The sequence below is a fragment of the Enterobacter sp. kpr-6 genome (assembly GCF_900116015.1).
Lineage (GTDB): Bacteria > Pseudomonadota > Gammaproteobacteria > Enterobacterales > Enterobacteriaceae > Enterobacter_D.
Genome location: NZ_FOYH01000001.1, coordinates 731481 through 845636, shown reverse-complemented (window position 1 = coordinate 845636; position 114156 = coordinate 731481). Strand labels below are relative to the sequence as shown.

Annotated in this window: 112 protein-coding genes, 2 tRNA genes, 1 other RNA gene, 2 pseudogenes, 2 CRISPR repeat arrays and 1 other annotated feature (2 of these 120 running past the window's edge); of the genes and pseudogenes, 45 read left to right on the top strand and 72 right to left on the bottom strand. The window is 54.1% G+C overall.

Features of this window, described 5'->3' with window-relative positions:
- The 4 genes in view from trpD to trpA are tightly spaced (at most 11 nt apart) and all read left to right on the top strand, a layout consistent with a single transcriptional unit that may run on beyond the window.
- On the top strand, positions 1–777 hold the end of the coding sequence (gene trpD / locus BM373_RS04000) for a bifunctional anthranilate synthase glutamate amidotransferase component TrpG/anthranilate phosphoribosyltransferase TrpD (protein WP_090459691.1). 819 nt of this gene lie to the left of the window's left edge; only the last 777 of its 1596 coding nucleotides appear in the window; its start codon lies beyond the left edge, outside the window; the stop codon is at positions 775–777.
- Positions 778–2142 (top strand): bifunctional indole-3-glycerol-phosphate synthase TrpC/phosphoribosylanthranilate isomerase TrpF, encoded by a 1365-nt coding sequence (gene trpCF / locus BM373_RS03995; protein ID WP_177220105.1) that lies wholly within the window; start codon positions 778–780, stop codon positions 2140–2142.
- A gap of 11 nt (positions 2143–2153) precedes the next feature.
- Positions 2154–3347 (top strand): tryptophan synthase subunit beta, encoded by a 1194-nt coding sequence (trpB, locus tag BM373_RS03990; RefSeq protein ID WP_090459688.1) that lies wholly within the window; start codon positions 2154–2156, stop codon positions 3345–3347.
- On the top strand, positions 3347–4156 hold the full coding sequence (gene trpA, locus BM373_RS03985) for a tryptophan synthase subunit alpha (RefSeq protein WP_090459686.1): 810 nt from the start codon (positions 3347–3349) through the stop codon (positions 4154–4156). Before trpB ends, trpA begins: the two co-directional genes overlap by 1 nt.
- Positions 4157–4201: 45 nt before the next feature.
- Here trpA and ompW read toward each other — a convergent pair whose 3' ends face one another.
- Complete coding sequence (ompW, locus tag BM373_RS03980; RefSeq protein ID WP_090459684.1) at positions 4202–4837, bottom strand: outer membrane protein OmpW; 636 nt, start codon at positions 4835–4837, stop codon at positions 4202–4204.
- A 329-nt stretch (positions 4838–5166) separates the two neighbouring features.
- Between ompW and BM373_RS03975 the strand changes: the two genes are divergently transcribed.
- Together BM373_RS03975 and BM373_RS03970 are read left to right on the top strand one after the other, a co-directional pair.
- Positions 5167–5910, top strand: coding sequence for a YciC family protein (locus BM373_RS03975; RefSeq protein WP_090459682.1), 744 nt, complete (start codon positions 5167–5169; stop codon positions 5908–5910).
- 59 nt (positions 5911–5969) lie between these two features.
- Positions 5970–6509, top strand: coding sequence for a septation protein A (locus BM373_RS03970; RefSeq protein ID WP_090459680.1), 540 nt, complete (start codon positions 5970–5972; stop codon positions 6507–6509).
- 69 nt (positions 6510–6578) lie between these two features.
- Here BM373_RS03970 and BM373_RS03965 read toward each other — a convergent pair whose 3' ends face one another.
- A complete protein-coding gene (locus BM373_RS03965; RefSeq protein WP_090459677.1) occupies positions 6579–6917 on the bottom strand; it encodes a Grx4 family monothiol glutaredoxin in 339 nt (112 codons plus the stop codon).
- Positions 6918–7257: 340 nt separating this feature from the next.
- Here BM373_RS03965 and BM373_RS03960 point away from each other — a divergent pair, with 340 nt between their 5' ends.
- Positions 7258–8097: a C40 family peptidase gene (locus BM373_RS03960; RefSeq protein ID WP_090459675.1), complete on the top strand. Its 840-nt coding sequence runs from the start codon at positions 7258–7260 to the stop codon at positions 8095–8097.
- A gap of 37 nt (positions 8098–8134) precedes the next feature.
- Here BM373_RS03960 and BM373_RS03955 read toward each other — a convergent pair whose 3' ends face one another.
- Together BM373_RS03955 and BM373_RS21920 are read right to left on the bottom strand one after the other, a co-directional pair.
- Positions 8135–9307 carry an MFS transporter gene (locus tag BM373_RS03955; RefSeq protein ID WP_090459673.1) on the bottom strand — a complete coding sequence of 391 codons (1173 nt, stop codon included), beginning with the start codon at positions 9305–9307 and terminating at the stop codon, positions 8135–8137.
- Positions 9308–9473: 166 nt separating this feature from the next.
- A complete protein-coding gene (locus tag BM373_RS21920; RefSeq protein ID WP_090459671.1) occupies positions 9474–9563 on the bottom strand; it encodes a cytochrome bd-I oxidase subunit CydH in 90 nt (29 codons plus the stop codon).
- 296 nt (positions 9564–9859) lie between these two features.
- On the opposite strand from BM373_RS21920, the gene purR reads away from it, so the two are divergent.
- Positions 9860–10885: an HTH-type transcriptional repressor PurR gene (gene purR, locus BM373_RS03945; RefSeq protein ID WP_090459669.1), complete on the top strand. Its 1026-nt coding sequence runs from the start codon at positions 9860–9862 to the stop codon at positions 10883–10885.
- 45 nt (positions 10886–10930) lie between these two features.
- Here the strand turns inward: purR and punR are convergent, their stop codons facing one another.
- The gene (punR, locus tag BM373_RS03940) at positions 10931–11842 is read right to left on the bottom strand and encodes a DNA-binding transcriptional activator PunR (protein ID WP_090459667.1); all 912 of its coding nucleotides are present in this window, start codon (positions 11840–11842) and stop codon (positions 10931–10933) included.
- A gap of 109 nt (positions 11843–11951) precedes the next feature.
- On the opposite strand from punR, the gene punC reads away from it, so the two are divergent.
- Together punC and cfa are read left to right on the top strand one after the other, a co-directional pair.
- A complete protein-coding gene (gene punC / locus BM373_RS03935; protein WP_090459665.1) occupies positions 11952–13133 on the top strand; it encodes a purine nucleoside transporter PunC in 1182 nt (393 codons plus the stop codon).
- A gap of 301 nt (positions 13134–13434) precedes the next feature.
- Positions 13435–14583, top strand: coding sequence for a cyclopropane fatty acyl phospholipid synthase (gene cfa / locus BM373_RS03930; protein WP_090459662.1), 1149 nt, complete (start codon positions 13435–13437; stop codon positions 14581–14583).
- Between the two features lie 33 nt (positions 14584–14616).
- On the opposite strand, the gene BM373_RS03925 is transcribed toward cfa, so the two are convergent.
- Positions 14617–15249 (bottom strand): riboflavin synthase subunit alpha, encoded by a 633-nt coding sequence (locus BM373_RS03925; RefSeq protein WP_090459660.1) that lies wholly within the window; start codon positions 15247–15249, stop codon positions 14617–14619.
- Positions 15250–15476: 227 nt separating this feature from the next.
- Here BM373_RS03925 and mdtK point away from each other — a divergent pair, with 227 nt between their 5' ends.
- Complete coding sequence (mdtK, locus tag BM373_RS03920; RefSeq protein ID WP_090459658.1) at positions 15477–16850, top strand: MdtK family multidrug efflux MATE transporter; 1374 nt, start codon at positions 15477–15479, stop codon at positions 16848–16850.
- A gap of 117 nt (positions 16851–16967) precedes the next feature.
- Here mdtK and BM373_RS03915 read toward each other — a convergent pair whose 3' ends face one another.
- The 4 genes from BM373_RS03915 to BM373_RS03900 form a co-directional block, all read right to left on the bottom strand.
- On the bottom strand, positions 16968–17141 hold the full coding sequence (locus BM373_RS03915; RefSeq protein WP_090459984.1) for a GnsA/GnsB family addiction module toxin: 174 nt from the start codon (positions 17139–17141) through the stop codon (positions 16968–16970).
- A 318-nt stretch (positions 17142–17459) separates the two neighbouring features.
- The gene (locus BM373_RS21560; protein WP_177220104.1) at positions 17460–17615 is read right to left on the bottom strand and encodes a hypothetical protein; all 156 of its coding nucleotides are present in this window, start codon (positions 17613–17615) and stop codon (positions 17460–17462) included.
- 166 nt (positions 17616–17781) lie between these two features.
- The gene (locus BM373_RS03905) at positions 17782–19014 is read right to left on the bottom strand and encodes an EAL and HDOD domain-containing protein (protein ID WP_090459656.1); all 1233 of its coding nucleotides are present in this window, start codon (positions 19012–19014) and stop codon (positions 17782–17784) included.
- Between the two features lie 65 nt (positions 19015–19079).
- On the bottom strand, positions 19080–20738 hold the full coding sequence (locus BM373_RS03900; protein ID WP_090459654.1) for a methyl-accepting chemotaxis protein: 1659 nt from the start codon (positions 20736–20738) through the stop codon (positions 19080–19082).
- Between the two features lie 567 nt (positions 20739–21305).
- On the opposite strand from BM373_RS03900, the gene BM373_RS03895 reads away from it, so the two are divergent.
- The 7 genes from BM373_RS03895 to BM373_RS03865 all read left to right on the top strand — a co-directional run bounded on the left by BM373_RS03895 (position 21306) and on the right by BM373_RS03865 (position 27155).
- Complete coding sequence (locus BM373_RS03895) at positions 21306–22079, top strand: COG4705 family protein (protein WP_090459652.1); 774 nt, start codon at positions 21306–21308, stop codon at positions 22077–22079.
- Positions 22080–22364: 285 nt separating this feature from the next.
- Positions 22365–22441, top strand: a tRNA-Val gene (locus tag BM373_RS03890).
- A 15-nt stretch (positions 22442–22456) separates the two neighbouring features.
- Positions 22457–22533: transfer RNA gene (locus BM373_RS03885), tRNA-Val, on the top strand.
- A gap of 270 nt (positions 22534–22803) precedes the next feature.
- On the top strand, positions 22804–23595 hold the full coding sequence (locus tag BM373_RS03880; RefSeq protein ID WP_090459650.1) for an inositol monophosphatase family protein: 792 nt from the start codon (positions 22804–22806) through the stop codon (positions 23593–23595).
- A 22-nt stretch (positions 23596–23617) separates the two neighbouring features.
- On the top strand, positions 23618–24787 hold the full coding sequence (locus tag BM373_RS03875; protein WP_090459648.1) for an MFS transporter: 1170 nt from the start codon (positions 23618–23620) through the stop codon (positions 24785–24787).
- A gap of 409 nt (positions 24788–25196) precedes the next feature.
- Entirely contained in the window at positions 25197–26609 is a 1413-nt protein-coding gene (gene pykF, locus BM373_RS03870; RefSeq protein ID WP_090459646.1) for a pyruvate kinase PykF, read from the top strand.
- 309 nt (positions 26610–26918) lie between these two features.
- Positions 26919–27155: a major outer membrane lipoprotein gene (locus BM373_RS03865; RefSeq protein ID WP_007374746.1), complete on the top strand. Its 237-nt coding sequence runs from the start codon at positions 26919–26921 to the stop codon at positions 27153–27155.
- Between the two features lie 69 nt (positions 27156–27224).
- Here BM373_RS03865 and BM373_RS03860 read toward each other — a convergent pair whose 3' ends face one another.
- The 7 genes from BM373_RS03860 to sufA all read right to left on the bottom strand — a co-directional run bounded on the left by BM373_RS03860 (position 27225) and on the right by sufA (position 33853).
- Positions 27225–28238 (bottom strand): L,D-transpeptidase LdtE, encoded by a 1014-nt coding sequence (locus BM373_RS03860; RefSeq protein ID WP_090459644.1) that lies wholly within the window; start codon positions 28236–28238, stop codon positions 27225–27227.
- 97 nt (positions 28239–28335) lie between these two features.
- Complete coding sequence (sufE, locus tag BM373_RS03855) at positions 28336–28752, bottom strand: cysteine desulfuration protein SufE (RefSeq protein WP_090459641.1); 417 nt, start codon at positions 28750–28752, stop codon at positions 28336–28338.
- 12 nt (positions 28753–28764) lie between these two features.
- Positions 28765–29985 (bottom strand): cysteine desulfurase SufS, encoded by a 1221-nt coding sequence (sufS, locus tag BM373_RS03850; RefSeq protein ID WP_090459639.1) that lies wholly within the window; start codon positions 29983–29985, stop codon positions 28765–28767.
- Positions 29982–31253 (bottom strand): Fe-S cluster assembly protein SufD, encoded by a 1272-nt coding sequence (sufD, locus tag BM373_RS03845; protein ID WP_090459637.1) that lies wholly within the window; start codon positions 31251–31253, stop codon positions 29982–29984. Before sufD ends, sufS begins: the two co-directional genes overlap by 4 nt.
- Positions 31228–31974 carry a Fe-S cluster assembly ATPase SufC gene (gene sufC, locus BM373_RS03840; RefSeq protein ID WP_090459634.1) on the bottom strand — a complete coding sequence of 249 codons (747 nt, stop codon included), beginning with the start codon at positions 31972–31974 and terminating at the stop codon, positions 31228–31230. Before sufC ends, sufD begins: the two co-directional genes overlap by 26 nt.
- 17 nt (positions 31975–31991) lie before the next feature.
- A complete protein-coding gene (gene sufB / locus BM373_RS03835) occupies positions 31992–33476 on the bottom strand; it encodes a Fe-S cluster assembly protein SufB (protein ID WP_090459632.1) in 1485 nt (494 codons plus the stop codon).
- A gap of 8 nt (positions 33477–33484) precedes the next feature.
- Complete coding sequence (gene sufA / locus BM373_RS03830; RefSeq protein ID WP_090459630.1) at positions 33485–33853, bottom strand: Fe-S cluster assembly scaffold SufA; 369 nt, start codon at positions 33851–33853, stop codon at positions 33485–33487.
- 306 nt (positions 33854–34159) lie between these two features.
- A CRISPR array of direct repeats spans positions 34160–34728; the repeat unit is 28 nt; unit sequence TTTCTAAGCTGCCTGTACGGCAGTGAAC.
- 249 nt (positions 34729–34977) lie between these two features.
- Here sufA and BM373_RS03825 point away from each other — a divergent pair.
- Both BM373_RS03825 and BM373_RS03820 read left to right on the top strand, forming a co-directional pair.
- A complete protein-coding gene (locus tag BM373_RS03825; RefSeq protein WP_090459628.1) occupies positions 34978–35421 on the top strand; it encodes a type II RES/Xre toxin-antitoxin system antitoxin in 444 nt (147 codons plus the stop codon).
- The gene (locus tag BM373_RS03820) at positions 35418–35888 is read left to right on the top strand and encodes an RES family NAD+ phosphorylase (RefSeq protein ID WP_090459625.1); all 471 of its coding nucleotides are present in this window, start codon (positions 35418–35420) and stop codon (positions 35886–35888) included. The genes BM373_RS03825 and BM373_RS03820 overlap by 4 nt, the downstream gene beginning before the upstream one ends.
- 38 nt (positions 35889–35926) lie before the next feature.
- Here BM373_RS03820 and cas6f read toward each other — a convergent pair whose 3' ends face one another.
- The 7 genes and pseudogenes from cas6f to BM373_RS03785 all read right to left on the bottom strand — a co-directional run bounded on the left by cas6f (position 35927) and on the right by BM373_RS03785 (position 43734).
- Positions 35927–36481, bottom strand: coding sequence for a type I-F CRISPR-associated endoribonuclease Cas6/Csy4 (gene cas6f, locus BM373_RS03815; RefSeq protein ID WP_090459623.1), 555 nt, complete (start codon positions 36479–36481; stop codon positions 35927–35929).
- A gap of 10 nt (positions 36482–36491) precedes the next feature.
- A pseudogene (locus BM373_RS03810) lies at positions 36492–36779 on the bottom strand (type I-F CRISPR-associated protein Cas7f/Csy3); the annotation flags it as partial.
- Entirely contained in the window at positions 36761–37264 is a 504-nt protein-coding gene (locus BM373_RS03805; protein ID WP_371261085.1) for a hypothetical protein, read from the bottom strand. The pseudogene BM373_RS03810 and the gene BM373_RS03805, both read right to left, overlap by 19 nt.
- A gap of 10 nt (positions 37265–37274) precedes the next feature.
- On the bottom strand, positions 37275–38183 hold the full coding sequence (cas1f, locus tag BM373_RS03800) for a type I-F CRISPR-associated endonuclease Cas1f (RefSeq protein ID WP_256214548.1): 909 nt from the start codon (positions 38181–38183) through the stop codon (positions 37275–37277).
- 208 nt (positions 38184–38391) lie between these two features.
- A CRISPR array of direct repeats spans positions 38392–39079; the repeat unit is 28 nt; unit sequence TTTCTAAGCTGCCTGTACGGCAGTGAAC.
- 87 nt (positions 39080–39166) lie between these two features.
- Positions 39167–40084, bottom strand: coding sequence for a kdo(2)-lipid IV(A) palmitoleoyltransferase (gene lpxP / locus BM373_RS03795; RefSeq protein WP_090459616.1), 918 nt, complete (start codon positions 40082–40084; stop codon positions 39167–39169).
- 186 nt (positions 40085–40270) lie between these two features.
- Positions 40271–40681 (bottom strand): 1,4-dihydroxy-2-naphthoyl-CoA hydrolase, encoded by a 411-nt coding sequence (gene menI, locus BM373_RS03790; protein WP_090459613.1) that lies wholly within the window; start codon positions 40679–40681, stop codon positions 40271–40273.
- A complete protein-coding gene (locus tag BM373_RS03785) occupies positions 40678–43734 on the bottom strand; it encodes a D-2-hydroxyglutarate dehydrogenase YdiJ (protein WP_090459611.1) in 3057 nt (1018 codons plus the stop codon). Before BM373_RS03785 ends, menI begins: the two co-directional genes overlap by 4 nt.
- A 207-nt stretch (positions 43735–43941) precedes the next feature.
- Here BM373_RS03785 and ydiK point away from each other — a divergent pair, with 207 nt between their 5' ends.
- Positions 43942–45054 (top strand): AI-2E family transporter YdiK, encoded by a 1113-nt coding sequence (ydiK, locus tag BM373_RS03780; protein ID WP_090459609.1) that lies wholly within the window; start codon positions 43942–43944, stop codon positions 45052–45054.
- A 182-nt stretch (positions 45055–45236) separates the two neighbouring features.
- An RNA gene (rprA, locus tag BM373_RS03775) (antisense sRNA RprA) lies at positions 45237–45344 on the top strand.
- 61 nt (positions 45345–45405) lie between these two features.
- On the opposite strand, the gene ppsA is transcribed toward rprA, so the two are convergent.
- Positions 45406–47781, bottom strand: a complete 2376-nt coding sequence (gene ppsA, locus BM373_RS03770; protein ID WP_090459606.1) for a phosphoenolpyruvate synthase — start codon at positions 47779–47781, stop codon at positions 45406–45408.
- A gap of 42 nt (positions 47782–47823) precedes the next feature.
- Here ppsA and BM373_RS21915 point away from each other — a divergent pair, with 42 nt between their 5' ends.
- The 3 genes from BM373_RS21915 (at position 47824) to aroH (ending at position 50156) form a co-directional block, all read left to right on the top strand.
- Entirely contained in the window at positions 47824–47976 is a 153-nt protein-coding gene (locus BM373_RS21915; protein ID WP_371261081.1) for a hypothetical protein, read from the top strand.
- Between the two features lie 133 nt (positions 47977–48109).
- On the top strand, positions 48110–48943 hold the full coding sequence (locus tag BM373_RS03765) for a posphoenolpyruvate synthetase regulatory kinase/phosphorylase PpsR (protein WP_090459604.1): 834 nt from the start codon (positions 48110–48112) through the stop codon (positions 48941–48943).
- A 166-nt stretch (positions 48944–49109) separates the two neighbouring features.
- The gene (aroH, locus tag BM373_RS03760; RefSeq protein ID WP_090459601.1) at positions 49110–50156 is read left to right on the top strand and encodes a 3-deoxy-7-phosphoheptulonate synthase AroH; all 1047 of its coding nucleotides are present in this window, start codon (positions 49110–49112) and stop codon (positions 50154–50156) included.
- Positions 50157–50261: 105 nt separating this feature from the next.
- Here aroH and selO read toward each other — a convergent pair whose 3' ends face one another.
- From selO to BM373_RS03680, 17 genes are all read right to left on the bottom strand, one after another.
- Positions 50262–51704 carry a protein adenylyltransferase SelO gene (selO, locus tag BM373_RS03755; RefSeq protein WP_090459599.1) on the bottom strand — a complete coding sequence of 481 codons (1443 nt, stop codon included), beginning with the start codon at positions 51702–51704 and terminating at the stop codon, positions 50262–50264.
- A 64-nt stretch (positions 51705–51768) separates the two neighbouring features.
- Positions 51769–52479, bottom strand: a complete 711-nt coding sequence (locus BM373_RS03750; protein WP_090459596.1) for an EAL domain-containing protein — start codon at positions 52477–52479, stop codon at positions 51769–51771.
- A 310-nt stretch (positions 52480–52789) separates the two neighbouring features.
- The gene (locus tag BM373_RS03745) at positions 52790–53254 is read right to left on the bottom strand and encodes a C40 family peptidase (protein WP_090459594.1); all 465 of its coding nucleotides are present in this window, start codon (positions 53252–53254) and stop codon (positions 52790–52792) included.
- A 70-nt stretch (positions 53255–53324) separates the two neighbouring features.
- Complete coding sequence (gene btuD, locus BM373_RS03740) at positions 53325–54074, bottom strand: vitamin B12 ABC transporter ATP-binding protein BtuD (protein ID WP_090459591.1); 750 nt, start codon at positions 54072–54074, stop codon at positions 53325–53327.
- Positions 54074–54625, bottom strand: coding sequence for a glutathione peroxidase (locus BM373_RS03735; protein WP_090459589.1), 552 nt, complete (start codon positions 54623–54625; stop codon positions 54074–54076). The genes btuD and BM373_RS03735 overlap by 1 nt, the downstream gene beginning before the upstream one ends.
- A gap of 36 nt (positions 54626–54661) precedes the next feature.
- Complete coding sequence (btuC, locus tag BM373_RS03730) at positions 54662–55642, bottom strand: vitamin B12 ABC transporter permease BtuC (RefSeq protein WP_090459586.1); 981 nt, start codon at positions 55640–55642, stop codon at positions 54662–54664.
- 102 nt (positions 55643–55744) lie between these two features.
- The gene (gene ihfA, locus BM373_RS03725; RefSeq protein ID WP_006820203.1) at positions 55745–56044 is read right to left on the bottom strand and encodes an integration host factor subunit alpha; all 300 of its coding nucleotides are present in this window, start codon (positions 56042–56044) and stop codon (positions 55745–55747) included.
- A gap of 4 nt (positions 56045–56048) precedes the next feature.
- Positions 56049–58436 (bottom strand): phenylalanine--tRNA ligase subunit beta, encoded by a 2388-nt coding sequence (pheT, locus tag BM373_RS03720; RefSeq protein WP_090459584.1) that lies wholly within the window; start codon positions 58434–58436, stop codon positions 56049–56051.
- A 14-nt stretch (positions 58437–58450) separates the two neighbouring features.
- Positions 58451–59434, bottom strand: coding sequence for a phenylalanine--tRNA ligase subunit alpha (gene pheS / locus BM373_RS03715; RefSeq protein WP_090459581.1), 984 nt, complete (start codon positions 59432–59434; stop codon positions 58451–58453).
- A 63-nt stretch (positions 59435–59497) separates the two neighbouring features.
- Positions 59498–59620: a sequence feature (Phe leader region), on the bottom strand.
- The gene (pheM, locus tag BM373_RS21650) at positions 59571–59615 is read right to left on the bottom strand and encodes a pheST operon leader peptide PheM (protein ID WP_001386830.1); all 45 of its coding nucleotides are present in this window, start codon (positions 59613–59615) and stop codon (positions 59571–59573) included. (Overlaps the previous feature by 45 nt.)
- A gap of 119 nt (positions 59621–59739) precedes the next feature.
- Positions 59740–60096: a 50S ribosomal protein L20 gene (rplT, locus tag BM373_RS03710; protein WP_090459579.1), complete on the bottom strand. Its 357-nt coding sequence runs from the start codon at positions 60094–60096 to the stop codon at positions 59740–59742.
- A 49-nt stretch (positions 60097–60145) separates the two neighbouring features.
- Positions 60146–60343, bottom strand: a complete 198-nt coding sequence (gene rpmI / locus BM373_RS03705) for a 50S ribosomal protein L35 (RefSeq protein WP_001124225.1) — start codon at positions 60341–60343, stop codon at positions 60146–60148.
- A 94-nt stretch (positions 60344–60437) separates the two neighbouring features.
- The gene (infC, locus tag BM373_RS03700; protein WP_090459577.1) at positions 60438–60980 is read right to left on the bottom strand and encodes a translation initiation factor IF-3; all 543 of its coding nucleotides are present in this window, start codon (positions 60978–60980) and stop codon (positions 60438–60440) included.
- Between the two features lie 3 nt (positions 60981–60983).
- Positions 60984–62912: a threonine--tRNA ligase gene (gene thrS, locus BM373_RS03695; RefSeq protein ID WP_090459575.1), complete on the bottom strand. Its 1929-nt coding sequence runs from the start codon at positions 62910–62912 to the stop codon at positions 60984–60986.
- Positions 62913–63169: 257 nt separating this feature from the next.
- Positions 63170–63385: a fumarate hydratase FumD gene (gene fumD / locus BM373_RS03690; RefSeq protein ID WP_090459574.1), complete on the bottom strand. Its 216-nt coding sequence runs from the start codon at positions 63383–63385 to the stop codon at positions 63170–63172.
- A 366-nt stretch (positions 63386–63751) separates the two neighbouring features.
- The gene (locus BM373_RS03685; RefSeq protein WP_090459571.1) at positions 63752–63982 is read right to left on the bottom strand and encodes a hypothetical protein; all 231 of its coding nucleotides are present in this window, start codon (positions 63980–63982) and stop codon (positions 63752–63754) included.
- A gap of 269 nt (positions 63983–64251) precedes the next feature.
- The gene (locus BM373_RS03680) at positions 64252–65010 is read right to left on the bottom strand and encodes a DUF481 domain-containing protein (RefSeq protein ID WP_090459569.1); all 759 of its coding nucleotides are present in this window, start codon (positions 65008–65010) and stop codon (positions 64252–64254) included.
- Between the two features lie 291 nt (positions 65011–65301).
- Here BM373_RS03680 and pfkB point away from each other — a divergent pair, with 291 nt between their 5' ends.
- The 3 genes from pfkB (at position 65302) to BM373_RS03665 (ending at position 67604) form a co-directional block, all read left to right on the top strand.
- On the top strand, positions 65302–66234 hold the full coding sequence (gene pfkB / locus BM373_RS03675; RefSeq protein WP_090459566.1) for a 6-phosphofructokinase II: 933 nt from the start codon (positions 65302–65304) through the stop codon (positions 66232–66234).
- Between the two features lie 113 nt (positions 66235–66347).
- Positions 66348–66638 (top strand): type V toxin-antitoxin system endoribonuclease antitoxin GhoS, encoded by a 291-nt coding sequence (gene ghoS, locus BM373_RS03670; RefSeq protein WP_090459563.1) that lies wholly within the window; start codon positions 66348–66350, stop codon positions 66636–66638.
- Between the two features lie 105 nt (positions 66639–66743).
- Positions 66744–67604, top strand: a complete 861-nt coding sequence (locus BM373_RS03665) for a fructosamine kinase family protein (protein WP_090459560.1) — start codon at positions 66744–66746, stop codon at positions 67602–67604.
- A gap of 39 nt (positions 67605–67643) precedes the next feature.
- On the opposite strand, the gene BM373_RS03660 is transcribed toward BM373_RS03665, so the two are convergent.
- Positions 67644–68180, bottom strand: a complete 537-nt coding sequence (locus BM373_RS03660; protein ID WP_090459558.1) for a YniB family protein — start codon at positions 68178–68180, stop codon at positions 67644–67646.
- Between the two features lie 145 nt (positions 68181–68325).
- On the opposite strand from BM373_RS03660, the gene hxpB reads away from it, so the two are divergent.
- From hxpB to BM373_RS03640, 4 genes are all read left to right on the top strand, one after another.
- Positions 68326–68994, top strand: a complete 669-nt coding sequence (gene hxpB / locus BM373_RS03655) for a hexitol phosphatase HxpB (RefSeq protein WP_090459556.1) — start codon at positions 68326–68328, stop codon at positions 68992–68994.
- A 143-nt stretch (positions 68995–69137) separates the two neighbouring features.
- Entirely contained in the window at positions 69138–69899 is a 762-nt protein-coding gene (gene kduD, locus BM373_RS03650) for a 2-dehydro-3-deoxy-D-gluconate 5-dehydrogenase KduD (RefSeq protein WP_090459554.1), read from the top strand.
- 97 nt (positions 69900–69996) lie between these two features.
- Entirely contained in the window at positions 69997–70587 is a 591-nt protein-coding gene (locus tag BM373_RS03645) for a metal-dependent hydrolase (RefSeq protein ID WP_090459552.1), read from the top strand.
- A 131-nt stretch (positions 70588–70718) separates the two neighbouring features.
- Complete coding sequence (locus tag BM373_RS03640) at positions 70719–72110, top strand: L-cystine transporter (protein WP_090459550.1); 1392 nt, start codon at positions 70719–70721, stop codon at positions 72108–72110.
- A gap of 59 nt (positions 72111–72169) precedes the next feature.
- On the opposite strand, the gene cedA is transcribed toward BM373_RS03640, so the two are convergent.
- The gene (gene cedA / locus BM373_RS03635) at positions 72170–72442 is read right to left on the bottom strand and encodes a cell division activator CedA (protein WP_177220116.1); all 273 of its coding nucleotides are present in this window, start codon (positions 72440–72442) and stop codon (positions 72170–72172) included.
- A gap of 180 nt (positions 72443–72622) precedes the next feature.
- Between cedA and katE the strand changes: the two genes are divergently transcribed.
- Entirely contained in the window at positions 72623–74881 is a 2259-nt protein-coding gene (gene katE / locus BM373_RS03630; protein ID WP_090459545.1) for a catalase HPII, read from the top strand.
- Positions 74882–74938: 57 nt separating this feature from the next.
- On the opposite strand, the gene chbG is transcribed toward katE, so the two are convergent.
- From chbG to osmE, 7 genes and pseudogenes are all read right to left on the bottom strand, one after another.
- Positions 74939–75697, bottom strand: coding sequence for a chitin disaccharide deacetylase (gene chbG, locus BM373_RS03625; protein WP_090459543.1), 759 nt, complete (start codon positions 75695–75697; stop codon positions 74939–74941).
- Between the two features lie 11 nt (positions 75698–75708).
- Positions 75709–77055, bottom strand: coding sequence for a 6-phospho-beta-glucosidase (locus BM373_RS03620; RefSeq protein ID WP_090459542.1), 1347 nt, complete (start codon positions 77053–77055; stop codon positions 75709–75711).
- Between the two features lie 37 nt (positions 77056–77092).
- The gene (chbR, locus tag BM373_RS03615) at positions 77093–77917 is read right to left on the bottom strand and encodes a transcriptional regulator ChbR (RefSeq protein WP_090459982.1); all 825 of its coding nucleotides are present in this window, start codon (positions 77915–77917) and stop codon (positions 77093–77095) included.
- A gap of 29 nt (positions 77918–77946) precedes the next feature.
- Positions 77947–78294, bottom strand: a complete 348-nt coding sequence (chbA, locus tag BM373_RS03610; RefSeq protein WP_090459539.1) for a PTS N,N'-diacetylchitobiose transporter subunit IIA — start codon at positions 78292–78294, stop codon at positions 77947–77949.
- A 25-nt stretch (positions 78295–78319) separates the two neighbouring features.
- Positions 78320–79678, bottom strand: a complete 1359-nt coding sequence (gene chbC / locus BM373_RS03605) for a PTS N,N'-diacetylchitobiose transporter subunit IIC (protein ID WP_090459536.1) — start codon at positions 79676–79678, stop codon at positions 78320–78322.
- Between the two features lie 79 nt (positions 79679–79757).
- Positions 79758–80087: pseudogene (locus BM373_RS03600) on the bottom strand (PTS sugar transporter subunit IIB); the annotation flags it as partial.
- Positions 80088–80325: 238 nt separating this feature from the next.
- The gene (osmE, locus tag BM373_RS03595) at positions 80326–80667 is read right to left on the bottom strand and encodes an osmotically-inducible lipoprotein OsmE (RefSeq protein WP_090459531.1); all 342 of its coding nucleotides are present in this window, start codon (positions 80665–80667) and stop codon (positions 80326–80328) included.
- 253 nt (positions 80668–80920) lie between these two features.
- Here osmE and nadE point away from each other — a divergent pair, with 253 nt between their 5' ends.
- Positions 80921–81748 (top strand): ammonia-dependent NAD(+) synthetase, encoded by an 828-nt coding sequence (gene nadE / locus BM373_RS03590; RefSeq protein WP_090459529.1) that lies wholly within the window; start codon positions 80921–80923, stop codon positions 81746–81748.
- Positions 81749–81868: 120 nt separating this feature from the next.
- On the top strand, positions 81869–82744 hold the full coding sequence (gene cho, locus BM373_RS03585) for an excinuclease Cho (RefSeq protein WP_090459527.1): 876 nt from the start codon (positions 81869–81871) through the stop codon (positions 82742–82744).
- On the opposite strand, the gene ves is transcribed toward cho, so the two are convergent.
- The 7 genes from ves to BM373_RS03550 form a co-directional block, all read right to left on the bottom strand.
- The gene (ves, locus tag BM373_RS03580) at positions 82738–83295 is read right to left on the bottom strand and encodes an environmental stress-induced protein Ves (RefSeq protein ID WP_090459525.1); all 558 of its coding nucleotides are present in this window, start codon (positions 83293–83295) and stop codon (positions 82738–82740) included. The two genes, cho and ves, sit on opposite strands and share 7 nt — an antisense overlap.
- A 306-nt stretch (positions 83296–83601) precedes the next feature.
- Positions 83602–84084: an ATP-independent periplasmic protein-refolding chaperone Spy gene (spy, locus tag BM373_RS03575; protein ID WP_090459522.1), complete on the bottom strand. Its 483-nt coding sequence runs from the start codon at positions 84082–84084 to the stop codon at positions 83602–83604.
- 345 nt (positions 84085–84429) lie between these two features.
- Positions 84430–85395: a succinylglutamate desuccinylase gene (gene astE, locus BM373_RS03570; RefSeq protein ID WP_090459520.1), complete on the bottom strand. Its 966-nt coding sequence runs from the start codon at positions 85393–85395 to the stop codon at positions 84430–84432.
- 9 nt (positions 85396–85404) lie between these two features.
- Positions 85405–86730, bottom strand: a complete 1326-nt coding sequence (gene astB, locus BM373_RS03565) for an N-succinylarginine dihydrolase (protein WP_090459517.1) — start codon at positions 86728–86730, stop codon at positions 85405–85407.
- Positions 86730–88205 carry a succinylglutamate-semialdehyde dehydrogenase gene (gene astD, locus BM373_RS03560; protein WP_090459515.1) on the bottom strand — a complete coding sequence of 492 codons (1476 nt, stop codon included), beginning with the start codon at positions 88203–88205 and terminating at the stop codon, positions 86730–86732. The genes astB and astD overlap by 1 nt, the downstream gene beginning before the upstream one ends.
- Positions 88205–89236 carry an arginine N-succinyltransferase gene (astA, locus tag BM373_RS03555; RefSeq protein ID WP_090459513.1) on the bottom strand — a complete coding sequence of 344 codons (1032 nt, stop codon included), beginning with the start codon at positions 89234–89236 and terminating at the stop codon, positions 88205–88207. Before astA ends, astD begins: the two co-directional genes overlap by 1 nt.
- Positions 89233–90453 carry an aspartate aminotransferase family protein gene (locus BM373_RS03550; RefSeq protein WP_090459510.1) on the bottom strand — a complete coding sequence of 407 codons (1221 nt, stop codon included), beginning with the start codon at positions 90451–90453 and terminating at the stop codon, positions 89233–89235. The genes astA and BM373_RS03550 overlap by 4 nt, the downstream gene beginning before the upstream one ends.
- Positions 90454–90883: 430 nt before the next feature.
- On the opposite strand from BM373_RS03550, the gene xthA reads away from it, so the two are divergent.
- Positions 90884–91690, top strand: coding sequence for an exodeoxyribonuclease III (xthA, locus tag BM373_RS03545; RefSeq protein WP_090459508.1), 807 nt, complete (start codon positions 90884–90886; stop codon positions 91688–91690).
- A gap of 3 nt (positions 91691–91693) precedes the next feature.
- On the opposite strand, the gene BM373_RS03540 is transcribed toward xthA, so the two are convergent.
- Positions 91694–91948: a YnjH family protein gene (locus BM373_RS03540; RefSeq protein ID WP_256214560.1), complete on the bottom strand. Its 255-nt coding sequence runs from the start codon at positions 91946–91948 to the stop codon at positions 91694–91696.
- 269 nt (positions 91949–92217) lie between these two features.
- On the opposite strand from BM373_RS03540, the gene gdhA reads away from it, so the two are divergent.
- Positions 92218–93561, top strand: a complete 1344-nt coding sequence (gene gdhA, locus BM373_RS03535; protein WP_090459504.1) for an NADP-specific glutamate dehydrogenase — start codon at positions 92218–92220, stop codon at positions 93559–93561.
- Between the two features lie 215 nt (positions 93562–93776).
- On the opposite strand, the gene BM373_RS03530 is transcribed toward gdhA, so the two are convergent.
- The 3 genes from BM373_RS03530 to BM373_RS03515 all read right to left on the bottom strand — a co-directional run bounded on the left by BM373_RS03530 (position 93777) and on the right by BM373_RS03515 (position 97422).
- Entirely contained in the window at positions 93777–95705 is a 1929-nt protein-coding gene (locus tag BM373_RS03530) for a DNA topoisomerase III (RefSeq protein ID WP_090459501.1), read from the bottom strand.
- A 4-nt stretch (positions 95706–95709) separates the two neighbouring features.
- Positions 95710–96753: a selenide, water dikinase SelD gene (gene selD / locus BM373_RS03525; RefSeq protein WP_090459498.1), complete on the bottom strand. Its 1044-nt coding sequence runs from the start codon at positions 96751–96753 to the stop codon at positions 95710–95712.
- A 117-nt stretch (positions 96754–96870) separates the two neighbouring features.
- Positions 96871–97422: an NAD(P)H nitroreductase gene (locus tag BM373_RS03515; protein WP_090459495.1), complete on the bottom strand. Its 552-nt coding sequence runs from the start codon at positions 97420–97422 to the stop codon at positions 96871–96873.
- Between the two features lie 163 nt (positions 97423–97585).
- Here BM373_RS03515 and sppA point away from each other — a divergent pair, with 163 nt between their 5' ends.
- Genes sppA through pncA form a run of 3 tightly spaced genes read left to right on the top strand, consistent with a single transcriptional unit; the run spans position 97586 to position 101160 of the window.
- The gene (sppA, locus tag BM373_RS03510; RefSeq protein ID WP_090459493.1) at positions 97586–99442 is read left to right on the top strand and encodes a signal peptide peptidase SppA; all 1857 of its coding nucleotides are present in this window, start codon (positions 97586–97588) and stop codon (positions 99440–99442) included.
- Between the two features lie 49 nt (positions 99443–99491).
- Complete coding sequence (gene ansA, locus BM373_RS03505) at positions 99492–100508, top strand: asparaginase (RefSeq protein ID WP_090459491.1); 1017 nt, start codon at positions 99492–99494, stop codon at positions 100506–100508.
- 10 nt (positions 100509–100518) lie between these two features.
- Positions 100519–101160: a bifunctional nicotinamidase/pyrazinamidase gene (gene pncA / locus BM373_RS03500; RefSeq protein ID WP_090459489.1), complete on the top strand. Its 642-nt coding sequence runs from the start codon at positions 100519–100521 to the stop codon at positions 101158–101160.
- Between the two features lie 154 nt (positions 101161–101314).
- On the opposite strand, the gene BM373_RS03495 is transcribed toward pncA, so the two are convergent.
- The gene (locus BM373_RS03495) at positions 101315–101581 is read right to left on the bottom strand and encodes a YeaC family protein (RefSeq protein ID WP_371261080.1); all 267 of its coding nucleotides are present in this window, start codon (positions 101579–101581) and stop codon (positions 101315–101317) included.
- Positions 101582–101629: 48 nt separating this feature from the next.
- On the bottom strand, positions 101630–102043 hold the full coding sequence (msrB, locus tag BM373_RS03490; protein WP_090459484.1) for a peptide-methionine (R)-S-oxide reductase MsrB: 414 nt from the start codon (positions 102041–102043) through the stop codon (positions 101630–101632).
- A 340-nt stretch (positions 102044–102383) separates the two neighbouring features.
- Between msrB and gapA the strand changes: the two genes are divergently transcribed.
- On the top strand, positions 102384–103379 hold the full coding sequence (gene gapA, locus BM373_RS03485) for a glyceraldehyde-3-phosphate dehydrogenase (RefSeq protein WP_090459481.1): 996 nt from the start codon (positions 102384–102386) through the stop codon (positions 103377–103379).
- An 84-nt stretch (positions 103380–103463) separates the two neighbouring features.
- Positions 103464–104348 (top strand): D-hexose-6-phosphate mutarotase, encoded by an 885-nt coding sequence (locus BM373_RS03480; protein ID WP_090459479.1) that lies wholly within the window; start codon positions 103464–103466, stop codon positions 104346–104348.
- A gap of 160 nt (positions 104349–104508) precedes the next feature.
- Here the strand turns inward: BM373_RS03480 and BM373_RS03475 are convergent, their stop codons facing one another.
- Both BM373_RS03475 and BM373_RS03470 read right to left on the bottom strand, forming a co-directional pair.
- Positions 104509–105363 (bottom strand): aldo/keto reductase, encoded by an 855-nt coding sequence (locus BM373_RS03475; protein ID WP_090459476.1) that lies wholly within the window; start codon positions 105361–105363, stop codon positions 104509–104511.
- 78 nt (positions 105364–105441) lie between these two features.
- Entirely contained in the window at positions 105442–106188 is a 747-nt protein-coding gene (locus BM373_RS03470; protein ID WP_090459474.1) for a MipA/OmpV family protein, read from the bottom strand.
- A gap of 430 nt (positions 106189–106618) precedes the next feature.
- Between BM373_RS03470 and yeaG the strand changes: the two genes are divergently transcribed.
- Together yeaG and BM373_RS03460 are read left to right on the top strand one after the other, a co-directional pair.
- On the top strand, positions 106619–108553 hold the full coding sequence (gene yeaG / locus BM373_RS03465; RefSeq protein ID WP_090459472.1) for a protein kinase YeaG: 1935 nt from the start codon (positions 106619–106621) through the stop codon (positions 108551–108553).
- A 111-nt stretch (positions 108554–108664) separates the two neighbouring features.
- Entirely contained in the window at positions 108665–109948 is a 1284-nt protein-coding gene (locus BM373_RS03460; RefSeq protein WP_090459470.1) for a YeaH/YhbH family protein, read from the top strand.
- A 57-nt stretch (positions 109949–110005) separates the two neighbouring features.
- Here BM373_RS03460 and yoaI read toward each other — a convergent pair whose 3' ends face one another.
- Positions 110006–110116, bottom strand: coding sequence for a small membrane protein YoaI (gene yoaI, locus BM373_RS21770; RefSeq protein ID WP_090459468.1), 111 nt, complete (start codon positions 110114–110116; stop codon positions 110006–110008).
- A 126-nt stretch (positions 110117–110242) separates the two neighbouring features.
- On the opposite strand from yoaI, the gene BM373_RS03450 reads away from it, so the two are divergent.
- Complete coding sequence (locus BM373_RS03450) at positions 110243–110689, top strand: DUF441 domain-containing protein (protein ID WP_090459466.1); 447 nt, start codon at positions 110243–110245, stop codon at positions 110687–110689.
- On the opposite strand, the gene BM373_RS03445 is transcribed toward BM373_RS03450, so the two are convergent.
- The 5 genes from BM373_RS03445 to BM373_RS03425 all read right to left on the bottom strand — a co-directional run.
- Positions 110672–111364 carry an amino acid ABC transporter permease gene (locus BM373_RS03445; protein ID WP_090459464.1) on the bottom strand — a complete coding sequence of 231 codons (693 nt, stop codon included), beginning with the start codon at positions 111362–111364 and terminating at the stop codon, positions 110672–110674. The two genes, BM373_RS03450 and BM373_RS03445, sit on opposite strands and share 18 nt — an antisense overlap.
- Positions 111354–112127, bottom strand: a complete 774-nt coding sequence (locus BM373_RS03440) for an amino acid ABC transporter permease (protein ID WP_090459462.1) — start codon at positions 112125–112127, stop codon at positions 111354–111356. The genes BM373_RS03445 and BM373_RS03440 overlap by 11 nt, the downstream gene beginning before the upstream one ends.
- Positions 112111–112947: an amino acid ABC transporter ATP-binding protein gene (locus BM373_RS03435; protein WP_090459459.1), complete on the bottom strand. Its 837-nt coding sequence runs from the start codon at positions 112945–112947 to the stop codon at positions 112111–112113. The genes BM373_RS03440 and BM373_RS03435 overlap by 17 nt, the downstream gene beginning before the upstream one ends.
- A gap of 1 nt (position 112948) precedes the next feature.
- Positions 112949–113773 carry an ABC transporter substrate-binding protein gene (locus BM373_RS03430; RefSeq protein WP_090459456.1) on the bottom strand — a complete coding sequence of 275 codons (825 nt, stop codon included), beginning with the start codon at positions 113771–113773 and terminating at the stop codon, positions 112949–112951.
- A 203-nt stretch (positions 113774–113976) separates the two neighbouring features.
- On the bottom strand, positions 113977–114156 hold the 3' end of the coding sequence (locus BM373_RS03425) for an AraC family transcriptional regulator (protein WP_090459453.1). 600 nt of this gene lie beyond the right edge of the window; only the last 180 of its 780 coding nucleotides appear in the window; its start codon lies off the right edge, out of view — the gene reads right to left on this strand; the stop codon is at positions 113977–113979.

Genomic DNA, 114156 nt, shown 5'->3' with positions numbered 1-114156 from the left:
GCCGATATCGTGGGTACCGGCGGTGACGGCAGCAACAGCATCAATATTTCAACTGCCAGCGCCTTTGTCGCCGCGGCCTGCGGGCTGAAAGTCGCCAAACACGGCAACCGCAGCGTGTCGAGCAAATCGGGTTCGTCCGATCTGCTGGCGGCGTTTGGCATTAATCTCGACATGAACGCCGATAAATCCCGTCATGCGCTGGACGAGCTGGGTGTCTGCTTCCTGTTCGCGCCGAAGTATCACACCGGCTTCCGTCACGCCATGCCGGTACGCCAGCAACTGAAAACCCGCACGCTGTTTAACGTGTTAGGGCCGCTGATTAACCCGGCGCATCCGCCGCTGGCGCTGATTGGCGTCTACAGCCCGGAACTGGTGCTGCCGATTGCCGAAACGCTGCGCGTGCTGGGTTATCAACGTGCCGCTGTGGTACACAGCGGCGGTATGGATGAAGTTTCACTGCATGCGCCTACCGTGGTCGCTGAACTGTGTGACGGCGAAATCAAAAGCTACCAGCTTACCGCCACCGATTTTGGCCTGACGCCGTATCATCAGGAGCAACTGGCGGGCGGCACGCCGGAAGAAAACCGTGACATTCTGACGCGCTTATTACAAGGTAAAGGTGAGGCCGCCCATGAGGCCGCTGTCGCCGCGAACGTTGCCATGCTGATGCGTCTGCACGGTCAGGAAGATTTACAGGCCAATGCGCAAAAAGTCCTGGATGTGCTGCGAAGCGGTGCAGCTTACGACAAAGTGACCGCACTTGCGGCAAGAGGGTAAATGATGGAAACCGTTTTAGCGAAAATCGTCGCAGATAAGGCGATTTGGGTCGCCGCCCGTAAAGAACAACAGCCGCTGACCAGTTTTCAGAATGAAGTGGTCCCGACTACGCGCCGCTTTTATGACGCCTTACAGGGCGCACGGACTGCTTTCATTCTTGAGTGCAAAAAGGCCTCGCCGTCGAAAGGCGTCATCCGTGATGATTTTGACCCGGCGCGCATTGCAGAGGTCTATAAACATCACGCTTCGGCCATTTCCGTATTAACGGACGAAAAGTATTTCCAGGGCAGTTTTGATTTTCTGCCCATCGTCAGCCAGATCGCAACGCAACCGATCCTGTGCAAAGATTTCATCATTGATGCGTACCAGATTTACCTGGCGCGCTATTACCAGGCTGACGCCTGCCTGCTGATGCTCTCCGTGCTCGACGACGAGCAGTATCGCCAGCTTGCCGCCGTTGCCCACAGCCTGGATATGGGCGTGCTGACGGAAGTGAGTAACGAAGAAGAGCTGGAGCGCGCCATTGCGCTGAACGCGAAAGTGGTCGGCATTAACAACCGCGATTTGCGCGATCTCTCCATCGATCTTAATCGTACCCGCCAGCTTGCCCCTCGCCTCGGCGCAGGCGTGACGGTGATCAGCGAGTCCGGCATTAATACCTATGCGCAGGTGCGCGAATTAAGCCACTTCGCTAACGGTTTTCTGATTGGCTCGGCGCTGATGGAGCAGGACGATCTCAATACCGCCGTGCAGCGGGTGCTGCTGGGCGAAAACAAAGTCTGCGGTCTGACGCGTATTGAGGATGCACAGGCGGCATATGACGCGGGCGCATATTACGGCGGGCTGATTTTTGTTCCCTCGTCGCCACGGGTGATCACCGATGAACAGGCGCTGTTAATTACCGAAGCCGTACCGGGGCTGCATTACGTGGGCGTATTCCGCAATGCGCCGCTGCCGATGGTGGTCGCGAAAGCTGAACAACTGGCGCTGACCGCGGTGCAGCTGCACGGTGATGAAGATCAGGCTTACATTGATGCGCTTCGCGCGGCGCTTCCCGCGAAGATTCAGATCTGGAAAGCGCTGAGCGTGGCTACCACCCTGCCCGCGCGCGATCTCAGTCACGTGGATAAATATGTTTTCGATAACGGTCAGGGCGGCAGCGGTGAGCGCTTCGACTGGTCGTTACTGACCGGACAGGATCTGAGCAATGTGCTGCTCGCAGGCGGCCTCAGTGCCGACAACTGTGTGCAAGCCGCGCAAACGGGCTGTGCCGGACTTGATTTTAATTCAGGCGTAGAGTCTCAACCGGGTATCAAAGATGCCAGCAAACTGGCCTCGGTGTTTCGCACGCTGCGCGCCTATTAAGGAACATGACAATGACAACATTACTGAATCCGTATTTTGGCGAGTTCGGCGGCATGTATGTGCCACAGATTTTAATGCCAGCCCTGCGCCAGCTTGAAGAAGCCTTCGTCAGCGCGCAAAAAGATCCTGAGTTTCAGGCTCAGTTTACCGATCTGCTGAAAAACTATGCCGGTCGCCCGACCGCCCTGACCAAATGCCAGAATCTGACTGCGGGCACCCGGACCACGCTGTATCTGAAACGTGAAGATTTGCTGCACGGTGGGGCGCACAAGACTAACCAGGTGCTGGGCCAGGCTTTGCTTGCAAAGAAAATGGGTAAAACCGAAATCATCGCCGAAACCGGTGCTGGTCAGCATGGCGTGGCCTCAGCCCTCGCCAGCGCCCTGCTCGGTCTGAAATGCCGTATTTATATGGGTGCGAAAGATGTGGAGCGCCAGTCGCCGAACGTGTTCCGTATGCGTCTGATGGGCGCGGAAGTGATCCCGGTTTACAGCGGTTCCGCCACGCTGAAAGACGCCTGTAACGAGGCGCTGCGTGACTGGTCTGGCAGCTACGATACCGCGCACTACATGCTCGGCACCGCCGCAGGTCCGCACCCGTTCCCGACCATTGTGCGCGAATTCCAGCGTATGATCGGCGAAGAAACCAAAGCGCAGATCCTCGAAAAAGAGGGTCGCCTGCCGGATGCGGTTATCGCCTGCGTTGGCGGCGGTTCCAATGCCATCGGCATGTTTGCTGATTTTATTGAAGAAAGCAGCGTCGGCCTGATCGGGGTGGAACCTGCCGGACATGGGATTGAATCCGGTGAGCATGGCGCACCGCTCAAGCATGGTCGCGTCGGCATCTATTTCGGTATGAAATCGCCGATGATGCAAACCGAAGACGGGCAGATTGAAGAATCTTATTCGATTTCAGCGGGGCTTGATTTCCCGTCCGTCGGTCCGCAGCATGCGCACCTGAATAGCATTGGTCGTGCAGACTACGTTTCCATCACCGATGACGAAGCCCTTGATGCCTTCAAACTGCTGTGCCGCAGCGAAGGGATCATACCGGCGCTGGAGTCGTCACATGCTCTGGCGCACGCCCTGAAAATGATGCGCGACAACCCAGAAAAAGAGCAGCTGCTGGTGGTTAACCTCTCCGGTCGCGGCGATAAAGACATCTTTACGGTTCACGATATTTTGAAAGCGCGAGGGGAAATGTAATGGAACGTTATGAAAGCCTGTTTGCACGCCTGAATGAACGCAAGGAAGGCGCGTTTGTCCCCTTCGTGACCCTCGGCGATCCGTCGCCTGAACAGTCGCTGAAAATCATTGATACGCTGATTGAAGCCGGTGCCGATGCGCTGGAGTTAGGCATCCCCTTCTCCGATCCGCTGGCTGACGGCCCGACCATTCAGAACGCCACGCTGCGCGCCTTTGCCGCAGGCGTGACGCCCGCGCAGTGCTTTGAAATGATCGCAACCGTGCGTCAGAAATATCCGTCCATGCCGATTGGCCTGCTGATGTACGCCAATCTGGTCTTCAGCCGTGGTATTGATGAGTTTTACGCCCAGTGTGAAAAAGCGGGTGTGGATTCGGTGCTGGTGGCGGATGTGCCGGTAGAAGAGTCTGCACCGTTCCGCCAGGCGGCGCTGCGCCACAATGTCGCGCCGATTTTCATCTGCCCGCCGAATGCCGATGACGATCTGCTGCGCCAGATTGCTTCTTATGGCCGTGGCTACACCTATCTGCTCTCCCGTGCCGGCGTCACCGGGGCGGAAAACGCCACCGCGCTGCCGCTGGATCATTTGATTGCGAAGCTGAAAGAGTACAACGCGGCTCCGGCCTTGCAGGGCTTCGGTATCTCTGCCCCTGCGCAGGTATCAACAGCGCTTGCGGCAGGTGCGGCGGGCGCGATTTCGGGATCGGCCATTGTGAAAATCATCGAGAAAAATCTCGATAACTCAGCGGCGATGCTGGATGAACTGAAGGCGTTTGTGCAGAGTCTGAAAGCAGCGACGTTTGCGCAATAAAAGAAGAGAATGACGCACCGGACGTGTGCCCGGTGCGTTAACACATCAGAAGCGATAACCTGCGGTAAACATGAAGACCCACGGATCGAGACGGGTACTGACCGTCTGATTGACGCCATTGGCTTTGAAGTGAACGTCAGTGTCGATATCCATGTACCAGACAGACATGTTAATCAGCCAGTCAGGGTTAATCATGTAATCCAGACCTACCTGCCCTGCCAGACCCCATGAATCATCCAGACTCAAATCGCTCAGACCGGCTTCTTTGCCGTTATCGTTAAAGTCTTCGTCGAAGAAGGTGGTGTAGTTCACACCCGCGCCGATATACGGACGCAGTTTGGTGGTGGCATCACCGAAATACCACTGCGCCATCAGCGTTGGCGGTAAATGATGTACGGTCGCAATATCCCCCGTAGGACCGGTACCGACTTTATGACGGAACGGCGTGGCGGCCAACAGCTCCACCCCAACGTTTTCTGTTGCCATATAAGTGAACGTCAGCCCAAGCTGGGTGTTGTTACTGACGTTAAAGCCACCGAGATTACCCAGAACGCTGTCCGACCCTTCCGTTGGTCGCACGGTTGCTGTACCCGCACGCATAAAAAATTCGCCCGCATCGTGCGCCAGGGCACTCCCGCTAAGACCACTCATGAACAGCGCAGCCACTGCTAACTTCTTCATCTCCACTCCTTTGTTGTGGTTTTAATTGCGCGGAGAATATACTCAAATTGAGGTAGGAAGTGATCTATTGAATTCACATTTACCCAGATAATGTAACCTTCATTGATCTGGGTTAATTTTATTAATTCAATGAACAAATGGTTTTTACGAATTCATATCAATTTTCATATAACTCATGAAAGTGATTATTTTGCAGGCGTAATGGGCGGTGCTTTACAAAGATATGCTTTTCCATACAAGCCTTGAGGCTGCCACTGAGAGGGCATCCAGGTTACAATCACCCGCTACAATCACTCTGAATTAACATCTGCATAACTCAAGGAGAGGGCATGTCAATCACGGCGAAGTCCGTTTACCGTGACACGGGAAATTTCTTTCGTAATCAGTTTGTCACCATTGCGCTGATTGCTCTGCTTTGCGCGTTTATTACGGTCATGCTCGGTCACGTGTTTTCGCCTACCGAAGAACAACTGTCTATTTTAAGCGAAGGCGATAATCTGGCGGGTAGCGCAGATCTGATGGAGATGGTGCAGAACATGACGCCCGAGCAGCAACAGGTTCTGCTGCACGCGTCTGCGGTTTCTACGTTTTCCGGGCTGATTGGTAATGCCATTCTCGCCGGGGGCGTGCTGCTGCTGGTGCAACTGGTCTCTGCCGGGCATCGTGTAAGCGCGCTGCGCGCGATCGGTGCCAGTGCGCCGATTCTGCCGAAACTGTTTATTTTAGTTTTTATCACCACCCTGCTGGTGCAGATTGGCATTATGTTGGTGGTCGTCCCTGGCGTGATCCTGGCGGTCGTGCTGGCCTTTGCGCCGGTCATGCTGGTTCAGGATAAGATGGGTATTTTCGCCTCGCTGCGCGCCAGTATGCGTATGGCATGGAGTAATATTCGCCTTGTGGCACCGGCGATTATGGGCTGGCTGCTGGCAAAAACCCTGCTGCTGATGTTTGCGTCGAGCTTTGCGGCGTTGACGCCAACGGTAGGCGCGATAGTGGCGAATACGCTAAGCAACATGATTTCTGCCGTGCTACTTATTTATCTTTTCCGTCTGTATATGCTGATTCGTCATTAACCTTTTTACCTGCCTGCATGGATAACCGTGCAGGAGGTGATTCACATCGGAATTAAAGAATGAAGCAGTTTCTTGATTTTCTGCCCCTGGTTGTCTTCTTTGCCTTTTACAAGCTCTATGACATCTATGCAGGCACCGCCGCGCTGATTGCTGCGACCGCGATTGTGCTCATTTACAGCTGGGTGCGGTATCGTAAAGTTGAAAAAATGGCGCTGATTACCTTTGTGCTGGTCGCCGTGTTTGGCGGTCTGACGCTGTTCTTCCATAACGATGAGTTTATTAAATGGAAGGTCACGGTAATTTACGCCCTGTTTGCCGGCGCGCTGCTGTTTAGCCAGTGGGTTATGAAAAAGCCGCTGATCCAGCGCATGCTGGGCAAAGAGCTGACGCTCCCTGAACATGTCTGGTCGAAGCTGAATCTCGCCTGGGCGGTGTTCTTTATATTATGTGGGCTGGCCAACATTTATATCGCGTTCTGGCTGCCGCAAAACATCTGGGTCAACTTTAAGGTGTTTGGCCTGTCAGCGCTGACGCTGATTTTCACCCTGCTGAGCGGCATTTATATCTACCGCCATATGCCGACCGAAGACAAATCCTGACGAATTTGGTGTGTAAAAAAGGGCTCATGATCATCATGAGCCCTTTTTGCATTCGCGCTGCGGCGATAATTATTCGGCGTCAGTATTGTGCTTGGCAGCCGTTTCTTTGATCAGCGGCTGAAGTTCACCGCGCTGGTACATCTCAATGATGATGTCGCAGCCACCAACGAGCTCGCCATCAACCCACAGCTGTGGGAACGTCGGCCAGTTAGCGTATTTCGGCAGTTCAGCACGGATATCCGGGTTCTGCAAAATATCTACATAAGCAAAGCGCTCACCGCAGGCAGACAGCGCCTGAACCGCTTGGGCGGAGAAGCCACAGCTTGGCAGCTTCGGTGAACCTTTCATGTACAGCAGAATTGGGTTTTCAGCGATTTGACGCTGGATTTTTTCGATGGTTTCGCTCATTGTCTTGCTTCCTTCACTTCTTTCTACGGCAGTTGACTGACAGTGTAGCGGTTCAGACACGGCCCGGAAAATAACATTTTGTTTACCACACCGTATTCTATCGTCTGACGCCTGAAGATGCCTTAAGAATATCTCTTTTCCCGGTTATCAGCGAAACGATTCGCTCATCTCTTAATCATTGATGCCCTTTATTGCTGTTTTTTTTTGCGCTCGTTAACGAAACAGCGCGAAGATGCAAAAAGCCTATTAACTTTTTCGCTTTTTATGCATTAGAATCGACGAGTTTTGAAAATCATACGCACGCATTATTGAATGCCTGCCTGACTCAGGGGATTGCTCAGTGGCGCGGATAAATAAAATCTCGATCACGCTCTGTGCTTTAGTTTTTGCTTCGCTGACGTTTACGCCTTTATCCTGGGCGTCCGAACAGGCGCGGCCCTCTGCCGTGCAAAAAACGCATCTGACGAAATCGTCGGGGCGTAAGACGCAAAAAGATGCTCAGAAGACAACAAAGAAAAGCAGTGGCACCAGTAAGAAAACCAATAAAAAAACCGACAGTAAAACCGCAAAAAATAAAACACCCGCCAAAGTAAAACGCATTACCACCACACAGAAAGCCAGCAAAGTCGCTACACGCCGTACTAAATCCAGCCTGGAAAAAACCGCAGCCGTCAGCTTTACGGAAAAATGCACGACCCGTAAAGGCCGTAAGCCGCACTGTGTGAAAGTGAAAAGCAAGCCGGGCACCCTCGCCGAAATTCATAAAGTGCGGATCCAGAAGGCACAGAAAACGGCGATGTCGAAATTGATGAATCAGATCGGCAAACCCTATCGCTGGGGCGGCACCTCACCGCGTACCGGCTTTGATTGCAGCGGCCTGGTTTACTACGCCTATAAAGATCTGGTGAAATTCCGCATTCCGCGCACGGCAAATGAAATGTATCACCTGCGCGATGCCTCACCGGTGAATGTCGCTGAACTGGAAAGTGGCGATCTGGTGTTCTTCCGCACCCAGGGACGCGGGACTGCAGATCACGTTGGCGTCTACGTCGGCAACGGCAAATTTATTCAGTCGCCGCGTAGCGGTCAGGATATTCAGATCACTTCGCTGAGTGAAGATTACTGGCAACGCCATTACGTCGGCGCACGCCGCGTTATGACGTCTAAAAACGTTCGTTAATCGTTACCCTGCCGCGTCCGGCGGCAGGGTAAGTCTCTTATGCCTCGCCCGTTACCGCTTCCGCTTGTCGCTCAAAACGACCTGAAAACAGCACCAGCAGTAAAGCCAGTCCGGCAATCATCGCGCCCATAACGGGTACAAAACTGTATCCCAGACCGCCTGAAATCACCGCCCCGCCCGCCGCTGCGCCCAGCGCATTGCCCAGGTTAAACGCACCGATATTCACAGAAGATGAGAGCCCCGGCGCTTCATGTGCAACCCGCATCACGCGCATCTGCAACGGCGGCACCACGGCAAAGGTCGCCGCGCCCCAAATCACCATTGCCACCGCTGCACCCATATCATTTTTAATAAGTAGCGGAATAGCCAGCATGATGACAATCAGCAGCAGCAGAAAACCTTTCAGCGTGGCGCTGACCGATTTATCGGCAAATTTGCCGCCAAGGTAATTACCCAGGGAGAAACCGACGCCAATCAGTACCAGCATGGCGGTGACGAACACCGGCGTGGCGTGGTTGATGTCCTGCAGGACGGGAGAGATATAGGTATACAGCGTAAACATGGCCCCCGCGCCGAGTACCGTCGTCATTAGTGCCGACAGCACCTGTGGACGTATCAGCACGGACAGCTCTTTGCGGACATCCGGGCGGGCTCCGGCGCTGCCTTTCGGCAGTGAGAAAAACAGACTTGCCATCGCTACCACGCCCAGACCCGCCGTCGCGAGGAACGACATACGCCAGCCAATCGTTTCACCCAGCCAGGTGGCCGCAGGAACGCCGCCGATGTTGGCGATGGTCAGTCCCATAAACATGGTTGCTACGGCACTCGCCTGCTTATGTTTGGGAACGACGCTTGCCGCCACCACCGAACCCAGACCAAAGAATGCACCGTGATTAAGGCTGGTAATAATGCGCGACAGCAGCAAGGTGGTGTAATCAGGCGCAATGGCGGAGAGCACATTGCCGAGGGTGAAAATCGCCATCAGAAAAACCAGCGCGTTGCGGCGGGCACGGTGCGAGAGCAGAAGCGTCATCAGCGGCGCGCCAACCATCACACCTATTGCATAGGCACTGATAAGCATCCCCGCTGCCGGAATAGATACATCAACGCCACGGGCGATGACGGGCAATAAGCCCATTGGCGAAAACTCAGTTGTGCCGATCCCAAAAGCCCCAATCGCCAGTGCCAGCAGGGGAAAATTAATTTTCATTCAATGACTCCGAAATGATCGTGCCGCAGGCGGCACCGATTAAGAAGCCAAAAGCATGACATCAATCACAAAAAAACAGAAGTTATCAGAATGACAAAAGAGTATTGCGGATTTGATAAAAATGGGCAGGAAAGAAACAAGGGGAGATTGCTCTCCCCTGTCTGAATCAATTTAACGCAGCAGTCAGACTACTTATTACAATGAGGCTAAGCACAATAACGGTGGTGAACAGCGAAAACTTAAGATCGGTACTCATCAATTTTTCTCCTTCTTTATTCCCCACAAAAAGTGAGATTGTTCATTTTTGCACACTCAGGCGTAAAAATCTTCCCTCATTTAGATTGATAACCATTTTTGCTCTTCCCCTTTTCATCAAGATAGGACAAAATTCCACGCTAAATTTATTCGCGTACCGGCCCTTGACCCCTCCTGACGTTCTGAGTCGTTTTCCCGGAGTTTCGCTATCATATTTTTGCGGCGAAGGGTTATTACAGGCAAACGTTTACCTGGTGTATTTTCAGGAGTTTAAGATATGGTCTGGAGTGAGATCTAATGGCAACAATTAAAGACGTAGCGAAACGCGCAAACGTTTCCACTACAACCGTATCACATGTGATTAACAAAACGCGTTTCGTGGCTGAAGAAACGCGCAACGCCGTTTGGGCCGCAATTAAAGAATTGCATTACTCGCCCAGCGCCGTCGCCCGTAGTCTGAAGGTAAACCATACCAAATCGATCGGTTTGCTGGCGACCAGCAGTGAAGCGCCCTATTTTGCTGAAATCATCGAAGCTGTTGAAAAGAACTGCTTCCAGAAAGGCTATACCCTGATTCTGGGTAACGCATGGAATAACCTCGAAAAACAGCGCGCTTATCTGTCGATGATGGCGCAAAAGCGCGTTGATGGCCTGCTGGTGATGTGTTCAGAATATCCGCAGCCGCTGTTAAGCATGCTGGAAGAGTATCGTCATATCCCGATGGTAGTGATGGACTGGGGCGAAGCGCGCGCTGACTTTACCGATGCGGTCATCGATAACGCCTTTGAAGGCGGTTATATGGCCGGGCGTTATCTGGTGGAGCGCGGTCATCGTGAAATCGGCGTGATCCCGGGCCCTCTGGAACGTAATACCGGTGCTGGCCGTCTCGCGGGCTTTATGAAAGCAATGGAAGAAGCGCTGATCACCGTGCCGGAGAACTGGATCGTGCAGGGCGATTTTGAGCCGGAGTCCGGCTACCGCGCGATGCAGCAAATCCTTTCCCAGCCTCACCGCCCTACTGCCGTCTTCTGTGGCGGCGATGTGATGGCCATGGGCGCGCTCTGCGGTGCTGATGAAATGGGTCTGCGCGTGCCGCAGGATGTGTCGCTGATTGGTTACGATAACGTGCGCAACGCCCGGTTCTTCACCCCGGCGCTGACCACTATTCACCAGCCAAAAGATTCGCTCGGCGAAACCGCCTTCGGCATGCTGATGGATCGTATCGTCAACAAGCGCGAAGAGTCGCAGGCGATTGAAGTGCATCCCCGTCTGATCGAACGCCGCTCCGTGGCCGATGGCCCGTTCCGCGACTATCGCCGTTAATTAGCGCGGCGCTGCCTGGGCCTGCGGTTTTACGCTGCAGGCCTGCTACTCCGGCTCCTGCAACCATTCCCGATTTAATGTCTCGCTGTCCCCCAGATAACTGAGCAACCAGTTCAGCGCCGGTGAATTATCATTCTGCTGCCAGGTCAGGCAGCAGGCCGCGTCCTGGAACGGGTTCTCCAGCGTCAGCGCCACCCATTCACCGCTGTCCAGCCACGGTCTGGCAAAATGTGCAGGCACCATGCCGATGCATAATCCCGCAGACAGGCAGGCAGCAGACGACTCCCAGTCCGGGGCGACAATCCGCCGCTGGTTATCCAGAAGCCAGGTAATGCGCTTGGGTAACGAGCGGGAAGTATCTTCCCGCACCAGCGATGGCCAGTTGCGCAACGTATCATCGCTCAGAGGGCCCGCCATTGCCGCCAGCGGATGATGGCTTGCCACTACGCAGTGCCAGCTCAGCATCCCCATATCCCGAAACGCGTAGCGTCCCCCGACAGGCACCGCCTGCGTCGCGCCGATCGCCAGCTCCACCCGGCCGTCGGCCAGCGCGTCCCAGACTCCGTTAAATACTTCCTGGAAAACGATCAGCTCAACGTCGGTAAAATGGCGGTAGAAATCGACGATCATCTGCCGGGTGCGCTCGGGCTTAACAATGTTATCTACTGCAATTGACAGTTGCCCGCGCCAGCCATTGGCAATTTGCTGGCACTGCTGGCGGGTGATCTGCATTTTTTTGATAACAGAACGTCCCTCTTTCAAAAACCAGCTTCCTGCGGGCGTTAAAACCACATCGCGATGACGACGTTCAAACAATGGCACCGCCAGCCACTCCTCAAGTTGTCGCACCGTATAGCTGACGGCAGAAGGCACACGGTGTAATTCCTGGGCTGCCGCGCTGAAACTGCCAGTACGGGCGACGGCATCAACGACTTCAAGCGAATATTCTGACCACATTTTCTGCCTGCAAAATTTTTGAACGCAATGTGCAAATATTAGCGTTTCACAAGCCGTATTGCACTCCCTACACTCTGGCGCTCATTACCTGCTAATAAGAGATAACGACATGAACCCTGGAAAAGGATTTTTAATCTGGCTGGCGGGGCTGAGCGTACTGGGCTTTCTGGCCACCGATATGTATCTGCCCGCTTTTGCTGTCATTCAGAATGATTTACAAACGCCGGCCGCGGCTGTCAGCGCCAGCCTGAGCTTATTTTTAGCGGGCTTTGCCGTCGCGCAACTGGCGTGGGGACCGTTATCCGACCGCTATGGTCGCCGCCCGATTTTACTGGCAGGACTGGCTATTTTTGCCGTCGGCTGTCTGGGAATGCTGTGGGTTCGCGATGCCACCTGGCTGCTGGTGCTGCGCTTTGTACAGGCCGTCGGCGTCTGCGCGGCAGCGGTGACCTGGCAGGCGCTGGTCACCGATCATTATCCGGCTGAGCGCACCAACCGTATTTTTGCCACCATCATGCCGCTGGTAGGGTTGTCACCCGCTCTTGCGCCGCTGTTGGGAAGCTGGATCCTCGCACACTTCTCCTGGCAGGCGATCTTCGCCACCCTGTTTGCCATTACCGTGGTACTGATGCTCCCCGCCCTGCGCCTGAAGCCCGTGGCGAAAAAAGTGCACAGCACGGCCGCCCCTCTGACCTTTATGACTCTGCTGCGCTCGCGCACCTATCGCGGCAATGTCCTGATTTACGCCGCCTGCTCCGCCAGCTTTTTTGCCTGGCTCACCGGCTCACCGTTTATTCTCAGCGATATGGGTTACAGCCCGGCCGCGATTGGCCTGAGCTATGTTCCGCAAACCATCGCCTTCCTGATCGGCGGTTATGGTTGCCGCGCCGCACTGCAAAAATGGCAGGGTAAGCAGCTTCTGCCCTGGCTGCTGGTGCTTTATGCCGCCAGCGTGATCGCAGTCTGGGCTGTCGGATTTATGGCGAACGTTTCCCTGGCGGCGCTCCTGACTCCGTTCTGCGTGATGGCGATTGCTAACGGCGCGATCTACCCGATTGTCGTCGCGCACGCGCTGCAACCGTTCCCGCAGGCGACCGGCCGTGCCGCTGCTCTGCAAAATACGCTGCAACTGGGACTCTGTTTCCTTGCCAGCCTGCTGGTCTCGACGTTTATCGGCACGCCGCTTCTGACAACCACCAGCGTCATGGCGTTAACCGTTCTGCTGGCGGGACTGGGTTACAGGATGCAAATGCAGGCGCGCACTGTTCAGCAGGCAGCCACTCAGTCATAGTCGCCCTGGCAACTATGTTACAAATTAGTGATTAGGTTGCTAAGAATTTACTATTGAATCAGCCGAATCTGAGGCCTATACTCATTTTCGGCAATTCATAATTACGATAAATATTAAGCAATAACAGGCAGCGGATCCTGTCTGTCCCACCACGGAAGGCCTTTTCGGCAAGGGTTTTCTCCCTTCCTCTGTTCTACTTCTTATATCTGGCTCGCGGCTCACCCCGTGAGATTTCTCATGAACCCCAAAAAGCGTCTACGCTGTTTGAAGGTTCTGATCACATTCAGGTGATGGAGAAGCTATGAGTACATCGTGCATAGAAGAAGTCAGCATACGGGATGATGACTGGTTCCGTATAACCAGTGAACTGCTCAATCGGGCGGGTATTCATATCAATGGCCCCGCCCCGTCAGATATTCAGGTCAAAAATCCCCATTTTTTTAAACGCGTGCTCCAGCAGGGATCGTTGGGGCTGGGCGAAAGCTATATGGATGGCTGGTGGGAGTGCGAACGGCTGGATATGTTCTTCAGCAAAGTGTTACGCGCCGGCCTTGAGAATCAACTTCCCCACCATCTGAAAGATACGCTGCGTATTGCGGCCGCTCGCCTTTTTAATCTGCAAAACAAGAAACGCGCCTGGATTGTCGGTAAGGAGCATTACGATTTGGGTAATGATCTCTTTAGCCGGATGCTCGATCCGCAAATGCAGTATTCTTGCGCTTACTGGAAAGAGGCGACGACGCTGGAAGAGGCGCAACTGGCTAAGCTGCGTTTGATTTGTGAAAAGTTGCAGCTCACGCCGGGGATGCGCGTGCTGGATATCGGTTGCGGCTGGGGAGGACTGGCGCAGTATATGGCGCAGCACTACAAGGTTCATGTCGTTGGGGTAACCATTTCCGCAGAACAGCAAAAAATGGCGCAGGCGCGCTGCAAAGATCTCGATGTCACCATCCTGCTGCAGGATTACCGTGATTTAAACGACCAGTTTGATCGTATTGTCTCCGTCGGGATGTTTGAGCACGTCGGCCCCAAAAACTACGCCACCTATTTCGAGGTTGTCGATCGCAATCTCAAGCCTGACGGCCTTTTCCTGCTGCATACCATCGGCTCGAATAAGACGGATCACAACGTTGATCCGTGGATCAATAAATACATTTTTCCCAACGGCTGTTTACCGTCGGTGCGTCAGATTGCTAACGCCTGCGAACCGCATTTTGTGATGGAAGACTGGCATAACTTCGGCGCGGATTATGACACCACGCTGATGGCCTGGCATGCGCGATTTATCGATAGCTGGCCGGAGATTGCCGGTAATTACTCAGAGCGCTTCAAACGGATGTTCAGTTATTATCTGAATGCCTGCGCCGGGGCGTTCCGGGCGCGCGATATTCATCTCTGGCAGGTGGTATTCAGTCGCGGCGTGGAGCACGGTTTACGCGTCGCACGATAAACAAAAACCCGGCAAGCCGGGTTTTTATTGTCTTTACTCTTCGCTGTTGCCTGCCACTTCCCGGCTGGCCAGTACGCGCTCAACGGTATCAACAATCGCCTGCGTCTGCGGATCAATTTCAATATTGACGCGATGGCCAATTTTTTTAGCCCCCAGCGTTGTGCGCTGTAATGTTTCCGGGATCAGGTGTACGCAAAAACGCGTCGGGGTAACTTCACCCACCGTCAGGCTAATTCCGTCGATGCCAATATACCCTTTATAAAGGATATACTTCATGAGCGTGGGGTCCTGAATTTTAAACCAGATCTGGCGATTATTTTCAGAGGTTAAAATCTTTACCACCTCGGCCGTGGTCATAATATGACCCGACATTAAATGCCCGCCAATTTCATCATTAAATTTTGCAGCGCGTTCAACGTTAACATTATCGCCCGGCGTTAATTCACCAAGATTGGTAATCCGCAGCGTTTCTTTCATTAAATCAAAACTGACGTGCGTACCGTTAATCTCGGTTACCGTCAGGCAGCAACCGTTGTGGGCGACCGATGCGCCTGTCTCCAGGCCGTCCAGCATGGTGTGAGGTAATTCCACTACGTGGGTGCGGAAATTAGGTTTTTCATCAATGGACACCAGTTTCGCCGTGCCCTGTACAATACCCGTAAACATGCGTACCGCTCCTGTCATCATTAATACGGCATGGGCCGTTTCACTGTCAGCACAATAACAGGTGAAAAAAAAGGTTGCCAGTACCACCCTTTATTAGGGTGCTTTTTCTCTGGATAAATCAGCATTGCCCGCTACAATGGTCTGGCTATTTCTCCTGCAATTTCTTTTGCTGCCAGTTACGGCGGCTATTCAATCTTATAAATAACAACAAACAAACAGGTGTTCACGTGCAGAAGTACCTTATCGAAGCGCGTCAGTTATTAGCACTGGCAATCCCGGTGATCCTCGCGCAAATCGCCCAAACGGCAATGGGGTTTGTCGATACCGTCATGGCCGGGGGTTACAGCGCCACCGATATGGCGGCGGTCGCCATTGGCACCTCTATCTGGCTGCCGGCAATTTTATTTGGTCACGGCCTTCTGCTGGCCTTAACCCCAACGATTGCGCAACTGAATGGCTCAGGTCGCCGCGAGCGCATTGCTCATCAGGTGCGTCAGGGCTTCTGGCTTGCCGGATTTGTCTCCGTGCTGGTGATGATCGTGCTGTGGAATGCCGGTTATATCATTCACTCTATGCATAACATTGACCCGGAACTGGCAGATAAAGCCGTGCGCTATCTGCGCGCGCTGCTGTGGGGTGCCCCCGGCTATCTGTTTTTCCAGGTTGCACGTAATCAGTGCGAAGGGCTGGCGAAAACCAAGCCAGGAATGGTCTTCGGCTTTATCGGCCTGATGATCAACATTCCCGTTAACTACATCCTGATTTACGGTCACTTTGGGATGCCAGAGATGGGTGGTGTCGGCTGTGGTGTGGCAACCGCAGCGGTGTACTGGGTGATGTTTGTATGCATGTTGTCGTACATTCAGCGCGCCAGTTCTATGCGGGACATCCGCAACGATCAGCGTTTTGGCAAACCAGATGTCGCCGTGCTGATACGTCTGGTGCAGCTTGGCCTGCCTATCGCCCTCGCCCTCTTCTTTGAGGTCACGCTGTTTGCAGTGGTAGCTTTGCTCGTTTCGCCGCTGGGGATTGTCGATGTCGCGGGCCACCAGATTGCGCTTAACTTCAGCTCGCTGATGTTTGTTCTGCCGTTGTCGCTCGCCGCCGCCGTGACCATTCGCGTCGGTTTCCGTCTCGGACAGGGTTCGACGCTGGATGCGCAAACGGCCGCCCGCACAGGTCTGGGCGTCGGCGTGTGTATGGCGGTCATCACTGCGATCTTCACCGTCCTGCTACGTGAGCAGATTGCACTGCTGTATAACGATAATCCGGCGGTAGTGCTGCTGGCCTCGCAACTGATGCTGATGGCAGCGGTGTACCAGATTTCAGACTCCATTCAGGTGATTGGCAGCGGTATCCTGCGCGGTTATAAAGATACGCGTTCGATCTTCTTTATTACGTTTACCGCGTACTGGGTGCTGGGATTGCCGAGCGGCTATGTGCTGGCCCTCACCGATCTGGTGGTCGACCGTATGGGGCCGGCGGGCTTCTGGATGGGCTTTATTATCGGTTTAACCTCTGCGGCGATCCTGATGATGCTCAGAATGCGCTTCTTGCAGCGTCAGCCCTCCGCTGTGATTCTGGGACGTGCCGCGCGTTAATCAACGCTCAGCCGCCTGCGGGCGGCTGCTTTATCAACGTTTAGTACAGAGATACCTGCCAGTGGCGTTCCGGGAATAAACATGGCCGCCGAAGCGACCCTGTTTAAAATGAGAGGATCAAATGAGCTTTATTTTTACTTCATAACCCTCAAGACCGGTCATCGCTTCGCGGGCAACCAGTTCAATTTCGGAAACTTCTTTACCTGTTTTTTTACGCAACTCTGTAATTTTTTTTGTTATGAGAGCGGCGATTTCATCTTCTGCCTTTTGCTTTAGAGCATCAACGTTCATGTCTACCTCTTCCGATTTATTTAACACATCAATAGCCAGTAAGGTGTTGAGTCCTGACAACTATCCGTAACCATAACCTTTTATAAATTATAGACTACCGGTGTTACAGGCGTTTCAGAATCATCTGCCCTCTCCAGGTCATTGCACTCACCTTCGCCACCTGGGTTTCCAGGAAATTTTTAAGCACCCCAAAAGTACCTAAAGCAAAGACAATATTTGACGCCATGTGCGCACTGAAAATCATCACAAGGCCCGCATGTAGAAATCCGGCAGATAAAGGTAATAAAAAGTAACTTCCGATATAACCGCACAGGCACATCAGTAGCAGCCGGTTATTAGCGGAATAGCGCTGCAACTTACTGGCATTAAGCAGTAGCGGGCCGCAAAGTTGTCCCAGACTGCGCGCAAAAAGTAAGGGTAATGCCAGCCATGGCTACGCAGCGCACGAATCAGCGCAAGCAGTAACGTGTTCATGCAGAAAGATCTCATCTTAAATAACAGATACCCACACGGCCTCAAGGCAATATGGAAAGTACAAACTGTTAAAAGATAAAATCTCTACATCGGGAATTTACTCAAGACCTGGCCCTTCCGCCTGCATTCCCTGAGCAGATCTGAACTGAATCCTGCTTAATGAAAATTAGGGGTGAAGTGAGAGTTCGTCAGCCCATTTAGTCGCGGCTTGCATTGATTTTATTACAGAAAACTCAGAAATATTGAGCGTCTGGCATATTTCTGATGCACCGTCCCAGTCCAGTTTTTCATAGCATAAACACAGATGGAGGATGTCAAAAAGTACCCCTTTCTTCTCACAGAGCGCATCCGTAACATTTTGAGGGATAGTGATTTGCTTTAACAAATCATCCATCGGAAATTCCAGAATGACCTCAAGAAGAGAGAACAAGCCGCATATGAAAGCGTTATAGGATAATGAAGCGTTATTAATTTTACCTGAAATTAATTCACAGAACTTAGCCCGAACCATACTCTGATGGTAAAGCTCAGTCACGGCTGAGCTATTCATGTTTGCCAGCGTAGCCACGGAGACAAAACGGCGAAGCTCGTTGCAGCCAAGAAAAAGAATGATCTCTTTCAACGTCAGATTGTCGGCCTGAATAATGCCATGGGTTTTAAACAGCATATTCCTCACGTAGCGCATTATTTTGTATGACAGCGTCAGATCGCTTTTGAGCAGTTTTTCAATCGCCAAAAAATCCGGATACTCACGGTTAACCTCTATCATCATTCTGGTCAGGGACAGCGAGTTCTGAGAAAGACATTTATTTTTCATGACCTCAGGGCGGCTAAAGAAAAATCCCTGAAATAACATAAACCCGGCCTGACGGTACAGTTCAAACTCCTCTCGGGTTTCGACTTTCTCAGCAAGAAACTGTATGCCCTTCAGAAGGGGCTTATTCCGGTTAATGTACTGAAGAATTTCGTCCTGACTTTTTTGGCGCACATCAAATTTTATGATCGAGATGTACGGCATAAATTTATCCCACGCGCTGTCCAGCGTGAAATCATCGAGGGCAAGCTGATACCCTTTCCCATACATACTTTTAACAGCGCTAAAGAGCGCATCATCGGGTACCGCATCTTCAAGGATTTCAATAACAACGTTATCCCCCGGCAACGTGTCGCTAAGCCCGTTGATAATCATCTGGTGTGGGACGTTGATAAATGAATTGTGTTTACCTGAAATGCGTGGAATAGGTATGCATAAAAACTGGTCAGATATCATTTTAGAAGTAGCATATTCAGGTGATACATCCGGGAAAGAATTATTCATTCCATCTCTGAAAAGCAGTTCATACGCAACAGTCTGCATCTCTCTGTCAAAAATAGGTTGTCGCGCGATAAATGAATACATATCTGACCTCCTGGCCAATTTATAATTATTTGACTGCTCCCTTGTAGAAAGGGAGCAGTTCTTTTTTAGAAGGTTTCCCAGTTATTATTGCGGCCCGACGCTGGCTGAGCTAATGCCAGTCCTGGTGATTTATTCAGAAGCGGTCGGGCTTCGTGTTTCACGGATTTATGTCCTTCTCCTTCCAGGTCAAAAACAGCAATGATTTTCGCCAGATGTTGTGCTTCTTTCTCCAGCTCCTCTGCACTGGACGATGCCTCCTGGACCAGCACGGCATTCTGTTGGGTCACGCCGTCCATTTCATTCATCGCCAGCCCAATCTGGGCAATCCCCTTACTTTGCTCGTCAGAGGCAATGGATATTTCTCCCATCAGCGCATTCACATGCGTGACGGAGGAGATGATGGTGTCCATAGCTTTACCGGCGGCAGTGACCAGCTCTGAGCCCGTTTGCACGCGGGAAACCGATTCATTGATCAGTGCCTCAATCTCTTTTGCAGCCTGGGCGCTACGCTGTGCCAGCGAGCGAACTTCACTGGCTACAACCGCAAATCCACGCCCTTGTTCACCGGCGCGGGCCGCTTCTACTGCGGCATTCAGTGCCAGAATATTGGTCTGGAAGGAGATGCTGTTAATGACGCCAGTAATGTCCGCAATTTTTCGGGAGCTTTCGGAAATATTCTCCATGGTTTCCACGACATCCCCGGTAAGCTCTCCGCCTTTCTTCGCCATCTCCTGCGTTTCTTCAGAGAGAACGCGGGCCTGCTGAACGTTTTCAGCGTTATTTTTCACGGTGGAGGTCAGTTCCTCCATGCTGGCGGAGGTTTCCTGTATTGCGGCCGCCTGCTGGTCAGTGCGCGCGGATAATTTCTCATTACCCTCGCGAATACGGCCTGTACTGACATACAGACTGGAAGATGTCTCCTGAATGGCAGAAACCGTTTCACGCAGGCTGTTCTGCATACTGCGAATGTAAGGAATTAATTGCCCGGCGCAGTTACGGCCAAAGTCATCAATCTCCACATGCAGCTTACCGGCAGTTAATTTTTCAAGATGATTTTTGATGTTGTTAAGCGGTGAGGTCAGGTATTTCACCAGATAACGGTCGGTCAGGATCAGGGTCAATATGCCGGCCAGCAAAGCGCTCAGCAGGATCACCCGGTTTTCGGCAATGGAATCATTCGCGCGATCCAGCATGACGTTCGACTGAATAGCACGGGTATATTTTTCTGCCGTTTCGCCGAATTTAACACTCAACGGCGGGTAAGTATGACGAAAGAGCTGGCGGAACTGTTCCACCTGATTATTACGCGCTGCCGAGAGCATGGGCGTAATGGTGGACAGCAACGTTTCCCAGTCATTGATCATTGCATCAGACAATTCAGGGGGAACATCCACATGCTGCGCTTTGCGGAACTGTGAGAGCATGTCCTGGCTGATTTTGAGTGCCTTTTCAGCATTAGCAAATGTTTTCGCTGCTTCGTCGGCTTTATTATCCTGTTGATAGTCCATAGCCCGCAGCATACGGGTGACGGAGCGGAAGTATTGGTCGTTACCTTTTACCAGAAGCGCGTAAGCCGCTTTCTGCTGTTCGCTGTTTTCCAGCAATATCCTTGTCTCTGAAAAATTCTTCAGTGTCAGACCCGTGGCAATACCCCAGATCAAAGTAAAGATCGTGAGGATAATCAACAGCATTTTTCTTACTGTGATATTTTTTAAAATTTTCATAGTTGGCTCCCGGCTGAAATTATTATTAGAAATATTGTTTTTTAAGCTGCATGAAGCGGGATGTCAGGTGTGTAGTCTGCAATTATCTTAATCCCCCAAATAAACAAAATGAGCTGGAACGGCAAATTAAAACCGATATCAATTCATGACGGATCCTCTTGTCGCCTGAAGGCGAATGGACTGGGCAGGAAATTTAATTTAAATCATTAAACAGAAAGCCTGCCTGGTAATGAGCTTATCGTCATTATTCAAGCCAGCATTAACTATTTAATGCATTATTTTGATAGCGATCACCAGACGGAATGTATGTCACTGACAAATATTGCTTTTTTATAATGAAGATAATCCTGAGAATGGCGCACCCCTGAAATATAACAAATACTCAGCGTGAGAGGGTGACAGATAAACATGACCAGATAATTATTCTGCTAATCTTTTCTTTATTGATTATGCGTCTGATGGCTATTAATTCCAGAAATAAATTCACCCGCCTTAATCTGTTCTTAAGAATTATCGAATAGTGTGCATTCTGTGTTAACCCATTGTGGGTTTTTCCGGAGCGTACCCATGCAAAATAAATTCATCGACTCTCAGTCTCTTTCAAAAGTACCTGCCGTTACTGCGGCTTTCTGGTTAACAAAGATCGCTGCGACTACCCTGGGTGAAACCGGTGGTGATGCGGTGACCATGTCAATGAATCTGGGTTACCTTACCGGCACATTAATTTTTGCCATTATTTTTTTAATCGCTGTCGTGGTGCAGATTAAACGCCCCACTTTTAATAAATGGATCTACTGGTTTACCGTAGTGGCCACTACCACCGTTGGCACCACGCTGGCAGATTTTGCCGATCGCTCACTGGGAATAGGTTACCTGGGCGGTACCCTGCTGCTGAGCACGCTGTTGATCCTTTCCCTCCTTATATGGCGTATCACCTGCGGCACCATCGCCGTAAGTTCCGTGAATAATGGTGTCACAGAGAGTTTTTACTGGATCACCATCATGTTTTCACAAACGCTGGGCACCGCGTTAGGGGACTGGACGGCAGACACTGAGGGAATGGGTTATGACGGTGGCATCCTGTTATTTGTGGGGGCGCTGGCCATTATCTGGGCCGCCAGCCGCTTTACCTCACTGTCGCGTACGGCACTGTTCTGGGCTGCCTTTATCCTGACCCGACCACTGGGCGCGGTAGTGGGTGATTTCCTGGATAAACCTATTGCAGATGGCGGGCTTGAACTGAGTCGCTATAGCGCCTCGCTGACGCTGGCGCTGATTATCATCGCTTTTCTCTGGCTGTTGCCTCAGCGCCCGGCCATGAAAACCGTAACGCAGAGTTAATACCAGAAGCGCCACAGGCTGATTTACCGGTGGCGCTTTTTGCTATGAACATATCGGCTCAATTACCGAATAAACGCTGTTCGACGGAAAATTAAAAGAGAGTTCGCGGCCCTTAATGCACTCAAATTGATTTTTGTTTAATAATTACTCTTATACATCAGTGAAATGAGTCATCCATGTATAAAAGTTCTGCAATCGCGTGAAATCAGGGTGAAAATTGCTTTTTTCCGCTTGCCACAGCCGCGCCCTGCCGCTAATATTCGTCCCCGTTGTCAACACAACAATGCGTTCATAGCTCAGTTGGTTAGAGCACCACCTTGACATGGTGGGGGTCGTTGGTTCGAGTCCAATTGAACGCACCATCCTTTCTGTACAGTGCGTCCGTAGCTCAGTTGGTTAGAGCACCACCTTGACATGGTGGGGGTCGGTGGTTCGAGTCCACTCGGACGCACCATTCAGTGTTTCACTCTCTTGTTTCTCCCTGATTTTACTTTCTCTCTTCTTTATTCTCTATCTTTGCCCAAATTTCATCTGATACCGCCCTTTCGCTTTTCCTTTATCTGTTCCAGCTAATCCTGCCGCCTTTCATCGCATAGCGCCGTACGTGCCGATTTTGTGCGCAATGCTGTTTGCAACATTTTTGTAGATCGTGCACAATCGAGCACAACCACGCATAAAGTATCAGCAATGCGTTCTGACGTTGCTCATTTAAAAGGATCGAAAAATGAACCAGCCTATTCCTGATATCGCCTTTCTCCATGAACTTGCCGATGCCGCCGACAAAGAAACGCTGCCGCGCTTTCGCTCACAAATGAATCTGCATGTGGACACCAAGCCCAAAGAAGGATTTCGTTTCGATCCGGTCACCGATGCCGATCGGGAAGCCGAGCGCGTGATGCGGGCAATGATTGAAGCGCGTTACCCGACACACTCCATTATGGGTGAGGAGTTTGGCACTACGGGTTCCGGCCCTGTGCAGTGGGTGCTCGATCCGGTTGATGGTACGCGCCCGTTTCTATGCGGTTTGCCGGTATGGGGCACGCTGATTGGCCTGACGGTGGAAGGTCGTGGTCATCTGGGCATGATGGGCCAGCCTTTTACCGGCGAGCGCTTCTGGGCAGACGGGAAGCAGGCGTGGCGCAGCGGCCCGCAGGGCACAGGGGTAATGACTACCCGCAAAGGCCTGTCACTCGATCAGGCGATTTTACATACCACCTCCCCCGAACCCATTCCCACTACGCCTGACGTGAATTTCGCGGCCCTGCACAGCAGCACATTAATGACGCGTTACGGCGGCGAATGTTACGCCATGGCGATGCTGGCGGCAGGCCAGATCGATCTCTGTCTGGAATACGCTCTGCAACCTTATGACATCGTCGCTTTTGTCCCGATTGTTGAGCAGGCAGGCGGCGTGGTGACGACACTTTCCGGCGATCGCCCTGAAGCGGGAGGCAGAATTCTCGCCTCCGGTTGCCCGCGTCTGCATGAGCAAGCCCTGAAAATTCTTAACAGCTAAGCATGACTGCGACAGGACCTGTATGAGCGATAAAAATTCAGTACTGGAACTTACCGGAATCAATGAGACAGCACCAGGCCGTAGTGAGCAACGCGCGACCCGGATGGTATTTTTTATGGCGGGCTTTGCGACAGCGGCCTGGGCGGCGCTGGTGCCGTTTGCGAAATACAATACCGGCGTGAGCGACGGGACGCTTGGACTTCTGCTGCTCTGTCTCGGCGGTGGTGCGCTGGTGGCGATGCCGCTTACCGGAATGCTTACCGCCCGTTTCGGTTGCCGTCGGGTGATGGTGATTTCGGTGCTGATTTTCAGTGCGATCCTGCCCCTGCTCGCGGTCACCAGCGATGCTCGCCTGCTGGCGCTGGCACTGCTGCTGTTCGGCATCGGTGTTGGCACCACGGACTGCGCCATGAACGTGCAGGCGATCATTGTCGAGAAAGCCTCACCACGTCCCTTAATGTCCGGCTTTCACGGCTTTTATAGTGTGGGCGGCATTGCAGGTGCGGGGACGATGAGCGGCATGATGTCGCTGGGGCTATCAGCTACTGCCGCCAGTCTTGCCACGACAATTATCGTGCTTCTTCTATTAACGCTGTGCGTACGCGGATTTCTTACCTACGCAAACCCACAAGAAGGCCCGGCGTTTGCCGTTCCGCACGGCATTGTGCTGCTGTTAGGTGCCGTCTGCTTCATTGTCTTCCTTGCAGAAGGCGCGGTGCTGGACTGGAGCGCAGTCTACCTGACCGAATATCGTGGGCTGTCTGAAGCACGCGGCGGTCTGGGCTTTGCCTGCTTTGCAGCAACCATGACACTGGGCCGTTTAACCGGTGACCGCATTGTCGCCCGGCTTGGGCAGCAGCGGGTCGTCTTCACCGGCGCGCTGGTCGCCGCTGCGGGTATTTTGCTGACGGTATGGGGTGGCTCCTGGGAACTGGCATTAGTGGGTTACGCACTGGTGGGCATGGGTTGCGCAAATATTGTGCCGGTGATGTTTTCTGCCATTGGTCGCCAGACCGCCATGCCTCAGGTGCTGGCCGTTCCGGCGGTAACCACGCTCGGCTATATGGGCGTACTGGCTGGCCCCGCCAGCATTGGCGGCATTGCGCATCACAGTAATCTGGCGGTCGCCTTTATTGTGGTGGCGATAGCCATGCTTGCCGTTGCCGCGGTTTCTAAACTTATCAGGGTGTGATCGTCTTTAGCAGCCCGGCCCCTTTTGCGGGTCGGGGACTGTTAAATTTATTAAAAGGCTGGAATTATTTCTGTCATAACTTAACACATTGATCACACTTCATTGTGAAACTGCACAGAACCATTTTGAAACGCTGTTTTCATTTTCCTTTTGCCTCTTTTTCATCGTATAATGCGCCTCTATTGACTCTTGAATGGTTTCAGCTCATTGAACTGTAAAATTCAATCCTCACAGCGACTCATCTCCCCCTGGGCTGAAACTCCGGCACACATTACTCTGCACGCTTTTTTGATGTCACCTATCCTTACGCTGTGGCATCGCAACTTTCGCAACACAGGTTTGACTCCGCGGCGGTGCGCCCCCGGAGCGATATTTCCATATCCTTCTCAACTTAAAGATTAAGACTGTCATGAAAAAGACCAAAATTGTTTGCACCATCGGCCCGAAAACCGAATCCGAAGAGATGTTGACCAAGATGCTGGACGCTGGCATGAACGTTATGCGTCTGAACTTCTCTCACGGTGACTATGCAGAACACGGTCAGCGCATCCAGAATTTGCGCAACGTGATGAGCAAAACCGGTAAAAAAGCCGCGATTTTGCTGGATACCAAAGGTCCGGAAATCCGTACCATCAAACTGGAAGGCGGTAACGACGTTGCGCTGAAAGCCGGCCAGACCTTTACTTTCACTACCGACAAAACCGTTATCGGCAACAGCGACACCGTTGCTGTGACCTATGCAGGTTTCACTGACGATCTGAGCGTTGGCAATACCGTACTGGTAGACGATGGTCTGATCGGTATGGAAGTCACCGCTATCGAAGGCAATAAAGTTATTTGTAAAGTGCTGAACAACGGTGACCTGGGTGAAAACAAAGGCGTTAACCTGCCGGGTGTTTCCATCGCGCTGCCAGCACTGGCTGAAAAAGATAAGCAGGACCTGATCTTCGGTTGCGAGCAAGGCGTTGACTTTGTTGCCGCTTCCTTCATTCGTAAGCGCTCTGACGTTGAAGAAATTCGCCAGCACCTGAAAGCTCACGGTGGCGAAAACATCCAGATCATCTCCAAAATTGAAAACCAGGAAGGCCTGAACAACTTCGACGAAATCCTCGAAGCGTCTGACGGCATCATGGTTGCACGTGGCGACCTGGGCGTTGAAATCCCGGTTGAAGAAGTGATCTTCGCGCAGAAGATGATGATCGAAAAATGTATCCGCGCTCGCAAAGTAGTTATCACCGCGACCCAGATGCTGGATTCCATGATCAAAAACCCACGCCCTACCCGCGCAGAAGCCGGTGACGTGGCGAACGCCATCCTCGACGGTACCGATGCAGTTATGCTGTCTGGTGAATCCGCTAAAGGGAAATACCCGCTGGAAGCTGTGTCTATCATGGCAACCATCTGCGAGCGTACTGACCGCGTGATGACCAGCCGTCTGGACTTCAACAACGACAGCCGCAAACTGCGCATCACCGAAGCGGTTTGCCGTGGTGCTGTTGAGACCGCTGAGAAACTCTCTGCCCCGCTGATCGTCGTTGCTACACAGGGTGGTAAATCTGCCCGCGCTATCCGTAAATATTTCCCGGATGCGACCATTCTGGCACTGACCACCAATGAACTGACTGCTCGTCAGCTGGTACTGAGCAAAGGCGTAACGGCGCAGCTGGTGAAAGAGATCAACTCTACTGATGATTTCTACCGTCTGGGTAAAGAAGTTGCGCTGGAAAGCGGTCTGGCTCAGAAAGGTGAAGTTGTGGTGATGGTTTCTGGTGCGCTGGTTCCGAGTGGCACAACCAATACTGCCTCTGTGCACGTACTGTAATAATTGTCAGACCAATTAATTTGATTTAAAAAGCGCCTTCATGGCGCTTTTTTTATTCACGCAATAAGGCTGATTTATAAAAAGCAAATCGAAATACACTATTTAATATTGCTTTTATCTAAGATGAATCCGATGGAAGCGGTCTGTTTTCACACAGTTTTTTTAACGTTTTTAGGAAAGTCGGTGCATCTTTGAGCGAACGGTCAAATTTAAGGGTATTCCCATCAAAAAAATATTCTCAACATAAAAAACTTTGTGTAATACTTGTAACGCTACATGGAGATTAACTCAATCTAGAGGGTATTAATAATGAATCGTACTAAACTGGTACTGGGCGCGGTAATCCTGGGTTCTACTCTGCTGGCTGGTTGCTCCAGCAATGCTAAAATCGATCAGCTGTCTTCTGACGTTCAGACTCTGAACGCTAAAGTTGACCAGCTGAGCAACGACGTGAACGCAATCCGTTCCGACGTTCAGGCTGCTAAAGATGACGCAGCTCGCGCTAACCAGCGTCTGGACAACCAGGCTCACTCTTACCGTAAGTAAGAGTTCCTGTAATAAAATGGCGCACAATGTGCGCCATTTTTTTTGCCTGTAATTCCCTTCCCTGCCCTCTTACTGCGTCATCAGTTTTCCGGAATGCTCAGCGCTGGCCGCCACAACGGGTTCACCATTTTGTGCGGATAACACCGCCGCTGGGGTGGATTCGCCCTTTGATGCGGGTACCGCCACCGGATAGCCTGCACGCCGCAGCATCGCTTTATCAATAGCCGCCCCGTCGCCACCCGCCTGGCGGATAAAATCACTGAACGTTGCATTGAGCATAATCGGCACGGTTTGCGTGTTCTCACCCGGTTTTTGTGCCAGTGGACGGTGAACCTCAATGTAATGCCTGCCGTCAGGCTCTACGGCGTATTTCACCGGCTCGCTGATGATACGCACAGGCGTTCCGGTGCCAACCTGTGAAAACAGCTCTTTAATATCGGGTGCGCCCATCCGGATACAACCGGAACTGACGCGCAAGCCGACGCTGTCAGGCGCATTAGTACCGTGAATGAGATATTCTCCGTTCCCCTCCGCCAGACGCAGTGCAAAGCGTCCTAACGGGTTATTTGGCCCCGCAGGTACCACGGGAGGCAATTCAATCCCCATCGCTTTAGAACGCTGGCGAATGCCTGCCGTTGGCGTCCATGTAGGATTTGGAATTTTCTGGCTCACGCGGGTTAACGTCACCGGCGTTTCCAGCCCCTGCTGGCCGATACCAATCGGGAATACCTGAACGATATTTCTGTCAGGTGGATAGTAATAGAGCCGCAACTCTGCCAGGTTAACCACGATGCCTTCACGCGGCGTATCAGGCAGCAGCATTTGCGTGGGGATGGTCAATTGCGTACCCGGCGCAGGGACAGGCGCAATTGCGTTGTTCGCTTCGAGGATCACCATCGCGCTGGTGTCAAAATGCCGGCCGATGGCCTGCAAATTGCGATCATGCGCCTGCACGATGTAGGTCTGGTTTTGCCCGATGAGACGACTGCCCTCAGGCGGCAGAGGATAATCCGCCGCCCAGGCACTCTGAATGGTCCCGAAGGCACTGATAAGACTGATAGTGATGAAAGACGCGCTTTTCATATTTTATTTCCTGTATTCACTGGCAGAGGACCAGAATGCTGAAAAACGAGCGAGGCAGATTTAGCCTCGCTAACAGGATGAACGCTGTCTTTTAAGTTTAGCTAAGGTTTGCCGCTTTCGTACGAATCGCCCGAATCATAGCTTCAAGGCCTTGCGAGCGTGAGGGCGTTAAATGCTGGGTCAGTGACATTTTTTCAAACCACGGGCGCACATCAAAGGCCACGATGTCCTGCGCGGTCATCTGGTGATAGAGGATAAACACCACGGCGATAAGCCCTTTGACGATGGCAGCATCGCTGTCACCCTGCAGTTCAATCACGCCGTCGTCGTGCTGTTGCATCACGATCCACACCTGGCTCTGACAGCCCTGAATGGTGTTGGAACGGTTATGCGCTTCCTCGCTGAGTTCCGGCAAACGCTGGCCCAGTTCAATGATGTACAGATACTTCTCTTCCCAGTTTGCGCAACGGGTAAAGTTGCGCAACAGTTTCTCTTTATCAGGTAATGCGGCCATAACGTCCCCCTGTTAGCCCAAAAGCTGATGAATACGTTTCAGCCCGGCAACCAGACGATCCACCTCTTCATGCGTGTTGTACATCACCAGCGACGCACGACACATCGCAGGCACATTGTAGAAAGCCATCAGCGGCATGGCGCAATGGTGTCCGGTGCGTACCGCCACGCCGTAGTTATCAAGGAAACTGCCCACGTCGTAGGCATGATGTTTCCCGAGGTTGAAGGCGATGACACCCAGCCTGTCAGCCGGGCCGTAAAGCGTCAGATCCGGCACGTTAGCCAACTCGCCCAGCGCATAATGCATCAGCGAGCGTTCATACTCGGCGATAGCTGAAAGGCCGATGCGGGTGACGTAATCAATCGCCGCGCCGAGGCCAATAATCGCCCCGGTATTCGGCGTACCGGCTTCAAAACGCCACGGCGCTTTGGCGTAGGTGGTGCCGTCTTTCAGGCTGACGGTGGCGATCATCGAGCCGCCCCCTTCCCACGGCGGCATGGCCTGCAAAATGTCATCTTTCGCATAGAGCACGCCAATGCCGGTTGGGGCATACAGCTTGTGACCTGAGAACACATAGAAATCGCAGTCAAGCGCCTGCACATCTACCGTGTGATGCATCACCGCCTGAGCACCATCCAGCAGCACTTTAGCGCCATACTGGTGGGCGGCAGCGATCATCTCTGCAACCGGATTCTCTGTGCCGAGCACGTTCGATACCTGCGTCACGGCCACCAGCCGCGTTTTGTCGTCCAGCAGCTGATGGTAGACATCCAGTTGCAGCGTGCCGTCGGCGTTAAGCGGGATCACGCGCAGTTGCGCACCCACGCGCTCGCACAGCATTTGCCACGGCACGATGTTGGCGTGGTGCTCCATCTCACTGATGATGATGTTATCGCCCGCCGCAACCTGGCTGTTACCCCAGCTATTGGCGACCAGATTGATGCCTTCCGTGGTGCCGCGCACAAACACCAGCTCTTCCGGCATCCGGGCGTTAATAAATGTGGCGACCTGGTTACGCACGTTTTCCATGCGCTGCGTCGCTTCCGCGCTGAGCGTGTGAATGCCGCGATGCACAGCAGCGTAGCCGTGGCGATAAAACTCCGCTTCGGCCTCGATCACCTGATTCGGTTTTTGCGCGCTGGCGGCGCTGTCCAGATACGCCAGCGGCAACCCGTTAACTTCACGCGTGAGAACGGGAAAATCCGCCCGCACGTTATCGACAGAAAAACTCATGCGATGCCCCCTGGCAGGCGCTGGCCGATACGGGCCAGAACCTGATGCCTGAGCGCTTCGTCGCTGATGGCTTCCGTCAGTTCAGCGGCAAAAGCGTACATAATCATTTGCTGCGCGGCTTGCTCTTCAATCCCGCGCGAGCGCAGGTAAAACATTTGCTCATCGTCGATTCGCCCTACCGTCGCGCCGTGGCTGCACTTCACGTCATCGGCATAGATTTCAAGCTGCGGTTTGGTATCGACTTCCGCCAGGCGACCGAGCAACAAATTGTTGTTGGTCATCTGCCCGTCGGTCTTAATGGCGTGCTGCGCCACGTTGATCATGCCGTTGAACACCGCGCGGCCTTTATCGCTGACGATGGTTTTATGCAACTGACGACTGTTGCAGTAGCCTTTGTTGTGTTCAAGCCAGGTACGGGTGTCGCACACTTCGGATTTCACCGGCATCGCCAGGCTGTTCACCCGAAGCGTGGTGTTTTCGCCGTTAAGCTGCATGCTAGTGTTATGACGTAATACCGCCCCGCCCAGCAGGAAGCTGTGACTGTGCGCCCCCACGTCTGCCGCCAGTAACATATCGTTATGGGCAAAGTGGTAGCTCTGCGGATTTTCAAACGCCAGCTTCACGTGATGCAACTGGGCATTCGGCGCGATATTCATGGTAAAGCGCGACCCGGTAAAATGCGGGCGATCGTTGAGGCTGACATAGTGCTCATACACCGTCGCTTCTGCGCCTACCGCCAGATCAATATGGTGACGGTAATGCGCGGTATTCATCTCATCGCCCGCCAGCCCCTGCGTGATGTGCATCAGCAGCAGCGGTTTTGCCGGACGCTGATTACGCGCCACGCTGATGTGGGTCACGCTGTGCGCCAGGCTTTCCGTCAGGTGCAGGAAAACATCCGCCTGCACGGGGGCAGGTAGCGAAGCGCGTTCATCACTGATGCTGATGGTAAAACCGCAGCCTTCGGTGCTGTCACTGAGATCGGCATCAAAACGTCCATCCACAAACACCAGCCGCACCGCGTCTACGGGCAGTGCCAGCGCATCACGCTGTTCGGCGGTGATGTGGCCCGTGGAGGCCACGAACTGGCTGTTCAGCAACCCGTCAAGCGGGGTGTACTTCCAGTTCTCCTGTTTGCGCGTGGGCAGACCTAAACGCAGCATATGCTGAAGGTGCTGTTGCGCCTCTTCCGAGCGCCCCTCCCCCTGGGCTTCAAATAGGTGATGCCACTGTTGCAGCGCGTTACTGCTGTTCGGTAAGCCAGCCATAGCCCTGCTCCTCCAGTTGTTTCACCAGAGTGAAATCGCCGGATTTCACAATGCGGCCCTGATAGAGCACGTGCACATAATCAGGCTTGATGTAATCCAGGATGCGCTGATAGTGGGTGACGATAATAAACGAGCGATTACCATCACGCAGGGCATTCACCCCGTCAGCAACGATTTTCAGGGCGTCGATATCCAGCCCGGAATCGGTCTCATCAAGGATGCACAGTTCCGGTTCCAGCACCGCCATTTGCAGAATATCGTTACGCTTTTTCTCACCGCCGGAGAAACCCACGTTTACCGAGCGGGTCAGCAAATCTTCCGGCATTTTCAGCAACTGGATTTTCTCTTCCATCAGATCCTGGAAGTCGAAGCGGTCAAGCTCGTCCAGTTCCCGGTATTTACGCACGGCATTGAGCGCGGTTTGCAAAAAGAACTGGTTACTGACGCCCGGAATTTCTACCGGATACTGGAAGGCCATAAAAATGCCTTCGCCCGCGCGCTCTTCCGGCGACAGTTCCAGCAGATCTTTACCGTGAAACTCAACCGAACCGCCGGTCACTTCATAATCTTCGCGCCCGGCAAGCGTGGCCGACAGCGTACTTTTACCGGAACCGTTCGGGCCCATGATCGCGTGCACTTCACCCGGACGCACGTCCAGGCTCAGGCCGCGCAGGATCTCTTTATCTTCAACGGCAACCTGTAAATCTTTGATACTTAACATAGGGTTTCCCTTAATCCTTAACCGACGCTGTGTTCAAGGCTTATCGCCAACAGTTTTTGGGCTTCCACGGCAAACTCCAGCGGCAGTTCAGAGAACACGTCCTTACAGAAGCCGTTAACAATCATCGAAATAGCATCTTCTTCGCTGATGCCACGTTGCAGACAGTAGAACAACTGATCTTCACCGATGCGCGAGGTGGTGGCTTCATGCTCCAGTTGCGCGCTGTTGTTGCGGCATTCGACGTAGGGGAACGTATGCGCCCCGCAGTCCGGGCCGATCAGCATCGAGTCGCACTGGGTGAAGTTACGCGCGTTGGTGGCAGTCGGCATGATTTTTACCAGCCCGCGATAGCTGTTCTGGCTTTTCCCGGCGGAGATCCCTTTGGCAATGATCGTGGATTTGGTGTTCTTGCCGATGTGGATCATTTTGGTGCCGGTATCCGCCTGCTGGTGCCCGCTGGTCAGCGCCACGGAGTAAAACTCGCCGATGGAGTTATCACCACGCAGAATGCAGCTTGGGTATTTCCAGGTGATCGCCGAACCGGTTTCCGACTGGGTCCAGGACATCTTGCTGTTTTCGCCTTCGCACAGCGCGCGCTTAGTAACAAAGTTCAGGATCCCGCCGGTGTTGTTATCACCAGGGAACCAGTTTTGCACCGTCGAGTATTTCACTTCCGCATCGCGGTGAATGATGACTTCCACCACCGCCGCGTGAAGCTGATAGCTGTCGCGTACCGGGGCGGAGCAGCCTTCGATATAGCTGACGTAGCTGCCTTCATCGGCGATCAGAATGGTGCGCTCAAACTGCCCGGTTTTTTCCGCGTTAATACGGAAATAGGTGGACAGCTCCATCGGGCAGCGCACCCCTTTCGGGATATAGATAAAGGTGCCATCTGACGCCACCGCCGCATTCAGCGCGGCAAAGAAGTTGTCGTTGGCGGGGACCACGGTGCCGAGATATTTCTGTAGCAGTTCCGGGTGTTCATGGATCGCCTCACCAAACGAGCAGAAAATCACGCCGTGCTCGGCGAGTTTGTCGCGGTAAGTGGTCGCAACCGACACCGAGTCAAAAATGGCATCCATCGCCACTTCACGCCCCTCGCGAACCGGTACGCCAAGCTGATTAAAAGCCGCTTCAACTTCATCGGTTAAATAGGAGGCCGGTCCGGTTTGCTGCACCGCACCCGGTTCTGAGGCACAGGTGTCGTCACAGTTACCGCAGGATGGCGCGGAGTAGTAGCTGTAATCCTGATAATTCAGCTTGTCGTAATGGGCTTTCAGCCAGTGCGGCTCTTCCATGTCCAGCCATGCCCGAAACGCGTTCAGGCGAAACTCCAGCATCCATTCAGGCTCATTTCGTTTTGCCGAGATCGCGCGCACCACATCTTCATTAATGCCGTGGGCCATCTCATCAGTTTTTAACCGGGTAAAAAACCCTTCTTTATAATTCAGAGGGCCAGACCAGGTTTTGACATCGTCAGTCGCTTCAGTATTACGAGACATAGTACCGCCTATACCCCAAAGCTTTCACCGCAGCCACATTCGTTCTGCGCTTTTGGGTTATTAAATTTGAAAATCTGATTCAGTCCTTCGCGCACATAATCGACTTCCGTGCCATCGATAAACGGCATCGCCTTTAAGGGCACATACAGACACGCCCCTTCGTTCTCAAACAGCATGTCGTCGGGCGCGGGATCGGTCACCGTATCGAGCACATAACCAAATCCGGCACAGCCGGTCTGCTTGATACCGAGACGCAGGCCGAGTACACCCGGCTTTTTCTCTGCCAGCTCACGAATATGCTTCGCCGCCGCTGGCGTCATGGTCAAACCAAGCCAGCCGGGGTTGTTGGGATCAAAGGTTCCTGATTGCAATTCCATAGGTCTACCTCACGTAATGGAGCCTGAAGGGCATAACGCTATGTTAGTGATAACTATTCTCACTTCAACCTCTATTCCAAAGGGTTATTCACAGGATGCGCCCTTTTTCTTCAGTTCTATTAAGCATAGACCCTGTTAACAGGCTTAACCGCAAAGGTTGCTGTGAATTAAGTAACTGAAAATAAATATATTAATTTGCGTGGCTTAGCGGAAATGTTCAGGAAATGAAACATGCATAGGCAATGCCTATTTATCAGATAGGATTTATAACAATTTTGTAATATTCACGGGAAAGGCGAAGAGAGAGCAAGATGCTGCCTGTACGGCAGTGAACGTGACTCATTTGATATCCTGCGGGTTTAGATTTTTCTAAGCTGCCTGTACGGCAGTGAACTTTTATTGCCCTCAAAAATCACTTCACTCATTTTTCTAAGCTGCCTGCACGGCAGTGAACTTATTGGGGGAATACATCATGTCACTTCAAGATTTCTAAGCTGCCTGTACGGCAGTGAACATAAAAACGGAATTCGGCCTGACTGAGCATGATTTCTAAGCTGCCTGTACGGCAGTGAACCCGTTCACCCTGGACTTCGTACCGACCTTGATTTTCTAAGCTGCCTGTACGGCAGTGAACTGACGTGTCCGTAACTCTATGGCCGCTCCTCTGTTTCTAAGCTGCCTGTACGGCAGTGAACACAACTGGCAGACTTCGCTGACCGGACATCAGTTTCTAAGCTGCCTGTACGGCAGTGAACGTCATTTCCGGACGGGGTTAGGCTGTATGTCTTTTCTAAGCTGCCTGTACGGCAGTGAACAGAAATTGCCTCAGCAATGGCCTGCTCTGAATTTTCTAAGCTGCCTGTACGGCAGTGAACAGCAATACTACCACCTCATCCCGTTGTTATTCTTGGTTTTAGGCCCGGTTTCTGAGTTTAACCCTCTTTTTTTCAGAAGTTATTCACTATCTATAAATCAATAATTTACAAATCCGCCTTAAAAAGGGTTTCCTGAGCCATCCAGGGATACGCTGTTTTTATAGACTCAGAAAACTAAACTCCCCTTCCCCTCCACCCCGCCATATGTCTATAATCAATACAGACAAATGGCAGAAATGGAGGGGGAGTATGAAAACCTGGACGCCCAATCAAAAGTCACAAGTCAATGCGCTATGGCAGTATGCGGGGCTACCGTCAAACCGTGGCGTCAGGCTTATCCATATGCTGAACCAAGGCCTGCCGGTCAGCGTTCTGGATACAATTCACGAATGGACGCAAATGTCCAAGAGCGACATTTTGCGCGTGACAGGGCTTAATGAGCGCAATATCGCCCGGCGTAAAAGTGCAGGCACTGTCCTTACTGCTGATGAAAGTGAGCGCATCGCCCGGCTTATCAGGGTCGTTGATGCGACAGTTCACTATTTTGGTAATAAGCAGGATGCCTGGAACTGGTTGAAAAAACCGGTCAGAGGATTGGGGGACGCCACACCGTTATCGCTTATTGCTACCGAAAGCGGGGCCATTGAGGTGCTCGATCTCCTTGGACGTCTTGAGCATGGCGTATTCTCATGAGGTTTTATCGTCTGGTAACGTCTCAATATGCAGGAGAAGCCTGGAGCGGAAGCGGTGCCAATCAATTTGGCGGACGCTGGAATCATAAGGGTAACCCGGCGGTGTATGTTTCAACTTCCGTTGCCCTTGCCTCGCTGGAGATCCTGGTGCACGTAGAAAACGATGCCATGCTCAATAAGTATCGTCTTTTCAGCATTGATATCCCCGATCGCGACATTCATTATCTTGAAAATCAGTGGCTACCTGACGACTGGCGAGAAAATCCGGCTCCGGTTTCTACCATGAATCTGGGCAGCAACTGGTTGCAAACAGGCGGCGGGATCGCGCTGGTTCTGCCCTCCTGTATCATTCCTATGGAAAAAAACGCGATTCTTAACCCGCTACACCCTAAATTTGCTAAGGCACTACTGAGTGTTGAAGAGCACAATTTTTCATTTGACGATCGGCTGATAAAGACGATCGGCTGATAAAACAGACCGCGCCAGGCGGCACGGTCTGAGGCTCATCAGAACCAGGGAATGGTTGCCGTGGCGCTTAATCCGTAGCTGGTGAAAACGCCATAAACAGGCTGCGGTAACATCTCTCCCTGACGAATAAACAAACGAAAATTTTGCTTGCTGGAAAGGCTTTTCATGTTCAGGTAAGGAAGAGAAACTCGCTTTTCCTGGCTGGTTTCCAGCCGCTTAAGTGCCTCATCTTCTGATATCCATCCCTTTTTTACCGAGCGACGCAGCAATCTTTGCGGGCTGCCTTTTGGCTGATATCGACTCACCGTTCGCCAGCCTTTCACCTGTGGCACGGGTGAAATAACACTGCACTGGCAATAGTCACTTAGTCCTTTACGCCAGCAGGTCGCCTCCAGTTCGTCCAGTGCCGTCCTTGTCCCGTGCACACGTAGCGTATCGCCAGGTTTAACCGCCATTTTCGGAAAGCAGATGCCAATGTCTCCTTTTCCTCTGGCTCCCAGCACCCGGTGAAGTTTCGCCATTAATGCGGCCATCAGCATCTCTTCGTTGAACTCAGGATCGGGCATCACCCGGATTTCAAGGTAGTGATCCATTCCCGGCTCCTTATTCACCTTTCTCGCCAAACACGCCACCGCGGATTAGTACCGCCATCACATAATGCTGTTGTCCGACATCCGGCTTCATCCCTTTTATGACCCAGTTATCTAACAGTGTATAAAAATCCATTTTCTCTTTGGGCTGACGGCAGGCGATACCACGACTGGTTACGGAACCATAAGGTTCGACGGCGATTGCGCCAAGCGCTTCTGTCTGCGGATGCCAGGTATCAATAGTGCGCAGGGCGTTGCCGATTTTCTGCGAGTGCAGTGCCGCTACGTTGTTGACCTGGTACCCAGAAGTTCCTCCCACAGACGCATATGCTCCAGCGTAATAAGGCTGTCAAAGGGCTTGCCCGGCTGGAATGACGCCCGGCGATCGAGTATGCGCGGCAATGCGTTGATACATGTGTACTCTTCCGGTGTCAGCAGCGTATTCAGATCGTGACTGCTTAGTAAAAAGCGTGACGATTCAAAACCGGGCTGGCAATAGACCGCGCAATCATGATGACGCGTGCGTAATGCGCGAATATTCTTATTCAGTATCAGCATGTTGGCCTGTAAAGGCGGATGCTGGCGATGGCGCTGGATACGTCCGGCAAACTGAATCAACGAACGCATGGAACTGGGTTCGATAATTCCCCAGTCGGCATCCCAGTCCCTGCCCACTTCCACGACGCTTGTGGCCAGTACGACAAAAAGATGGTGCTTTACGCCATTTTTTCGCAGCGCCTTCTGTACGGTGGGATGCTGCCAAAGCGCATTTTCATCCTGACGCATAAACGCGGCATCAAGCTGGCGCTCCATTTGTGCACGTATGCTCATCCAGCTTCTGTTTAGGCTGTTTTGTCAGACGATCGGTAGCGGCGATAAATGCCTGCGGCAAAACCAGCGCATCTTTAATCAGATCGGCCAGATCAAACACCAGCCCGCCCCGCCGGGTTTTACCGTGTAACACAGCCAGCCCTTGCGGAACGCCTGTTACCCATGTGGCGACGGCAGCCAGTCCATAGGCCAGATAATTACCATGATCGAGAAACCGGTTCGCACTATCACTTCCGCCACCCCGTTTCGCACGAGTAAAATCGCCATATTGCGCAGCCTGACTGGCAAGTTTATATAACGTTTTTGTCAGATGTGCTTCCTGAAGCATCAGTTCATTTTGCGAGGCCGCGCCTTCAATTCCTTCATGAAAGCGGGAGAGTCGTTCCGTCAGATGTGAAGTATTAAGCTCAAAGCCTTTTTCCCGCTGCATTCTGCTGCATGTCCAGTGCCGTTCGATTTGCGCGATACGAAGTTGCTGGAAATGTTTAGCGGCGGCCAGGCGCTTATCTTCATCGAACCAGAATGACACCCAGTTTTGCAGATATTCCGTTGGGCGATATTCACTTTGTGGTGTCAGCCATGAAACATCAATATCGACTTCATTACCTGCGTATAGCGGTGTTCCTCCACCGCCGCAAAAACCGACTAATACGCCCGCTCGGGCAAATTCGCGCATCGCAGCCTGCGTCACTGAAGTTCCGGTGCCCAGCATAATGACTGTGGTATTTGCGATGGGGATATTCCAGTACAGTGATTCCTTGCCTTCATCTTTGACATATTCAACCCGTCCCGCGTTAACCAGCACCCGGCAATATTGCAGATAGTAGATATTGGCGCGTTTAGAATGAAGGATAGTTTTTAAATCAGAGGGCATTATCAAGGCAGGCATTCCATTACCTCCGTTAAATGAAAATGTATGAGTAAGGATGCATTAGGCATACTTTAAGAAAGGTTATTCAGGCAAGACAAATCCTATCATTAAATGACATATAAACGATTGACAGGGCTGGAACAATTTGAGGATTAAGTGCTGCCTGTGCGGCAGTGAATGCATTTGCTGCCCAGTTGCGCAACGAGGTAAAATTCTAAGCTACCTGTACAGCAGTAAACTCGCATTTTGTCGTCCTCAACAAAGCGCAGCCTTTCTAAGCTGCCTGTACGGCAGTGAACATCCAGCTTCAGGCTGCATTCCCTGCGAGCATTTTCTAAGCTGCCTGTACGGCAGTGAACGCGCGCGCAAGGTTTCGCAGGGGACCATGATTTTTCTAAGCTGCCTGTACGGCAGTGAACGTGGTTGTTTGGCATCTGCACTTTACCCTTGATTTCTAAGCTGCCTGTACGGCAGTGAACTTTCGGCATGTCCTGCGGCGGCGTGATGTAGCTTTCTAAGCTGCCTGTACGGCAGTGAACGGTGCCCTTGTTTCTGGATTTCTCCCGATGATTTTCTAAGCTGCCTGTACGGCAGTGAACTCGCACTATATGCCGATACCAACCCCCGCTACTTTCTCAGCTGCCTGTACGGCAGTGAACCATAGGCTATCCCGATGCGGCGCTGATATTCATTTCTAAGCTGCCTGTACGGCAGTGAACGGATAACATTTCTCTCGATGCCTGCCGCACCGTTTCTAAGCTGCCTGTACGGCCGTGAACACCCGAAAAAGCTGGAGTGGGCGCGGCAGGAGTTTCTAAGCTGCCTGTACGGCAGTGAACAAAAATCAGGTGCCTATCACGTCTGGTTTCGATTTCTAAGCTGCCTGTACGGCAGTGAACACGAACCAAACAACTCTATCCGTTTGATTCAAAATAATAAAGTGGGTTCAAATAACCCGCCTGCCTGAGCAAGCGGGTAATTGTGCATCAGAGGTAAAGCGAGGCTTCGCCTTGAGGGCGGGTTTTGAAGCGGCGGTGGATCCACAGGTATTGTTCGGGCGCGCGGAGGATTTCACGCTCGATCACCTTGTTCATATAGCTGGCAGCTTCGAATTCATTTTCAACCGGGTAGTCTTGCAGCGCCGGGCCGATATGCAATGAATAGCCTGAACGATCGGGTTTACGCACCATCGTCACCGTCAGCATCGTTGCGCCTGAGAGACGCGATAACACGTAGGTACCGTTAGTGGTGGCCGCGTTGACCGAGAAGAACGGCGCAAAGGTGCTGCCTTTACGTCCATAATCCTGATCCGGCGCAAACCAGACCGCTTCGCCCTTTTTCAGCGCGTTTACCAGGCCTTTCAGATTGCGGCGGTCGATCATCGATTTGTTAGAACGCATCCGTCCGCGCGTCTGCACCCACTCCATCAGCGCGTTATTGTGCGGACGGTAGGTGGCCATCATCGGCTGACACAGGCCCATCACCCGACCACCCAGCTCCAGCGACATAAAATGCACGCCGACGACCATCACGCCTTTGTGTTCTTTCTGCGCGTTGACAAGGTTATGGTAGCCCTCGACGTCGAACCAGCGACGCACGCGTTTATCGGACCAGAACCAGGCCATGCCGGTTTCCAGCAGTCCCATGCCTAATGAGCGAAAATTATTTTCGATTAATGCTTCACGTACATGAGCGGACATCGACGGGAAACAGAGTTCCAGATTGCGGCGGGCAATGCTTTCACGACGTTTCAGAAACGGGCGCGCCAGCGTCCCTAAACCTGTTCCCAGGCGGGCAATCATTGGGTAGGGAAGTTGAACCAGCAACCAGAGAAGACCTAATCCAAACCATGTCAGCCAGTTACGGGGGTGAAGAAAAGCGAGTTCAAAATGGGGGGTACGCATTAATTTATTACCTTTAAGCCAGGGGAAGTAGCGCTTAAGGAAACAACTAATCCGTTAATCAGGCCTTTTTGCGTTACCGTCTCCTGCTCAGACAACTATCAGAGCAGGAGTTCAATGGTGTGCACTATATCACACTGTGAAATAGTCACCGTATGGGCACGCGAAAATAAAAGCTGGCCGAAAAGTTTACACCACGGCGGTAGTCAGGCGTGATGAGCAGCACAACCGCCCCTGCTCATCAAAGATATCAATTTGCCAGACCTGATGACGGCCGCCTGTGTGCAGCGCTTTACAGACACCGCGCACACGCCCGCTGCGCACGCCACGGATATGGTTGGCATTGATCTCCAGGCCCACCACGCTTTGCTCGCCTTCGGTACAGAGATATCCCGCGACGGAACCGAGGGTTTCCGCCAGCACCACGGACGCGCCGCCGTGCAGCAGACCGAAAGGCTGATGCGTGCGACCATCTACCGGCATGGTCGCTTCAATCGTGCTCTCAGTCAGGCGTTCAAACTGAATATCCAGTAATCCCACCATGTTCCCTTCGCCCATGGCATTGAGCGCCTCAAGCGTCGCTTCACGTTTCCAGATCATCCGATTATCTCCAGTAAGGCCTGTAACGGATGGCGTACACCACTGCCTTCAACGCGCTTCACCTGGCTGCGGCAGGAGTAGCCGGTTGCCAGACAGCGATTGCGTGGCAGGCGCTGCATCGCCTGATGCCATGACAGCTCGTAAATCCCCAGCGAGTTGGCGTGGTTTTTAACTTCGTGCCCGTAGGTTCCCGCCATACCGCAGCAGCCGACGCTGACGTTTTCCAGTTTCGCGCCGAAACGGGCAAAAATACTCGCCCACTGATTTGGCGTACCGGGCAGCGCCGTAACTTCGGTGCAGTGACCGAACAGATACCAGGATTCGCCGCTCACCGCGCGCTCATCCTGCGTCGCTACCACCGCAGGCAGCCATTCATGCACCAGTTGCACATTAAACTCGCCGCGCTTATCGCCCAGGGTTTGCTTATATTCATCGCGGTAACAGAGCACCAGCGCCGGGTCCACGCCCACCATCGGCATTCCCAGTTGCGCCACTCGCGTCAGAAAATCAGACGTTTTCTGCGCTGTTTTCGCAAAGCGCGTCAAAAAGCCCTTAATATGCTGCGCTTTACCGTTCGGGGAGAAAGGCAGCACCACGGGCTGATAACCGAGTTTTTCCACCAGCCGGACAAAATCCGCGACCACCTGCGCGTCGTAATAGCTGGTAAACGGATCCTGTACCACCAGCACCGTGCGCGCTTTTTCCTCAGCGCTTAGCTGTTCGAGCTGCTCAAGGGTTAAATTCGCCGATCGGTGCCCCACCATCTGTTGCGCCAGCGACGGCACCGACAGCAGCGGCAAATCCACCATCCCGATGTGTTTTTCGGAAGCCGACCGTACCCACGGCTGGCGCATAAAGAAGTTAAACGTCTTCGGCGCGCGGGCCATTAGCGGGGCGTACATTTCGACGCTGGCGACCAGATGATCGCGCACCGGGCGCAAATAGCGCGTGTGATAGAGTTGCAGGAACCGGGAGCGGAACTCTGGCACGTCGATTTTGATCGGGCACTGAGTGGAACAGGCTTTACAGGCGAGACAGCCGGACATCGCCTCTTTTACCTCGTGAGAAAAATCGTACTCCCCCTTGCGCGCATGCCAGCTATTGCGCGTGCGTGCAATCAGCCCCCGCAAACTGGCCCCTTTTTCCGGCAACTCTTTTTCCAGTTGCAGCGGATCGACACCGCGATCGGCCAGCAGACGCAGCCACTCGCGCACCAGCGTCGCGCGGCCTTTCGGCGAGTGAATGCGGTTGCTGGTGATTTTCATCGACGGGCACATCGGGCTTTTCACATCGAAGTTAAAGCACAGGCCGTTGCCATTACACTCCATCGCGCCCCGCCACGAACTGCGTACCGTGGTGGGGATCTGCCGGTCATACGTGCCACGTTTAACCGCATCGACTTTCATCATCGGCGCATCCACGCCTGCCGGCGGGCAGATTTTACCTGGGTTGAGCCGGTTTTGCGGATCGAACGCCGCTTTCACCTTCCGCAGTTCGGCATAGAGTTGCTCACCGAAAAACGCCGGGCTGTATTCCGCGCGGAACCCTTTGCCGTGCTCGCCCCAGAGCAGTCCACCATATTTAGCCGTCAGCGCCACCACATCGTCGGAGATCTTTTTCATCAGCATCTCCTGCTGTGGATCGCACATGTCCAGCGCCGGACGCACATGCAGCACCCCGGCATCAACGTGGCCAAACATGCCGTAGCTCAGGCCGTGGCTGTCGAGCAGTTCACGGAACTCCACGATGTAATCCGCCAGATGCTCCGGCGGCACGCAGGTATCTTCCGCAAACGGGATCGGCTTGGCTGCGCCTTTTGCGTTGCCCAGCAAGCCGACCGCTTTTTTGCGCATCGCATAAATGCGCTCGATGCCCGCCAGGTCACCGCACACCTGCCAGCCAATGACCCCGCCCTGCTCCGTGGCGATCAGGGCATCAAGACCCGCGCACAGGGCGCTGACCTGAGCGTCTATCAGCGCTTCGTCATCGCCTGCAAATTCAACGATGTTCAGGCCCAGCATCTCTTTATCCGGCACGTCGGTAATTAGCTCATGAACCGAATGCCACACAATATCTTCCCGGGCCAGATTCAGCACTTTGGAATCGACCGTCTCCACCGACAGCGCCCGCGCTTCTACCATAAAGGGCGCATTGCGCAGCGCAGAGTTAAAGGAGTCATATTTGACGTTAACCAGGCGGCGCACTTTCGGCAGCGGCGTAATGTCGAGCCGTGCTTCGGTAATAAAGGCCAGCGTCCCTTCGGAACCCGCCAGAACGCGGGTCAAATCGAATTGCGACATCTCATCGTTAAAGACGTGACGCAAATCGTAACCGGTCAGGAAGCGGTTAAGTTTGGGAAATTTATCAATGATTAACTGGCGATTATCGCGACAGCTTTCATAAACGGTTTTATAAATGCGTCCGGTCGCGGTCTGCGCGCTGCCCAGGGTTTCAGCTAATTCCAGCGATACCGGCTGCGTGTCCAGGATATCGCCCCCCAACAGCACGGCGCGCACGCCCAGAACGTGATCGGAGGTTTTGCCATACACCAGCGAGCCTTGCCCGGAGGCGTCGGTATTAATCATCCCGCCTAAAGTGGCGCGGTTGCTGGTGGAGAGTTCCGGGGCAAAGAAAAAGCCAAAAGGTTTGAGGAACTGGTTAAGCTGATCTTTAATCACGCCAGCTTCTACGCGAACCCATCCTTCTTCGGGATTGATTTCGATGATCCGGTTCATATAGCGTGACAGGTCGACGACGATGCCCTGGTTCAGCGCCTGACCGTTCGTTCCGGTGCCGCCGCCGCGCGGGGTGAAGATCAGCGACTGAAAGCGCTCCTCGGCAGCAATACGGGTAATTAACGTGACATCGGCCGTGGATCGCGGGAAAACGACAGCATCGGGAAGGAGTTGATAAATACTGTTATCGGTCGCCATGGTCAGCCGGTCGGCGTAACTTGTGGCGGTATCTCCGGTAAAGCCTTGTTGCTCCAGTGCCTGTAAAAAATTCAGCACCAGCTGAACGACGCCGGGTGCCTGAGAAATCTGTGGGATCATTACTGTTGACCCTGCCTGACTGTTAGAGTTGTGAGTATTTAAACGTTTGCATAGTGCATTTATCGTTGTATCACATTTTTTTCTTATGCGCCCGGCAGAATTACGGGCAGAATCGGGCGGGTAAAATCACCGTCTTTTTGGGTGATTATTGTCGGCAGATTTCATGTCACGCTGCTCCTTGGCGTGTAAACAGAATGGATAAATCAAATGGTTAACTTTCGAGAGCCCAGGGATGTACCGCAATTAATGCTGTCGGTGCTGTTTTTAGCAATCATGATTATTGCCTGCTTGTGGATCATTCAACCGTTCGTGCTGGGTTTTGCATGGGCAGGCACCATTGTGATTGCCACCTGGCCGCTCTTTTTACGCCTGCAACGCCTGCTGTTTGGGCGGCGTTCTTTAGCCGTGCTGGTGATGACGCTGCTGCTGATCCTGCTGTTCGTCATTCCCATTTCGATGCTGGTCAACAGCCTTGTTGATGGCAGCGGCCCGGTGATTCATGCCATCACGTCAGGTGATATGACGTTACCCGATTTTGCCTGGCTTAATGATGTCCCGCTGGTCGGCGAAAAGCTCTACACCGGCTGGCATAACCTGCTGGATATGGGCGGCAGCGCCATCATGGCTAAAGTACGCCCTTACGTTGGCGCAACGACCACGTGGTTTGTCGGCCAGGCCGCGCATATTGGCCGCTTTATGATGCACTGCGTGCTGATGCTGCTGTTCAGCGCCCTGCTCTACTGGCGCGGCGAACAGGTTGCGCGGGGCATCCGCCACTTCGCCAGCCGTCTTGCCTCTCAGCGTGGCGATGCCGCCGTCCTGCTGGCCGCGCAGGCGATCCGCGCCGTCGCGCTGGGCGTGGTGGTGACCGCGCTGGTGCAGGCGATTCTCGGCGGGATTGGTCTTGCCATCTCTGGTGTTCCTTATGCCACGCTGTTTACGGTGGTGATGATCCTCTCCTGCCTGATTCAGCTTGGGCCGCTGCCGGTCCTGATCCCGGCTATCATCTGGCTTTACTGGAGCGGCGATACCACCTGGGGCACGGTTCTGCTGGTCTGGAGCTGCGTTGTGGGCACGCTGGATAACGTGATCCGTCCGGTACTGATCCGCATGGGCGCTGACCTACCGCTGGTGCTGATCTTATCCGGGGTTATTGGCGGGTTGATCGCCTTTGGTATGATCGGCCTGTTTATCGGCCCGGTGGTGCTGGCTGTAAGCTGGCGACTGTTTGACGCCTGGGTAAAAGAGGTGCCGCCGCCCGGAAATGATGCGCAAGAGGTGCTCGAAGAGACCGAGGAATTTAAGCCTCATCAGCAATAACTATCAGGCGGGGAAACCCGCCTCATTATTAAGCATTACTAATGATTTATGCAGGTCCCTACGATTATTCCTAACGCAACCCCTTCTGCCTCCCGCCTCGCTTGTCGCAAAATCGTTACGCTTGTTAAACTATTGAGACGAATCTGATCGACGCTAAAACCGCCCATGCCTACTATTAGGACACGGTTATAAATCAACGCATTGATTTATAAGCATGGAAATCCCCTGAGTGAAACAACGAATTGCTGTGTGTAGTCTTTGCCCTTCTCCCACGAAGGGCTTTTTTTTATCCTGATTTTGAGCAAAAAAATCCCCGGCAATAAGCCAGGGATTGTTGTCACCCGTTAACCGCTATTTTATTTCTGCCAGCGAAAGCCAGGTCTGCACAACGGTGTCCGGGTTCAGCGACAGGCTGTCGATGCCCTCTTCCATCAGCCAGGCGGCAAAATCTTCATGGTCGGACGGGCCCTGACCACAAATGCCGACATATTTGCCCTGTTTCTTCGCGGCGCGGATCGCCATCGACAGCAGTGCTTTCACCGCCTCGTTGCGCTCATCAAAGAGTTCCGATACCACGCCGGAATCACGGTCCAGACCCAGTGCCAGTTGCGTCATGTCGTTTGAGCCGATAGAGAAACCGTCAAAATGCTCCAGGAACTGTTCTGCCAGCAACGCGTTCGACGGGATTTCACACATCATGATCACTTTAAGGCCGTTCTCGCCGCGCTTCAGGCCCTGGCGCGCCAGTTCCTCAACCACCGCTTCTGCCTGAGCAACGGTGCGCACAAACGGGACCATGATTTCAACGTTAGTCAGCCCCATGTCGTTACGCACACGTTTTACCGCGTCGCACTCCAGCGCAAAGCAGTCGCGGAAGCTGTCGGAAACATAGCGCCCCGCGCCACGGAAGCCGAGCATCGGGTTCTCTTCTTCCGGTTCGTAACGCTCTCCGCCCACCAGATTGGCGTATTCGTTCGATTTAAAATCGGACAGGCGCACAATCACCCGCTTCGGATAGAACGCCGCGCCAAGCGTCGCGATACCTTCCGCCAGGCGGCCGACGTAAAACTCTTTCGGCGATTCATAACCCTTCATGATTTCGCGAATTTCGTTTTGCAGTTTCGGCTCCTGGTCATCAAACTCCAGCAGCGCACGCGGGTGCACGCCGATCATGCGGTTGATGATGAACTCCAGACGCGCCAGCCCCACGCCTTCATTTGGCAGGCAGGCAAAATCAAAGGCGCGGTCGGGGTTGCCGACGTTCATCATGATCTTCAGCGGCAGATCCGGCATGGTATCCACGCTGGAGCTTTTCACGCTAAATTCCAGCAGGTCTGCGTACACGTAACCGGTATCGCCTTCCGCACAGGATACCGTGACGTTTTCATCGTCTTTCATCCGTTCGGTGGCATCGCCACAGCCGACCACTGCCGGGATGCCCAGTTCACGAGCGATAATCGCCGCATGACAGGTGCGCCCGCCGCGATTGGTCACAATCGCTGAGGCTTTTTTCATGATCGGTTCCCAGTCCGGGTCGGTCATGTCGGTGACCAGCACATCACCCGGCTGAATACGATTCATCTCGCTAATGTCGTGGATCACTTTCACCGGACCTGCGCCGATGCGATGACCGATGGCGCGACCTTCCGCCACAATTTTTCCCTGCGCGTGTAAGGTGTAACGCTCCATCACCTGACCGCGGGAACGCACGGTTTCCGGGCGGGCCTGGACGATATAAAGTTTGCCGGTATGCCCGTCTTTCGCCCATTCGATGTCCATCGGGCGGCCATAATGTTTCTCAATCTGCACCGCCTGTTTCGCCAGTTCCTGCACTTCCTCATCTTTTAACGAGAAAATATCGCGGTCGGCCTGCGGGACATCTTCAATACGCACCTGCTTGCCGTGCTCCTGGGTCGGCGCGTAGACCATGCGGATCTTTTTCGAGCCCATAGTGCGGCGCACAATCGCCGGGCGACCCGCAGCGAGCGTCGGTTTGTGGACGTAAAATTCGTCCGGGTTGACCGCGCCCTGCACCACCATCTCGCCCAGTCCCCAGGCGGAGGTAATGAAGACCACCTGATCGAAGCCCGACTCGGTATCGATAGAAAACATCACCCCGGACGAGGCGAGATCGGAGCGCACCATGCGCTGAACGCCCGCGGAGAGCGCCACGCCGCGGTGATCGTAACCCTGGTGAACACGGTAAGAGATCGCGCGATCGTTAAACAAGGAAGCAAACACATGTTTTACCGCGACCAGCACCGCGTCGTAGCCCTGCACGTTAAGGAAGGTTTCCTGCTGCCCGGCAAAAGAGGCATCCGGCATATCTTCCGCGGTCGCCGACGAGCGCACCGCAAAGGAGGCGTCGGCGTCATCCGCAGAAAGCTGATTATAAGCCTCATGAATAGCCTGCTCGAATTCCGGCTGGAATGGCGTATCAATGATCCATGAACGGATCTGTGCGCCGGCTTTTGCCAGTTCGCTGACATCATCAATGTCCGTTTTATCCAACAGGTCATAGATGCGCTGATTGACGCCGCTTTGATCGAGAAACAGATTAAACGCCTCGGCGGTCGTGGCAAAACCGTTCGGAACCGAAACGCCCATGTCAGAAAGACCGGTGATCATTTCTCCCAGGGAGGCATTTTTGCCGCCAACTCTGTCTACATCATTCATGCCGAGTTGGTTGTACCAAAGCACCAGCGGTGACGAGCCATTTGTGGACATCGAACAATCCTTTTATATGTGAGCGGGTTAAGAAACACCTTAATGCTTATTAATCCTGGCATATTTATTTACGTTAAAAAAACGGTGAATCGTTCAAGCAAATATATTTTTTACTTTTCAGACTGCTGCCATAGTCGATTTAACCTGCTGAATAATATGGATTCATTAGAAAAAGCCGAATTCCTCATCGTTTGATAAAAATGAAACGTAGTTTTCATTAAATATAAAAGCAGCGTTTCATTTTCTAAAATGAGAGACGGACTATACGCAGCGTTTGCTGATTTAATTTATGCTTTCAGGTCAATAAGTCTATTCCTGGAGCAAGCAAATGGATAATGCGGTAGACCGGCACGTTTTTTATATTTCCGACGGGACAGCCATTACAGCTGAGGTGCTGGGACATGCGGTGATGTCGCAATTTCCCGTCGCGATTAACAGCATTACGCTGCCGTTTGTTGAAACGGAGAGCCGGGCAAAGGCGGTCAAAGAGCAGATTGATGCGCTCTATCAGCAAACTGGCGTGCGTCCTCTGGTCTTTTACTCCATCGTCCTGCCAGAAATCCGCACCATTATTTTACAGAGCGAAGGGTTTTGTCAGGACATCGTGCAGGCGCTGGTTGCGCCGCTTCAGCAGGAACTCAGGCTTGAGCCGACCGCCGTTGCCCACCGGACTCACGGGTTAAACCCTGGTAATCTGATCAAATATGACGCGCGCATCGCCGCCATTGATTACACGCTGGCGCACGATGACGGGATCTCCATGCGTAATCTCGACCAGGCACAGGTCATTTTGCTGGGCGTGTCGCGCTGCGGTAAAACGCCGACCAGCCTCTATCTCGCCATGCAGTTTGGCGTGCGGGCGGCAAACTACCCGTTTATTGCCGATGACATGGACAATCTCGGCCTGCCCGCCGCGTTAAAGCCGCTGCAACATAAGCTGTTTGGCCTGACGATCAATCCTGAGCGACTGGCGGCTATTCGTGAAGAGCGCCGGGAAAACAGCCGTTACGCCTCAATGCGTCAGTGCCGGATGGAAGTGGCAGAAGTGGAAGCGCTATATCGTAAAAACCAGATCCCCTATCTCAACAGTACTAACTTTTCCGTTGAAGAGATCGCCACCAAAATTCTCGACATGATGAAGCTCACGCGGCGGATGTATTGAGCATGAACTAGCAAGCTAGTACATGAGTGATAAATCCGTTATCATTGCATTCAGGAATGTGATGAGAGTCACGACCACACTTGAAATAAGCCGGGATTGGTTTATCGTGAAGCCCATCACTTCCCGGCATTCCTGCCGCTGAAGCCACAAATTTCTGAGAATTGTAATGAATAGAACCGATGAACTCCGCACGGCGCGTATTGACAGCCTGGTGACGCCAGCTGAACTGGCGCAGCGGTATCCTGTTTCCGCCGGGGTGGCGGAACATGTCACGGCCTCACGCCGCCGAATTGAGAAGATCCTCAACGGCACCGACCGCCGTTTACTGGTGATTATTGGGCCGTGTTCCATTCACGATCTTGATGCCGCCATGGATTATGCCCGCCGTTTGCAGGCGCTGCGCGAGAAGCACCAGGATACGCTTGAGATCGTGATGCGTACCTATTTTGAAAAACCGCGCACGGTAGTGGGCTGGAAAGGGCTGATTTCCGATCCCGATCTGAACGGCAGCTATCGTGTGAATCACGGCATTGAACAGGCGCGTAAACTGCTATTGCAGGTGAATGAACTGGGCGTACCCACGGCTACCGAATTCCTCGATATGGTGACCGGACAGTTTATTGCCGATTTGATTAGCTGGGGCGCAATTGGTGCGCGCACCACTGAAAGTCAAATTCACCGTGAAATGGCGTCCGCCCTTTCCTGCCCGGTGGGCTTTAAAAACGGCACCGATGGCAATACGCGCATCGCCGTGGATGCGATCCGCGCCTCCCGCGCCAGCCATATGTTTTTATCGCCGGATAAATCGGGTCAGATGACGATTTACCAGACCAGCGGCAACCCGTATGGCCACATCATTATGCGCGGCGGTAAAACGCCAAACTACAATGCCGCCGATCTTGCCGAAGCCTGCGACACGCTGCGCGAGTTTAATTTACCGGAGCATCTGGTTGTCGATTTCAGTCACGGCAACTGCCAGAAACAGCACCGCCTGCAACTGGATGTGTGTGACGACATCTGCCAGCAGATCCGTAGCGGTTCAACGGCTATTGCCGGGATTATGGCTGAAAGTTTTCTCCAGGAAGGGACGCAGAAAATTGTCGCCGGTCAGCCGCTGGTTTACGGCCAGTCGATTACCGATCCATGCCTGAGCTGGGAAGATAGCGAAACACTGCTGGATAAGCTCGCGTCGGCGGTTGCAACGCGGTTTTGACAGGACCCTCACCCTAGCCCTCTCCCTCAGGGAGAGGGGACCGATCGAGCGTTGACTTCCTTTTCTCCCTCTCCCTGAGGGAGAGGGCCGGGGTGAGGGTTAGCCTTAACTGGAACAGCTCACTTCCAGCCGTTTCCCCCAGTCTGGTGGACGGCTGACATAATCATCATCCCGGTCAGTAAACGGCGTACGCAGCGCGTCATGCAACCGGTGCAACTCCGTCATATCGCCCTGCTCAGCCTGCTCAATCGCGCGTTGTGCCAGCCAGTTTCGCAGGATCATCGCCGGATTCACGCTCAGCATCTGCTGCTGTCGCTGCGCGTCGTCGATCTCATCGCGCACCAGCCGTTCGCGGTAATCAGTGAACCAGCTATCAAATGCGCCACGGTCGATAAATTCATCGCGCAGGGGGGATTGCGCGCTGTGCTGCTCTGTCTGACTGAGCATCCGGAAAGTGCGCGTGTAATCGCTGCCTTCCCGTGCCATCAGCGCAAACAGTCGGTTTAACAGCTCGTTATCCGCTTTTTGCTCGGTGAACAAGCCCAGCTTGCTGCGCATCAGCCGGCCGTACTCTGTGAGTAATACATGCTGGTACTCGTCCAGCGTTGAGTTCAGCGCATCGACGTCAATAAACGGCGACAGGGTTTGCGCCAGCCGTTGAAGATTCCACAGCCCGACCGCGGGCTGGTTGTCGAAGCGGTAGCGGCCCTGATAGTCGGAATGGTTGCAGATAAAGGCAGGGTTATAGTCATCCAGGAATCCGTACGGGCCGTAATCAATGGTCAGGCCGAGGATCGACATATTGTCGGTGTTCATTACCCCGTGCGCAAAACCGACGGCCTGCCAGCGGGCGATAAGCCTCGCGGTACGGCTCACGACATCGCTAAACCACAGCCGGTATTTATCCTGCTCGTCCTGCAAGTGCGGCCAGTGATGACGGATCACAAAGTCTGCCAGTTGCTGCACTTTTGCCGGCTCACGGCGGTAATAAAAATGCTCGAAATGACCGAAACGCGCATGGCTTTCCGCTACGCGGATCATCATTGCGCCCTGCTCGACTCGCTCGCGCATGACCGGCGTATCGCTGGTCACAATCGACAGCGCCCGCGTGGTGGGAATGCCCAGATGATGCATGGCTTCAGAGGCCAGGCACTCGCGGATCGTTGAACGCAGAACCGCCCGCCCGTCACCCATGCGGGAATATGGCGTTAAGCCCGCGCCTTTCAGATGCCAGTCGCGGGTGCTGCCGTCGGACAACAGCTGTTCGCCGAGCAGAATGCCGCGCCCGTCGCCCAGTTGACCGGCCCAGACACCAAACTGATGTCCGCTGTAAACCTGGGCCAGCGGCGACATTCCGGGCAGAAACGTCTCTCCGCCCCAGACGCCTGCGCCCTGCGTCGTGTCAAACAGCGACGGCGGGACGCCCAGCGATTCGGCTAAGTCGGCGTTGTGCCACACCAGTCGGGCATTGCTTAACGGCGTGGGCTGTAAGGCGGTATAAAAACCTGGCAGCTCATCGCGCCAGTGAGTAGTAAAAGACAGGGTCATGGTTCCTCCTGCCTTAAGTGTAGTGTGTTACTGCGGGTTTAAACACGGGCCAGCAGCAGGGTTATCACTGCACAAGCGTGGTAATGGCGGCAGGCGTGACCGGCGGCCACAGGCTTCCCTGCATGGCGCTGAACTGGAAAGGCAGCAGGCGTTGCAGGATCTGCTCGCTATCAACACCGGAAATCATCAGGCTACGGCAGTGCGGACTCACCTGCGAAACGATGGCGCGCATAAAAGGATCAAAGGCCAGGGAAGATAACTGGTGATGGAGAAAATGTTTATCGATGGCAATACGATGAAACAAACCATCAAACACTGCCCGGCTTGATACTTCCCCGGCACCAAAATTTGCCAGCACCAGGCAATACCGCTGCGCTAATTGTGCAAGCTGAATATTTTCCTTTCCTTTATTTAAATCAGGATAATTCTCATTAATTGTAAATTCGAGAAAAGGAAAACGTTCAACGCAGGCGGCCAGTTCCGGGTTCGTTAAAAGCGCGTCAACGATAACGGGATTTATATTTATCCAGGCGCATAGCTGGTGCTGGATAAAAAAGAGTTTGCAGGCATCAATCAATGCCAGTTGTTCCGTAAAGAGGGTCAGGGTATCGCTGTCTGTCAGGCGTGGCAGCATTAGCTCAGTGGGCGTGCGTACGCTGTTATCATCTCCGCTAAAATTGACGATGACTTCAACGCCCTGAAGCAGACTCTGTTCGTTACGGGCCGGGAGGAGTAACAGTTCAGAGCGCCAGGTATTATCCAGTGTCACTATCATTGCGCCCACCCCTCATTCAGGGTCATTGCTGCTAATATTCCGCAAAGGCAAATAAGATTTAACTTAACAGGCATACATAACATTAATTTCATCCATTTCTTTTTAATAGGGGATTCTCCTTATTCCTTTGATGAATTTTATCCTGGACCCATAATAATAGCCAGTATTGCCCCAGCCACTCATACAATAGTCTGGTATTCTTAACTGCCTAATTAATTTGGGTGAGATAAATCTCAACTGGCAATATGCGCCGATCAAAAGAAAACACAATGATACTCTCGCCCACCGTATCTGTGGGCGTAAAGTCGTCTCAGATGCGCCGGGCCTGCCAGAAGTTTTTCCGCCAGTAGACGTTATCCAGCGATGAGCGCATCACTCCCCGGCTGGTGGAGGCGTGGATAAATTGATTATCCGTATCATAAATTCCGACGTGCAGCCCGCTGTCCCCGGAACCGGTTTTAAAGAACACCAGATCCCCCGGCAGCAGATCGTCTTTGTCAATTTCAGTCCCTACTTTCGCCTGCTGGCGTGTTTCGCGCGGCAGTTGTAAATCGAACCGATCGCGAAAGGTCAGCAAGACAAAACCGGAGCAGTCGATCCCGCCACGACTCATCCCGCCGTAGCGGTAAGGCGTTCCGCGCCAGTGACTGAGCTGATCGTTCAGACCCGCAATCACAGTGATGGAGTCGGCAAGTCGGGGATTGGGCGGTGGCGCACGATGGCTGCTACACCCGGCCAGAAATAACGTTGCTGCAAGAAGAAACCAGAAACGCATTGGGATTCGTCCTTTTATTATTTTTCGCTACTCTAGCCTGTGGCTTAAGCGCCAGGCAAGACTCCGTGCTTCACAATGTCGAAATGAGCATTCTGTGCCCTTCAATATCCAGGCGGCGGAACGGCATTTTGTAGGCTTTTTCCAGATTGGGTGGCGTCATGACCTGCTCACGCGGCCCGCTGGCCAGCAGCTTACCGTTGCGTAATAGCCACGCGCGATGGGCATGCCGTAACGTATGGTTAAGGTCGTGACTGCTCATTACAATAGTAATGCCCGCCTCAAAGAGCGTGCCCAGCAACCTGTCGAGCGCGGCCTGTTGAGCGACATCCAGACTGTTCATCGGCTCATCCAGCAACAGAAGCTGCCCGTCCGGATTGGAGTCCGGATGGATCTGCAAAATGACAGCGGCCAGACGAACGCGCTGCCACTCCCCGCCTGAGAGCTGATTTGCCGGACGCGTGAGCTTGTCAGCAAGCCCTAACGCACCGGCGACGGTTTCAGCCAGCCGGGTGTGGGAGGCGTTATGTTGATGCAATGATAGATAGTGCCAGACGGGCATCGCAAAGGGTGGCATCTGCTGTTGTGCGAGATACGCGCGATGACGGGAAAGCGTGGTCGCGTGCCAGTCTTCAAGCGGCTGAGCATTGAGCGTCACCACGCCCGCGCCCTGAGTCAGCCCGGCCATACGCGCCAGCAAGGTGCTTTTCCCGGCCCCGTTAGGCCCAACCAAATGCAGAATTTCTGCCCGGTTGACGGTAGCGGTGATCGGCCCCAGTCGGCCGGTCGCTTCAACATCCTGTAATTGCATCAACGGGGACATTATTTTGCCAGCGCCAGCTTAATCGCTTCCATCACAATCGGATCTTCCGGCGTCATGTCCGGGGAGAAACGCTGCACCACTTCCCCGTCACGGCCAATCAGGAATTTTTCAAAGTTCCACAGGATATCGTCCGGATAAAGCGGCGCGCGGCCTTTGCTGGCCATACGCTCATAGAAGCCGCTGCCTTCCGGCGCGACAGCCGCAGGACGGGCAGCAATCAGTCTGGCATACAGCGGATGACGGTTCTCACCGTTCACATCAATTTTGCTGAACATCGGGAATGTGACGCCGTAGGTGGTGCTGCAAAACGTTTTGATCTCTTCTTCGCTACCTGGCTCCTGACCGAGGAACTGATTGCACGGGAAACCCAGCACCACAAAACCGTCTTTTTCCCAGGCTTTCTGAATATTCTCCAGCTGCTCATACTGCGGCGTCAGGCCACATTTTGAGGCCACATTGACGATCAGTAATACCTTGCCTTCATACGCTTCAAGCGTCGTTTTCTCGCCGTCAATGGTCGTGACTTCAGTGCTTAAAATCGCGTGTTGCATAATATCCCCTTAGTTTACAGAGCCGATTGCCGGGTCTTAGCGCCCGGCCTTTAATAATAGCCAGATAAATACCGGCGCGCCTAATGTTGCCGTGACGACGCCGATTGGCAGTTCCGCCGCACTAAGTGCCTGACGGGCAATAATGTCAGCACACAGGAGCGCAATGCCTCCCGCCAGTGCGCAGGCGGGCAGTAACACGCGGTGATCGGTGAGCCCACATAAACGCAGGATGTGGGGGATCACCAGCCCGATAAAGCCGATAGCGCCCGCGATAGCAACACTGACGCCTACCATCCAGCCGGTTGCAACAACCAGGATGTTGCGCCAGAAGTTTAGCGGCAGGCCTAACTGACGGGCAGAAATTTCTCCCAGTACCAGCATGTTCAGCGGCTGCGATTGCAGACACACCCAGATTATCACCGGCACCAGTCCCAGCATCAGCCAGCTTTGCTGCCAGTCCACACCGCCGAATCCGCCCATCATCCAGTACATCAGCTGGCGTAAATCAAAGGAGGTGGAGAAGTAAATCGCCCAGGTCATCAGGGCGCTGCAAATGATGCCCAGCGCCACGCCCGCCAGCAACAGACGGCTGGTTGACAGATGTCGGCGGGCAAAGCGTAACAGGATCAGGGTGATAACCAGCGCCCCCGCAATCGCGCACAGCCCCAGTGCCCAGTCAGGCAAAATACCCTGCCCCAGTAATACTGCCGCAATCAGCCCGACGCCTGCACCGTTTGAGACCCCAAGCAGGCCCGGCTCGGCCAGCGGATTTTCAAATAATGCCTGCATAATGGTGCCCGAGAGCGCCAGCGCTGCGCCCACCAGCATCACCGCCAGCGTGCGCGGCAGGCGAATTTGCCAGACAAACAGCTTCCCGGCATCGCTAAACCAGTCGTCTGGCGCAATCCACTGTTCCCCGGCGCTAAGGCTGACAACAAAAGTGATAAGCAATAACAGCGTCAGACCACAGAGCCAGCGAACATGGTGTTGGTGCTGAAAATGGGCGTGTGACAGCATAATTTCCATTTAGCAGATAAGTGATGTGATTGATTTTAAGGTGAATGATAAGTCGGGTGGAAGAAAAAAGGCCGCATAAGCGGCCTTTTTAGTTAGTTCAGATTACTCTGCTTTGGGCGAAGCGTTTTCGACACGGCTTTTCAATTTCTGACCGGGTCTGAAGGTCACCACGCGCCGGGCTGTAATGGGAATATCCTCACCCGTTTTCGGGTTACGTCCGGGACGTTGATTCTTGTCGCGTAAATCGAAGTTACCAAAGCCGGAGAGTTTCACCTGTTCACCGTTTTCCAGAGCGCGACGGATCTCTTCGAAAAACAGCTCTACCAGTTCTTTGGCATCCCGCTTGCTAAGCCCAAGCTTATCAAACAGATATTCTGACATTTCAGCTTTTGTAAGCGCCATAGGTTCAATCCCTCAATGATGCCTGGAATCGCTCTTTTAATGCCTCTACACATCTGGCAACGGTAGCGGCAATCTCCTCTTCTTCGAGTGTACGGCTGGTATCCTGAAGGATAAGGCTGATAGCGAGGCTCTTATAGCCCTCCGCCACACCCTTGCCGCGGTACACGTCAAATAAGTTTACGCCAACTACCTGATTTACGCCAACTTTCTTACACTCGGCCAAAACATCTGCTGCGGACACGTTTTCAGCGACCAGAACAGCGATATCACGACGGTTTGCCGGGAAGCGTGAAATCTCCTGAGCCTGAGGCACCACGCGGTCTGCGACCTTGTTCCACTCCAGTTCAAACACGACGGTGCGGCCGTTCAGATCCAGCTTACGTTCCAGCTCCGGATGCACAACGCCAATGAAACCAACGTGTTCGCCTTTCAGATAAATCGCCGCAGATTGGCCCGGATGCAGCGCCGGATTTTCCTGCGCTTTGAACTGAATGTCGTTAAGTTGCCCGGTTAAATCCAGCACCGATTCCAGATCGCCTTTCAAATCATAGAAATCAACGCCCTCTTTTGCCAGGTTCCAGTGCTCATCGTGACGGTTGCCACAAATGACGCCTGCCAGCATCAGATCCTGGCGGATGCCCAGATTTGCCTGCGTATCGGGCACAAAGCGCAGACCTGTTTCGAAAATGCGCACACGGTTCTGCTGGCGGTTCTGGTTGTAAACCACGGTGGTCAACAGCCCTGTCCACAGCGACAGACGCATTGCTGACATTTCGCTGGAGATCGGGCTTGGCAGGATCAGCGCCTCAACGCCTGGGTGGATCAACTGCTGCACCTTCGGATCGACAAAGCTGTAGGTGATCACTTCCTGATAGCCTTTGTCGTTAAGCATGGTTTTCACACGCTTGAGCGACAGATCGGCCTCACGGTGATTACCCATGATCAATCCAGCCTGAACAGGCTCATCCGGGATGTTGTTGTAGCCGTAAATACGCGCCACTTCTTCAACCAGATCTTCCTCGATTGCCATATCAAAACGCCAGCCCGGAGCAACGGCAGTCCACTCATCCAGGCCTTCGGTCACATCGCAACCCAGACGACGCAGAATGTCGCTGACCTGTGCGTCGGCAATGTGATGCCCAATCAGGCGATCCAGCTTGCTGCGACGCAGGCGGATGGTAGCCGGTTTTGGCAACGTGGCTTCGTTGGTGACATTGATAACCGGACCGGCTTCGCCGCCGCAAATATCCAGCAGCAGACGCGTAGCACGCTCCATCGCTTTAAATTGCAGAGCGGGGTCTACGCCACGCTCGTAACGATGAGAGGCGTCAGTATGCAGACCGTGACGGCGCGCACGACCGGTGATAGACAGCGGGCTAAAGAACGCGCATTCCAGCAGCACATCCTGAGTGTCATCGTTGACACCTGAATGCTCGCCGCCGAAGATCCCGCCCATTGCCAGCGCTTTGCTGTGGTCGGCAATCACCAGGGTGTCAGCATCAAGTTTCGCTTCGTTGCCGTCCAGCAGCACCAGCGTTTCGCCCTCTTTCGCCATACGCACCACAATCCCGCCGTCAATACGGCTGAGATCGAACGCGTGCATCGGCTGACCCAGCTCCAGCAGCACGTAGTTGGTCACGTCAACAACCGCATCGATGGAACGAATGCCGCAGCGACGCAGCTTTTCACGCATCCACAGCGGAGTCGGTGCTTTGACGTTGATGCCTTTAACAACGCGGCCCAGATAGCGCGGGCAGGCATCGGCGGCGTCCACCGTAATCGGCAGCGTGTCGTTGATGGTCGCCGCAACCGGGGCCATTTCCGGCTCAGTAAGCGGGGACTGGTTCAGCACTGCCACATCGCGGGCGATACCGATAATGCCTAAGCAGTCGGCACGGTTTGGTGTGACGCTGATTTCGATGGTGTTGTCATCAAGCTTCAGATATTCGCGGATATCGGTGCCAATTGGTGCGTCCGCAGGTAACTCGATAATGCCGCTGTGATCGTCGGAAATACCCAGCTCGGAGAACGAGCACAGCATGCCTTCAGACGGTTCACCACGCAGCTTTGCCGCTTTGATTTTAAAATCGCCCGGCAGGACTGCACCGATGGTCGCCACGGCTACTTTCAGACCCTGACGGCAGTTTGGCGCACCGCAGACGATGTCCAGCAAGCGCTCGCCACCGACGTTGACTTTAGTGACGCGCAGTTTGTCGGCGTTCGGATGCTGACCACATTCAACCACTTCCCCGACAACCACGCCGTTGAAGCTGCCTGCGACCGGCTCTACACCGTCAACTTCCAGACCGGCCATGGTGATTTGCCCGGACAGCGCTTCGCTGTCTACAGCCGGATTAACCCACTCGCGTAACCACAGTTCACTGAATTTCATTATTTTGTCCTGCCTTATTTAAACTGTTTGAGGAAACGCAAATCGTTTTCGAAGAATGCGCGCAGATCGGTTACGCCGTAACGCAGCATGGTCAGACGTTCCATTCCCATACCAAACGCGAAGCCGGAGTAAACTTCCGGGTCGATGCCGACATTGCGCAGTACGTTCGGGTGCACCATCCCGCAGCCCAGTACTTCCAGCCATTTACCGTTTTTGCCCATTACGTCCACTTCCGCAGAAGGCTCGGTGAACGGGAAGTAAGACGGACGGAAACGGATCTGCAAATCCTCCTCAAAGAAGTTACGCAGGAAATCGTGCAGCGTGCCCTTCAGGTTGGTAAAGCTGATGTTGGTATCAACGATCAGCCCTTCCATCTGGTGGAACATCGGTGTGTGTGTCTGGTCGTAATCGTTACGGTAAACGCGGCCCGGCGCGATGATGCGGATCGGTGGCTGCTGCTCTTTCATGGTACGGATCTGCACACCAGACGTTTGGGTGCGCAGCAGACGCGTGGCGTCAAACCAGAAAGTGTCGTGATCAGCTCGGGCCGGGTGATGCCCGGGAATATTCAGGGCATCAAAGTTGTGATAGTCATCTTCGATTTCCGGGCCGGTCGCCACGGAGAAGCCAAGCTCACCGAAGAAACTTTCGATACGGTCAATCGTACGCGTAACCGGATGCAGACCGCCGTTTTCGATACGACGACCCGGCAGGGAAACATCAATGGTTTCGGCTGCCAGACGGGCGTTCAGCACGGCATTCTCCAGATCCGCTTTACGCGCATTCAAAGCCTGCTGAACCTGCTCTTTCGCTTCGTTGATCACCGCACCGGCAGCCGGGCGCTCTTCAGGCGGCAGCTCACGCAGGGTGGTCATCTGAAGGGTCAGATGCCCTTTTTTACCCAGATATTCAACGCGCACGTTATCGAGCGCGGCAACATCTGAAGCATCGTTAATGGCTGCCCTGGCGCTGGCAACCAGCTCTGCGAGATGTGACATGTTTTTCCTCATTATGTCGGTGCAGACACCGTTATGGTGGTCTCTTATTTTTAAAAATCAGGCATAAAAAAAGCCTCCATCGGGAGGCTTTCTGGCGCTGTTTTTCGTTTCTTCTTTCACGCGCAAGCCCCCTGATTCAGGTGCTAAAGTAAAAAAAGAAGCGGAAAATAGCAGCATTCATGCTTGCGTTACCTTGTGTGGTAAGATTCGTTACGCGCTTATTGAAAAGGCTTAACGTTAAATTGTCAACAAAATGACGGTACTGCAAATAAAAAGAGGGAGCTAAGCCCCCTCTCTTCACTGGCTTATGCCAGAGCTGCTTTCGCTTTTTCGACCAGGGCAGAGAATGCCAGTTTGTCGAATACGGCGATGTCAGCCAGAATCTTACGGTCGATTTCAACAGAGGCTTTTTTCAGGCCGTTGATGAATTTGCTGTAAGAAATACCGTTCTGACGGGCTGCTGCGTTGATACGCGCAATCCACAGTTGACGGAACTGACGCTTTTTCTGACGACGGTCACGATAAGCGTACTGACCAGCTTTGATAACAGCCTGGAAGGCAACGCGGTAAACGCGTGAACGCGCACCGTAGTAACCTTTAGCTTGTTTCAAAATTTTCTTATGACGTGCACGAGCCATCACACCACGTTTTACACGAGCCATTTATGCTCTCCTGTATCTATTCTAATTAAAAAGTTAAAAGGTAAACGACTTATGCGTACGGCAGGCACGCGATAACCAGGCCCAGATCGCCTTTGGAAACCATGGCTTTCGGACGCAGGTGACGTTTACGCTTGGTAGCTTTTTTGGTCAGAATGTGACGCAGGTTAGCGTGCTTGTGCTTAAAACCACCTTTACCGGTTTTTTTGAAGCGCTTAGCAGCACCGCGTACGGTCTTAATTTTTGGCATTTTTAATAACTTCCACTTCGCATTGTTAATAAACGAAACAAAGGCGAACCAAACCTGTGAGCTTATGGCCCACAGGAATGATTACTTGATGGCCTTACTGTTTCTTCTTAGGAGCAAGCACCATGATCATCTGGCGGCCTTCGATCTTCGATGGGAAGGATTCGACCACTGCCAGTTCAACCAGATCTTCTTTCACGCGATTAAGCACTTCCATACCGATCTGTTGGTGGGCCATCTCACGACCGCGGAAACGCAGTGTGATCTTGGCCTTGTCGCCCTCTTCGAGAAAGCGAATCAGGCTGCGGAGTTTTACCTGATAGTCGCCTTCATCTGTACCAGGTCGGAATTTAATTTCCTTAACCTGGATAACTTTTTGCTTCTTCTTCTGTTCCTTAGAAGATTTGCTCTTTTCATAGAGGAACTTGCCGTAATCCATTATACGGCAAACGGGCGGCTCGGCGTTAGGGCTAATTTCTACTAAATCCACCCCGGCTTCTTCAGCTTTTTCCAGAGCTTCTCTCAGATTCACAATGCCAAGCTGCTCGCCTTCCAGACCTGTTAAGCGAACTTCTGTGGCGCGAATCTCGCCATTGATACGATTCGGACGCGCCGTTTGAACTCGTTTTCCGCCTTTAATACCTTATTCCTCCAGTTGTTGAAGACTGCGGCTGCGAATCTCTTGTTGCAGCTTCTCGATAACTTCATTTACGTCCAGGCTACCCAGGTCTTTACCACGACGGGTACGCACGGCTACTTTGCCGGCTTCAACCTCTTTGTCACCACAAACCAACATGTAAGGGACACGACGTAAAGTGTGCTCGCGGATTTTAAAGCCAATCTTCTCGTTTCTCAAGTCCGCTTTTACGCGAATGCCCGCATTTTGCAGTTTATGGGTCAATTCGTTAACGTATTCAGCCTGAGAATCTGTGATATTCATGACGACTACCTGCACTGGTGCGATCCAGGTCGGGAAGAAGCCCGCAAATTCTTCAGTCAGGATGCCAATAAAGCGTTCAAGCGATCCCAGAATTGCACGGTGAATCATCACAGGTACCTGACGCTCGTTGCTTTCGCCCACATAGGAGGCTCCAAGACGAGACGGCAGGGAGAAGTCCAGCTGTACAGTGCCGCATTGCCACGCACGATCGAGGCAGTCATACAGTGTAAACTCAATTTTCGGACCATAGAATGCGCCTTCACCCAGTTGATACTCAAACGGGATATTGTTTTCTTCCAGCGCAACAGCCAGGTCCGCCTCAGCACGATCCCACATCTCGTCACTGCCGATACGTTTATCCGGACGAGTGGAGAGCTTGACGACGATTTTCTCGAAGCCAAAGGTGCTGTACATATCGTAGACCAAACGAATACAAGCGTTCACTTCATCACGCACCTGCTCTTCCGTACAGAAGATATGTGCGTCATCCTGAGTGAACCCGCGTACACGCATCAGCCCATGTAACGCGCCCGACGGCTCGTTACGGTGACAACTACCAAATTCCGCCATACGCAGCGGCAGGTCACGATAGGATTTTAAACCCTGATTGAAGATTTGCACGTGACCCGGGCAGTTCATCGGCTTGATACAATATTCACGGTTCTCAGAAGAGGTGGTAAACATTGCATCTTTATAGTTGTCCCAGTGGCCGGTTTTTTCCCACAGCACACGGTCCATCATGAACGGGCCTTTCACTTCCTGATACTGGTACTCTTTCAGTTTAGACCGTACGAAAGTTTCCAGCTCACGGAAGATAGTCCAGCCATCGTTATGCCAGAATACCATACCCGGCGCTTCTTCCTGCATATGATACAGGTCAAGCTGCTTACCGATTTTACGGTGATCGCGTTTAGCGGCTTCTTCAAGGCGCTGCAGATAGGCATTCAGGGCTTTTTTATCGGCCCAGGCAGTACCGTAAATACGCTGCAACATTTTATTGTTGCTGTCGCCACGCCAGTACGCCCCTGCGGTTTTCATCAGTTTAAAGTGATGGCAGAAACGCATATTCGGCACGTGCGGTCCACGGCACATGTCGATGTATTCCTGATGATGATACAAGCCTGGCTTGTCATCATGGGCAATATTTTCATCAAGGATAGTGACTTTGTAGCTTTCGCCGCGCTTAACGAAAGTTTCGCGCGCTTCATGCCAGCTCACTGCCTTTTTGATGACGTCATAGTTCGTTTCGGCGAGCTCGTGCATGCGTTTTTCGAGCGCGTCGATATCTTCCTGAGTCAGCGTATGGTCAAGGTCAATGTCATAGTAGAAACCGTTGTCTACGACAGGGCCGATGGCCATTTTGGTGTTCGGCCAGAGTTGCTTGATCGCATGACCTAACAGGTGCGCGCAGGAGTGACGAATGATCTCCAGACCGTCTTCGTCTTTTGCGGTGATGATAGCCAGTTGCGCATCGTTTTCGATCAGATCGGAGGCATCAACCAGTTCACCGTTAACGCGACCGGCGATGCAGGCTTTTGCAAGACCTGGGCCGATATCCAGCGCAACATCCATAGGGCTAATGGCGCGGTCGAACTGACGTTGACTGCCATCAGGAAGAGTAATTACAGGCATTTTATTTCCTTATTTGCAGTGGTGCCCCACACGAAAGAGCACATACAAAATACTATTTCAATTAATTATCAACAAGTTAAACAGGGTTTTCAGCTTCACTCTGCAGAATCTGTGCTTTATTAAAACAAAAGCACCCCTGGTGCCTGATGATAAGCTCACCCCTGATAGTACACGTCTCTGTACCGGGTTTAAAGGCCAGTGTGATCCCCGTCCCGTTGCTTAATACCTTTATAACCATTCAGATACGTGCAGTTCTTTCAGGAGATGTTGGTCAGCGCCCGGATTACCTGCTCCATCGCTTCTTTGGTTAATTCAGTGCGCGCAATGCGCGTATTGGCGAGAGAGGTACGCAAAACGCCCGCAATGACGATGTGTTTCGGCTCCTGGCCGAGATCGCGCATTTCCAGAACCACTTTTCCCACGACCCGACACATTTCCTGATACAGCGCTTCGTCTTTTGACTGATTCCCCATAGCCGCCTCTTTGTCATTATCTTTATGAGCTTAGCTCATCGAAAAATAACGTTAACGTCAAGCGAATAGTGAGATTACCGGTTGTACCAGGGTAACAGTCGGGCGAGAGCCGCAATTGAGTTAAATCTTAAGAAGCGCACGGCGCGATGGTCAACACATTATTTAACAAAGGATAAAATCAGAAGGGATAAAAGCGAAATGTTAAAAACACATATGCAACTTTTAAAATAAAGACACGGAATGACATTCTATGCGTTAATTTACGCCAACACAGTATTTATAAAAAAACCGGTACAACAAACGCCGGTTTTTTATTAACAACTCAAACAATATTTTGATGCATACCGGGAATAACGGCAGTGAGTATTAATACCACTCACCTGCGACCAGTGTATGAGCATCAAAAGCATCATCCATAGAGCGCCCTGTAGATTGTGCGCCAGGTTGAATGTTTGAGCCTGCTTCGATATCCGTAGCGTGGAAAGAAGCAGTTGGCTTGCTGGTATCGCTGACAGTGTTATAAACAGGGGCGGCAAATGCGCCGAAGGAAAGTGCAGAAAGCACCGCAGCAGCAGCGACAGTTTTGATAGTATTCATATTGTTTCTTCTCTTTTTTCGAATTAATACCGTATGGCCGTGAGCCAAAATAGCTCATGAACGTAAGTTTAGAGCTGGATCACACTTTTGCATAGTCGAAATATTTATCAAAAAGTGTCAAATTAATTGAACATGTCGTGAAACGAGGGAATTAAGGAGAAATTATGAAGGAAAGGCATTTTTATTTTAATAAAACAATAGTCAGTTATTTTAAGCGCATAAAATGATAATAATAAAAATTCGGGCCGGAATTTCCGACCCGATATCAATTACATTTTGTAACCCAACGATACGACCGTTCTGCGGTCGGTATGCTCAGGGGCGGACGCTGGCGGTTCAGAGTTCCAGGTCACGTTGTACGCCACTTTGAGGCCAAAGTGTTCGTTGATGGCCACATTCAGCGCAGTCTCAGAGTTCAGCGTGGTGTCATCGGCACCGAACACAGAAACCCCTTGCGTGAATTTGGTGGAATCGGTCATCTGCCAGGCGTAAGTCCCGGACGCATAACCCAGCGGCTGAGTTTCGTTGTCGCCATCGGTGTACTCGTCATAACGGACACCCGGACCGAATTCAAAACGCAGGCTGTGCACCGGCCCGTTCATGAACTGACGACCATAACCGGCGGTCGCCACATCGCGTTGACGGTAGCCGTTGTAACGGTCAGTCAACCAGCTCGCCTGCCCGAACAGGTAATCCGCATCGGTCACGTTGAAACGAGAACGTCCGCCTACCGCGTACTTCTCAGAAGAACGCTCGTCGTTGGAAGAGGTGTTGCTGGCGTTACCCCACAATGACCATGCGGTAGTATTGCCATACCAGGTCAGGGTGGAATCAGCGGTCAGCGAGGAGCTTTTGGTATTACCTGACTGGGCCAGGTAACCTGCGTTCAGATTGCCTTCAAAAGGCTTCTGAGCAGTTGAGGGGTCATCCATAACAGTAAAAACGGTATCATCTGCGGCAGCATTGAATGACGCAAACACGCCTCCCGCAAGCATAGCAACAGCGGGTAGTGTCTTTAAAAGCTTCATTTATAAGGAGTCCGTACAGCAAAAAAAGAGACCAACACGGTCCCGGAAACTCACAGCAGGATCAATAATTCATTATCCCGTGAAAGGTAACAAATTATAAAAAGGCTCCAATAACATAGCAATGAATTCTTATTTCATTTTTTGAATAAGAGAGATCTCAAAACCGTCATTCCTTTATAAAGACTTAGGTAAAATTTGCTTAGCCTTTATTTGAGAAATCATACCCTTATTTACATTTACATCTGTTGAATCAATGCCAGGCTTAACCTGTCCCTGTTAAAAGGAGGTTATATGATACCTGTCTATACGTTAACGCTCGCGCCTTCACTGGATAGCGCGACGCTGACCCCGCAGATTTATCCCGAAGGTAAGCTCCGTTGTACCGTGCCGGTATTTGAACCCGGCGGCGGCGGTATTAATGTTGCCCGCGCGATTGCCCATTTAGGCGGTAAAGCCACGGCCATCTTCCCTGCTGGCGGTGCCACGGGTGAGCATCTCACCAGCCTGCTGGCCGACGAGCATGTACCCGTGCAGTGTGTGGAAACCAAAGACTGGACGCGGCAAAACCTGCACGTCCATGTCGAATCCAGCGGCGAGCAGTACCGCTTCGTAATGCCTGGCGCAACCCTTAGCGAAGACGAATTCCGTCAGCTTGAAGAAAAAGTGCTGGCAATTGAAAGCGGCGCGCTGCTGGTGATCAGCGGCAGTCTCCCGCCCGGCGTCAAGGTGGAAAATCTGGTTCAGTTAATCAAAGCGGCCCAGCGCCAGGGGATCCGCTGCATCGTTGACAGTTCAGGTGAGGCCCTGACCGCCGCGCTGGAAATCGGCAATATTGAACTGGTGAAACCGAATCAGAAAGAACTCAGCGCGCTGGTGGATCGTGAGCTGACGCAGCCGGACGACGTTAAAGACGCCGCACAGGAACTGGTCAACAGCGGCAAAGCGCAACGGGTGGTGGTCTCATTAGGTCCGCAGGGCGCGCTGGCAGTCGATGCCAGCAGTTGCGTGCAGGTGGTGCCGCCGCCGATGAAAAGCCAGAGTACCGTGGGTGCCGGTGACAGCATGGTCGGTGCCATGACGCTGAAGCTGGCTGAAGAAGCCTCGCTGGAAGATATGGTCCGCTTCGGCGTGGCTGCCGGGAGCGCGGCCACCATCAATCAGGGCACCCGCCTCTGCGCGCGCGATGACACGCTCAAAATTTACGACTACCTGAACCGACGCTAGCGCCCTGCTTCCCCCGCCCGGATGGACCGGGGGAAAACCATACCCGCTGATGGTCGCCAAATTGTTGATATCAGCTATGCTAAAAAAATTTCATGATAACAATGGGGTTAATTATGAGCAGCGGTGACGTCACTCGCTATGTAGTAACGATTAAATTTCACGAAGACAGCCTGACGGAAATCAACGAACTGAATAACGATTTTACCCGCGCTGGCTTTTTACTGACGCTGACCGATGATGACGGCAAAGTGCATGAACTGGGCACCAATACGTTTGGTCTGGTCAGCACGCTGAACGAAGAGGAAGTCAAAGCGCAGGCCGCCGCTCTCGCGGAAAGTGCGCTGGACAAAAAACCAGACGTGACCGTGACTCACTGGGACGCCTGGCTTAAAGAGCAGCAATAAATGCCATTGCGTCCACCCGCTGCCGCAGGTGTGCGTAAGCTCGAGTTTTACATTGCAGTCGTGCGCTAACCTTATGATCTGGCAGATAACATGGGGAGAGACATCATGTGGCAAGCAATCAGTCGTCTGTTAAATGAGCAATGGGGCGAAGGAGAGACCGAGCTTCGCACTGAGCTGCCCGGCGGGGAGATCCACGCCGCCTGGCATCTGCGTCATGGGGGACGCGATTATTTCGTCAAATGCGATGACCGCGAACTCCTGCCCATTTTTACAGCGGAAGCGGACCAGCTTGAACTGCTCTCCCGAAGCCAGACGGTCAATGTCCCGGCGGTACACGCGGTGGGAAGCGATCGGGATTACAGCTTTCTGGTGATGGATTACCTTCCCTGCCGTCCCCTCGATGCGCACAATGCCTTTCTGCTGGGTCAGCAACTTGCCCGCCTGCATCAGTGGAGCGACCAGCCGCAGTTCGGTCTGGATTTTGACAACGATCTCTCCACCACGCCGCAGCCCAACGCCTGGCAGCGGCGCTGGTCAACCTTCTTTGCTGAACAACGTATTGGCTGGCAACTCGAACTGGCGGCAGAAAAAGGGCTGGAGTTCGGCAACATCGACGCCATCGTTGAACATATTCAACAGCGGCTGGCATCGCATCAGCCACAGCCATCGTTGTTGCATGGCGATCTGTGGTCAGCGAACTGTGCGCTGGGACCCAACGGGCCGATCATTTTCGATCCGGCCTGCTACTGGGGAGACAGGGAATGCGATCTGGCGATGCTGCCGCTGCATCCCGATCAGCCGCCACAGATTTATGACGGCTATCAGTCCGTTTCACCTCTTCCGGCGGATTTTCTTGAGCGCCAGCCGCTGTATCAGCTCTACACGCTGTTTAACCGGGCGATTTTATTTGGCGGGCAACATCTGGTGACGGCGCAGAAAGCGCTGGAGCGGGTACTTGCAGCATGATTGCAGAGCCCGGCGGCGCATACCGCCGGGTAATCCGTATTACAAAAAGCCGAGCAGTTTAAAGAAGAAGTATCCTGCCACCACAATAACGATGGGCAGAACATACAGCGGGAAAACCTGCACCAGAATGGTATGACGCGGCACCACGATCCGCGACTCGATCTCTTCCCGGCTCATCCCCTGTGCGCCTTTGGCGTTCTCAAGGATCATCTGATCCTCAACACTTTCGCGCAGAAAACGGGCCTGCCGGCTCATGCGCGCACCCGAGGCCTGAAGTGCAAGGCCGATAAAAATCAGGATGTAGATCACCCAGAAGCCGATGTTAGCCTGCTGGCGAAAATCAGGCAGCGGCGAGTTGTACCAGAAGAAATTGAGGAATGGCGTGTTAAAACGCATCATTTCAATCATCACATGCGCAAAGTCCAGCATCACAGCGTTAATGCCTGGCTGCTTTTCGCTATGCTCATACATAAATTTCAGTACAGAAATAATCGTCGAGATCACCGCCGGGATAAAAATTACCCATCCCAAAACGCGTTTAAGCACAGCAATGCGTCCAGCTTGTTGATACGTCATGAATTCCCCTCGTGAAGACGTTCCATTTGGCCTAAGTCTACCTTCTCATATTCATTTTCGCCCGATCTTTAAAGGCGCTATTATGCAGGAGTAACCATACTGAACCTTTACTTCCCGCTTTACTGACTGATAAGGAGAGGTTGTGATGTCAACCCCGCGTCAAATTCTTGCTGCAATTTTCGATATGGATGGATTACTCGTCGATTCCGAGCCTCTCTGGGATCGCGCTGAACTGGAGGTCATGGCAAGTTTAGGCGTGGATATCACCCGCCGCCACGAGCTGCCGGATACGCTCGGCCTGCGCATTGATATGGTGGTGGAGCTGTGGTACGCCCAGCAACCCTGGACCGGCCCGGACAGACAGGAAGTAACGCAGCGGATCATCGCCCGCTCCCTGTCGCTGGTTGAAGAGGAACGCCCGTTACTGCCCGGCGTGCGCGAGGCGCTGGCACTGTGTAAAGCTGAAGGGCTGAAAGTCGGCCTGGCGTCTGCGTCTCCCCTGCATATGCTGGAAAAGGTGCTGGTGATGTTTGAACTGACGGATTACTTTGACGCGCTGGCTTCCGCTGAAGCGCTGCCGTACAGCAAACCGCATCCGCAGGTCTATCTTGATTGCGCGGCGAAGCTGGGTGTCTCCTCGCTCACCTGTGTGGCGCTGGAAGATTCCGTAAACGGGATGATCGCCTCCAAAGCGGCGCGGATGCGCTCCATTGTGGTACCGGAGCACGCCAACCAGCAGGATGCCCGTTACGCGCTGGCAGACGTTAAACTGACTTCTCTTGAAGAACTCACCGTCGCCCATCTGCGCGGCTGATTTCCGGCGGGTAACAATGACTTTGTTACCCGCATCAATTTTTCTGAAACGCTATTTCACAAACATTTGAGTTTCCCTGGCCTTCCTTCTATGATCCTTTCATCAGGCGCTACGCCTTCCTAACCCTGTCAGCCGGAGTAAATATGATACTGGATGCCTTTAGTCTTAAAGGAAAAGTCGCCATTGTAACCGGCTGTGATACCGGGCTTGGTCAGGGGATCAGCGTCGGGCTTGCCGAAGCGGGATGTGACATTGTCGGTGTGAACCGCAAATACCCGCATGAAACCGAACAGAAAGTCAGCGCACTGGGCCGTCGCTTTATGGCGATTCAGGCCGATTTAAGCCAGCAGGCGGCGCTGGAAAATGTCGTCAGTGAAACCGTCGCGAAAATGGGCCACGTGGACATTCTGGTCAATAACGCCGGAACCATCCGCCGCGCCGACGCGCTCGACTTCAACGAAAAGGACTGGGATGACGTTATTAACCTCAATCTGAAATCGGTATTTTTCCTTTCCCAGTCGGTGGCACGCCAGTTCGTCGCGCAGGGCGGCGGCGGCAAAATCATTAACATTGCTTCCATGCTTTCATTTCAGGGCGGCATCCGGGTGCCCTCTTATACCGCCTCTAAAAGCGGTGTGATGGGACTGACGCGCCTGCTGGCTAATGAGTGGGCAGCGCATAACATCAACGTCAATGCCATCGCCCCAGGTTACATGGCCACCAATAACACCCAGCAACTGCGTGAAGATGCGCAGCGCAATCAGGAAATCCTCGATCGTATTCCCGCCGGGCGCTGGGGCAAGCCAGAAGATATGCAGGGTGCGGCGGTGTTTCTTAGCTCGCAGGCATCAGACTATATCAATGGCTACACCCTCGCGGTGGATGGCGGCTGGCTGGCTCGCTAGCGTTAAATGATTGTGACAAAGAGTTACACCGTCACTACTTCCGCCTACTGTATAAAAACCCTATACTGTATACTTCGACAGTTTGGTGGGTTTGATCATGACGGCGGAAGGCCACTTCCTTTTTTCCATTGCCTGCGCAGTGTTTGCCAAAAACGCTGAGCTGACCCCTGTGCTGGCGCAGAGTGACTGGTGGCATATTATTCCTTCTGCGATCCTGACCTGTCTGCTGCCGGATATTGACCACCCGAAATCAACCCTCGGCCAGCGCATGAAATGGATCTCCAAACCCATCGCCCGCGCCTTTGGGCACCGGGGATTTACGCACAGCCTGCTGGCGGTGTTTATCGCCCTCACCCTCTTCTATCTTAAAGTGCCTGATAGCTGGCTCATTCCGGCGGATGCGCTGCAGGGCCTGGTGCTCGGTTACTTGAGCCATATTCTTGCCGACATGCTAACGCCCGCTGGCGTGCCGCTGCTCTGGCCGTGCCGCTGGCGCTTCCGCCTGCCGATCCTGATGCCGCAAAAAGGCAATCAACTGGAGCGGGTATTATGCATGGCGCTCTTTACCTGGGCGGTATGGATGCCGCAGTCGTTGCCCGAAAACAGTGCAGTGCGCTGGTCATCCGAGATGATCAATTCGCTGCAATCGGAGTTTAATCGTTTTATTCATCACCAGATTGAACAATAACCAGGCTAAACGACGCGTTTTTTTATAACCCATTCCATTTGGATATAAGCGCTGCATCACACTTCTGCTAACCTTGCGCCAACAAGAGAGGCGTTAATGACGCCATCGGATAATAAATCAGGAGATTGGGGATGAATTTTCCATTAATCGCGAACATTGTGGTGTTCGTGGCTTTGCTGTTGCTGCTGGCGCAAACCCGCAACAAACAGTGGAGCCTGGCAAAAAAAGTGCTGACAGGTCTGGTCATCGGCGTCATCTTTGGCTTCGCGCTTCAGCTTATTTATGGCAGCGACAACCCGGTACTGAAAGACTCCATTCAGTGGTTTAACGTCGTCGGTAACGGCTATGTGCAACTGCTGCAAATGATCGTTATGCCACTGGTCTTCGCCTCGATCCTGAGCGCGGTGGCCCGTCTGCACAACGCTTCCCAGTTGGGTAAAATCAGCTTCCTGACCATCGGCACCCTGCTGTTTACCACGCTGATTGCCGCGCTGGTAGGTGTGCTGGTCACCAATCTGTTTGGCCTGACCGCTGAAGGGCTGGTACAGGGCACTGCGGAAACCGCGCGCCTGACCGCCATTGAAACCAACTACGCGGGCAAAGTTGCCGATCTGAGCGTGCCGCAACTGCTGCTCTCCTTCGTGCCGAAAAACCCGTTTGCCGATCTGACCGGGGCGAATCCGACCTCGATTATCAGCGTGGTGATCTTCGCCGCATTCCTCGGTGTGGCAGCGCTCAAGCTGCTGAAAGATGATGCGCCGAAAGGCCAGCGCGTACTGACCGCCATCGACACGCTGCAAAGCTGGGTGATGAAGCTGGTGCGTCTGGTGATGCAACTGACGCCGTACGGCGTGCTGGCGCTGATGACCAAAGTGGTCGCCGGTTCTAACATGCAGGACATCATTAAACTCGGCAGCTTCGTGATCGCGTCCTACCTGGGCCTGGCGATCATGTTTGTGGTGCACGGCATCCTGCTGGGCGCGAACGGCATCAGCCCGCTGAAATACTTCCGCAAAGTCTGGCCGGTGCTGACCTTTGCTTTCACCAGCCGCTCCAGCGCCGCGTCTATTCCGCTGAACGTCGAAGCGCAAACCCGTCGTCTGGGCGTGCCGGAATCCATCGCCAGCTTCTCCGCCTCTTTTGGTGCCACCATTGGTCAGAACGGTTGTGCGGGTCTGTACCCGGCAATGCTGGCGGTGATGGTTGCGCCGACCGTGGGCATTAACCCGCTGGACCCGATGTGGATTGCCACCCTGGTGGGTATCGTAACCGTCAGCTCCGCCGGTGTGGCGGGTGTGGGCGGTGGCGCAACCTTCGCCGCGCTGATTGTGCTGCCCGCGATGGGGCTGCCGGTCACCCTGGTAGCGCTGCTGATTTCTGTTGAACCGCTGATCGACATGGGCCGCACCGCGCTGAACGTGAGCGGTTCGATGACCGCCGGGACGCTCACCAGCCAGTGGCTGAAGCAAACCGATAAAACGGTTCTCGACAGCGAAGAAGACGCCGAACTGGCGCATCGCTAAAACAAAAAAGTCCGGCAACGTTGCCGGACTTTTTTTATCGAATTTCTGCGTACACCGCGCTACGCCTTACCTTCATCAATTTCCCCTTCCTGCCGCATCTGATCCGCCCAGCGCTGGGCTGCTTCTGCCACGCCAAACGCCGGTGAGCGCCGGAAGTGATCGCCCATTAACACAAAGGCGACAAATTTTCCGCGCAACTGCCACACATCCCGTAACCCGTCGACTTTCAGGGCATGATCGGGCGGGGCGGGCTCCACGCGTGGCACATAGCTAATGACAGGGCGATTTTGTTGACGGAATGATTTCATAAGCAACGGTTCACTAAAGCAAATTCTACAAACGGGCAATCCCTATCATAGCTGATTGCACCCCGGTTCGTCGCGCCCCGCTGCTTTTCCTCTCCACGCCCCGTGAAAAATCGTCAGGCAGGCTTAGCCGTCAACATGGCAGATTGTTCTATCTTTAATAAGGTCTTGAGGTCATATCAGCCATAAAAGCAGGAGATGTGTGCAATGTCCGATAATGAGAAAAACCCAAAATTCCACCCCTCACCGGTGCATGACGCCAGTGAATCCAAACCGGGGCTGGACTCCCTCGCCCCTGAAGATAACTCCCACCGCCCGACACCTGAACCTACGCCGCCGGGCGAGCAGCCAACGGCCCCCGGCAGCCTGAAAGCGCCGGACACCTCGAATGAAAAGCTCAACTCGCTGGAAACCTTTCGTAAGGGCAGCGAAAATTATGCGCTCACCACCAATCAGGGGGTGCGCATTGCAGACGATCAGAACTCGCTGCGCGCCGGTACGCGTGGGCCGACGCTGCTGGAAGATTTTATTCTGCGTGAGAAAATCACCCACTTTGACCACGAGCGTATCCCGGAGCGTATTGTTCACGCCCGTGGCTCGGCCGCGCACGGCTACTTCCAGCCTTATAAAAGCCTGAGCGACATTACCAAAGCCAATTTCCTCTCCGATCCCGATAAAATTACCCCGGTGTTTGTGCGCTTCTCCACCGTTCAGGGCGGGGCCGGTTCCGCGGATACGGTGCGTGATATTCGCGGTTTCGCCACCAAGTTTTATACCGAAGAGGGTATTTTCGATCTCGTCGGTAACAACACGCCGGTGTTTTTCATTCAGGACGCGCATAAGTTTCCCGATTTTGTTCACGCGGTAAAACCAGAGCCGCACTGGGCGATCCCGCAGGGGCAAAGCGCCCACGACACCTTCTGGGATTATGTGTCGCTGCAACCGGAAACGCTGCATAACGTGATCTGGGCGATGTCGGATCGCGGCATTCCGCGCAGCTACCGCACCATGGAAGGCTTCGGTATTCACACCTTCCGGCTGGTTAATGCCGAAGGCAAAGGCACGTTTGTTCGCTTCCACTGGAAACCGGTCGCCGGGAAAGCGTCGCTGGTCTGGGACGAATCGCAAAAACTGACCGGGCGCGATCCTGATTTCCACCGCCGCGATCTGTGGGAGTCGATTGAAGCCGGCGATTACCCGGAATATGAACTGGGATTGCAGTTGATCCCTGAAGAGGACGAGTTCAAATTCGACTTCGATCTGCTCGATCCGACCAAACTGATCCCCGAAGAACTGGTGCCGGTGCAGCGCGTCGGTAAAATGACGCTTAATCGCAACCCGGATAACTTCTTCGCCGAAAACGAACAGGCCGCGTTCCACCCTGGTCACATCGTCCCCGGCCTGGACTTTACCAACGATCCGCTGTTACAGGGCCGTCTGTTCTCCTATACCGACACCCAGATCAGTCGCCTCGGCGGGCCGAACTTCCACGAAATCCCGATCAACCGCCCGACCTGCCCGTATCACAACTTCCAGCGCGACGGTATGCATCGCATGGATATTGATACCAATCCGGCTAACTACGAGCCAAATTCGATCAACGACAACTGGCCGCGTGAGACGCCGCCCGCGCCTTCCCGCGGCGGATTCGAAAGCTATCAGGAACGTGTTGAAGGGCACAAAGTGCGCGAGCGCAGCCCGTCGTTTGGCGAATATTACGCCCACCCGCGCCTGTTCTGGCAAAGCCAGACGCCGTTTGAGCAGCAGCATATTATTGACGCCTTCAGCTTCGAACTGAGCAAAGTGGTGCGCGCCTATATTCGTGAGCGCGTGGTCGATCAGCTTGTGCGCATCGACATTACGCTGGCCCAGGCGGTGGCGAAAAACCTCGGCATCACGCTTACCGACGAGCAGCTCAACATTGCGCCACCGAAAGAGGTCAACGGTCTGCAAAAAGATCCGGCCCTGAGTCTCTATGCCGTACCGGATGGCGGTGTGAAGGGTCGCGTGGTGGCGATTTTGCTGAACGAAGGCGTGCAGGCCAGCGAACTGCTCAGCATTCTGCAAGGACTAAAAGCGAAAGGCGTTCATGCCAAACTGCTCTACTCCCGGATGGGTGAACTGACCGCCGATGACGGCAGCGTTATTACCATCGCAGGCACCTTTGCCGGTTCGCCGTCGCTGACGGTGGACGGCGTGATCGTCCCTGGCGGCACGCTCGACAGCCTGTTTACCAGCGGCGACGCCAATTATTATCTGCTGGAAGCGTACAAGCACCTGAAGCCGATTGCGCTGGTCGGGGATGCCCGCCAGTTCAAACAAACGCTGAGAGTGGATACGCAGGGGGAAGAAGGCATTGTTGAGGCTGACAGCGCCAGCGGAAGTTTTGTCGATGACTTCCTGACGCAACTTGCTGCGCACCGCGTCTGGTCGCGGTCGAGTAAAATCCGCGCGATTCCGGCGTAAAGCCGTCATACGAAAACCGCTGCCCTCCCTGGCGGCGGTTTTTTTCTTTGTATAGCGTCAGAGATCGCGCCAGCTACCCAGCCGGTATCCGCGTTCGGCCACCGCCATTTTCAGCTCTGGCGAAGTCAGCACGTCGAGTTCAGCCAGCCGTTGATAGCAGTACTTGCTGTTCATCAGCGTCGCATCAACAAACGACGGATGACACATCACCTCCAGCGACGCCTCGCCGCGTGCGGTGGAATCATCCAGCGTTTTCAGGAACAGCGCCTGCGAAATCGCCTCGCCGTAAAACGCGCTGGAAAACCCGTCCGTACTGCGCGCACCATCCGCCGTTAACCCGCACTGACGGACAATATCGCGGTCAATGCGCAGCTTCACGCCTTTCTCTTTAGCAAACGCCGCCACCAGCGGGAAAATCGAGGCCTGCATATGCACGTGATGATGGCTGTCGATGTGGGTCGGCGGACGTCCGAATACAGCGATAAAGCGCTGATACTGGGCGTCCAGTTCGCGGGCAATCTCCTCCAGCGGCAGGTCGCCCTCTTCCGCCATCGTCATCACCCATTTACCCAACTGGCCGTCGCGGGTCAGCGTCGGCATGGGCGTCAGCGGCGCGCCCAGCGTGAGCACAAAATGCATCCCTACCGCGAGGTCCGGCAGCGTCTGACTCAGCGCCGCCGCATGTTCCACGGCCTGCGCATTCATCATCGCGGTGGTAGACGTCACCAGCCCGTTGCGATGCGCCTCAACGATGCCGTAGTTTTGCGCCCGGCAGAGGCCAAAATCATCGGCATTTACGATCAGTACGCGTTCCATCTGCTTCTCCTTTACTGGTCAAAAGCGTGGATCGCCCCGGCAAAGCGCGGCAGCCATTTCTGATGGGCGATCAGCATATCGCGCGCCAGTTTTTCGGCATCCATGTCGGAATGGATCAGCGGGCTTAAATTCAGCGCCAGCAGCACATCGTTCAATTCGCCGCTGACCGCCGCCTGGCTTGCCGCAATCTCAAAACCTTTGATGGTGTAGATCAGCCCCAGCACTTTTTCGTCAAAATGCGTCAGGCGCGGGTGCGGTTTAGCCCCGTCGCGGCCCAGGATACAGGTCATTTCCACCGACCAGTCAGCCGGAATATTGTCGATCTGCCCGTGGTGCGGCACGTTAACGTAGTGCTCCACCTGTTTGTCGTTGTAAATCGCGTTGATCACCTCGCAGGCGGCGTCGGAGTAATAGGCCCCGCCCCGCTGCTCCAGCGCTTTTGGCTTCACCGCAAGCTCAGGATCTTTGTAGAGATCGAACAGCTCTTTCTCCACCTTCTGCACCACCTGAGCACGCACGCCGCCCTTGTAGTATTCGCCCATCTCGATGGCCAGCATCTCTTTTTGCTTGATGTAATAAAGCAAATAGGAGCACGGCAGCAGATTCAGCGCCCGCAGAAGGCCTTCGCTGAACGGCAGGTCGAAAATATTTTTTACCGACGCCGCCGCCATCGTCCCGGAGGCCACGCCGTCCATCAGCTCGCTGAAGCGCGATTCGCCGTTCACCCACACATCTTTAATAAACACCATGTGGTTGAGGCCAAACAGATCGATGGAAAGCTCATCTTCTTCTTTCATCGCCAGCACATCGCGGATAAACATTTTCATGCCGATCGGAATATTGCAGACGCCGATAAAGCGTTTGAAGTTTGTGTGGCGATAAACCGCTTCCGTCACCATCCCCGCCGGGTTGGTAAAGTTGATGACCCAGGCCTGCGGGCAGATTTCTTCGACGTCTTTAATGATGTCGAAAATCACCGGGATGGTGCGCAATCCCTTGAACAGCCCGCCCGCGCCGTTGGTTTCCTGACCGAGATAGCCGTGGCTGAGCGGAATGCGCTCGTCCAGTTCACGCGCCTGAAGCTGGCCGACGCGCAACTGTGTGGTGACAAAGCTGGCATCCTGCAACGCGGCGCGGCGATCGAGCGACTTAAAGACTTTCATCGGCACGCCCGCTTTTGCAATCATTCGCTGGCAGAGGTCATAGATGATGTTGAGCTTCTCTTCGCCCTCTTTGACATCCACCAGCCAGAGCTCATCAATCGGCAGTTCGTGATAGCGCTTAATAAACCCTTCAAGTAATTCAGGCGTATAGCTGCTGCCGCCGCCAATTGTCACGACTTTTAATTTCTGATCCATAATCTGCTCCTTCCGGGCGACCGACTCGCGCCGCCATTCAGTTAATAGTCGTCAGATGCTTGCGGTAGCTGCCCGGCGTAAAAGAGGTGAACTTCTTAAACGTTTTAATAAATAATCCGGGACTGCTAAAACCCGCTTCATAGGCAATATCGGTGACCGAGAAATTGGTGATTTCCAGTTGCTTCTTGGCAAAATTAATGCGAATTTCATTAATAATCTGCATCGGCGTTTTCGCATAATAACGCTGCATTGCCCGCGTTAAATACTCCTGCGATTTGCCGGATAAACTCACCATATTTTCTATCGCGTTTTCGCCGAACTTTAATTTATCGTGCATCTCTTCCACGGTGGTTTTCAACCATAATGGAATGGTGTCCTGCGCCGTTTCTTCCCGATGATGGCGCAGGCGGTTCATAATATAAAAGGTCACCACTTCGATAAATTCATCAAATTCATTATCGCGAAAGTTCAGCGAGGCGATCACCGACTCGATATAGCTTAAAAATGCATTTTTGACGTGATAAACCTGCGAGGCGATAAAACAGAACGGCAGCAGCGGCAGATAGTGCGTTTCAAAAAACTGCCGGCTGATGCCGACGTTGAGAATACGCGTTGCGCCAAACTCGTAAAAGCTCTGGTGGTGCGACCCCATAGGGATAAACACAAAATCGCCGCGCTCAAGCAGAACCCGCTTGCCGTTAATTTCCTGATAGTAACGCCCCGTCAGGACGATAGTGAACTCGTAGTAGTCATGCTGATGCAGCCCGCTGATGCTCTCGGTCTTGTTATAGATAAAGACGTGAAAATTGCGTCCGTTAAACAACTGCTGTTCACGGGCGGTTTTGATTTCCTGAGTTAACACCGGCGATGGCATCATCTGTGACTCCTGTTTTAGTGCACTTTTTCGTGAAGCGCGATCAACTCAACAATCAGTTCGCGCGCCAGCATGGAGGTCATCAGGTGATCCTGGGCGTGAACCAGCACCAGACTGACCTTCATTTTGCCTTCACCCTGATCGCGCTCGATTAACTGCGTCTGGACACGGTGCGCCTTGTTAAGGGCAGAATGCGACTGTGTCATTTTAGCCTGCGCACCCGCAAAGTCGCCTGCTTTTGCCAGCGCCAGCGCTGCATATGCCAGGCTTCTTGCCTGTCCGGAGTTAATGATTAACCCCATCACCACTTCTTCCAGTTCGTCCGTGGCCAGTTCGGTGTCCGGCACATCATCCAGATTTAACATCGTTTTTTCTCCCGGGGTTCGGTGATTAAAATTTCAGTGCGTTGGCGATATCTTCTTCGCTCTCTTCTTCTTCAATCGTCGCCTGCGCTTTATTGGCGACCAGCACGAACGGCAGATAAATCAGGGTGGCAACGCCAAGGTTGAATATCGCCACACAAAACGCCGCGACGCTGCCGTTGGTATTAAAGAAGGCGGCCAGACCGCTCGGCATCGTCCAGGGCGCGATGTTGGTCACCGGCGGAATGATGCCCATGTAGTAGGCGATTAACATGATCGCCGTCAGCACCGGCTGCACCAGCACGAACGGAATAAACATCACCGGGTTCATGATAATCGGCAGGCCAAAGAGGATCGGTTCGTTAATCTGGAAGATGCCGGAAGGCAGCGCCAGTTTAGCGACCTGGCGATGGTCAGCGCGGCGCGAACCGATAAAGATGGCGATGATAAGCCCAAGCGTGGCCCCGGAGCCGCCGAGCAGCACGTATGAATCGAGCATCGGTTTTGCCCAGACGTGGAAGGTTTTCCCGGCAGCCAGCGCCGCTTCAACCGAGCCGTACTGCTGGTACAGTGCCATGTTTTCCAGTGCCCACGGCGTCATAATGCCGTTTTCCAGCGCGGTCAGTGCAAGCGAACCATGCACGCCGAAGAACCACAGCAGGGAGTTGAAAATCACATACGCCCAGCCGACCACGCTGCCCATCGAGGAGAGCGGTTTTGCCACCGAATCGAGCATCACCTGGTGGAAGTTGGTGCCCCACGCCGCCAGCGCCCAGGAGAGGATGCCCATCACTGAGAGGATGAGGAAGCCGGGGATCAGCGCGGAGAACGAGCGGGAAACCGACAGCGGTACGCTTTCCGGCAGGCGGATCACCCAGTTGCGGCGCACCACAAAGGTGAACATCTCCGCCACCACCAGGCCTATCAAAATCCCGGAAATAATATTCGCCCCGCCGAGCCAGTTTGCGCCAACGGCGTAGGCATCCCCCACGCTGTACGGGGTGACGGTCATAAAAGAGGCCACCGCCAGCAAACCGGCGGCCATCGGATCGACTTTGCGCTCTTCGGCCAGCGCCATACCGACAAAAAACGGTGCCATTAACGACATGATCCCCAGGGTGCCGTTATAGACGTTGCCGCCGATGGTTTTAAATCCGTTTAATGTTTCAATAGTTGACGCATCCAGCCGGATACCTAATGAATAAAAAAACGATCCCTCGCCAAAACTTAAGAAAACGTTATTTATTAATACGAACATGGCCCCCGCCAGCGTCAGCGGCATTAATTTAATAAAACCGTTTTTGATGGCATTAACGTGCGGTTGCTTTCCTATTTTAACGGCAAAAGGAAGCAGAAATCTTTCAAGCGAATCTATTGCTCTGCTCATAAAAAATTATCCTTAAATGCCGCAGCGGAGCGCTGCGGCGGAATAGATGAAATGACTCTTTGACGGGAAAAATAAAAAATTAACTGGCTGCTTTTTTAATGGCGGCCACAGCACTTTTAAGTACGGCCAGACCATCAATTTTGCCGTAATGAAGGGTATCGATAACTTCAACAGGTTTATTGGGTAACAGACGCTGAATTTCCGGCAGCATATAGGCAATTTGCGGCCCTAACAGAATAACGTCAGCGTCAGGCCCTTTCTCAGCGGCCAGCGTTTCAGGAAATGCATCAATGACCACAGGCACTTCATACTTTTCCGCTTGCGCGCGCATTTTCGTGACCAGCAGCGACGTAGACATGCCCGCTGAACAGAACAGGTAGATATGTTTCTTTTCCATCACAACCTTCCTTTGTTTGGACGATCGAGTTAGCCCATTAACAGAGAATTACTTTTGTTTCTGGTTGAGGGGAGTATACGGCATCGGGCATGGTGGGGATAACGCGTCACAAACCTAAATTGTCTGTGGTTGACCTGTCAGGATGATTGCCTTCACATTTCAGTGAATAATTCGCAAGAAGAAATAAGTATTCAGACAAAAAGAAACCGGCACAAAGGCCGGTATCTTTTTAAGCGTTAGCTAAACGGGATTAGGCTTTAGGAGCCTGCGGATCGGTATCGTATTCCGCACACGTCTGGTAACCCGAATTGATCACGTGGCCGGTGTCATCCAGCGCCACGAAGTAAGTCTCTGTTTTACCATTACGTTGACCCAGGATATAGGTCTGGCACGTACCACGTGCATGGATCATTGAGACTTCAGAGGAGGGCTTGCCGGCAACCTGCATAACCTGCGCACGGCTCATGCCTTTTTTCACGTCTTTAACAACCGGGGTCGCCACCTGATCTTTGGTACGATCGTATGCGGTACAACCCGCCAGCATAGTCATTACCGCCGCTGCACCCATAATTCCTGCGAGTTTCATATTCATAATCCTTCCTCTTGTTATCCGCTGTTGTATCAGCGCGTTAACTAAGCCTGGAATATAAAATAACTTTTTTCAACTTTGAAAAAGAGATGGCATATCTTTCGGAAAAATCTAATAAAACTGACAGATGCTGCTGAAACGGCGCAATTTGCCGCATCCGAAATGCCTCGCCTTGTCGTTTTAGCCACAAAGGGTTAGTTTTAGTAAATCACAACTTCACACCTGCCCGACAGGTTAACTGACAGAGGGTGTTTTCATGACGCTACAACAAGAGATTATTCAGGCGCTGGGCGTAAAACCGACCATTAATCCAGAGGAAGAAGTCCGCCGCAGCGTGGATTTTTTAAAAGCCTACCTCACCGCGCATCCTTTTCTGAAATCCCTGGTGCTGGGCATCAGCGGCGGCCAGGATTCCACCCTTGCCGGTAAATTGTGCCAGCTGGCGATTAGCGAACTGCGCGACGAAACCAAAGATGACAGCTACCAGTTTATTGCCGTGCGCCTGCCCTACGGCGTGCAGGCCGATGAGAAAGACTGCCAGGACGCCATCGGTTTTATCCAGCCCGATCAGGTGCTGACCGTCAATATCAAATCATCCGTACTGGCCAGCGAGCAGGCACTGCGTGATGCCGGAATTGAACTTAGCGATTTTATCCGTGGTAATGAAAAGGCGCGCGAGCGTATGAAAGCGCAGTACAGCATCGCGGGGATGAGCAAAGGCGTGGTAGTCGGCACTGATCATGCGGCAGAAGCGGTCACCGGCTTCTATACCAAATACGGCGACGGCGGCACCGATATCAACCCGCTGTTCCGTCTGAACAAGCGTCAGGGCAAGCAGCTATTAGCGCACTTAAACTGCCCGGAGCATCTGTGGAAGAAAGCGCCAACGGCGGATCTGGAAGACGATCGCCCTTCTCTGCCCGATGAAGCGGCCCTCGGCGTTACCTATGAAAACATTGATGATTATCTGGAAGGCAAGCCGCTTGACGAAGGCACCGCCCGCATTATCGAAGGCTGGTATCTGAAGACCGAGCACAAACGCCGTCCGCCGATCACTGTTTTCGACGATTTCTGGAAACACTGATTTATCTCTCCCTGCCGGGTGGCACCGCGCTATCCGGCATTCTTCCTCCCGCACATCGCCTCTTTTTTCGCCACGCATTGCCTGATACACTGGATAAGTGAACAGTATCAGGAGTGAGTTGTGGTCAGGCGTCAATCAGCCCCGCGTTTACATTTTGAAGCGGCGGCAATCTATGAATATCCCGAACATCTGCGGCCGTGGCTTGAAGCCTTACCCAAGCATCCCGGCGTCTATTTCTTTCACGGCGACAGCGAAGCCATGCCGCTTTACATCGGTAAAAGCGTCAACATTCGCAGCCGTGTTCTGTCGCATTTGCGTACCCCGGATGAAGCCTCCATGCTGCGCCAGTCGCGGCGCATCACCTGGATTTGTACCGCCGGAGAACTCGGCGCGCTGCTGCTCGAAGCGCAACTGATTAAAGAGCAACAGCCGCTCTTCAATAAACGCCTGCGCCGCAATCGCCAGCTTTGCTCGCTCTTGTTTGGCGACGACAAACCGCAGGTGGTGTACGCCAAAGAGGTGGATTTTTCCAGTCAGTCGGGGCTGTACGGACTGTTCGCCAACCGGCGGGCGGCGCTGCAAACCCTGCAAACCATCGCTGATGAGCACAAGCTCTGTTATGGCCTGCTGGGGCTGGAATCGGTCACGCGAGGACGCGCCTGTTTTCGCTCGGCGTTAAACCGCTGTGCGGGCGCATGCTGTGGCAAAGAGAGCAAAGAAGCGCACGACGCGCGCCTGCGCGAGGCCATGGATCGCATGCAGCTCGTCTGCTGGCCGTGGAACGGTCCTATCAGTCTGAAGGAAAGTTTCGGGGAGATGACGCAGTACCACATCATTCATAACTGGCTGTGGCTGGGTTCGGTGGAATCGCTGGATGAAGCGCCCGCCCTGCTGCGTACCCAGGCCGGGTTCGATCACGATGGCTACAAAATCCTGTGTAAGCCTCTGATGGCGGGCAAATTCGATATCACCGTTTTGCCAAAACCCGGTCAATGACCGGGTAGCCAAGTGATCTCACTGAACAACAGTTGTCCTTCGGGTTGCAGCAGGCGCAGCGTATGGCGGCCATCCTGCCAGCATGCGCCCTGATCTTCGGTCAACAACTTGTCGCCCAGTTGCCACGCACCGCTTAACACAAAAATTACCCCACCCCGCGAGCCAAACGTCGTAAAGGTGCGGTCGGCGACGCGCACTTTGGCGCGGCAGCGATCGCGGCGGGTCATGATGTTGAAATCCATCGACATCTGCCCGTCAGACAACTGCGCTTTGACCGGCTGCTCACCTGCAAACGCAAAAGGTTGCAGCCGTTTTAAGGTATGACAAAACGCGTTGCCGCCATCCAGCGTCACTTCACCGCCCTCGATCAGAGTAATGGTGCGATCAACGCCGGGAAACTGCGGGAAATCACCGTTGCTGGCAAGGGAGGCAATACTGGCGCGCCAGTTAAAATCACGGGTCGCCGACGGAAAACAACAGATCTCACGGGTTTCGCCCGCGCCGTTTCGCCACAGATTGACCGCCATTTTGCGGATATCAAAATATTCCATCATCACTCCTGAATGACACGCAACGCGCGTCTGTGCCACCGCTTAAAAGAGCAGCATTATGTTTGTTATCGTTTATCGGCCACTGTAGGTTATCGGCAGCAGGGGTCCGTTGCCTTAGCGATGACCGGGCTGCTTACGATATTTTTTTAACGTTATGAAACAGAGGCAATTTTACGCGATACATTCAGCAGGAGCATACCTTGTCCGGTGCCGCTGACAAGGGGGAGATAAGAAAAAACCGCCGGACTTGCCCACAGCACAATGCTTTTATGGGCAAGACCGGCGGTCTTCGTTCAGTTCGCCCTGTTATTCGGCGGATTCAGGCATTTTACCTTCCGGCGCGTGACGTTCTGTCAGACGCTTCTCAAAATTGGCATTGAATTGCTTTTTCTGTTCCGGCGTTAAAATGTTGTAAATTTTGTTCTGGGTTTCCATGTGCGCCAGCATACGGTCTTTGTGCTGCGCCTGCATTTTCTCAATTTGCGCTTCGGCTTTCGCTTTATCGAAGGTATCGCTGGCGATAATGTCGTGCGCCGCGCGGCGTTCTTCAAGCGACGGGCGTTTCATCTGGTCGCGCTGGCTTTTCATGATTTCGCGCACCTGCTGTTTTTGCGCATCGGTCAGGTTGAGATCTTTAAACATCATGTCGTGATGCATACCTGGCTTGCCTTTATGGTGCATCATCGCTTTGCCATCAGCGGGAGCGGCGGTGGTATCCACTGCGTGTGCCAGGTTAGCGGCACCCAGTGCCAGGGTAGAAGCAACAAACAGGGCAGTTAATTTACGCATAATGGTCTTCCTTCTTTCAGTTATTTTTTACGGCGTGTCTTTCGCTATTTGCCGTGTTGACGATGTTCACTTTACGGGGTTTTTCGTCAAATAATCAGAGCAACAGTAAAGCATTGAAAGTGTAAAAAACAAATTATCGGCAATTATGAAGGAAATAAGGATAAAGCGTGGAGAGTTGAAACAGAAATATACAATTGATTGATTTAGAAGGGAATGTGAAGAAGAGTAGCGTATTTATGCCTAATAATAAAGCAATTACTTAAGATTTTTCCGGAACTCACGCATAACGTGCTTAGCAATAAATAAAGAGCTGCTCATTCCCGTCGGGAATAAACAGCCAGATATTTATTTGCAGCGCGTCAACATTAAACCAGCCCGCAAACCGGGGGCCACATTGGGATTAGGAAATAAAACATATTCCACCTCATGTTGCGCAAAATAGCGTGTCTCCCCTTCCTGCGCCAGTAAGGTTCCCGCCGGGAAAACCGTGAAGTTCAGCGTATCGTCTGCCATATGCAGCACAAATGCATCGCTGTGACGGGTCAGTTGCTGCACAACCTGGTAACGGAGCGGCATCTCGCCTGCGTCCGGCGTCGCCTGCCCGCTGATGAGATCGCCCAGTGCCTCCGCGGTAGTCGCAAACTGCTGCAAATCGTTTTGTCCGAACGGGAGCGCTTTCCCCAGCTCCAGGGTACAGGCCAGCGCGTTAAAATTCTGCGCGCTGAAATGAGTGAAAGTGCCGCCGGGCGCGCGATGAAACACCAGTGCTTCCAGCCCGGCGTGACCAAGCCAGCGCAGAAATGGCTCCTCCCACGGTTTGTCACGCTGCGGCAGCACGCCAAAACGAATGTGGTGCGAACTGCGAATGGCGGTATGCAGATCCAGATGCCAGCGCTCACTGGCCTGTGGCGAAAAGAACTCCCCCACCACCTCCTCAAGCCGCTGCGCGCGCAGCGTTTCTGCACTGTGCGCAAACTGCTGCCAGCGCCCGCCAAACATCCGGTTCATGTCGCTGTGCCGGTAACGCTTGCCCTCGCGCAGCGCAGGCGGATTACCCAGAATAATCAGCACGCGCCAGCGCAACGGGATTTCTCCACGCATCAGCCGGGCAAGCAGCCCGTCTACCAGTTCCACCGGCGCGGTTTCGTTACCGTGAATGCCCGCCGAGAGCACCAGCGCCCGTTCGGTGGCCTCGTGCGGAATAAGCTCCAGAAGCCCCTCGCCCCGCCAGTGCCAGCGAAAATTCCCGTTCTGCCCGCAGGCGTGTAACGGCGTTGCCCCGCTCAGGGTCAGTGCCAGAAAGTTCTCCATGACCTGTCCTTAATGCTGGAACGGATAGACCGATCCCAGATCCAGTAGCTGTGTCAGTCTGTCCAGCGCCTCACGCCCTTCGCGCAACAGCTGCGGATCGGCAAGATCGGCCTGCGTCAGACGGTCGCGGTAGTAGCGATCGACCCAGTCGTTAAGCGTGGCGAACAGCGCATCATTCATCATCACTGCCGGATTGACCGCCTGCGCTTCGTCATCGTTTAACACAACGCGCAGACGCAGACAGGCCGGGCCGCCGCCGTTCGCCATACTCTCGCGCAGGTCAAACACCCGCAAATCGTTAACCGGATTCTGTTGTGCCAACAGTTCGTTGAGATAACGCCAGACGCCCGGATGCTGCTGGCACTCCAGCGGCAACACCAGCGTCGTGCTGCCGTCATCACGCCTCAGAAGCTGGCTGTTAAAAAGATAGGTGCTGACCGCGTCTTTCACCGACACCACCGCCTGCGGGACTTCTATCGCCTGGAAGCCGGGGATCTGCTCCGCCAGTTTTGCCAGCAGTCCGCGCTGCTGAACAAACGCCCGCTCATGGGCAAACAGCAGCGTGCCGTTCGATACCGCGATCACGTCGTTATGAAACACCCCTTCGTCGATTACCGTCGGGTTTTGCTGGGCGAAAATCACCCGCGCCGGATCGACCTGGTTGATGCGCGCCACCGCCTGGCTCGCTTCAAGTGTTTGTCGCGCCGGGTAGCGCTCCGGTGAGGCATGGCCGTTTTCTTCACGGCCATAGACAAAAAGCTGCACGCCCGGCTCGCCGTGCTCGCGGCTGAAGCGGTTATGGTTCGCCGCACCCTCATCGCCAAAGCGTGCCACCTGCGGCAGCGCACCGTGAACGGCGAAACGATCCGCATCGCGGAAAATCGCCCGCAGCAAGGCTTCGGTCGTCGGCGCTTCCGTCGAGCGGTGGAATTTGTTGTTCAGGTTCGCCACGGTGAAATGCACTTTGCCGTCCAGCGCATCTGCCGACGGGCAGACCGTGGCGGCATTGGCGACCCACATTGGCGAGGCGGAACTCGCCGCGCTGAGCAGTTCCGGCGCAGTTCTGGCGGCTTTTTCAACTACCTGCTCATCGCTGCCGGTAAATCCGAGCTGGCGTAATACCGGCACATTCGGACGCTCGTGCGGCGGGATCACCGCCTGGGCAAACCCGGCGTCCGCCAGCGCTTTCATCTTCAGCAGCCCCTGCTTCGCCGCAAGCTGCGGGTTCGAAACCTGCAAGCGGTGCTTCGTGGACGCCTCATTACCAAAAGAGAGACCGGCATAGTGGTGCGTCAGCCCCACCAGCCCGTCAAAATTGACTTCGCGTGCTTTCATTACTGTTCCTCCCGCCCAAAATCCAGGCCGGGGTTGAGGCTGTCAGGCAGTGTGAGCGCCGGGGATTCGAGGCTCGCCATCGGCCATGCGCAGTAATCGGCGGCGTACCAGGCCCCCGGACGATGGTTCCCGGACGCGCCGACGCCACCAAAGGGGGCGGTACTGGCGGCACCCGTCAGGGGTTTATTCCAGTTGACGATCCCCGCCCGCGCCTGCACCAGCAGCGTGTCGAATTTCTCGCGCTGCGGGGAGACAAGCCCGCAGGAGAGCCCGTAGCGGGTGGCATTCGCCATGCGGATCGCCTGCTCATAATCATCGTAGCGCCAGACGCCGAGCAGCGGGCCAAACACCTCTTCATCCGGCACGTCGGGAACATCGGTGAGTTCGATAATGCCGGGCGTTAACAGGGAGGTGCCCGCCTGCAACAGACGCGGGGCAAGCAGCGTTTTACCACCGCGCCCGGCCAGTCCCTGCCAGGCGGCATAGACGCCTTCGGCGGCCTGCGGTGAAATCATCCCACCGATAAACGGCTGCGGTTCGGCGTTCCAGGCGGCGGGGGTGATGCGTGCGGCCACCTCAACAAGACGGGTGAGAAACGCGTCGCCCTGCTCGCCGCGCCTGACCAGCAGACGGCGCGCGCAGGTGCAGCGCTGCCCGGCGGTGATAAAAGCCGACTGAATGGTGAGATGCACCGCCGCGTCGATATCTTCTGCATCTTCGACGATCAGCGGATTGTTACCGCCCATCTCCAGCGCCAGAATTTTCTCCGGCTGCCCGGCAAGCTGGCGATGAAGCTGATAGCCGGTGCTGGCGCTGCCGGTAAACAGCAGGCCGTCGAGGTCAGTATGCTGGCTTAACGCCTGCCCGGTTTCCCGCCCGCCCTGCACCAGATTGAGCACGCCCGGCGGCAACCCGGCCTGCTCCCAGAGTCTGACCACCGCTTCGCCACTCCACGGCGTCAGTTCACTCGGTTTGAAGATAACGGCGTTGCCCGCCAGCAGTGCAGGCACAATGTGTCCGTTCGGCAGATGGCCCGGGAAGTTATAGGGGCCAAACACCGCTAACACGCCGTGCGGACGGTGACGCAGGGTTGCCGCGCCGTCGGCAAGTTCAGTGTGCTGTTCGCCAGTGCGCGCATGGTACGCCTTCACGGAAATACCGATTTTATTGATCATCGCACCCAGTTCGGTCGCCGCTTCCCAGCGCGGTTTCCCGGTTTCACGGGCGATGATATCCGTCAGGCTGACCCGGTTGGCCTCCAGCAGCGTGGCAAATTTTTGCACGATCCCTTCACGGGAGTTAAAGGGCATTCTGGCCCACGTCGGGAAAGCCGTCCGCGCGGCACGAACGGCCATATCAACCTGGGCTCCATCGGCATCGTTGCCGGTCCAGAGTGTGTCCTGCGACACCGGATCGCTTTTCACCCGGCGTTCACCCTGCCCCGTTACCCAGTCACCATTTATCCAAAGACTCATTATTTTTTCTCCTGCGGGCAAAGAAGCACCAGACGAACGTTATCGCCAGGCTGACATTTCAGGGCATCCATCTGCGCGGCACTCAGTACCAGGCGTTCGGTTTGCGGATCGACATTAATCAGCATGGCGCGAAACTGTTCATATTGCTCATTCGCCACCATACAGGTCGGCCATTTCCCCGGCGCGGGCTGGCCTTCTGCCACCTCCACCAGGCGGCTTTTGCGGATCGCCCGCACCCGGTCGATGTCGCACTCAAGCGTCGGGCCGCCGTCAAAAATGTCCACATAATTACAGTAGCGGAAGCCCTCTTTTTCCAGCACCGCGCGGGCGGGCGCGGTTTGCGGATGCACCTCGCCGATTACCGCCTGCGCTTCGTCAGAGAGAAAATGGGTATAGATCGGATGTTTGGGCATCAGTTCAGCAATAAAGGCTTTCTGCCCGGTGCCGCACAGGTGATCGGCGCGGCTGAACTCCATTGAGAAAAACTGTTTGCCGAGGCTTTCCCAGAACGGCGAGTAGCCGGTGTCATCGATCACCCCGCGCATTTCCGCCACCACCTTTTCGTTGAACCGGTCGCGGAACGCCGCCATAAACAGAAAGCGCGATTTTGATAGCAGGTAGCCGTTGCCCTCTTTGCGCCAGTCCGGATCGAGAAACAGGGTGCAGAGTTCGCTGCTGCCGGTGTGATCGTTGCTGAGAAACAGCGTCGGCAGCGCGTTGTAAACATTCAGCTCTTTCGAGGCGTGCACCAGCGTGCCGACGCGGTAGTTGTACCAGGGATCGTTTAAACCTACCGCCACTTCGATGGCGCAGATCCCGGCGACGGTGCCGGTTTGGGTATCTTCAAGCACAAACACATAGCCCTGCTCGCTGGGCGGCAGGGTGCCGGCCCAGGTTTGCTGCGCGCGTTCAATACGCGCGGAGAGCGTGGCTTCATCGGCAGGCAGCGACGTCAGGCCGCCGCCCGTTTTCCCGGCAAGCTGCATCAGCGCCGGAAGATCGTCGTGCCCGACCGGGCGGATCACCATCATACTGTCTCTCCCGACAGGTAGCGCTCGCAGGCCCGGGCAAAACGCGTCAGCCCGTCGCTCACTTCTTGCTGGCTAATATTCAGCGCCGGGGCAAAACGCAGCACACTGGCTCCGGCGATAAGCACCATCACGCCCTCGGCAGCGGCAAGCTGGGAGATCATTTTGGCTTTTCCGGCGTGCTCTGCGGTCAGTTCCGCCCCAATCAGCAACCCGAGGCCACGGATCTCTTTGAACAGCGCCAGACGGGAGTTGATCCCGGCTAACTGCTCGGTAAACCACTGATGGCGCTGTTTCACCCCGTCCAGTACGGCAGGCGTGTTCACAATATCCAGCAACGCCCCGGCTACCGCCGACGCCAGCGGGTTACCGCCGTAAGTGGTGCCATGGGTACCGACGGTCATCACCTGTGCGCAGGCTTCGCGGGTGATCATCGCGCCAATCGGGAAGCCGCCGCCGAGCGCTTTGGCGGTGGTCAGCACGTCCGGCGTGACGCCGTAATGCTGATAGGCGTACAGCTCGCCAGTACGTCCGACCCCGGTTTGCACTTCATCAAAAATCAGCAGCGCATCAACGCTGTCGCACAGCTCGCGCAGCCCTTGCAGGAAAGCGCGATCGGCAGGTACCACGCCGCCTTCGCCCTGCATCGGCTCGACGATCACCGCGCAGGTATTTTCATTAATCAGTTCGCGGGCAGACGCGAGATCGTTATAGGTGGCGTGGCGGATCTCCGGCGGCAGCGGCGCAAAATCCTGCGAATAGGCAGGCTGACCGCCCGCGCTGACGGTAAACAGCGTGCGGCCATGAAATGCGTTTTTAAACGCCACGATGCCGCTTTTCTGCGCGCCGGCCTGGTCGTGGGCGTATTTACGCGCCAGTTTCAGCGCCGCTTCGTTGGCTTCCGCCCCGGAGTTACAGAAGAACACGCGGTCGGCAAAAGTGGCATCAATCAGGCGTTTCGCCAGCCGCAACACCGGCTCGTTGGTGTAGCCGTTGCCGGTGTGCCAGAATTTACCCGCCTGTTCGGTTAACGCTTCGCGTAAGGCCGGATGTGCATGTCCCAGCGCGTTTACCGCAATGCCGCCCGCAAAATCGACATACTCTTTGCCCTGCTGATCCCACAGGCGAGAACCCTCGCCCCGCACCGGAATAAAAGAGGCGGGTGCGTAAACCGGCACCATCCATTCATTAAAGTTTTCACGCGTAACTGACTGGGACATAGCGACCTCATCCGGTAAATGAAAAGTTATATATATGTTAATAGTTTTGGCTTTTGCGCTGTAAATGTAGATTGCACGGTTCGTGCCAGCCAGCGATAAAAATGCATAACGGAGAGAGGTGATCGTAAAATCAATAACTTAAAAAGCAGCGTTATTCACTAATAGTGCATATTAAGTGAATAATTTTAAGGGTGCGTCAGATGGCGGGCCGATCGGCAAGAAAGTTTATGCACTCATAAAATATCATTCTGGATTTGTGATCTTTAGCAGAACTTCACCGCCATTTACGCGCTTTTTCAGGGCAGTGCGCACCGTTTCAGGGCAAAGCGCGGCTTATCGGTTTGCGCTGTGACAGCCATCGGCATAAATCATCGGCGCGGGAGATACTTTCTGATAACATCGCTGCACCATTCATTACTCCTGGCAGACTATGAAATTTGTCTCTTTTAATATCAACGGCCTGCGCGCCCGCCCTCATCAACTGGAAGCCATCATCGAAAAACATCAGCCGGATGTGATTGGCTTGCAGGAAACTAAAGTTCACGACGATATGTTCCCGCTCGAAGATGTCGCAAAACTTGGCTACAACGTGTTTTATCACGGGCAGAAAAGTCACTACGGCGTGGCGCTGTTGACCAAAGAGACGCCAGTTATGGTGCGTCGCGGCTTCCCTGGGGATGACAGCGAAGCTCAGCGCCGGATTATCATGGCGGAAATCCCGTCATCGCTTGGCAATATCACCGTTATCAATGGCTATTTCCCGCAGGGCGAAAGCCGAGACCATCCGACCAAATTCCCGGCCAAAGCCAAATTTTACCAGGATTTGCAGGACTTCCTTGAAACCGAGCTGAACAAAGACAACCCGGTGCTGATCATGGGCGATGTGAACATCAGCCCGACGGATCTGGACATCGGTATTGGTGAAGACAGCCGCAAGCGCTGGCTGCGTACGGGCAAATGCTCGTTCCTGCCGGAAGAGCGCGAGTGGATGGCGCGTTTACAGGGCTGGGGGCTGGTGGATACCTTCCGTCACGCTAACCCGGAGGCGAATGACCAGTTCTCGTGGTTTGATTACCGCTCGAAAGGCTTTGATGATAACCGTGGACTGCGTATCGATCTGGTGATGGCCAGCGCGCCGCTGGCCGCCCGCTGCACCGCCACCGGCATTGATTACGATATTCGCGGAATGGAAAAACCGTCAGATCACGCCCCGGTATGGGCGGCGTTTGATCTGTAAGCGTCAGGGTTTAACCCGTCGCCAGACCAGCGGATTGGTGCTCAGCGTGCGTTCGTCACGCTGACACTGCAACAAAATACCTTCCGCTTTCACTACCGCCCCTTCCGAATAGTTTTCATCCTGATAAACACAGCACTGATTGCACGGTTGCGGGCGCTGACCGCCAGAACTGAAGACCTCTGGCGGGACGTTGACATCCACGCCGCCTGTGCTGTAACGCACCTCGGCGTGGGCCGAAACGGATAACAACGCCAGCATGCCGGCTGCGAACAGGGTGGATCGGATCATCGTTTTTTTTCCTGAGTCAGTGGTGGTTATAACTATAACGGTAAAAAAACGCAGAAGCTTTAACGGGTATCGTCATCATTTTTTATTATGACCCACCGCAGGTCATTAATTTCTCAGCCTCTGCCAGAATCGTTTCTCTTATGCCGGTTTTCCAGTGGTATAGTCGAAAAAAGCAAACCATTGCGTGCACAACCTAAAAAAAATATTATTCACCTTCGTCATAAGAGGCTCTTATATCTATGGAACAGACTTGCTCTCTGGAAACCTTCCTGACCCGTACTCAACAACGTGATCCACACCAGACTGAATTTGCCCAGGCCGTTCGTGAAGTCATGACGACGCTGTGGCCGTTTATCGAAAATAATCCCCGCTACCGCCAGCTTTCTCTTCTGGAGCGACTGGTTGAACCGGAGCGGGTGATCCAGTTCCGCGTGGTGTGGGTGGATGACCGCAATCAGGTGCAGGTGAACCGCGCCTGGCGCGTGCAGTTCAATTCCGCCATTGGGCCGTATAAGGGCGGAATGCGTTTTCACCCGTCGGTCAATTTATCGATCCTGAAATTCCTCGGCTTTGAGCAGACGTTTAAGAACGCGCTCACCACCCTGCCGATGGGCGGTGGCAAAGGCGGCAGCGATTTCGATCCGAAAGGGAAAAGTGAAGGCGAAGTGATGCGTTTTTGCCAGTCGCTGATGACCGAACTGTACCGCCATCTGGGGCCGGATACGGACGTACCGGCGGGCGATATCGGCGTCGGCGGGCGTGAAGTGGGCTTTATGGCGGGGATGATGAGAAAACTCTCCAACAACAGCGCCTGCGTGTTCACCGGCAAAGGGTTGTCGTTCGGCGGCAGCCTGATCCGCCCGGAAGCGACGGGTTACGGGCTGGTCTATTTCACCGAAGCGATGTTAAAACGTCACGGACTGAGTTTTGAAGGGCTGCGGGTGGCGGTGTCCGGCTCCGGCAACGTGGCGCAGTACGCCATTGAGAAAGCGATGGAGTTTGGCGCACGTGTCGTCACCGCGTCGGATTCCAGCGGGACGGTGGTGGACGAAGCGGGCTTCAATGCGGAAAAACTGGCGCGTCTGGCTGAAATCAAAGCCAGCCGTGACGGGCGCGTGGCCGATTACGCCCGCGAGTTTAATCTGGTCTATCTCGAAGGTAAGCAGCCGTGGTCGGTGCCGGTGGATATCGCCCTGCCATGCGCCACGCAAAACGAACTGGATGTGGATGCCGCCCGTCAGCTTGTCGCCAACGGGGTGAAAGCTGTGGCGGAAGGGGCCAATATGCCGACCACCATCGAAGCCACCGATCTGTTCCTGGAGGCAGGCGTGCTGTTCGCACCGGGCAAAGCCGCCAATGCCGGCGGCGTGGCGACATCGGGACTTGAGATGGCGCAGAATGCCGCGCGCATGAGCTGGAAGGCGGAGAAAGTGGATGCACGTTTGCATCACATCATGCTGGATATTCACCACGCCTGCGTGGAATACGGCGGTGAGAGCAAGCAGACGAACTATGTGCGTGGGGCGAATATTGCCGGGTTTGTGAAGATCGCGGATGCGATGCTGGCGCAGGGTGTGGTTTAAAGCACCCTCAGGAATGCAAACACCCTCACCCCAGCCCTCTCCCTGAGGGAGAGGGAGTACAGGCACCCCCACCCCAGCCCTCTCCCTCAGGGAGAGGGAGTACAGGCACCCTCACCCTAACCCTAACCCTCTCCCTGAGGGAGAGGGGACAGACCGCATGCGTACTCGCTTTTCTCCCTCTCCCTTAGGGAGAGGGTCGGGGTGAGGGGTAACCCCTATTCTCCCACCCCAACCGCAGGCGGGCTTTTCTTCGCCCGCTTCTTAAACGTCTTTTTCTGACCGCCCGGCGCGACAATGCCCTTAAACTGACGGGCCGGAGTACTTCGCGCGATATCGATCAGCTGATACAGCGTCCCCACCAGCGGCTGCATAAAGTCCTGATAGCGGCACTGCTTTTCGCTGATTTTCGTCAGCTCTGATTCCCAGTGCGCGGTCATGTCAGGCCTCGCGGCCATTTCCGGCAGTGAGTGGATCAGCGCCCGTCCGGCGTCGCTGGAGTGGATATAGCGCCCCTTCTTCAGCAAAAATCCGCGCTTAAACAGCAGTTCGATAATCCCGGCACGCGTCGCTTCTGTGCCCAGTCCATCGGTGGCACGGAGGATTTTCTTCAGATCTTTATCCTGCACAAAGCGAGCGATCCCGGTCATCGCCGACAGCAGCGTGGCATCGGTAAAGTGGCGCGGCGGCTGAGTCTGCCGTTCGATCACTTCGCCTTTCTCGCACAGCAATTCGTCGTTTTTGGCGACCACCGGCAGCGGCGTGCCGTCGTTTTCTTCATCGCGCTCTTTATTGCCGAGCAGCGTGCGCCAGCCCGCTTCCGCCAGAAAACGCGCTTTCGCCACAAATTTTCCATTGGCGATATCCAGCTCAATGGTGCATTTGCGGAACACCGCATCCGGGCAGAATTGCATCAGGTACTGACGGGCGACCAGGGTGTAAATCTTCTCTTCGTTATCCGTCAGATTCACTTTGCTGCTACGCGCGGTAGGAATGATCGCGTGGTGCGCATCCACTTTTTTGTCGTCCCAGCAGCGGTTGCGGATATCGGTATTCACCACCGGCTGTGGCAGCAGCGCCGGACTGTGCACGGAGATGGCATTGATCACCGCGTGGCGACCGGCAAAGTGCTCATCCGGCAGGTAGCGGCTGTCCGAACGCGGATAGGTGATGAGCTTGTGGGTTTCATATAGCTTCTGGCAGATATCCAGCACGTTTTGCGCGCTGAGGCCAAAGCGTTTTGCCGCCTCAATCTGCAAGGATGAGAGCGAGAACGGCAGCGGTGCAGGCTCGGTTTCGCGCTTGTCGTTGTAGCTGGTGACCAGCGCGGGCTGCCCGCTGATGCGTTTGACCACATGATCGGCAAGCGATCGGTGCAGCAAACGCCCCTCCTCATCCTGGTACGGTTCGCAGGCTTCGCTCGGCTGCCAGGTGGCGGTGAATCGCTCGTCGGCGGGCGTCACAATGTGCGCTTTGACCTCAAAGAAATCCTTCGCCACGAAGTTTTCGATCTCTTCATCGCGGCGCACCACCAGCCCCAGCACCGGCGTCTGAACGCGCCCGACCGAGAGCACGCCCTGATAACCGGCGTTCTGCCCGAGCAGCGTCCAGGCGCGGGTCATGTTGATGCCGTAAAGCCAGTCAGCGCGGGAGCGGGCCAGCGCGGAAGAACTGAGCGGAATAAATTCGCTGTTTGAACGCAGGCGGTTAATCGCCCTCTCCACCGCCTGCGGGTTGAGATCGTTAATCAGGCAGCGCTGCACGTTGCGCCGCTTTTCAGCGGGCAGTTGCAGGTAGTTGAGCACTTCATCCACCAGCAACTGACCTTCACGATCCGGGTCACCGGCGTGAATGATTTCACTGGCGTCATTCAGCAGTCGTTTAATGACGTTAATCTGTTTAGTGACCGACGCGCGGGGCTGAAGCTGCCATTTATCCGGGACGATCGGCAAATCAGAGAGGTTCCAGCGGGCGTAGCGGCTGTCGTAGGCATCCGGCTGCGCCTGCTCCAGCAGGTGACCGATACACCAGGTCACCACCTGACCGTTGCCGCACTCAATGAAGCCGTCGCCCTTGCGGTGAGGTTTGGGGAGCACATCCGCAATGGCGCGGCCAAGGCTCGGTTTTTCGGCAATAAACAACCGCATCGAATTACCGGATCTCAATCATAGGGCGACCGGCGCGGGCCGTAACCAGCTCGCCAATGGCTGTCAGGGTGACGCCATATTCTGCCGCCGTTGCCAGCACCTCAGATTCCGCCTCAGGTGAGACCGCCAGCAGAAGGCCGCCGGAGGTTTGCGGATCGCACAGCAGATCGCGCCACGCCTGCGGCATCTCGCCCATCAGGTGACCGTAGCTGGCGAAGTTGCGCAGGGTGCCGCCCGGTACCGCGCCCTGCGCGATGTACTCCTCGACGCCCGGCAGTTTAGGGATCGCCTGATAGTTGATTTGCGCCTGTACGCCTGCGCCCTGGCACATTTCGCTCAGGTGTCCGAGCAGACCAAAACCGGTCACGTCGGTCATCGCCTTCACGCCTGCAATATTGGCAAAGCCCGCGCCCACGAGGTTCATCTGACACATGGTTTCGGTGGCAAGGGTGGCATGTTCAGGTTTGAGCAGCGATTTTTTCTCAGCGGTGGTCAGCACGCCAATGCCGAGCGGTTTGGAGAGGAACAGTTTGCAGCCCGCCTGAGCGGTGCTGTTTTTCTTCACGCGTTCAGTGGGAACGACGCCGGTGACCGCAAGACCAAAAATCGGTTCCGGTGCGTCGATGGAGTGCCCACCCGCCAGTGCGATGCCCGCCTGCTGGCAGGCAAAACGCCCGCCTTCGATCACCTCACGGGCGATCTCCGGGGCCAGGGTATTGATGGGCCAGCCGAGAATGGCAATCGCCATGATCGGTTTGCCGCCCATGGCAAAAATATCGCTGATAGCATTGGTGGCGGCAATGCGGCCAAAGTCGAACGGGTTATCGACAATCGGCATAAAGAAGTCGGTGGTGCTTATGACGCTGGTGCCGTTGCCCAGATCGTAAACCGCCGCATCGTCGCGGGTTTCGTTGCCCACCAGCAGGTTGGGATCAACAAATTTTGCCTGCTCGCTGTGCAGGATGGTCTCCAGCACTTTGGGCGAAATCTTACAACCGCATCCGGCTCCGTGACTGTACTGCGTTAAACGAATGGCTTGCTCGCTCATGGACATCTCCTGTCATTGCAATCCGGCTATGGTAGCGCTCATTCAGGGAAGTGGTAAGTATGACTGTCTGAATTGCGCCGCTTTCGCTCACAATCCAGACAGTTTTGCGCAGAGGGCTCAGAAATAACGCACAAACGGCGTGGTATCAGGCAGGCTGATGGTGGTGGAGGCTTTAAGCTGCGGGGTCCCGAGGTACAGGAAGCCGACAATCTGATCCTGTTCGCGGCACTCAAGCGCTTCGCGCACGATGGGGCTGTCGGTCAGCGGGCCGCTGCGCCAGATGCCGTTAAAGCCCTGCGCCAGCGCCGCCATTTGCATCGCCATTACCGCGCACCCGGCGGAAAGCAGTTGCTCCCAGCGCGGCACTTTCGGGTGATCTTCGCATTTCGCCACCACCGCGATGATCATCGGCGCACGGAACGGCGCGGAACGGGCTTTCTCAATACCCTTCTCATCCTGGCCCAGTGCGACGGCACCGCGCTCCATAAGCTGACTAAAACGCTCACGCCCTTCGCCTTCGATCACGAAAAAGCGCCACGGCTGGAGTGTGCCGTGATCCGGCGCGCGCATGCCCGCCTGCAAAATATTGTCCAGTTGTTCTCCGGCGGGCGCGGGTTCAGCCAGTCGCGAAGCGCTTCGGCGATTAACAAGCAGTTCTAATGCATCCATCGTTAAACTCCATTCATCAAATTTATGCATAAAATTAACACGAGCGGATATTTTGTTACAGCGGCGACGGCGAATCATGCTGACAAGTCGTCGCCGGGTAATTAGGATAGCCGCACATGCCGCTCAGGGTAGCGGGGGTTGTTAATCGGGTTAGGGAGAATACATGCGAACCCTTTGGCGCTTTATTGCCGGATTCTTTAAATGGACGTGGCGACTGCTCAACTTTGTCCGCGAGCTGGTACTCAACATTTTCTTTATTTTGTTGATCCTTGTGGGCGTGGGCGTCTGGATGCAACTGAGCGGCAGCGAAAAAGCGGAACAGACCAGCCGCGGCGCGCTGTTGCTGGATATCGCCGGTGTGGTGGTCGATAAGCCGTCCAGTAGCAATAAACTGGGTGCGCTGGGCCGCCAGTTCTTTGGCGCAAGCTCTGACCGCCTCCAGGAAAACTCCCTGTTTGATATTGTCGATACCATTCGCCAGGCGAAAGAGGACCGCAATATCACCGGGATTGTACTGGATCTGAAAAACTTTGCCGGGGCGGATCAGCCCTCCATGCAATACATCGGTAAAGCCCTGCGCGAATTCCGCGACAGCGGTAAGCCGGTTTATGCCGTGGGCGATAACTTCAGTCAGGGCCAGTACTACCTCGCGAGCTTCGCCAATAAAGTCTACCTCTCGCCGCAGGGCGTGGTGGATCTGCACGGCTTTGCGACCAACGGCCTCTATTACAAGTCGCTGCTCGACAAGCTGAAAGTCTCGACGCATGTGTTCCGCGTCGGCACGTATAAATCTGCCGTTGAGCCGTTTATCCGCGATGATATGTCCCCTGCCGCGCGCGATGCCGACAGCCGTTGGGTTGGCGAACTGTGGCAGAACTACCTGGCGACGATTGCCGCTAACCGCCAAATCACCCCGCAACAGGTGTTCCCTGGTGCGAAAGGCGTGCTGGATGGCCTGAGCAAAACGGGTGGCGATACAGCGAAATACGCGCTGGATAACAAACTGGTGGATGTACTGGCATCGAGTGCCGATGTGGAAAAAGTGCTGACCAAACAGTTTGGCTGGAGCGATAAAGATAAAAACTATCGCGCCGTCAGTTACTACGATTACAACCTGAATAAACCGGCCGATGTGGGCGACAGTGTGGCAGTGGTCTTCGCCAACGGTGCGATCATGGACGGGGAAGAAACACCGGGCAATGTGGGCGGCGACACGACCGCGTCGCAGATCCGCGATGCGCGTCTCGACCCGAAAGTGAAAGCGATCGTCCTGCGCGTCAACAGTCCTGGCGGCAGCGTCAGCGCATCGGAAGTGATCCGCGCGGAACTGGCGGCAGCGAAAGCCGCCGGCAAACCGGTGGTGGTGTCGATGGGCGGCATGGCGGCGTCGGGCGGGTATTGGATCTCCACACCGGCGAGCTACATTGTGGCGAACCCGAGCACGCTGACCGGCTCTATCGGCATCTTTGGGGTGATCAATACGCTGGAAAACAGCCTGGATTCCATCGGCGTGCACACTGATGGCGTGGCGACCTCGCCGCTGGCGGATGTGGCGATCACAAAAGCCCTGCCGCCGGAAGTGCAGCAGATGATGCAGCTCAGCATTGAGAACGGCTATAAGCGCTTTATTACTCTGGTCGCCCAGTCACGTAATAAAACGCCGGAGCAGATCGACCAGATTGCCCAGGGGCACGTCTGGACGGGTGAAGATGCGAAGAGTAACGGTCTGGTTGACGCGCTGGGTGATTTTGACGATGCCACCGCGAAAGCGGCACAGCTCGCCAAACTCAAGCAGTGGCACATCGATTATTACCAGGATGAGCCGGGCTTCTTTGATCGGGTGATGGACAGCATGAGCGGTTCCGTCCGTGCGATGCTGCCACAGGCGTTGCAGGCGTATCTGCCTGCGCCGCTGGCCGAAGCCGCGCAAACGGTGAAAGCCGAAAGCGATAAGCTCGCCGCCTTTAACGATCCCCAGAACCGCTACGCATTCTGTCTCACCTGCGCTAACGTTCGATAATCCTCATCCCCTCAGCAATGAGGGGATTTTTTCAGGCTTTTAAAACACCATGCACAAAAAATCGATTTATGTCGCCTACACCGGCGGGACCATTGGTATGCAGCGCTCTGAACAGGGCTACATTCCGGTCTCCGGTCACCTGCAACGCCAGCTCGCGCTGATGCCGGAGTTCCATCGCCCGGAGATGCCGGATTTCACTATTCATGAATATGCCCCGCTGATGGATTCATCGGATATGACGCCGCAGGACTGGCAGCATATCGCTGAAGATATTAAATCGAACTATGACCTCTATGACGGCTTTGTCATCCTCCACGGTACAGATACCATGGCGTTTACCGCGTCGGCACTGTCGTTTATGCTGGAAAATCTCGGCAAGCCGGTAATTGTGACAGGGTCACAAATTCCGCTGGCAGAATTGCGCTCGGACGGGCAAATCAACCTGCTTAATGCGCTGTACGTGGCGGCGAATTATCCGATTAATGAAGTTTCACTGTTCTTCAATAATCGTCTCTATCGCGGTAACCGCACCACCAAAGCCCATGCCGATGGCTTTGACGCATTTGCCTCCCCCAACCTGCAACCGCTGCTGGAAGCGGGGATTCATATCCGCCGTCTCAATACCCCGCCCGCCCCGCACGGTGAGGGTGAACTGATTGTGCATCCAATCACCCCGCAGCCGATTGGCGTGGTGACGATTTATCCGGGGATCTCAGCCGACGTGGTGCGTAACTTTCTGCGCCAGCCGGTGAAAGCGTTAATTCTGCGCTCGTATGGCGTGGGTAATGCGCCGCAGAACGGCGAGTTTTTGCAGGAACTGGCAGAAGCCAGCTCGCGGGGGATTGTGGTGGTGAACCTGACTCAGTGCATGTCCGGCAAGGTCAATATGGGCGGCTACGCCACCGGAAACGCGCTGGCGCATGCAGGCGTGATCGGCGGGGCTGACATGACGGTTGAGGCAACGCTGACTAAACTTCACTATCTGTTAAGTCAGGGGCTGGATGCGGATGCCATCCGCCAGGCGATGACGAAAAACCTGCGCGGCGAACTGACGCCCGATGAGTAAGGAGCGGATGATGACAAAACGAGCGTTGTTATTAGTCGATATTCAGAATGATTTTTGTGCGGGCGGCGCGCTTGCCGTCCCGGAAGGTGACAGCACGGTGGATGTGGCGAATGCGCTGATCGACTGGTGCAAAGCCCGGGGCGATGCGGTGGTCGCCAGTATGGACTGGCACCCGGCGGATCACGGCAGTTTTGCCAGTCAGCACAATGTAGAGCCGTATACCCAGGGGCGGCTTGATTCCCTGCCGCAAACGTTCTGGCCGGATCATTGTGTCCAGGATACCGAAGGGGCCGAACTGCACCCGCTGCTGAAGCATAAAGCTATTGATGCGGTGTTCCACAAAGGCGAAAACCCGCAGATTGACAGCTACAGCGCGTTTTTTGATAACGGGCATAAGCAGAAAACGCAGTTAGACGAGTGGCTGCGCCATCATGAGATTTCTACGCTGATTGTGGTGGGGCTGGCGACGGACTACTGCGTGAAGTTTACGGTGCTGGATGCGCTGTCGCTGGGATACAGCGTGAACGTGATTACCGATGGATGTCGTGGGGTGAATTTGAATCCGCAGGACAGCGCACAGGCGTTTATGAATATGTCAGCGGCGGGGGCGACGCTATATACGCTGGCGGACTGGGTGGAAACGCAGGGGTAAGAATTTGCACACCCTCACCCCGGCCCTCTCCCTGAGGGAGAGGGAGAGGGAGAGGGAGAAAAGCGGGTCCGCATCCGACTTAAGAAAACGGGCCGCGCTCGATCTGTCCCCTCTCCCCTGGGGAGAGGGTCAGGGTGAGGGGGAAAATCAAAAACTACTTAAACGTCGCAATCGGCTTTGGCGCAATACCGAAATCTTCTTTCAGTTGCTGCTTACTCTTCATCACCATCTCACCACGGGTATCAATCGTCATATGCTGAGCGTCCGTGTTATGGCGCGCCTGCCACATCATCACCAGCTGCAGGCTATTTTCTTTTTGTTCAGGCGTCAGCGCCACACCGTCAGGCCATTTTCCCAGCTCTACCGCCGTGGCAAGACGCTGATACACTTCCGGCGTCATACTGCTAATTAGCTCATCCATATTCACGATTTTTCATCTCCGAATGGAATAGTTAGCTGAATCGTTTCATTAGCCTTTAATTTGCTCACCGCTATCATCATCGGTGAAGCTCAGCGAGGCTGAATTGACACAAAAACGCTCGCCTGTTGGCTGCGGGCCATCGGGGAAAACATGCCCCAGATGCGCGTCGCAATTCCCACAGCGGATTTCTGTGCGCTGCATGCCGTGCGTGTAATCGTTCAGGTAACGGATAGCGTCATCGCTGACCGGCTCATAAAAACTGGGCCAGCCGCAGCCGGAATCGTACTTAGTTTGCGCGTTGAATAACGGTGCATCGCAAATGAGACAATGGTAGACGCCGTCGCGCTTGTTATGCAGCAGACGCCCGGTAAATGGCGGCTCCGTGCCGTGATTCTGCGTCACGTAAAACTGCATTTCTGTAAGATTTTTTTTCAGATCGTCCGAAGAAGAATCGTTAGCCATATGCTCACTTCTCACATTGGGAATTTCACTTCTTTTCGCTGATTCTAACAAAACATTAACACCCGTGCGTGGACTTTTGTTCTAAACTTAGTCGTTGCGAAAATGCAGCCAGGTAATTGTGATCTAATTCACATTTTTATCTTGCGCGACCTTTAAAATTCCACGCGGCAGCCCCATGTGGGTAATTGGCCAATGGAATAGTGAGGCGGCTCAGTCGCGCAAAGGTTGTGCACAGGATTGATTTGTCGCAATGATTGACACGATTCCGCTTGACGCTGCGTAAGGTTTTTGTAATTTTACAGCCAACCTTTTATTCACTAACAAATAGCTGGTGGAATATATGACTATCAAAGTAGGTATCAACGGTTTTGGCCGTATCGGTCGCATTGTTTTCCGTGCTGCTCAGGAACGTTCTGACATTGAAATCGTTGGTATCAACGATCTGTTAGACGCTGAATACATGGCGTACATGCTGAAATATGACTCAACTCACGGTCGTTTCAATGGCACCGTAGAAGTCAAAGACGGCCATCTGGTTGTTAACGGCAAAACCATCCGTGTTACCGCTGAAAAAGACCCGGCTAACCTGAAATGGGACGAAATCGGCGTTGACGTTGTTGCTGAAGCTACCGGTATCTTCCTGACCGACGAAACTGCTCGTAAGCACATCACCGCTGGCGCGAAAAAAGTCGTTCTGACTGGCCCGTCCAAAGACAACACCCCGATGTTCGTTCGCGGTGCTAACTTCGACGCGTATGCAGGTCAGGACATCGTTTCCAACGCATCTTGCACCACTAACTGCCTGGCTCCGCTGGCAAAAGTGATCAACGACAACTTCGGTATCGTTGAAGGCCTGATGACTACCGTTCACGCAACGACTGCAACTCAGAAAACCGTTGATGGCCCGTCTCACAAAGACTGGCGCGGCGGCCGTGGCGCAGCTCAGAACATCATCCCGTCCTCTACCGGTGCTGCTAAAGCTGTAGGTAAAGTACTGCCAGAACTGAATGGCAAACTGACTGGTATGGCGTTCCGCGTTCCGACTCCGAACGTATCTGTTGTTGACCTGACTGTTCGTCTGGAAAAATCAGCATCTTACGAAGAAATCAAGAAAGCAATCAAAGCGGCTTCTGAAGGCGCAATGAAAGGCGTTCTGGGTTATACCGAAGATGACGTGGTTTCTACCGATTTCAACGGTGAAATCTGCACTTCCGTATTCGACGCGAAAGCAGGTATCGCTCTGAACGACAACTTCGTGAAACTGGTTTCCTGGTACGACAACGAAACTGGCTACTCCAACAAAGTTCTGGACCTGATTGCTCACATCTCCAAATAAGTTGAGATGAGAACCTAATCCCAAAGAGCGACTTCGGTCGCTCTTTTTTTTTGCATCAAAGACAGAGGATTGAGGAATATCTACATGATTAGTAAAATTTTTGCTCTTCCGGTCGTCGACCAGATCACCACTACCCTTTCCCGCCGGGCAATGGATGAACTGGACGTTATTGTTGTTGATCATCCGCAGGTGAAAGCGTCATTTGCTTATCAGGGCGCGCACCTGCTCTCCTGGAAACCAGCCGACAGCGAAGAAGTGCTGTGGCTGAGCGGTAACACCCCGTTCAAACACGGTGTGGCGCTGCGCGGCGGTGTGCCAATCTGCTGGCCATGGTTTGGCCCGGCGGCGAAAGAAGGCCTGCCGGCTCACGGTTTTGCCCGTAACCTGCCGTGGACGCTGAAAGCGCACAATGAAGATGAGAATGGCGTGGTGCTGACGTTTGAACTGCAAAGCAGTGATGCAAGCCGTGAATACTGGCCGCATGACTTCACGCTGTATGCCCGCTACAAGCTCGGTAAAACCTGTGAAATCGAACTGGAAGCGCACGGCGAGTTTGAAACTTATTCCGCGCTGCATACCTATTTCAACGTGGGTGACATCAGCGCAGTGAAAGTCAGCGGTCTGGGCGATCGTTTTATTGATAAAGTGAATGGTGCGAAAGAAGACGCGCTGACTGACGGCGTGCAGACTTTCCCGGACAGAACTGACCGTGTTTACCTGAACCCGGAAGCATGCAGCGTGATCCACGATGCCGCGCTGAACCGCAGCATTGAAGTGATTCATCATCATCACTTTAACGTGGTTGGCTGGAATCCAGGCCCCGCGCTGTCTGCCAGCATGGCCGATATGCCCGATGACGGTTACAAGACCTTTGTTTGCGTGGAATCTGCCTGCGCAACGAAGGCACAGAAAACAACGGAAGAAAAACCGTCTCGCCTCGCGCAGACGATCCGGGTTGTGAAGCGTTAAGAGCGCTGAAGTTTTCCCCTCACCCTAACCCTCTCCCCCAGGGAGAGGGAACAGATCGAGCACGGACTGCCCTTCCCCTCTCCTTTGGGAAAGGGGACAAATCGAGCACGGACTGCCCTTCTCCCTCTCCTTTGGGGAGAGGGCCGGGGTGAGGGGCCTCCTACACCATATCCAGCCGCGTTTTACGCCCCGGTGCCGGAAACGCCTTATCCAGCATCGCCAGCTCTTCCACAGAGAGCGTCAACTCCAGTGCCGCCGCGTTATCTTTCACATGCTCCACGCTGGCTGCTTTTGGAATCGCCATCACCCCCGCATGACTTATCACCCACGCCAGCAGCACCTGGGCGCTACTCACCTGATGTGCATGGGCAATTTCACATACCGTGCGGTTTTCCAGCAGACCATCACGCAGGCGTCCGGCTTGTGCCAGCGGGCAGTAGGCCATGATCGGCATCGCCTGTTGCTGGCACCACGGCAACAGATCAAACTCAATGCCACGTGAGGCAAGGTGATACAGCACCTGATTGGTGGCGCAGGCCTTGCCGCCGTCCACATTCCAGAGTTCCTGCATGTCGGCATAATCCAGATTCGACACTCCCCAGCGGCGGATTTTGCCCTGCTGGGTCAGCGTCTCCATCACCTCCACCGTCTCTGCCAGCGAGTAGTTTCCCCGCCAGTGCAGCAAATAGAGATCGAGGTAATCGGTACCGAGCCTGCGTAAACTGGCTTCACAGGCGGCAATCGCTTTTTGCCCACCGGCATTCCACGGGTAGACTTTCGACACCAGAAACACGCGGTCACGAAAGCCGTTAATCGCCTCGCCCACCACCTCTTCAGCACCGCCGTCAGCATACATTTCAGCGGTGTCGATAAGCGATAACCCGGCGTCAATACCTGCACGCAGTGCGGAGACTTCACGCGAACGCTGGCTGGCGTTCTCGCCCATAAACCAGGTCCCCTGGCCCATTGCCGGAAGCCTGACATCACCGTTAAACACAACCTGTTTATCTGTCATTTGCCCCTCCTGTAATGCTCCCCACCATAATGCAAAAAGGGCGCAACGCGCCCTGGTATTTTGCACAAATTGTCGGTATCAGAAGCTGTAGGTCACACCCGCTGAGAGCGCGCCTGCCCAGGACTTATCCACCATCGGGCTGTCTTTCACTTCGCTCGACAGATGGGTATAACGTCCGAGGCCATACACGCTCCAGTCGTCGGTCAGCTTGTAGCTGGCGCTAAGTTCCAGATACGGGCTCCAGTCGCTGTCCGCCTCGTAACGGTCAAGGCCGCTGCGACGGGCTTCACGGCGCGACACGCCATAGTAGTAGTCGTTGAGGTTTTCGCTGCTCCATTCAACACCGATCCCTGGGGTCAGCGTCAGGCCGCCGTTGGTATAGCGATAAAGCCACGCCAGATCCCAGGAAATCCCGTTGCTGTTATCCAGCGTATCGCCCGCAAGCGAGGTGCGCAGGAAACCGTACGGGGTGTTATGAACGTAAGACAAACCGGCCATCAGCGTCGCTTTGCGCTTATCAAGCTGGCGTAGCTGCCAGTTGTCGCTGTCTTTTGGTTTGAACTCAAACGGGGAGTAGTAGGCCATGATCGACAGCTTATCGCTCTCGTCATTCCACAGGTAATAGCCGCCACCCAGCCCACGGAACCAGAAGTTTTCGCTTTCATAGGTGATAACCGGAAGGGGGCGAACCTCGCTATCGTAATCCTTATAAGGCGATTCGAGGACACCAACACCGGCACCTACAGAGACGTGGCTGTCAGCCATGGCGGGTGAAACTGAGGCAGCAATAAGTGCGCCGAGTGTCAGAACTTTGAATTTGGTCACAATCCATTCTTTCCTGTCGTCAAATAATCTGCGGGAGAAGTGTAACCGCCCACGCCTGCCATCCCAAATTTTTTTACCTGAATATTACAAAACTAAACTCTTTATTTTACTTACCCTGAATGACAGCCGCTTTGCAATAAGATGACAGCAAAATGAACCGCCGATCGCACTGTTCAAATAAAAGCAAAAAAAATCGGATGAGTTATTGATATGTCATTGAAAGTGGAATGGGCCCGCAGGCAAGTTTTGAAAATGCCATCTACGCTTAATTTTAAGAAGGTGTACCACGAACTCGTACCTCCGGGCGTTAACAACCTGGCACAAGGGTTGCTGTCACTGAGAAGCGTGTTCAGTCTACGACTTCCGGGAGCCCACACTATTCATATGAACGGCTCTTTTCCTGTGCTAAAAAACGAAAGGACGGCATGCCATGAATATATTCGATCACTATCGCCAGCGTTATGAAGCTGCCAAGGACGAAGAGTTCACACTGCAGGAGTTTCTTGCTATTTGCCGGCAAGATCGCAGTGCCTATGCTAATGCGGCAGAAAGGCTATTAATGGCCATTGGTGAACCTGTAATGGTGGACACTGCCCAGGAGCCACGGCTTTCCCGTCTCTTTTCGAACCGTGTGATTGGACGCTATCCGGCGTTTGAAGAATTTTATGGTATGGAAGATGCCATCGAGCAGATCGTTTCCTACCTCAAACACGCCGCCCAGGGACTGGAAGAGAAGAAACAGATCCTTTATTTACTCGGCCCGGTCGGTGGCGGTAAATCGTCTCTCGCCGAGCGCCTGAAATCCCTGATGCAGCGGGTACCGATCTATGTGCTGAGCGCCAACGGCGAACGCAGCCCGGTCAACGATCACCCGCTGTGCCTGTTTAACCCGCAGGAAGACGCCGCCATTCTGGAAAAAGAGTATGGCGTGCCCCGCCGCTACCTCGGCACCATCATGTCGCCGTGGGCGGCAAAACGCCTGCATGATTTTGGCGGCGATATTTCCAAATTCCGGGTAGTGAAAGTCTGGCCGTCCATTCTTGAACAAATCGCCATCGCCAAAACGGAACCGGGCGATGAAAACAACCAGGACATCTCCGCGCTGGTAGGGAAAGTGGACATCCGCAAACTGGAAAACCACGCGCAAAACGATCCTGACGCCTACGGTTATTCCGGTGCATTGTGCCGCGCCAACCAGGGGGTAATGGAATTCGTCGAGATGTTTAAAGCGCCGATTAAGGTACTGCACCCGCTGCTGACCGCCACCCAGGAAGGGAACTATAACGGTACGGAGGGGATCTCCGCCCTGCCCTTTAACGGCATTATCCTCGCGCACTCCAACGAATCGGAGTGGGTGACCTTCCGTAATAACAAAAACAATGAGGCATTCCTTGACCGTGTTTACATCGTCAAAGTGCCTTATTGCCTGCGGATTTCGGAAGAGATCAAGATTTACGAAAAACTGCTTAACCACAGTGAGCTGACCCACGCGCCGTGCGCGCCGGGCACCCTGGAAACCCTGTCGCGCTTCTCGATCCTGTCGCGTCTGAAAGAGCCGGAAAACTCCAGCATCTATTCAAAAATGCGCGTCTATGACGGTGAAAGCCTGAAAGACACCGATCCGAAAGCCAAGTCCTACCAGGAATACCGCGATTACGCAGGTGTAGATGAAGGCATGAACGGTCTTTCCACCCGTTTCGCCTTTAAAATCCTCTCCCGCGTATTTAACTTCGACCATGCGGAAGTGGCCGCTAACCCGGTGCACCTGTTCTATGTGCTGGAGCAGCAGATCGAGCGCGAGCAGTTCCCGCAGGAGCAGGCCGAGCGCTATCTGGAATTCCTCAAAGGCTATCTGATCCCGAAATATGCCGAGTTTATTGGCAAAGAGATCCAGACCGCCTATCTGGAATCCTATTCCGAATACGGGCAGAACATTTTCGATCGCTACGTCACCTACGCTGACTTCTGGATCCAGGATCAGGAGTATCGCGATCCGGACACCGGGCAGCTCTTTGACCGTGAATCGTTAAATGCCGAGCTTGAAAAAATCGAGAAGCCCGCCGGGATCAGCAACCCGAAAGACTTCCGTAACGAGATCGTCAACTTTGTGCTGCGCGCCCGCGCCAACAATAGCGGCCGCAACCCTAACTGGACGAGCTACGAAAAACTGCGCACGGTCATTGAGAAAAAAATGTTCTCCAATACCGAGGAGCTTCTGCCGGTCATCTCGTTTAATGCAAAAACCTCCACGGATGAGCAGAAGAAACACGATGATTTTGTCGATCGCATGATGGAAAAAGGCTATACCCGCAAACAGGTGCGTTTGTTGTGCGAATGGTATTTGCGCGTGCGTAAATCGTCATAAATCAGTTGCCCGTTTTCTGCCGGGCTTACAATAACACTCCGTAGGCCGGGCCAGCGGCAGCGCTGCCCGGCACCTGGAGGATCTGCGAACAGTTGGCAGTACGGAGGGCTTATGACCTGGTTCATAGACCGGCGTTTGAACGGCAAAAACAAGAGCACGGTGAACCGCCAGCGCTTCTTGCGCCGTTATAAATCGCAAATTAAACAGTCGATTTCCGGGGCCATTAACAAACGCTCGGTAACCGATGTGGAGAGCGGAGAATCCGTCTCCATCCCCTCTGAAGATATCAGCGAACCGATGTTTCATCAGGGGCGCGGCGGCCTGCGCAACCGCGTTCACCCCGGCAACGACCACTTCGTCCAGAACGATCGCATTGAACGTCCCCAGGGGGGCGGCGGTGGCGGTGGAAGCGGTCAGGGACAGGCCAGCCAGGACGGTGAAGGCCAGGACGAATTTGTTTTTCAAATTTCCAAAGATGAATATCTGGATCTGCTGTTTGAAGATCTGGCCCTGCCGAATCTGAAAAAGAATCAGCAGCGCCAGCTAAACGAGTACAAAACGCACCGCGCGGGCTACACCTCGAACGGCGTCCCGGCCAACATCAGCGTCGTCCGCTCGCTGCAAAACTCGCTGGCGCGACGCACGGCGATGACGGCGGGTAAGCGTCGCCAGTTGCGTGAACTGGAAGAGAATCTCGATACCGTCGCCAAAAGCGAACCGGTGCAGTTGCTGGAAGAAGAGCGGCTGCGCAAGGAAATCGCTGAACTGCGCGCCAAAATCGAGCGGGTGCCGTTTATCGACACCTTTGATTTACGTTACAAGAACTACGAGAAACGCCCGGAGCCGTCGAGCCAGGCGGTGATGTTCTGTCTGATGGACGTTTCCGGCTCCATGGATCAGGTGACCAAAGACATGGCGAAGCGTTTTTATATTCTGCTCTATCTGTTCCTGAGCCGGACCTATAAGAACGTGGAGGTGGTTTACATTCGCCACCACACCCAGGCCAAAGAAGTGGATGAACATGAGTTCTTCTACTCGCAGGAAACCGGGGGAACCATTGTCTCCAGCGCGCTGAAACTGATGGATGAAGTGGTCAAAGATCGCTACGACCCGGCGCAGTGGAACATCTATGCCGCGCAGGCGTCGGATGGGGATAACTGGGCCGATGACTCCCCGTTGTGCCACGAAATTCTGGCGAAGAAAATCCTGCCGGTGGTGCGTTACTACAGCTATATCGAAATCACCCGCCGTGCGCACCAGACGCTGTGGCGCGAATATGAACATTTGCAGGCGATGTTTGAAAACTTTGCCATGCAGCACATTCGCGATCAGGATGATATCTATCCGGTGTTCCGGGAACTGTTCCATAAACAGTCGGCAGATTCCCACAACTAATCTGCCGCTTACCCGCCAGTGAACGCCCGTTCACTGGCGTTTTTGTATCTGAAAATCTTACCGCCAGCCCGATCGTTCCAGGATCAGCACCGACACCACCAGCACGGCAATAATGGCAAAAAATAACGAGGTGATAAGCAGCGTTTCCACAAGCATGGGATCGTTCATAGTCCACCTGACGTTTTTTTAGACGATGCGCTACTATGCCCTGAAAATGGTGACAATTTCATGACGTTTTTTCACGCCGATGCGCGTACAGTAAGCAGGCTTATATTTTGGCCAGGAACGACCGGGATGTTTGATACTACATTACTTATTTTACTTGCTCTTGCCGCGCTGGGGTTTGTCAGCCACAACACCACCGTCGCCGTCTCTATTCTGGTGCTGATCATTGTGCGGGTGACGCCGCTCAACACCTTCTTCCCGTGGATTGAAAAACAGGGGCTGTCGATTGGCATCATCATTCTGACCATCGGCGTGATGGCCCCGATTGCCAGCGGCACCCTGCCGCCCTCCACTTTGCTGCACTCTTTTGTGAACTGGAAATCGCTGGTGGCGATTGCCGTCGGCGTGTTTGTTTCGTGGCTGGGCGGGCGCGGCGTCACGCTGATGAGCGCACAACCCTCGCTGGTGGCGGGCCTGCTGGTCGGCACCGTGCTGGGTGTGGCCCTGTTCCGGGGCGTGCCGGTCGGGCCACTGATTGCCGCAGGCCTGGTCTCGCTGCTAATTGGCCGGCAATAACGTCCGGCGCTGCCAGCGCCTGACCGACTGTTCCAGCAGGCTACAGAGAAGGTAGTAAACCAGTCCGGTGAAGATAAACAGCGCCGCCGGGTAAACCTGCACCCGGCTGTTAACCTGCCCGGCAACGGTGGTTAACTCCGGGACGTTGACGATAAACGCCAGCGAGGTGTCTTTCAGCAGCGCAATCAACAGCCCGACGTAAGACGGCAGTGCGTTTCGCAACGCCTGCGGCAACAGCACCCAGCGCAACCCTTGCAGGCTACTGAATCCCCCGGCGACAGCCGCTTCATATTGCCCTTTCGGCAGCGCCCCCAGCGCGGCAAGCGTCGAGTACATCACCGATGCGGAGGTAAACCACGCCAGCGCCAGGGTGACTGTCACAGCACCCGGCAGATCCGCCCCGGTCAGCGCGGGCAGCAAAAACCACAGCCAGAAAATCACAAAAATCAGCGGTATACCCCGGATCAGTTCCGCCCAGACAAACAGCACCCTGCGCGGCCAGCCCGAAAAGCGCCAGGCGCAGCAGGCGAGCATAATACCAGCGGGAAAAGCCAGCGCCGCTGCACCGAGCGTCATCAGCACCGACAGCAGCACCCCGCCCGGCTCGCCCTGTGCCGCCCGCCCCCACAGCAGGTAATCCAGATTATCGGTAATGACCGTAATATTAGCGATCATGTTGCACCTCCCTGCGCGCGACCGTATCTGCCTGCCGCTGCGCCCGCCACCACAGCGGCGCGTTGAACAGCAGGCTCATCACCAGCCCCAGTAGCAGATAGAGCGCACTGCCGATGGCGAAAGCTTCCAGCGCGTGCGCGTTATAACTTTCGATCTGCCGGGTCTGGTACGTCAGTTCAGCAAAACCGATCCCGGTCGCCAGCGAGGAGAGCTTCATCAGATTCAGATACTGCCCCACCACCGGCTGCCAGGCGTTTTTTAACCCCTGTGCCAGCAATACGTGACGAAACAGCGCCAGTTCGCTAAAGCCCTGCGATCGCGCCGCTTCGGTCTGCCCTTTCGGCACAGCGTGCAGCCCGGACTGGATCTCCTCCACCAGAAAGGCCGCGGTAAACAGCCCCAGCGCCCAGGCCGAGCTCAGAAATTCCGGGGTAAACCACCACACGTCGCCGGGCAGAATGCTAAAGACGTGATCGTCATTGACGTACTGGCGAAACGCCTGCGGCAGCACATTCCAGGCGGCGAAATACCAGAACAGCAGTTGCACCAAAAGCGGCGTATTGCGAAACAGCGACACCCACACCGCCACCAGCCCGCGCCCTACCCGACCGCCCGCCAGCCGTAAGGCCAGCAGCAGCACGGTTAACAGCGTTGCCAGCACCGTTCCGGCGAGCGTGACCCAAACGGTGGTGAGGAAACCTGAAATAATCCACTGAAGCGGCTGCCCGGTCAGCACCCCGGCCCAGTCAAGATGCAGATTCATCACCGATCCTTGTTTCAGCATGCAGCGGATTGAACACTTTTTGCAGGAACCGCTGCGCGCGCGGGTGCTGTGGCGCGGTAAAGAACTGTTCCGGCGTGGCCTGCTCCAGAATGTGTCCACCGTCGATAAACACCACCCGGTCGGCGATCTCGCGGGCAAACTGCATTTCGTGCGTCACCACAATCAGCGTCATTCCGCTGTGGGCCAGCGATTTCATCACCTGGAGCACTTCACCAATCATCTCCGGATCGAGCGCCGAGGTCGGCTCGTCGAACAAAATGATGTGCGGCTTTGCAGCCAGCGTGCGGGCAATCGCCACCCGTTGCTGTTGCCCGCCGGAGAGCTGCGCCGGAAAATGCTGCGCCTTATCCCCCAGGCCGACACGCTCAAGCAGGGCCAGTGCTGTGTGTTGCGCCTCAGCCTCTGACTGACCGTGCACTTTGGTCAGCGCGAGAGTGATGTTATCCAGCGCATTGAGGTGGGCGTAGAGATTAAACTGCTGGAAGACAAACCCGACCTGGCGGCGGATTTGGCGCAGCGCGCGCCCTTTGAGCTGGCTGGTCGGGTGACCATCAATATAGATTTCCCCGCCGGTGACAGTTTCAAGCTGATTAATCAAACGGATTAAGGTCGATTTTCCCGAGCCGGACGGCCCGCACACGGCGATCACCTCGCCTGCACGCACCTGCAAATCAATCCCGTCCAGCACCTGATGATCGCCATAGCGCTTACTGACCTGACGAAATTCGACCGTGCCTTTTTGCACGGAACACACCTCCGGGGCAGAGGCCACGGAGGTGGAGAATAAACCAGCAAACATATTACTTCGCTTCTATTTTAAAGCTGCGCGGCTGCGGGGTTTTGGTCTGTGGGCCAAACCAGGTGTCGTAGATGTTGGCGGCATCACCGTTCTGCTCAAGTTTCACCAGTTCGTCATTCACCGCTTTCAGCAGCGCCGTTTCACCTTTGGTGACGCCCACGCCGATCTCTTCTTTAGAGAGCAGATCCGGCAGGATTTTAAACTTCGCTTTGTCCGGCGCTTCCGCCAGCAGACCCGCCAGAATGGTGCTGTCCTGCGTGATCGCCTGCACATTACCGTTACGCAGCGCGGTCAGCGCCAGTGGAATATCGTCATACGCCAGCACGCGAGACTGCGGGAAACGCTGGTGCAGCGCCTGCTCACCGGTGGTGCCTTTCACCGCGCCGATGCGCGCTTTGCTGTAAGCGTCGAGGGAGTCTTTGCCGTCAGCCGGGACCAGGAATTGCTGTCCGGTCACAAAATAAGGCACAGAGAAATCGATCACCTGTGCGCGTTCCGGGGTAATGGTGATATCGGCGACAATCAGATCCACTTTACCCGACTGCAACAGCGGAATACGGTTTGCCGGGTTGGTCGCCACCAGTTCCAGCTTCACGCCGAGGCTTTTCGCCAGCGCTTTAGCAAAATCCACGTCATAACCCACGATATCGTGCGTTTTCGGATCGATCGCGCCAAACGGTGGGTTGGCATCAAAGGTGGCGACTTTTACGACACCTGCCGCTTTGATGTCGGCTAATTTATCGGCGTGCGCAGCAAAAGAGAGCGTTGAAAGCAGTGCCAGCGCGGTGAGCGCGCCTGTTTTTTTTATGTGCTTAAAGGTTGCCATGCTGATCCTTATATCCCTGTTATTTTAAATTCAGGGCTAAAGTCACATAACCGCATTGGTCCGACAAATATCAAAAAGTGCATTAGATATCGAAAAAAGTTATGAAAAGCAGAATTGCCAGATGAATAACTTATTTAAGTCCAACCTTCAGATTATTTCGCATAAGACCTTACTTAATAAACGGAAATATAAGCACAATATATTTACGGGTTAATCAGCGATGCCAGATAACGGCCAGGCGTCTGACCGAGGCCTTTTTTAAACATGGTAATAAACGCGGTGGTGGAATCGTAGCCAAGCGTATGCGCAACCTGCTGCACCGACTGACCGGCTATCAGTTGCCGGATGGCGAGGATAAGCTGTAGCTGATGTCGCCAGCGGCG

Bases quoted from the DNA above. Each gene is read 5' to 3' on its own strand.
- trpCF (WP_177220105.1), top strand. From the start codon at position 778: ATGATGGAAACCGTTTTAGCGAAAATCGTCGCAGATAAGGCGATTTGG.
- trpB (WP_090459688.1), top strand. From the start codon at position 2,154: ATGACAACATTACTGAATCCGTATTTTGGCGAGTTCGGCGGCATGTAT.
- trpA (WP_090459686.1), top strand. From the start codon at position 3,347: ATGGAACGTTATGAAAGCCTGTTTGCACGCCTGAATGAACGCAAGGAA.
- ompW (WP_090459684.1), bottom strand. From the start codon at position 4,837: ATGAAGAAGTTAGCAGTGGCTGCGCTGTTCATGAGTGGTCTTAGCGGG.
- BM373_RS03975 (WP_090459682.1), top strand. From the start codon at position 5,167: ATGTCAATCACGGCGAAGTCCGTTTACCGTGACACGGGAAATTTCTTT.
- BM373_RS03970 (WP_090459680.1), top strand. From the start codon at position 5,970: ATGAAGCAGTTTCTTGATTTTCTGCCCCTGGTTGTCTTCTTTGCCTTT.
- BM373_RS03965 (WP_090459677.1), bottom strand. From the start codon at position 6,917: ATGAGCGAAACCATCGAAAAAATCCAGCGTCAAATCGCTGAAAACCCA.
- BM373_RS03955 (WP_090459673.1), bottom strand. From the start codon at position 9,307: ATGAAAATTAATTTTCCCCTGCTGGCACTGGCGATTGGGGCTTTTGGG.
- BM373_RS21920 (WP_090459671.1), bottom strand. From the start codon at position 9,563: ATGAGTACCGATCTTAAGTTTTCGCTGTTCACCACCGTTATTGTGCTT.
- purR (WP_090459669.1), top strand. From the start codon at position 9,860: ATGGCAACAATTAAAGACGTAGCGAAACGCGCAAACGTTTCCACTACA.
- punR (WP_090459667.1), bottom strand. From the start codon at position 11,842: ATGTGGTCAGAATATTCGCTTGAAGTCGTTGATGCCGTCGCCCGTACT.
- punC (WP_090459665.1), top strand. From the start codon at position 11,952: ATGAACCCTGGAAAAGGATTTTTAATCTGGCTGGCGGGGCTGAGCGTA.
- cfa (WP_090459662.1), top strand. From the start codon at position 13,435: ATGAGTACATCGTGCATAGAAGAAGTCAGCATACGGGATGATGACTGG.
- BM373_RS03925 (WP_090459660.1), bottom strand. From the start codon at position 15,249: ATGTTTACGGGTATTGTACAGGGCACGGCGAAACTGGTGTCCATTGAT.
- BM373_RS03915 (WP_090459984.1), bottom strand. From the start codon at position 17,141: ATGAACGTTGATGCTCTAAAGCAAAAGGCAGAAGATGAAATCGCCGCT.
- BM373_RS21560 (WP_177220104.1), bottom strand. From the start codon at position 17,615: ATGAACACGTTACTGCTTGCGCTGATTCGTGCGCTGCGTAGCCATGGC.
- BM373_RS03905 (WP_090459656.1), bottom strand. From the start codon at position 19,014: ATGTATTCATTTATCGCGCGACAACCTATTTTTGACAGAGAGATGCAG.
- BM373_RS03900 (WP_090459654.1), bottom strand. From the start codon at position 20,738: ATGAAAATTTTAAAAAATATCACAGTAAGAAAAATGCTGTTGATTATC.
- BM373_RS03895 (WP_090459652.1), top strand. From the start codon at position 21,306: ATGCAAAATAAATTCATCGACTCTCAGTCTCTTTCAAAAGTACCTGCC.
- BM373_RS03880 (WP_090459650.1), top strand. From the start codon at position 22,804: ATGAACCAGCCTATTCCTGATATCGCCTTTCTCCATGAACTTGCCGAT.
- BM373_RS03875 (WP_090459648.1), top strand. From the start codon at position 23,618: ATGAGCGATAAAAATTCAGTACTGGAACTTACCGGAATCAATGAGACA.
- pykF (WP_090459646.1), top strand. From the start codon at position 25,197: ATGAAAAAGACCAAAATTGTTTGCACCATCGGCCCGAAAACCGAATCC.
- BM373_RS03865 (WP_007374746.1), top strand. From the start codon at position 26,919: ATGAATCGTACTAAACTGGTACTGGGCGCGGTAATCCTGGGTTCTACT.
- BM373_RS03860 (WP_090459644.1), bottom strand. From the start codon at position 28,238: ATGAAAAGCGCGTCTTTCATCACTATCAGTCTTATCAGTGCCTTCGGG.
- sufE (WP_090459641.1), bottom strand. From the start codon at position 28,752: ATGGCCGCATTACCTGATAAAGAGAAACTGTTGCGCAACTTTACCCGT.
- sufS (WP_090459639.1), bottom strand. From the start codon at position 29,985: ATGAGTTTTTCTGTCGATAACGTGCGGGCGGATTTTCCCGTTCTCACG.
- sufD (WP_090459637.1), bottom strand. From the start codon at position 31,253: ATGGCTGGCTTACCGAACAGCAGTAACGCGCTGCAACAGTGGCATCAC.
- sufC (WP_090459634.1), bottom strand. From the start codon at position 31,974: ATGTTAAGTATCAAAGATTTACAGGTTGCCGTTGAAGATAAAGAGATC.
- sufB (WP_090459632.1), bottom strand. From the start codon at position 33,476: ATGTCTCGTAATACTGAAGCGACTGACGATGTCAAAACCTGGTCTGGC.
- sufA (WP_090459630.1), bottom strand. From the start codon at position 33,853: ATGGAATTGCAATCAGGAACCTTTGATCCCAACAACCCCGGCTGGCTT.
- BM373_RS03825 (WP_090459628.1), top strand. From the start codon at position 34,978: ATGAAAACCTGGACGCCCAATCAAAAGTCACAAGTCAATGCGCTATGG.
- BM373_RS03820 (WP_090459625.1), top strand. From the start codon at position 35,418: ATGAGGTTTTATCGTCTGGTAACGTCTCAATATGCAGGAGAAGCCTGG.
- cas6f (WP_090459623.1), bottom strand. From the start codon at position 36,481: ATGGATCACTACCTTGAAATCCGGGTGATGCCCGATCCTGAGTTCAAC.
- BM373_RS03805 (WP_371261085.1), bottom strand. From the start codon at position 37,264: ATGCGTCAGGATGAAAATGCGCTTTGGCAGCATCCCACCGTACAGAAG.
- cas1f (WP_256214548.1), bottom strand. From the start codon at position 38,183: ATGCCCTCTGATTTAAAAACTATCCTTCATTCTAAACGCGCCAATATC.
- lpxP (WP_090459616.1), bottom strand. From the start codon at position 40,084: ATGCGTACCCCCCATTTTGAACTCGCTTTTCTTCACCCCCGTAACTGG.
- menI (WP_090459613.1), bottom strand. From the start codon at position 40,681: ATGATCTGGAAACGTGAAGCGACGCTTGAGGCGCTCAATGCCATGGGC.
- BM373_RS03785 (WP_090459611.1), bottom strand. From the start codon at position 43,734: ATGATCCCACAGATTTCTCAGGCACCCGGCGTCGTTCAGCTGGTGCTG.
- ydiK (WP_090459609.1), top strand. From the start codon at position 43,942: ATGGTTAACTTTCGAGAGCCCAGGGATGTACCGCAATTAATGCTGTCG.
- ppsA (WP_090459606.1), bottom strand. From the start codon at position 47,781: ATGTCCACAAATGGCTCGTCACCGCTGGTGCTTTGGTACAACCAACTC.
- BM373_RS21915 (WP_371261081.1), top strand. From the start codon at position 47,824: ATGCTTATTAATCCTGGCATATTTATTTACGTTAAAAAAACGGTGAAT.
- BM373_RS03765 (WP_090459604.1), top strand. From the start codon at position 48,110: ATGGATAATGCGGTAGACCGGCACGTTTTTTATATTTCCGACGGGACA.
- aroH (WP_090459601.1), top strand. From the start codon at position 49,110: ATGAATAGAACCGATGAACTCCGCACGGCGCGTATTGACAGCCTGGTG.
- selO (WP_090459599.1), bottom strand. From the start codon at position 51,704: ATGACCCTGTCTTTTACTACTCACTGGCGCGATGAGCTGCCAGGTTTT.
- BM373_RS03750 (WP_090459596.1), bottom strand. From the start codon at position 52,479: ATGATAGTGACACTGGATAATACCTGGCGCTCTGAACTGTTACTCCTC.
- BM373_RS03745 (WP_090459594.1), bottom strand. From the start codon at position 53,254: ATGCGTTTCTGGTTTCTTCTTGCAGCAACGTTATTTCTGGCCGGGTGT.
- btuD (WP_090459591.1), bottom strand. From the start codon at position 54,074: ATGTCCCCGTTGATGCAATTACAGGATGTTGAAGCGACCGGCCGACTG.
- BM373_RS03735 (WP_090459589.1), bottom strand. From the start codon at position 54,625: ATGCAACACGCGATTTTAAGCACTGAAGTCACGACCATTGACGGCGAG.
- btuC (WP_090459586.1), bottom strand. From the start codon at position 55,642: ATGCTGTCACACGCCCATTTTCAGCACCAACACCATGTTCGCTGGCTC.
- ihfA (WP_006820203.1), bottom strand. From the start codon at position 56,044: ATGGCGCTTACAAAAGCTGAAATGTCAGAATATCTGTTTGATAAGCTT.
- pheT (WP_090459584.1), bottom strand. From the start codon at position 58,436: ATGAAATTCAGTGAACTGTGGTTACGCGAGTGGGTTAATCCGGCTGTA.
- pheS (WP_090459581.1), bottom strand. From the start codon at position 59,434: ATGTCACATCTCGCAGAGCTGGTTGCCAGCGCCAGGGCAGCCATTAAC.
- rplT (WP_090459579.1), bottom strand. From the start codon at position 60,096: ATGGCTCGTGTAAAACGTGGTGTGATGGCTCGTGCACGTCATAAGAAA.
- rpmI (WP_001124225.1), bottom strand. From the start codon at position 60,343: ATGCCAAAAATTAAGACCGTACGCGGTGCTGCTAAGCGCTTCAAAAAA.
- thrS (WP_090459575.1), bottom strand. From the start codon at position 62,912: ATGCCTGTAATTACTCTTCCTGATGGCAGTCAACGTCAGTTCGACCGC.
- fumD (WP_090459574.1), bottom strand. From the start codon at position 63,385: ATGGGGAATCAGTCAAAAGACGAAGCGCTGTATCAGGAAATGTGTCGG.
- BM373_RS03685 (WP_090459571.1), bottom strand. From the start codon at position 63,982: ATGAATACTATCAAAACTGTCGCTGCTGCTGCGGTGCTTTCTGCACTT.
- BM373_RS03680 (WP_090459569.1), bottom strand. From the start codon at position 65,010: ATGAAGCTTTTAAAGACACTACCCGCTGTTGCTATGCTTGCGGGAGGC.
- pfkB (WP_090459566.1), top strand. From the start codon at position 65,302: ATGATACCTGTCTATACGTTAACGCTCGCGCCTTCACTGGATAGCGCG.
- ghoS (WP_090459563.1), top strand. From the start codon at position 66,348: ATGAGCAGCGGTGACGTCACTCGCTATGTAGTAACGATTAAATTTCAC.
- BM373_RS03665 (WP_090459560.1), top strand. From the start codon at position 66,744: ATGTGGCAAGCAATCAGTCGTCTGTTAAATGAGCAATGGGGCGAAGGA.
- BM373_RS03660 (WP_090459558.1), bottom strand. From the start codon at position 68,180: ATGACGTATCAACAAGCTGGACGCATTGCTGTGCTTAAACGCGTTTTG.
- hxpB (WP_090459556.1), top strand. From the start codon at position 68,326: ATGTCAACCCCGCGTCAAATTCTTGCTGCAATTTTCGATATGGATGGA.
- kduD (WP_090459554.1), top strand. From the start codon at position 69,138: ATGATACTGGATGCCTTTAGTCTTAAAGGAAAAGTCGCCATTGTAACC.
- BM373_RS03645 (WP_090459552.1), top strand. From the start codon at position 69,997: ATGACGGCGGAAGGCCACTTCCTTTTTTCCATTGCCTGCGCAGTGTTT.
- BM373_RS03640 (WP_090459550.1), top strand. From the start codon at position 70,719: ATGAATTTTCCATTAATCGCGAACATTGTGGTGTTCGTGGCTTTGCTG.
- katE (WP_090459545.1), top strand. From the start codon at position 72,623: ATGTCCGATAATGAGAAAAACCCAAAATTCCACCCCTCACCGGTGCAT.
- chbG (WP_090459543.1), bottom strand. From the start codon at position 75,697: ATGGAACGCGTACTGATCGTAAATGCCGATGATTTTGGCCTCTGCCGG.
- BM373_RS03620 (WP_090459542.1), bottom strand. From the start codon at position 77,055: ATGGATCAGAAATTAAAAGTCGTGACAATTGGCGGCGGCAGCAGCTAT.
- chbA (WP_090459539.1), bottom strand. From the start codon at position 78,294: ATGTTAAATCTGGATGATGTGCCGGACACCGAACTGGCCACGGACGAA.
- chbC (WP_090459536.1), bottom strand. From the start codon at position 79,678: ATGAGCAGAGCAATAGATTCGCTTGAAAGATTTCTGCTTCCTTTTGCC.
- osmE (WP_090459531.1), bottom strand. From the start codon at position 80,667: ATGAATATGAAACTCGCAGGAATTATGGGTGCAGCGGCGGTAATGACT.
- nadE (WP_090459529.1), top strand. From the start codon at position 80,921: ATGACGCTACAACAAGAGATTATTCAGGCGCTGGGCGTAAAACCGACC.
- ves (WP_090459525.1), bottom strand. From the start codon at position 83,295: ATGGAATATTTTGATATCCGCAAAATGGCGGTCAATCTGTGGCGAAAC.
- spy (WP_090459522.1), bottom strand. From the start codon at position 84,084: ATGCGTAAATTAACTGCCCTGTTTGTTGCTTCTACCCTGGCACTGGGT.
- astE (WP_090459520.1), bottom strand. From the start codon at position 85,395: ATGGAGAACTTTCTGGCACTGACCCTGAGCGGGGCAACGCCGTTACAC.
- astB (WP_090459517.1), bottom strand. From the start codon at position 86,730: ATGAAAGCACGCGAAGTCAATTTTGACGGGCTGGTGGGGCTGACGCAC.
- astD (WP_090459515.1), bottom strand. From the start codon at position 88,205: ATGAGTCTTTGGATAAATGGTGACTGGGTAACGGGGCAGGGTGAACGC.
- astA (WP_090459513.1), bottom strand. From the start codon at position 89,236: ATGATGGTGATCCGCCCGGTCGGGCACGACGATCTTCCGGCGCTGATG.
- BM373_RS03550 (WP_090459510.1), bottom strand. From the start codon at position 90,453: ATGTCCCAGTCAGTTACGCGTGAAAACTTTAATGAATGGATGGTGCCG.
- xthA (WP_090459508.1), top strand. From the start codon at position 90,884: ATGAAATTTGTCTCTTTTAATATCAACGGCCTGCGCGCCCGCCCTCAT.
- BM373_RS03540 (WP_256214560.1), bottom strand. From the start codon at position 91,948: ATGCTGGCGTTGTTATCCGTTTCGGCCCACGCCGAGGTGCGTTACAGC.
- gdhA (WP_090459504.1), top strand. From the start codon at position 92,218: ATGGAACAGACTTGCTCTCTGGAAACCTTCCTGACCCGTACTCAACAA.
- BM373_RS03530 (WP_090459501.1), bottom strand. From the start codon at position 95,705: ATGCGGTTGTTTATTGCCGAAAAACCGAGCCTTGGCCGCGCCATTGCG.
- selD (WP_090459498.1), bottom strand. From the start codon at position 96,753: ATGAGCGAGCAAGCCATTCGTTTAACGCAGTACAGTCACGGAGCCGGA.
- BM373_RS03515 (WP_090459495.1), bottom strand. From the start codon at position 97,422: ATGGATGCATTAGAACTGCTTGTTAATCGCCGAAGCGCTTCGCGACTG.
- sppA (WP_090459493.1), top strand. From the start codon at position 97,586: ATGCGAACCCTTTGGCGCTTTATTGCCGGATTCTTTAAATGGACGTGG.
- ansA (WP_090459491.1), top strand. From the start codon at position 99,492: ATGCACAAAAAATCGATTTATGTCGCCTACACCGGCGGGACCATTGGT.
- pncA (WP_090459489.1), top strand. From the start codon at position 100,519: ATGACAAAACGAGCGTTGTTATTAGTCGATATTCAGAATGATTTTTGT.
- BM373_RS03495 (WP_371261080.1), bottom strand. From the start codon at position 101,581: ATGGATGAGCTAATTAGCAGTATGACGCCGGAAGTGTATCAGCGTCTT.
- msrB (WP_090459484.1), bottom strand. From the start codon at position 102,043: ATGGCTAACGATTCTTCTTCGGACGATCTGAAAAAAAATCTTACAGAA.
- gapA (WP_090459481.1), top strand. From the start codon at position 102,384: ATGACTATCAAAGTAGGTATCAACGGTTTTGGCCGTATCGGTCGCATT.
- BM373_RS03480 (WP_090459479.1), top strand. From the start codon at position 103,464: ATGATTAGTAAAATTTTTGCTCTTCCGGTCGTCGACCAGATCACCACT.
- BM373_RS03475 (WP_090459476.1), bottom strand. From the start codon at position 105,363: ATGACAGATAAACAGGTTGTGTTTAACGGTGATGTCAGGCTTCCGGCA.
- yeaG (WP_090459472.1), top strand. From the start codon at position 106,619: ATGAATATATTCGATCACTATCGCCAGCGTTATGAAGCTGCCAAGGAC.
- BM373_RS03460 (WP_090459470.1), top strand. From the start codon at position 108,665: ATGACCTGGTTCATAGACCGGCGTTTGAACGGCAAAAACAAGAGCACG.
- yoaI (WP_090459468.1), bottom strand. From the start codon at position 110,116: ATGAACGATCCCATGCTTGTGGAAACGCTGCTTATCACCTCGTTATTT.
- BM373_RS03450 (WP_090459466.1), top strand. From the start codon at position 110,243: ATGTTTGATACTACATTACTTATTTTACTTGCTCTTGCCGCGCTGGGG.
- BM373_RS03445 (WP_090459464.1), bottom strand. From the start codon at position 111,364: ATGATCGCTAATATTACGGTCATTACCGATAATCTGGATTACCTGCTG.
- BM373_RS03440 (WP_090459462.1), bottom strand. From the start codon at position 112,127: ATGAATCTGCATCTTGACTGGGCCGGGGTGCTGACCGGGCAGCCGCTT.
- BM373_RS03435 (WP_090459459.1), bottom strand. From the start codon at position 112,947: ATGTTTGCTGGTTTATTCTCCACCTCCGTGGCCTCTGCCCCGGAGGTG.
- BM373_RS03430 (WP_090459456.1), bottom strand. From the start codon at position 113,773: ATGGCAACCTTTAAGCACATAAAAAAAACAGGCGCGCTCACCGCGCTG.